The sequence below is a fragment of the Pseudomonas sp. FP597 genome, from assembly GCF_030687435.1.
In the GTDB taxonomy this organism is placed as follows: Bacteria; Pseudomonadota; Gammaproteobacteria; order Pseudomonadales; family Pseudomonadaceae; genus Aquipseudomonas; species Aquipseudomonas lactucae.
The window spans coordinates 5,217,137-5,332,479 of the sequence record NZ_CP117432.1 but is presented as its reverse complement, the minus strand read 5'-3'; the positions used below and the strand labels follow the sequence as shown (position 1 = coordinate 5,332,479).

Annotated in this window: 101 protein-coding genes, 3 tRNA genes and 3 rRNA genes (2 of these 107 running past the window's edge); 69 read left to right on the top strand and 38 right to left on the bottom strand. The window is 57.4% G+C overall.

Annotation, left to right across the window (positions count from 1 at the left end; all coding sequences use genetic code 11):
- Positions 1-642, bottom strand: the 5' portion of a protein-coding gene (locus PSH66_RS24445; RefSeq protein WP_003176012.1) for a helix-turn-helix domain-containing protein. It extends 231 nt beyond the left edge of the window; 642 of the gene's 873 nt are visible here — the first part of the coding sequence; it begins with the start codon at positions 640-642; the stop codon falls past the left edge of the window.
- 139 nt (positions 643-781) lie between these two features.
- Here PSH66_RS24445 and PSH66_RS24440 point away from each other — a divergent pair, with 139 nt between their 5' ends.
- The gene (locus tag PSH66_RS24440) at positions 782-1,684 is read left to right on the top strand and encodes a DMT family transporter (protein WP_141064798.1); all 903 of its coding nucleotides are present in this window, start codon (positions 782-784) and stop codon (positions 1,682-1,684) included.
- 49 nt (positions 1,685-1,733) lie between these two features.
- Here the strand turns inward: PSH66_RS24440 and norR are convergent, their stop codons facing one another.
- On the bottom strand, positions 1,734-3,275 hold the full coding sequence (gene norR / locus PSH66_RS24435) for a nitric oxide reductase transcriptional regulator NorR (protein ID WP_003176009.1): 1,542 nt from the start codon (positions 3,273-3,275) through the stop codon (positions 1,734-1,736).
- Positions 3,276-3,422: 147 nt separating this feature from the next.
- On the opposite strand from norR, the gene hmpA reads away from it, so the two are divergent.
- From hmpA to queC, 8 genes are all read left to right on the top strand, one after another.
- Complete coding sequence (gene hmpA, locus PSH66_RS24430) at positions 3,423-4,604, top strand: NO-inducible flavohemoprotein (RefSeq protein WP_003176008.1); 1,182 nt, start codon at positions 3,423-3,425, stop codon at positions 4,602-4,604.
- Positions 4,605-4,768: 164 nt separating this feature from the next.
- Positions 4,769-5,275 carry a disulfide bond formation protein B gene (locus tag PSH66_RS24425; RefSeq protein ID WP_003176007.1) on the top strand — a complete coding sequence of 169 codons (507 nt, stop codon included), beginning with the start codon at positions 4,769-4,771 and terminating at the stop codon, positions 5,273-5,275.
- Positions 5,276-6,068: 793 nt separating this feature from the next.
- Positions 6,069-7,010, top strand: coding sequence for a ubiquinol oxidase subunit II (cyoA, locus tag PSH66_RS24420; protein ID WP_042945268.1), 942 nt, complete (start codon positions 6,069-6,071; stop codon positions 7,008-7,010).
- 3 nt (positions 7,011-7,013) lie between these two features.
- The gene (gene cyoB / locus PSH66_RS24415; RefSeq protein ID WP_003176005.1) at positions 7,014-9,032 is read left to right on the top strand and encodes a cytochrome o ubiquinol oxidase subunit I; all 2,019 of its coding nucleotides are present in this window, start codon (positions 7,014-7,016) and stop codon (positions 9,030-9,032) included.
- Between the two features lie 3 nt (positions 9,033-9,035).
- Positions 9,036-9,662: a cytochrome o ubiquinol oxidase subunit III gene (locus PSH66_RS24410; RefSeq protein WP_003176004.1), complete on the top strand. Its 627-nt coding sequence runs from the start codon at positions 9,036-9,038 to the stop codon at positions 9,660-9,662.
- Entirely contained in the window at positions 9,662-9,997 is a 336-nt protein-coding gene (cyoD, locus tag PSH66_RS24405; protein ID WP_003176003.1) for a cytochrome o ubiquinol oxidase subunit IV, read from the top strand. The genes PSH66_RS24410 and cyoD overlap by 1 nt, the downstream gene beginning before the upstream one ends.
- Before the next feature lie 11 nt (positions 9,998-10,008).
- Entirely contained in the window at positions 10,009-10,896 is an 888-nt protein-coding gene (gene cyoE, locus PSH66_RS24400; RefSeq protein WP_003176002.1) for a heme o synthase, read from the top strand.
- A 104-nt stretch (positions 10,897-11,000) separates the two neighbouring features.
- Entirely contained in the window at positions 11,001-11,699 is a 699-nt protein-coding gene (gene queC, locus PSH66_RS24395; protein WP_305427782.1) for a 7-cyano-7-deazaguanine synthase QueC, read from the top strand.
- A gap of 134 nt (positions 11,700-11,833) precedes the next feature.
- On the opposite strand, the gene PSH66_RS24390 is transcribed toward queC, so the two are convergent.
- Both PSH66_RS24390 and PSH66_RS24385 read right to left on the bottom strand, forming a co-directional pair.
- Positions 11,834-12,550 (bottom strand): hypothetical protein, encoded by a 717-nt coding sequence (locus tag PSH66_RS24390; protein ID WP_003176000.1) that lies wholly within the window; start codon positions 12,548-12,550, stop codon positions 11,834-11,836.
- A 132-nt stretch (positions 12,551-12,682) separates the two neighbouring features.
- Entirely contained in the window at positions 12,683-13,933 is a 1,251-nt protein-coding gene (locus PSH66_RS24385) for an aspartate aminotransferase family protein (RefSeq protein ID WP_141064801.1), read from the bottom strand.
- Positions 13,934-14,152: 219 nt separating this feature from the next.
- On the opposite strand from PSH66_RS24385, the gene PSH66_RS24380 reads away from it, so the two are divergent.
- Positions 14,153-15,181 (top strand): amino acid ABC transporter substrate-binding protein, encoded by a 1,029-nt coding sequence (locus tag PSH66_RS24380; protein ID WP_003175998.1) that lies wholly within the window; start codon positions 14,153-14,155, stop codon positions 15,179-15,181.
- Positions 15,182-15,189: 8 nt separating this feature from the next.
- On the opposite strand, the gene PSH66_RS24375 is transcribed toward PSH66_RS24380, so the two are convergent.
- From PSH66_RS24375 to PSH66_RS24350, 6 genes are all read right to left on the bottom strand, one after another.
- The gene (locus PSH66_RS24375; protein WP_003175997.1) at positions 15,190-16,203 is read right to left on the bottom strand and encodes a diguanylate cyclase domain-containing protein; all 1,014 of its coding nucleotides are present in this window, start codon (positions 16,201-16,203) and stop codon (positions 15,190-15,192) included.
- Positions 16,204-16,341: 138 nt separating this feature from the next.
- Positions 16,342-18,240 carry an alkaline phosphatase D family protein gene (locus PSH66_RS24370; protein ID WP_305427781.1) on the bottom strand — a complete coding sequence of 633 codons (1,899 nt, stop codon included), beginning with the start codon at positions 18,238-18,240 and terminating at the stop codon, positions 16,342-16,344.
- A gap of 119 nt (positions 18,241-18,359) precedes the next feature.
- On the bottom strand, positions 18,360-18,566 hold the full coding sequence (locus PSH66_RS24365; RefSeq protein WP_003175995.1) for a hypothetical protein: 207 nt from the start codon (positions 18,564-18,566) through the stop codon (positions 18,360-18,362).
- A gap of 277 nt (positions 18,567-18,843) precedes the next feature.
- Positions 18,844-21,087 carry an ATP-binding protein gene (locus tag PSH66_RS24360; protein WP_305427780.1) on the bottom strand — a complete coding sequence of 748 codons (2,244 nt, stop codon included), beginning with the start codon at positions 21,085-21,087 and terminating at the stop codon, positions 18,844-18,846.
- Positions 21,084-21,698, bottom strand: a complete 615-nt coding sequence (locus PSH66_RS24355) for a biliverdin-producing heme oxygenase (protein ID WP_003175993.1) — start codon at positions 21,696-21,698, stop codon at positions 21,084-21,086. Before PSH66_RS24355 ends, PSH66_RS24360 begins: the two co-directional genes overlap by 4 nt.
- A 193-nt stretch (positions 21,699-21,891) precedes the next feature.
- Positions 21,892-22,272, bottom strand: coding sequence for a response regulator (locus tag PSH66_RS24350; protein ID WP_003175992.1), 381 nt, complete (start codon positions 22,270-22,272; stop codon positions 21,892-21,894).
- Positions 22,273-22,455: 183 nt separating this feature from the next.
- On the opposite strand from PSH66_RS24350, the gene PSH66_RS24345 reads away from it, so the two are divergent.
- Positions 22,456-22,830, top strand: coding sequence for a cytochrome c family protein (locus tag PSH66_RS24345; protein ID WP_003175991.1), 375 nt, complete (start codon positions 22,456-22,458; stop codon positions 22,828-22,830).
- Positions 22,831-22,882: 52 nt separating this feature from the next.
- Here PSH66_RS24345 and PSH66_RS24340 read toward each other — a convergent pair whose 3' ends face one another.
- Positions 22,883-23,212 (bottom strand): hypothetical protein, encoded by a 330-nt coding sequence (locus tag PSH66_RS24340; RefSeq protein ID WP_003175990.1) that lies wholly within the window; start codon positions 23,210-23,212, stop codon positions 22,883-22,885.
- A gap of 538 nt (positions 23,213-23,750) precedes the next feature.
- Here PSH66_RS24340 and PSH66_RS24335 point away from each other — a divergent pair.
- The 5 genes from PSH66_RS24335 (at position 23,751) to rrf (ending at position 28,970) form a co-directional block, all read left to right on the top strand.
- Positions 23,751-25,286, top strand: a 16S ribosomal RNA gene (locus PSH66_RS24335).
- A gap of 122 nt (positions 25,287-25,408) precedes the next feature.
- Positions 25,409-25,485 (top strand) — tRNA-Ile (locus PSH66_RS24330).
- 10 nt (positions 25,486-25,495) lie between these two features.
- Positions 25,496-25,571: transfer RNA gene (locus tag PSH66_RS24325), tRNA-Ala, on the top strand.
- 236 nt (positions 25,572-25,807) lie between these two features.
- Positions 25,808-28,697, top strand: a 23S ribosomal RNA gene (locus tag PSH66_RS24320).
- Positions 28,698-28,854: 157 nt separating this feature from the next.
- Positions 28,855-28,970: ribosomal RNA gene (gene rrf / locus PSH66_RS24315) — 5S ribosomal RNA — on the top strand.
- Together the 16S, 23S and 5S rRNA genes with 2 tRNA genes alongside form the textbook arrangement of a ribosomal RNA operon.
- Before the next feature lie 553 nt (positions 28,971-29,523).
- On the opposite strand, the gene PSH66_RS24310 is transcribed toward rrf, so the two are convergent.
- From PSH66_RS24310 to PSH66_RS24295, 4 genes are all read right to left on the bottom strand, one after another.
- Complete coding sequence (locus PSH66_RS24310) at positions 29,524-30,489, bottom strand: type I restriction enzyme HsdR N-terminal domain-containing protein (RefSeq protein WP_305427779.1); 966 nt, start codon at positions 30,487-30,489, stop codon at positions 29,524-29,526.
- A 952-nt stretch (positions 30,490-31,441) separates the two neighbouring features.
- Complete coding sequence (locus PSH66_RS24305) at positions 31,442-32,023, bottom strand: NADPH-dependent FMN reductase (protein ID WP_065883890.1); 582 nt, start codon at positions 32,021-32,023, stop codon at positions 31,442-31,444.
- A 122-nt stretch (positions 32,024-32,145) separates the two neighbouring features.
- A complete protein-coding gene (locus PSH66_RS24300; RefSeq protein ID WP_305427778.1) occupies positions 32,146-32,883 on the bottom strand; it encodes an SDR family NAD(P)-dependent oxidoreductase in 738 nt (245 codons plus the stop codon).
- A gap of 8 nt (positions 32,884-32,891) precedes the next feature.
- Positions 32,892-33,749: an SDR family NAD(P)-dependent oxidoreductase gene (locus PSH66_RS24295; RefSeq protein ID WP_305427777.1), complete on the bottom strand. Its 858-nt coding sequence runs from the start codon at positions 33,747-33,749 to the stop codon at positions 32,892-32,894.
- 149 nt (positions 33,750-33,898) lie between these two features.
- Between PSH66_RS24295 and PSH66_RS24290 the strand changes: the two genes are divergently transcribed.
- The 4 genes from PSH66_RS24290 to PSH66_RS24275 all read left to right on the top strand — a co-directional run bounded on the left by PSH66_RS24290 (position 33,899) and on the right by PSH66_RS24275 (position 38,477).
- Complete coding sequence (locus PSH66_RS24290) at positions 33,899-34,858, top strand: LysR substrate-binding domain-containing protein (RefSeq protein WP_234010441.1); 960 nt, start codon at positions 33,899-33,901, stop codon at positions 34,856-34,858.
- A 256-nt stretch (positions 34,859-35,114) separates the two neighbouring features.
- The gene (locus PSH66_RS24285; protein WP_056861409.1) at positions 35,115-36,758 is read left to right on the top strand and encodes a GMC family oxidoreductase; all 1,644 of its coding nucleotides are present in this window, start codon (positions 35,115-35,117) and stop codon (positions 36,756-36,758) included.
- A gap of 324 nt (positions 36,759-37,082) precedes the next feature.
- Positions 37,083-37,829 carry an AAA family ATPase gene (locus tag PSH66_RS24280; protein WP_305427776.1) on the top strand — a complete coding sequence of 249 codons (747 nt, stop codon included), beginning with the start codon at positions 37,083-37,085 and terminating at the stop codon, positions 37,827-37,829.
- A gap of 279 nt (positions 37,830-38,108) precedes the next feature.
- Positions 38,109-38,477: a hypothetical protein gene (locus tag PSH66_RS24275; RefSeq protein WP_082463679.1), complete on the top strand. Its 369-nt coding sequence runs from the start codon at positions 38,109-38,111 to the stop codon at positions 38,475-38,477.
- A 200-nt stretch (positions 38,478-38,677) separates the two neighbouring features.
- Here the strand turns inward: PSH66_RS24275 and PSH66_RS24270 are convergent, their stop codons facing one another.
- The 10 genes from PSH66_RS24270 to PSH66_RS24225 all read right to left on the bottom strand — a co-directional run bounded on the left by PSH66_RS24270 (position 38,678) and on the right by PSH66_RS24225 (position 47,174).
- On the bottom strand, positions 38,678-38,887 hold the full coding sequence (locus PSH66_RS24270) for a hypothetical protein (protein ID WP_305427775.1): 210 nt from the start codon (positions 38,885-38,887) through the stop codon (positions 38,678-38,680).
- Between the two features lie 63 nt (positions 38,888-38,950).
- Positions 38,951-39,793, bottom strand: a complete 843-nt coding sequence (locus PSH66_RS24265) for a chromosome segregation protein SMC (RefSeq protein ID WP_305427774.1) — start codon at positions 39,791-39,793, stop codon at positions 38,951-38,953.
- A 98-nt stretch (positions 39,794-39,891) separates the two neighbouring features.
- Positions 39,892-42,780, bottom strand: a complete 2,889-nt coding sequence (locus PSH66_RS24260; protein WP_305427773.1) for a DUF927 domain-containing protein — start codon at positions 42,778-42,780, stop codon at positions 39,892-39,894.
- On the bottom strand, positions 42,777-43,049 hold the full coding sequence (locus PSH66_RS24255) for a DUF3077 domain-containing protein (protein ID WP_305427772.1): 273 nt from the start codon (positions 43,047-43,049) through the stop codon (positions 42,777-42,779). Before PSH66_RS24255 ends, PSH66_RS24260 begins: the two co-directional genes overlap by 4 nt.
- Positions 43,046-43,330, bottom strand: coding sequence for a hypothetical protein (locus PSH66_RS24250; protein WP_003175982.1), 285 nt, complete (start codon positions 43,328-43,330; stop codon positions 43,046-43,048). The genes PSH66_RS24255 and PSH66_RS24250 overlap by 4 nt, the downstream gene beginning before the upstream one ends.
- 530 nt (positions 43,331-43,860) lie before the next feature.
- Entirely contained in the window at positions 43,861-44,166 is a 306-nt protein-coding gene (locus PSH66_RS24245) for a hypothetical protein (protein ID WP_223495100.1), read from the bottom strand.
- Entirely contained in the window at positions 44,163-44,417 is a 255-nt protein-coding gene (locus PSH66_RS24240; RefSeq protein WP_026078127.1) for an AlpA family transcriptional regulator, read from the bottom strand. Before PSH66_RS24240 ends, PSH66_RS24245 begins: the two co-directional genes overlap by 4 nt.
- 80 nt (positions 44,418-44,497) lie before the next feature.
- The gene (locus tag PSH66_RS24235; protein WP_305427771.1) at positions 44,498-45,436 is read right to left on the bottom strand and encodes a hypothetical protein; all 939 of its coding nucleotides are present in this window, start codon (positions 45,434-45,436) and stop codon (positions 44,498-44,500) included.
- 246 nt (positions 45,437-45,682) lie between these two features.
- Positions 45,683-46,924 (bottom strand): tyrosine-type recombinase/integrase, encoded by a 1,242-nt coding sequence (locus tag PSH66_RS24230; protein ID WP_305427770.1) that lies wholly within the window; start codon positions 46,922-46,924, stop codon positions 45,683-45,685.
- Between the two features lie 165 nt (positions 46,925-47,089).
- A tRNA-Leu gene (locus PSH66_RS24225) sits at positions 47,090-47,174 on the bottom strand.
- A 108-nt stretch (positions 47,175-47,282) separates the two neighbouring features.
- On the opposite strand from PSH66_RS24225, the gene queA reads away from it, so the two are divergent.
- From queA to PSH66_RS24195, 6 genes are all read left to right on the top strand, one after another.
- Entirely contained in the window at positions 47,283-48,332 is a 1,050-nt protein-coding gene (gene queA, locus PSH66_RS24220) for a tRNA preQ1(34) S-adenosylmethionine ribosyltransferase-isomerase QueA (protein WP_305427769.1), read from the top strand.
- 5 nt (positions 48,333-48,337) lie between these two features.
- Positions 48,338-49,453, top strand: a complete 1,116-nt coding sequence (tgt, locus tag PSH66_RS24215) for a tRNA guanosine(34) transglycosylase Tgt (RefSeq protein WP_305429649.1) — start codon at positions 48,338-48,340, stop codon at positions 49,451-49,453.
- A gap of 43 nt (positions 49,454-49,496) precedes the next feature.
- Complete coding sequence (gene yajC / locus PSH66_RS24210) at positions 49,497-49,835, top strand: preprotein translocase subunit YajC (RefSeq protein WP_003175975.1); 339 nt, start codon at positions 49,497-49,499, stop codon at positions 49,833-49,835.
- Positions 49,836-49,897: 62 nt separating this feature from the next.
- Positions 49,898-51,766, top strand: a complete 1,869-nt coding sequence (gene secD / locus PSH66_RS24205; RefSeq protein ID WP_078825985.1) for a protein translocase subunit SecD — start codon at positions 49,898-49,900, stop codon at positions 51,764-51,766.
- Positions 51,767-51,775: 9 nt separating this feature from the next.
- Positions 51,776-52,690, top strand: a complete 915-nt coding sequence (secF, locus tag PSH66_RS24200) for a protein translocase subunit SecF (protein WP_003175973.1) — start codon at positions 51,776-51,778, stop codon at positions 52,688-52,690.
- A gap of 124 nt (positions 52,691-52,814) precedes the next feature.
- The gene (locus PSH66_RS24195) at positions 52,815-53,357 is read left to right on the top strand and encodes a glycine zipper 2TM domain-containing protein (protein WP_003175972.1); all 543 of its coding nucleotides are present in this window, start codon (positions 52,815-52,817) and stop codon (positions 53,355-53,357) included.
- A 205-nt stretch (positions 53,358-53,562) separates the two neighbouring features.
- Here the strand turns inward: PSH66_RS24195 and suhB are convergent, their stop codons facing one another.
- Positions 53,563-54,378: an inositol-phosphate phosphatase gene (gene suhB / locus PSH66_RS24190; RefSeq protein ID WP_003175971.1), complete on the bottom strand. Its 816-nt coding sequence runs from the start codon at positions 54,376-54,378 to the stop codon at positions 53,563-53,565.
- A gap of 145 nt (positions 54,379-54,523) precedes the next feature.
- Here suhB and trmJ point away from each other — a divergent pair, with 145 nt between their 5' ends.
- From trmJ to PSH66_RS24085, 21 genes are all read left to right on the top strand, one after another.
- Positions 54,524-55,294 (top strand): tRNA (cytosine(32)/uridine(32)-2'-O)-methyltransferase TrmJ, encoded by a 771-nt coding sequence (trmJ, locus tag PSH66_RS24185; protein WP_305427768.1) that lies wholly within the window; start codon positions 54,524-54,526, stop codon positions 55,292-55,294.
- A 2-nt stretch (positions 55,295-55,296) separates the two neighbouring features.
- Positions 55,297-56,079, top strand: a complete 783-nt coding sequence (gene cysE, locus PSH66_RS24180) for a serine O-acetyltransferase (protein ID WP_003175969.1) — start codon at positions 55,297-55,299, stop codon at positions 56,077-56,079.
- Positions 56,080-56,381: 302 nt separating this feature from the next.
- Entirely contained in the window at positions 56,382-56,873 is a 492-nt protein-coding gene (gene iscR / locus PSH66_RS24175) for a Fe-S cluster assembly transcriptional regulator IscR (RefSeq protein WP_042945252.1), read from the top strand.
- A 50-nt stretch (positions 56,874-56,923) separates the two neighbouring features.
- On the top strand, positions 56,924-58,138 hold the full coding sequence (locus PSH66_RS24170; protein WP_078734577.1) for an IscS subfamily cysteine desulfurase: 1,215 nt from the start codon (positions 56,924-56,926) through the stop codon (positions 58,136-58,138).
- 99 nt (positions 58,139-58,237) lie between these two features.
- The gene (gene iscU, locus PSH66_RS24165) at positions 58,238-58,624 is read left to right on the top strand and encodes a Fe-S cluster assembly scaffold IscU (protein ID WP_003175965.1); all 387 of its coding nucleotides are present in this window, start codon (positions 58,238-58,240) and stop codon (positions 58,622-58,624) included.
- A gap of 28 nt (positions 58,625-58,652) precedes the next feature.
- On the top strand, positions 58,653-58,976 hold the full coding sequence (gene iscA / locus PSH66_RS24160; RefSeq protein ID WP_003175963.1) for an iron-sulfur cluster assembly protein IscA: 324 nt from the start codon (positions 58,653-58,655) through the stop codon (positions 58,974-58,976).
- 8 nt (positions 58,977-58,984) lie between these two features.
- Complete coding sequence (gene hscB / locus PSH66_RS24155) at positions 58,985-59,506, top strand: co-chaperone HscB (protein ID WP_003175960.1); 522 nt, start codon at positions 58,985-58,987, stop codon at positions 59,504-59,506.
- A gap of 53 nt (positions 59,507-59,559) precedes the next feature.
- On the top strand, positions 59,560-61,422 hold the full coding sequence (gene hscA, locus PSH66_RS24150) for a Fe-S protein assembly chaperone HscA (protein ID WP_305427767.1): 1,863 nt from the start codon (positions 59,560-59,562) through the stop codon (positions 61,420-61,422).
- A 3-nt stretch (positions 61,423-61,425) separates the two neighbouring features.
- Entirely contained in the window at positions 61,426-61,767 is a 342-nt protein-coding gene (fdx, locus tag PSH66_RS24145; protein WP_003175958.1) for an ISC system 2Fe-2S type ferredoxin, read from the top strand.
- 13 nt (positions 61,768-61,780) lie between these two features.
- Positions 61,781-61,981: a Fe-S cluster assembly protein IscX gene (gene iscX, locus PSH66_RS24140; RefSeq protein WP_003175957.1), complete on the top strand. Its 201-nt coding sequence runs from the start codon at positions 61,781-61,783 to the stop codon at positions 61,979-61,981.
- A gap of 88 nt (positions 61,982-62,069) precedes the next feature.
- Complete coding sequence (gene ndk, locus PSH66_RS24135) at positions 62,070-62,495, top strand: nucleoside-diphosphate kinase (RefSeq protein WP_003175956.1); 426 nt, start codon at positions 62,070-62,072, stop codon at positions 62,493-62,495.
- A 29-nt stretch (positions 62,496-62,524) separates the two neighbouring features.
- Positions 62,525-63,673 (top strand): 23S rRNA (adenine(2503)-C(2))-methyltransferase RlmN, encoded by a 1,149-nt coding sequence (rlmN, locus tag PSH66_RS24130; RefSeq protein ID WP_305427766.1) that lies wholly within the window; start codon positions 62,525-62,527, stop codon positions 63,671-63,673.
- A gap of 12 nt (positions 63,674-63,685) precedes the next feature.
- Entirely contained in the window at positions 63,686-64,444 is a 759-nt protein-coding gene (pilW, locus tag PSH66_RS24125) for a type IV pilus biogenesis/stability protein PilW (RefSeq protein WP_003175954.1), read from the top strand.
- Positions 64,444-65,424: a RodZ family helix-turn-helix domain-containing protein gene (locus tag PSH66_RS24120; RefSeq protein WP_003175953.1), complete on the top strand. Its 981-nt coding sequence runs from the start codon at positions 64,444-64,446 to the stop codon at positions 65,422-65,424. Before pilW ends, PSH66_RS24120 begins: the two co-directional genes overlap by 1 nt.
- Positions 65,425-65,426: 2 nt before the next feature.
- A complete protein-coding gene (gene ispG, locus PSH66_RS24115) occupies positions 65,427-66,536 on the top strand; it encodes a flavodoxin-dependent (E)-4-hydroxy-3-methylbut-2-enyl-diphosphate synthase (protein ID WP_003175952.1) in 1,110 nt (369 codons plus the stop codon).
- Positions 66,537-66,557: 21 nt separating this feature from the next.
- The gene (gene hisS, locus PSH66_RS24110; protein ID WP_003175951.1) at positions 66,558-67,847 is read left to right on the top strand and encodes a histidine--tRNA ligase; all 1,290 of its coding nucleotides are present in this window, start codon (positions 66,558-66,560) and stop codon (positions 67,845-67,847) included.
- Positions 67,848-67,888: 41 nt separating this feature from the next.
- On the top strand, positions 67,889-68,530 hold the full coding sequence (locus tag PSH66_RS24105; RefSeq protein WP_003175950.1) for a YfgM family protein: 642 nt from the start codon (positions 67,889-67,891) through the stop codon (positions 68,528-68,530).
- On the top strand, positions 68,523-69,674 hold the full coding sequence (gene bamB, locus PSH66_RS24100) for an outer membrane protein assembly factor BamB (RefSeq protein WP_003175949.1): 1,152 nt from the start codon (positions 68,523-68,525) through the stop codon (positions 69,672-69,674). Before PSH66_RS24105 ends, bamB begins: the two co-directional genes overlap by 8 nt.
- Positions 69,675-69,808: 134 nt before the next feature.
- Complete coding sequence (der, locus tag PSH66_RS24095; protein WP_003175948.1) at positions 69,809-71,278, top strand: ribosome biogenesis GTPase Der; 1,470 nt, start codon at positions 69,809-69,811, stop codon at positions 71,276-71,278.
- A gap of 195 nt (positions 71,279-71,473) precedes the next feature.
- Positions 71,474-72,622 (top strand): pyridoxal phosphate-dependent aminotransferase, encoded by a 1,149-nt coding sequence (locus PSH66_RS24090; RefSeq protein ID WP_305427765.1) that lies wholly within the window; start codon positions 71,474-71,476, stop codon positions 72,620-72,622.
- Positions 72,610-73,401 carry an amidohydrolase gene (locus PSH66_RS24085; protein WP_305427764.1) on the top strand — a complete coding sequence of 264 codons (792 nt, stop codon included), beginning with the start codon at positions 72,610-72,612 and terminating at the stop codon, positions 73,399-73,401. The genes PSH66_RS24090 and PSH66_RS24085 overlap by 13 nt, the downstream gene beginning before the upstream one ends.
- 118 nt (positions 73,402-73,519) lie before the next feature.
- On the opposite strand, the gene leuA is transcribed toward PSH66_RS24085, so the two are convergent.
- The 4 genes from leuA to PSH66_RS24065 all read right to left on the bottom strand — a co-directional run bounded on the left by leuA (position 73,520) and on the right by PSH66_RS24065 (position 78,631).
- Positions 73,520-75,199 (bottom strand): 2-isopropylmalate synthase, encoded by a 1,680-nt coding sequence (leuA, locus tag PSH66_RS24080; protein ID WP_003175945.1) that lies wholly within the window; start codon positions 75,197-75,199, stop codon positions 73,520-73,522.
- A 322-nt stretch (positions 75,200-75,521) separates the two neighbouring features.
- The gene (locus PSH66_RS24075; protein ID WP_305427763.1) at positions 75,522-76,343 is read right to left on the bottom strand and encodes a peptidoglycan DD-metalloendopeptidase family protein; all 822 of its coding nucleotides are present in this window, start codon (positions 76,341-76,343) and stop codon (positions 75,522-75,524) included.
- Positions 76,344-76,350: 7 nt separating this feature from the next.
- Complete coding sequence (xseA, locus tag PSH66_RS24070; RefSeq protein WP_305427762.1) at positions 76,351-77,730, bottom strand: exodeoxyribonuclease VII large subunit; 1,380 nt, start codon at positions 77,728-77,730, stop codon at positions 76,351-76,353.
- A gap of 10 nt (positions 77,731-77,740) precedes the next feature.
- Complete coding sequence (locus tag PSH66_RS24065; protein ID WP_305427761.1) at positions 77,741-78,631, bottom strand: LysR family transcriptional regulator; 891 nt, start codon at positions 78,629-78,631, stop codon at positions 77,741-77,743.
- Positions 78,632-78,730: 99 nt separating this feature from the next.
- Between PSH66_RS24065 and PSH66_RS24060 the strand changes: the two genes are divergently transcribed.
- The 8 genes from PSH66_RS24060 to PSH66_RS24025 all read left to right on the top strand — a co-directional run bounded on the left by PSH66_RS24060 (position 78,731) and on the right by PSH66_RS24025 (position 87,025).
- Complete coding sequence (locus PSH66_RS24060; RefSeq protein ID WP_003175941.1) at positions 78,731-79,498, top strand: sulfite exporter TauE/SafE family protein; 768 nt, start codon at positions 78,731-78,733, stop codon at positions 79,496-79,498.
- A gap of 74 nt (positions 79,499-79,572) precedes the next feature.
- Complete coding sequence (locus PSH66_RS24055) at positions 79,573-80,121, top strand: sugar ABC transporter ATPase (RefSeq protein ID WP_141065032.1); 549 nt, start codon at positions 79,573-79,575, stop codon at positions 80,119-80,121.
- Positions 80,122-80,225: 104 nt separating this feature from the next.
- On the top strand, positions 80,226-81,695 hold the full coding sequence (gene guaB, locus PSH66_RS24050; protein ID WP_017530001.1) for an IMP dehydrogenase: 1,470 nt from the start codon (positions 80,226-80,228) through the stop codon (positions 81,693-81,695).
- Between the two features lie 80 nt (positions 81,696-81,775).
- Positions 81,776-83,353, top strand: coding sequence for a glutamine-hydrolyzing GMP synthase (gene guaA, locus PSH66_RS24045; RefSeq protein WP_073521822.1), 1,578 nt, complete (start codon positions 81,776-81,778; stop codon positions 83,351-83,353).
- Positions 83,354-83,661: 308 nt separating this feature from the next.
- Positions 83,662-84,870: a site-specific integrase gene (locus PSH66_RS24040; RefSeq protein ID WP_024777065.1), complete on the top strand. Its 1,209-nt coding sequence runs from the start codon at positions 83,662-83,664 to the stop codon at positions 84,868-84,870.
- 303 nt (positions 84,871-85,173) lie between these two features.
- Complete coding sequence (locus tag PSH66_RS24035; protein WP_024777066.1) at positions 85,174-85,404, top strand: AlpA family transcriptional regulator; 231 nt, start codon at positions 85,174-85,176, stop codon at positions 85,402-85,404.
- Positions 85,405-85,407: 3 nt separating this feature from the next.
- Entirely contained in the window at positions 85,408-86,286 is an 879-nt protein-coding gene (locus PSH66_RS24030; protein ID WP_305427760.1) for a helicase RepA family protein, read from the top strand.
- A gap of 232 nt (positions 86,287-86,518) precedes the next feature.
- The gene (locus tag PSH66_RS24025; protein WP_225924198.1) at positions 86,519-87,025 is read left to right on the top strand and encodes a hypothetical protein; all 507 of its coding nucleotides are present in this window, start codon (positions 86,519-86,521) and stop codon (positions 87,023-87,025) included.
- Positions 87,026-88,389: 1,364 nt separating this feature from the next.
- Here PSH66_RS24025 and PSH66_RS24020 read toward each other — a convergent pair.
- The 6 genes from PSH66_RS24020 to PSH66_RS23995 all read right to left on the bottom strand — a co-directional run bounded on the left by PSH66_RS24020 (position 88,390) and on the right by PSH66_RS23995 (position 92,488).
- Positions 88,390-88,710 (bottom strand): hypothetical protein, encoded by a 321-nt coding sequence (locus PSH66_RS24020; protein WP_305427759.1) that lies wholly within the window; start codon positions 88,708-88,710, stop codon positions 88,390-88,392.
- A 2-nt stretch (positions 88,711-88,712) separates the two neighbouring features.
- Positions 88,713-90,329, bottom strand: a complete 1,617-nt coding sequence (trbL, locus tag PSH66_RS24015; RefSeq protein WP_305427758.1) for a P-type conjugative transfer protein TrbL — start codon at positions 90,327-90,329, stop codon at positions 88,713-88,715.
- Between the two features lie 193 nt (positions 90,330-90,522).
- Complete coding sequence (gene trbJ, locus PSH66_RS24010; RefSeq protein WP_370694817.1) at positions 90,523-91,317, bottom strand: P-type conjugative transfer protein TrbJ; 795 nt, start codon at positions 91,315-91,317, stop codon at positions 90,523-90,525.
- 254 nt (positions 91,318-91,571) lie between these two features.
- A complete protein-coding gene (locus PSH66_RS24005; protein WP_096144545.1) occupies positions 91,572-91,796 on the bottom strand; it encodes a hypothetical protein in 225 nt (74 codons plus the stop codon).
- Between the two features lie 2 nt (positions 91,797-91,798).
- Positions 91,799-92,008 carry a TraC family protein gene (locus PSH66_RS24000; protein ID WP_003380647.1) on the bottom strand — a complete coding sequence of 70 codons (210 nt, stop codon included), beginning with the start codon at positions 92,006-92,008 and terminating at the stop codon, positions 91,799-91,801.
- A gap of 105 nt (positions 92,009-92,113) precedes the next feature.
- Positions 92,114-92,488 carry a TraK family protein gene (locus PSH66_RS23995; protein ID WP_305427757.1) on the bottom strand — a complete coding sequence of 125 codons (375 nt, stop codon included), beginning with the start codon at positions 92,486-92,488 and terminating at the stop codon, positions 92,114-92,116.
- An 817-nt stretch (positions 92,489-93,305) separates the two neighbouring features.
- Here PSH66_RS23995 and PSH66_RS23990 point away from each other — a divergent pair.
- The 8 genes from PSH66_RS23990 (at position 93,306) to PSH66_RS23955 (ending at position 101,664) form a co-directional block, all read left to right on the top strand.
- Positions 93,306-94,193, top strand: coding sequence for a serine protease (locus PSH66_RS23990; RefSeq protein WP_305427756.1), 888 nt, complete (start codon positions 93,306-93,308; stop codon positions 94,191-94,193).
- A 272-nt stretch (positions 94,194-94,465) separates the two neighbouring features.
- Positions 94,466-95,569, top strand: coding sequence for an ATP-binding protein (locus PSH66_RS23985; RefSeq protein ID WP_305427755.1), 1,104 nt, complete (start codon positions 94,466-94,468; stop codon positions 95,567-95,569).
- Complete coding sequence (locus PSH66_RS23980) at positions 95,478-98,024, top strand: S8 family peptidase (RefSeq protein WP_305427754.1); 2,547 nt, start codon at positions 95,478-95,480, stop codon at positions 98,022-98,024. The genes PSH66_RS23985 and PSH66_RS23980 overlap by 92 nt, the downstream gene beginning before the upstream one ends.
- 99 nt (positions 98,025-98,123) lie before the next feature.
- Complete coding sequence (locus PSH66_RS23975; RefSeq protein WP_305427753.1) at positions 98,124-98,318, top strand: transcriptional regulator; 195 nt, start codon at positions 98,124-98,126, stop codon at positions 98,316-98,318.
- Positions 98,319-98,951: 633 nt separating this feature from the next.
- Entirely contained in the window at positions 98,952-99,122 is a 171-nt protein-coding gene (locus PSH66_RS23970) for an acetyltransferase (RefSeq protein WP_094065496.1), read from the top strand.
- Positions 99,122-99,520 (top strand): type II toxin-antitoxin system death-on-curing family toxin, encoded by a 399-nt coding sequence (locus PSH66_RS23965; RefSeq protein WP_305427752.1) that lies wholly within the window; start codon positions 99,122-99,124, stop codon positions 99,518-99,520. Before PSH66_RS23970 ends, PSH66_RS23965 begins: the two co-directional genes overlap by 1 nt.
- 673 nt (positions 99,521-100,193) lie before the next feature.
- Positions 100,194-100,439 (top strand): helix-turn-helix transcriptional regulator, encoded by a 246-nt coding sequence (locus PSH66_RS23960; RefSeq protein ID WP_141065031.1) that lies wholly within the window; start codon positions 100,194-100,196, stop codon positions 100,437-100,439.
- Positions 100,432-101,664, top strand: a complete 1,233-nt coding sequence (locus PSH66_RS23955; protein ID WP_305427751.1) for a type II toxin-antitoxin system HipA family toxin — start codon at positions 100,432-100,434, stop codon at positions 101,662-101,664. Before PSH66_RS23960 ends, PSH66_RS23955 begins: the two co-directional genes overlap by 8 nt.
- A 19-nt stretch (positions 101,665-101,683) precedes the next feature.
- Here the strand turns inward: PSH66_RS23955 and treR are convergent, their stop codons facing one another.
- Positions 101,684-102,388, bottom strand: coding sequence for a trehalose operon repressor (gene treR / locus PSH66_RS23950; protein WP_003175934.1), 705 nt, complete (start codon positions 102,386-102,388; stop codon positions 101,684-101,686).
- A gap of 236 nt (positions 102,389-102,624) precedes the next feature.
- Here treR and treP point away from each other — a divergent pair, with 236 nt between their 5' ends.
- From treP to PSH66_RS23925, 5 genes are all read left to right on the top strand, one after another.
- Positions 102,625-104,067: a PTS system trehalose-specific EIIBC component gene (treP, locus tag PSH66_RS23945; RefSeq protein WP_078825966.1), complete on the top strand. Its 1,443-nt coding sequence runs from the start codon at positions 102,625-102,627 to the stop codon at positions 104,065-104,067.
- A gap of 55 nt (positions 104,068-104,122) precedes the next feature.
- A complete protein-coding gene (gene treC, locus PSH66_RS23940; protein WP_042945247.1) occupies positions 104,123-105,769 on the top strand; it encodes an alpha,alpha-phosphotrehalase in 1,647 nt (548 codons plus the stop codon).
- Positions 105,770-105,820: 51 nt separating this feature from the next.
- Positions 105,821-107,041 (top strand): carbohydrate porin, encoded by a 1,221-nt coding sequence (locus tag PSH66_RS23935; protein WP_305427750.1) that lies wholly within the window; start codon positions 105,821-105,823, stop codon positions 107,039-107,041.
- A 69-nt stretch (positions 107,042-107,110) separates the two neighbouring features.
- Positions 107,111-109,645, top strand: coding sequence for a phosphoenolpyruvate--protein phosphotransferase (gene ptsP / locus PSH66_RS23930; RefSeq protein ID WP_141065027.1), 2,535 nt, complete (start codon positions 107,111-107,113; stop codon positions 109,643-109,645).
- 2 nt (positions 109,646-109,647) lie between these two features.
- Entirely contained in the window at positions 109,648-109,938 is a 291-nt protein-coding gene (locus PSH66_RS23925) for a PTS transporter subunit EIIB (protein WP_003175929.1), read from the top strand.
- Positions 109,939-110,228: 290 nt separating this feature from the next.
- Here PSH66_RS23925 and mltF read toward each other — a convergent pair whose 3' ends face one another.
- Complete coding sequence (mltF, locus tag PSH66_RS23920) at positions 110,229-111,689, bottom strand: membrane-bound lytic murein transglycosylase MltF (RefSeq protein ID WP_003175928.1); 1,461 nt, start codon at positions 111,687-111,689, stop codon at positions 110,229-110,231.
- 286 nt (positions 111,690-111,975) lie between these two features.
- On the opposite strand from mltF, the gene purL reads away from it, so the two are divergent.
- Positions 111,976-115,343, top strand: the 5' portion of a protein-coding gene (gene purL / locus PSH66_RS23915) for a phosphoribosylformylglycinamidine synthase (protein ID WP_305427749.1). Its footprint extends 529 nt past the window's final position; only the first 3,368 of its 3,897 coding nucleotides appear in the window; its start codon is at positions 111,976-111,978; its stop codon lies beyond the right edge, outside the window.

Genomic DNA, 115,343 nt, shown 5'->3' with positions numbered 1-115,343 from the left:
CGCGCACGTCCCGGCCAATTGCCCGAGGCTGATCGGCTCTTCCAGGTGCTGGTCGATGTAGTCCACCAATAACCGTCGCTGGTACGCCGCCAGCCCGCCTTTGAGACGCAAGCCGTCGCGCGCGCCCACCTGGTTGAGCAAGGTGTGGCTGAGCAGTTCATGGGCCAGGCTGCTGGTCAGCAGGCGTTCGGCGGGTTCGTGCCAGTTGAGCGCGATCAATTGGTGGAAGCGCCGGGCCTGGCGGGCGTCTTCGAGGAACGTGCTTTCACGCAACGCCAGCGTGCGCGGTTCGCGGTCGAGCAGGGTGATGCAGCCCAGGGCAAATTGCTCCGCGCTGAAATACACATGGGCCAGGCGGATCTCGCCGTTGATCACCCACGCCGACTGGTGCTCGGCCGGCAGAATGCACAACCTGTCGGGCCCGCCCTTGGTGCCTGGTTGGTCACGCCGAAACGTGCCGGTGCCGCCGCCGATGTAACAGGACAAAGTGTGATGGCTGGGCGCCTGGTAATCCTGGGCGTCATGGTGGTTGCTCCATAGGGCCGCGGACAAACCGTCACCGAGCTCGGCGCAGGCCTCAAGGCGTGCGTTGGGCGAGCGGTTAAGGGCTTGAAAAACGTGCAGCGATTCCAGGTCTGGCATGGTGAGTTCTCTTTGACGCCTTGCATCCTACTCCGCGAGGCGGGCGCTGTGAGCCCAGCGCCCCGACAAAAGCGCAAGAATGTGCAAGAGCGTTGCACGGCGTGCGGGCGACACTGTGGCTCTATTGATGGAGCCCGCGATGAACCTTTCTCTGTATTTACTCACTGTGCTGATCTGGGGCACCACCTGGATCGCCCTCAAATGGCAACTCGGCGTGGTGGCCATTGCGGTGTCGATTGTCTATCGCTTTGGCCTGGCGGCACTGGTGTTGTTTGTGCTGTTGCTGATCAGCCGCAGGTTGCAGGTGATGAACCGGCGCGGGCACTTGATCTGCGTGGCTCAGGGCCTGTGCCTGTTCTGCGTCAACTTCATGTGCTTTTTGACCGCCAGCCAGTGGATCCCCAGCGGCCTGGTTGCGGTGGTGTTTTCCACGGCCACGCTGTGGAACGCGCTGAACGCCCGCGTATTTTTCGGCCAGCGCGTGGCGCGCAATGTGTTAATGGGCGGCGGCCTCGGGCTGGCCGGGTTGGGCTTGCTGTTCTGGCCGGAACTGGTGGGGCATACCGCCAGCCCGCAGACCTTGCTTGGCCTGGGTCTGGCGTTGCTGGGGACGATGTGTTTCTCGGCGGGCAATATGCTCTCGAGCCTGCAACAGAAGGCCGGGCTCAAGCCGTTGACCACCAATGCCTGGGGCATGGCCTATGGCGCTGCGATGCTGGCGACCTATTGCGCGGTGCGCGGGATTCCGTTTGAGATGGACTGGAGTGCGCGGTATATCGGCGCCTTGTGGTACCTGGTAATTCCCGGATCGGTGATCGGGTTTACCGCTTATCTGACCTTGGTAGGTCGCATGGGGCCGGAGCGGGCGGCGTATTGCACGGTGCTGTTTCCGGTGGTGGCGCTGAACGTGTCGGCGTTCGCCGAGGGCTACCAATGGACCGCGCCGGCGTTGGCGGGGTTGGTGCTGGTGATGCTGGGGAATGTGTTGGTGTTTCGTAAGCCCAGGCCTGCGAGTCCTGTCCTCAAGGCGAGCGCTATCTAAAAATGTGGGAGGGGGCAAACCCCTCCCACATTTGACCGAGTTGACCCTTCTATTTCATTCCAAGGCGCCTGGCCATGCGGCCCAGGTTGGCGCGGTCCAAGCCCAGTTCGCGGGCGGCGCTGGCCCAGTTGTGCTGGTGGCGTTCCAGGCTGGCGCTGATCACCTGGCGCTGGTAATGCTCAGTGGCCTGGCGCAGGTCGCCGGTTATCGCCGCTACTGGGGTGGGTTCTTCAATGACCGGTGCGCTGACATCGGGCAAATCCAGGTCCTGGGCGCTCAGGCTGAGAATCTTCGGACGCTCGCGACAGTTGCCCAGGGCTTTCAGCGCGCTGCGTCCGATCAAATGTTCCAGCTCGCGCACGTTGCCTGGCCAGTTATAGGCCAGCAGCGCCGCCTGGGCATCGCTGGTCAGGCGCAGGCTGCCCAGGCCCATGCGTGAGCGGTTCTGCTCGAGGAAAAAGCCCGCCAGCAGTAACACATCACGTCCGCGTTCACGCAGGGCCGGTACTTGCAGTGGGTACACGCTGAGACGGTGGTAGAAATCGGCACGATAGCGGCCGTTACGCACCTCAAAGGCCAGGTCGCGGTTGGTGGCGGCAATCAGGCGCACGTCGACCTGGTGTTCCTTGTCCGACCCCAACCGTTGCAATTGGCCGCTTTGCAGCACCCGCAGCAACTTGGCCTGCACGGTCAGCGACAGCTCGCCCACTTCGTCGAGGAATAATGTGCCGCCGTTGGCCAGTTCGAATTTGCCACGGCGCTCGTTCAACGCGCCGGTAAACGCGCCGCGCACATGGCCGAACAGCTCGCTTTCCACCAGGGTTTCCGGCAGGGCGGCGCAGTTGAGGCTGATCAGCGGCTTGTCTGCCCGAGACGAGGCTGCGTGAATGGCTTGGGCGACCAGTTCCTTGCCCACCCCGGTTTCACCGGTAATCAGCACGGTGAGGTCGCTGCCGCCCACCAGTTTGATTTCCTCGACCAAGCGTTTGTGCGTCTTGCTCTGCCCGATCATTTCTTTGTGCTGCTGGCCGCTGGCCTGGCGGTAGATCTCGGCGCGCTGGTGCTCGTCTTCGGCGCGCAAGGCCAGGCGCTCGATGCGTTCGGCCACGTTGACGGTGGCCGCCGCGAGGCTGGCGAAGGCTTGCAGGGCCTCCAGTTCAACCCGCTCGAAGCGTTCGGTGTCGAGCGCGTCCAGCGTCAGCAGGCCCCAGGGCTGGTCGTCGACGAACAGCGGGCAGCCCATGCAATCGTGCACTTGCAGGTGCCCGTGCAGGCCATCCACCAGGCCGTCATAGGGGTCGGGCAATGGGCTGTCGCTGTCGAAGCGGGTCGGGCCGGGGCTGCTCAACAGTACGGCGAAGCGCGGATGTTCGCTGACCTTGAAACGCCGTCCCAAGGTGTCGGCGCTTAAGCCGTCGACAGCCAGTGGCACCAGCCATTCGCCGTCCAGTCGTAACAGGGCGGCGGCATCGCAGGGCAGCAGGGCGCGCATGGCTTGCAGCAGGCGGCGGTAGCGCTCGCCTTCGGGCAAGTCGCGGGACAGATCGGCGACCAGGGGCAGTAGGGTGGTGAGCAGCGATTGCGCAGTCATAATGACTCCTTGTAGTCCTTACGACTATAAATCGCAGGAAGTCATAATGACTACATTTAATTTAACCTATTGAAAAACAAAGATTTATAAGTTGGCACGAATGCTGAGTAGGTAAAGGCAATCAGTAAAGAAGCCCAGGAGGCTCCCATGCTCAATGCCCAAGACCGTGCCATCGTCAAATCCACCGTGCCCTTGCTGGAAAGCGGCGGTGAAGCGCTGATCACCCATTTCTACCGCATGATGCTGTCCGAGTACCCTGAGGTGCGTCCACTGTTCAATCAGGCCCATCAGGCCAGCGGCGACCAGCCACGTGCCTTGGCCAATGGCGTGTTGATGTATGCGCGGCATATCGACCAGCTCGACCAGTTGGGCGACCTGGTCGCAAAGATCATCAACAAGCATGTGGCGCTGCAGATCCTGCCGGAGCATTACCCGATCGTGGGGGCTTGCCTGCTGCGGGCGATTTCCGAAGTGCTGGGCAGCGAGATCGCCACCCCTGAGGTGATGACCGCCTGGGGCAATGCCTACGGCCAGCTGGCGGATATCCTGATCGGCGCCGAGGCCGCGATCTATCAAGAAAAGGCCCAGGCTCCCGGCGGCTGGCGCGGTGCGCGGGCATTCAGCGTGGTCAAGCGCGTGGAGGAAAGCGCCGAGATCACCTCGTTCTATTTTGCGCCGGTGGATAACGGCCCGATCCTCAGCGCGGCCCCCGGCCAGTACATCGGTATGAAGCTGGTGCTCGATGGCGAAGAAGTGCGCCGCAACTATTCCCTGTCGGCCTTGACCGATGCCGGCCAGTACCGCATCAGCGTCAAGCGCGAAGCGGGTGGGCGGGTGTCCAACTACTTGCATGACCAGTTACAGGTCGGCGCGACGATTGACCTGTTCCCGCCAGCGGGCGAGTTCACTCTGGCAGACAGCGACAAACCGCTGGTGCTGATCAGCGGCGGAGTCGGCATCACGCCAACCCTGCCGATGCTCGAAGCGGCCCTGGCCACCGAGCGTCCGGTGCACTTCATCCACTGTGCGCGCAATGGCGGGGTGCATGCGTTTCGCGAATGGGTGGATGCACTGGCGGCCAAGCATCCGCAACTCAAGCGCTTCTACTGCTATGCCGAGGACGATGGTGTGAGCGCGGCGGCGGATAAGGTCGGGCTGCTGAGCCAGGAGCAATTGGCGGCGTGGTTGCCTGAGCAGCGTGACGTGGATGCATACTTCCTGGGCCCTAAAGGCTTCATGGCGGCGGTCAAGCGCCACCTCAAGGCCTTGGGCGTGCCGGAGAAGCAGAGCCGCTATGAATTCTTCGGCCCGGCAGCTGCCCTGGAATAGATTTTCCGAAACAACACTGTTCAAAGTGTGGGAGGGGGCAAGCCCCTCCCACATTTGCTTCTCTCATTCTTCCCGATTAATCCCCCGTTAACCCCCTTCTGTTTTAACCACACTCTGTGTGTAAACTTGCGGCCATAGCCACAACCAAACTAAGGAATACGGGGATGAGTGACGAACTGCGTTTAGGCAAGGAGCGGCGCTTTCTGGTGTTGCTGGGCATCATCTGCCTGGCGCTGATTGGCGGGGCGTTGTACATGCAGGTGGTGCTCGGCGAGGCGCCATGCCCGCTGTGCATCCTGCAGCGCTACGCACTGTTATTGATTGCGGTCTTCGCGTTCCTCGGCGCAGCCATGCGCAGCAAGGGTGCCCTGACCTTTTTTGAAGGCCTGGTGGTGCTCAGCGCCCTCGGCGGGGTGGCTGCGGCCGGCCACCATGTGTACACCCAGTTCTTTCCGCAGGTCAGTTGCGGCGTCGATGTGCTGCAACCCATTGTCGATGACCTGCCGCTGGCCAAGGTGTTTCCGCTGGGCTTCCAGGTCGATGGCTTCTGCAGCACGCCGTACCCGCCGATTCTTGGGCTGTCCCTGGCGCAATGGGCGCTGGTGGCGTTCGTGCTGACGGTGATCCTGGTGCCTCTGGGGATCTATCGTAATCGCCAGCGCAAGGCCTGAGCCATTCACTGAAACGCCCCGGCCCTTCTGGAAAGAAGGCCGGGGCGTTTTTGCATGTGCGGGTTTTGTGAACAGAGCGTGACGCCGGACAATTTTGGGTGCGCGCAGTGTGCGACATGTTGTCACACGGAAGTTGCCGCAGGACGTTTCTGACCCGCTGTGGCAGCGCTTAAATTTGCACTTTTGGGCCAAATAGTGCTGTCAGTTCGTGGTTCGGGTCCTGCCTTGGACCTCACGCCGGATGCGCCTTTGCCCGATGTCCGAACGCCTTGTGTTATGGGGACTTGGAAAGGTTTTGCAGGCCCTTACCGGGGGTAAGGGGCGTGGCATTTCGCCCTATAACACGGCAATTTTTGTGGTTTTTGTTGAGAATCGAACACGATAAGATCGCGAACCTTTGCAATATTGGTGAAGGATTATTGCTGCTTTCGATAAAAATTATTTCTTTATAAGACATGGTTTATACATCGCCAGCTAACTACAATCGCCCGCACTGAATGTCCGATGCTGTTCAATATTTGAGCATCGGAGCGGTCGAGGAGCAGATGGATGGCTCTGTGCGACCCCAAGGTTCCGGCAGCCTTTCAACTATCCGCACCAAACGGAATTGGTCTGTAACAAGGCCTTTAACCACGAAATCGAATAAGAACTCACCGCAGGTCCGTGAAGCGTACGTGTATGACGTGACGGGCAGGCTCTTATTCAATCGAAGAGAAATGCCAACCCTTGGCAGGGTGAAGTGTTGGCGATCAAAACCCAACTGCATTGCGCAAGCTGCTTTAGAGGTCGTGAGATGAGTAAAAACAGGTACCCCCGATTACTAGGCTTTTTGCCGCTGCTTGGCATGATGTTAATGCTGGGAGGCTGCAAGTGGACCTTGCTCGACCCAAAAGGACAGGTCGGTCTGGATGAACGCAACCTGATCATCACCGCCACCCTGCTGATGCTGCTGGTCGTGGTCCCTGTGATCATCATGACCTTCGCCTTCGCCTGGAAATACCGTGCGTCGAACACCAGCGCCACCTACGCGCCGAAGTGGTCGCACTCCACCAAGATCGAAGTCGCAGTGTGGCTGGTCCCGATCCTCATCATCATTGCCCTGGGTTATGTGACCTACAAGTCGACCCACGCTCTGGACCCGTACCGTCCGCTGGAATCCGATGCCAAGCCGATCAACATCGAAGTGGTCGCGCTGGACTGGAAGTGGCTGTTCATCTACCCGGACCTGGGTATCGCCACGGTTAACCAGATCCGCTTCCCGGAGCACACTCCGCTGAACTTCAAGATCACCTCCGACGCCGTGATGAACTCGTTCTTCATCCCTGCGCTGGGCGGCCAGATCTACGCGATGGCAGGCATGCAGACCAAGCTGCACCTGATCGCCAACCAGAAAGCTGAAATGGAAGGCATCTCCGCGAACTACAGCGGCGCTGGCTTCACCGGCATGAAATTCAAAGCGATCTCGACGAGCCAGGAAGACTTCAACGCCTGGGTAGCCGAAGTCAAGGCCGCACCTAAACAGCTTGATCAAGCTGAATACGACGCCCTGACCAAACCAAGCCAGAACAACCCAGTCGCCCTGTACTCCGCGTACGAGCCGAACCTGTTTCAGAAAATCGTCGACAAGTACGAAGGCATGAAACCAGGCAAGCCGGTCAAGCACGAGAAGAAAGAAGTGGCCGCGGTTGAAGGTTCTGACACGGGCGCGCATTCAACTGCTGGGGCAGAGGAGTAAACGATGTTTGGTAAATTAAGTTGGGATGCGGTCCCGTTCCACGAGCCGATTGTGATGATTACCATCGCCATGATCGCGCTGGGTGGTCTGGCACTGTTTGCAGGTATCACCTACTTCAAGAAGTGGACCTACCTGTGGACCGAGTGGCTGACTTCGGTCGACCACAAGAAAATCGGCGTGATGTACATCATCGTTGCCATGGTCATGCTGCTGCGCGGCTTTGCCGACGCCATCATGATGCGTACCCAGTTGGCCATGGCCACCGAAGGTTCGCCTGGCTACCTGCCGCCTGAACACTATGACCAGATCTTCACCGCTCACGGTGTGATCATGATCATTTTCATGGCGATGCCTTTCTTCACCGGCCTGATGAACCTTGCGGTGCCGCTGCAGATCGGTGCGCGTGACGTTGCCTACCCGTTCCTGAACTCCCTGAGCTTCTGGCTGCTGGTGTCCGGCGTGGTGCTGATCAACGTTTCCCTGGGTGTCGGCGAATTCGCCAAGACCGGTTGGGTTGCGTATCCGCCACTGTCGGGGATTCAGTACAGCCCTGGCGTGGGTGTGGACTACTACATCTGGGCGCTACAGTTATCAGGGCTCGGGACGACGCTGACGGGGGTCAACTTCCTGGCCACCGTGCTGAAGATGCGCGCCCCTGGCATGAAGCTGATGGACATGCCGATCTTCACCTGGACCTGCACCTGGGCAAACGTGCTGATCGTGGCTTCGTTCCCGATCCTGGCCGCTACCATGGCGCTGCTGTCGCTTGACCGTTACCTGGATTTCCACATTTTCACCAATGAACTTGGTGGCAATCCAATGATGTACGTGAACCTGTTCTGGGCATGGGGTCACCCTGAGGTGTACATCCTGATCCTGCCGGCGTTCGGTATCTTCTCCGAAGTGATCTCGACCTTTACCGGCAAGCGCCTGTTCGGTCACCACTCGATGGTCTACGCCTCGGGCGCGATCTCCGTGCTGGGCTTCATGGTATGGCTGCACCACTTCTTCACCATGGGGTCGGGGGCCAGCGTCAACGCCTTCTTCGGCCTGGCGACGATGCTGATTTCCATCCCGACGGGGGTGAAGCTATTCAACTGGCTGTTCACCATCTACCACGGTCGTCTGCGCATGACCAGCCAGGTCCTGTGGACCCTGGGCTTCATGGTGACCTTCGCCATCGGCGGCATGACCGGCGTACTGCTGGCCATCCCGGGTGCTGACTTCGTGCTGCACAACAGCCTGTTCGTGATCGCGCACTTCCACAACGTGATCATCGGTGGTGCGGTATTCGGCTACATCGCTGGCTTCAGCTTCTACTTCCCGAAAGCGTTCGGCTTCAAGCTGCACGAAGGTTGGGGCAAGGCTGCCTTCTGGTTCTGGATCTCGGGCTTCTTCGTCGCGTTCATGCCGCTCTATGCACTGGGCTTCATGGGCATGACCCGTCGTCTGAACGCCACCACCAACCCTGAGTGGGTGCCGTACCTGTACGTCGCCATGTTCGGTGCGGTGATGATCGCTGTGGGTATCGCCTGCCAGCTGATCCAGCTGTATGTCAGCGTGCGTGATCGCAAGCAGAACATGTGCGAATCCGGCGACCCATGGAATGGCCACACCCTGGAATGGTCGACCTCGTCGCCACCGCCGTTCTACAACTTCGCCGTGATCCCGACTGCGAACACCATCGATGCGTTCACCGAAGCCAAGGAAGACGGTACTGCGTACCAGCAACCCAAGCACTACGAACCGATCCACATGCCAAGCAACACCGCCACGGGCGTGGTGATGGGGGCGCTGTTGACCGTGTTCGGTTTCGCGATGATCTGGCACATCTGGTGGCTGGCAATCGTGAGCCTGGTGGGCACCATCGGCTACTTCATTGTCCACGCAGCACGTGATGATCAAGGCTACATGGTGCCGGTCGAAACGATCGAGCGCATCGAAGCCGAGCAGCACGCTCGCCTGGTCGCCGAGAAGAAAATTCCGGCCAACCGTGTAGAAACCTCGTTGGAACAGGCTTAAACCATGTCGAACTTAGTGACCAATGCTGGACACGCCCATGTCGATGACCATGGGCACGATGACCATCACCACGACTCGGGGCCAATGACCGTCTTCGGTTTCTGGCTCTACCTGATGACCGACTGCATCTTGTTTGCGTCGATCTTCGCGGTGTACGCGGTACTGGTAAACAACGTAGCGGGTGGCCCGTCGGGCCACGACATCTTCGAACTGCCCTACGTGCTCGGCGAAACCGCCTTGCTGTTGTTCAGTTCGATCACCTACGGCTTCGCCATGTTGGCCTTCTACAAGGGCAACAAGAAAGGCGTACTGAGCTGGCTGGGCCTGACTTTCCTGTTCGGCCTGGGCTTCATCGGCATGGAGATCAACGAGTTCCACCTGCTGATCTCCGAAGGCTACGGCCCGCACCGCAGCGGCTTCCTGTCGGCGTTCTTCACGCTGGTCGGCACCCACGGCCTGCACGTTTCGGCCGGCCTGCTGTGGATGGCGGTGATGATGTATCAGGTCAATAAACACGGCCTGACCAACACCAACAAGACGCGCCTGAGCTGCCTGAGCCTGTTCTGGCACTTCCTGGACGTGGTCTGGATCTGCGTATTCACCGTCGTCTACTTGATGGGGACTCTGTAATGGCTAATGCACACTCCCATGACAGCCACGATGCAAGCCACGGCAGCGTAAAGTCTTACGCTATCGGCTTCATCCTGTCGGTCATCCTGACCCTGATCCCGTTCGGCCTGGTGATGTACCCCACCTTGCCGAAGTCGATCACCTTGATGATCGTGTTGGCGTTCGCGGTGATCCAGGTGCTGGTTCACCTGGTGTACTTCCTGCACCTGGACCGCTCCGAGGCCCAGCGCGAGAACGTGATTGCGTTCGTGTTCGCCGGCCTGGTGATCGTTCTGCTGGTTGGTCTGTCGCTGTGGATCATGTTCAGCATCCACACCTACATGATGGCGAAGTGAGGTAAGACCCGATGTCGCTTAAGCACTTTATCCAAATCACCAAACCGGGGATCATTTTCGGTAACGTGCTTTCTGTGGCGGGCGGTTTCTTCCTGGCCTCCAAGGGACATGTCGATCTGGCCATCTTCCTGGCTGCAATGATCGGCACGTCCCTGGTGGTAGCTTCCGGATGCGTGTTCAACAACTGCATCGACCGTGACATCGACATCAAGATGGAGCGCACCAAGAATCGCGTGCTGGTCCAGGGCCTTATCTCCCTGAAGCTGGCACTGATCTTCGCGACCGTCCTGGGTGTTGCCGGTGTAGTGCTGTTGTACAAGGTGGCCAACCCGCTGGCGGCGCTGTTTGCCGTGATCGGCTTTGTCATCTATGTCGGCCTCTACAGCCTCTACCTCAAGCGCAAGTCGGTGCACGGCACGCTGGTGGGCAGTCTGTCGGGGGCGATGCCGCCGGTGATTGGTTATGTGGCTGTAACCAATAGCTTCGACATGGCCGCGCTGGTGCTGCTGGTGATGTTCAGCCTGTGGCAGATGCCGCATTCCTACGCCATCGCGATCTTCCGTTTCAACGACTACCTGGCTGCTTCGATCCCGGTCCTGCCGGTCAAGCGTGGCATCCAGGTTGCCAAGAAACACATCCTGCTCTACATCCTGGCCTTCCTCGTGGCGACCTTGATGTTGACCTTCAGTGGCTACGCCGGCATGAGCTACCTCGCCGTCGCCGCCGCCATGGGCATGTACTGGTTGTACATGGCCTGGACCGGCTACAAGGCGGTGGACGACACCGTCTGGGCGCGCAAGCTGTTCGTGTTCTCGATCTTCACCATCACCGCGCTCAGCGTGATGATGTCCCTGGATTTCCAAGTGCCGAAAGAGCTGTTGCTGACTTACGCACACTGAGTGGTCCGAGCAACAAAAAGCCCCGCCTTCGCAAGAAGCGCGGGGTTTTTTATGACATGGCCTTTAAACTGTTTCTATCTCCTCCTGATGCAGGAAGCAAACCCATGAGTAAAAAAGCCGTTATGGTGTTCAGTGGCGGCCAGGATTCGACGACCTGTCTGATCCAGGCGCTGGCGCTGTACGACGAAGTGCATTGCATTACCTTCGATTATGGTCAGCGCCATGTGGCGGAAGTCGAAGTCGCCCAGAAGCTTGCCAGGCAGTTGGGCGCCACTGTCCACAAAGTGATGGATGTGTCGTTGCTCAACGAACTGGCCATCAGCAGCCTGACCCGCGACAACATCCCGGTACCCACCGTGAACAGCTCGGGCGACAGCCTGCCCAGCACCTTTGTGCCAGGTCGCAATATTCTGTTTTTGACCCTGGCGGCGATTTACGCGTACCAGGTCAAGGCTGAGACGGTGATCACCGGCGTCTGCGAAACCGACTTCTCCGGCTACCCCGATTGCCGCGACGAGTTCGTCAAGGCGTTGAACCAGGCGCTCAAGCTGGGCATGGAATACGACGTGCGCCTCGACACCCCGCTGATGTGGCTGAACAAGGCTGAAACCTGGGCATTGGCCGATTATCACGATGCCCTGGAGCTGGTGCGTGACAGCACGCTGACCTGCTACAACGGGATCATCGGCAGTGGCTGCGGTCACTGCGACGCGTGCAACCTGCGCGCGCGCGGTTTGAGTGATTACCAGCAGAACAAAGCGCAGGTCATGCAGAGCCTGAAGCACAAGTTGCAACTGGCCTGACCCCAACCGTCGTCGTAGCGGCGGCAAGGCAGCTGTGTGTCAGGCAGACCGCAGACGCAGCCTCGCCGGGGCTCGACGGCTGCTACGCAAGGTATTGGCGAGCAAGCCGAACCGTCGCCACGTTTAGTCCTGGGTTACTGCTGCGCGATGCTGTATCCGTCAAAGGCACTTTGCTGCTGCAAGGCCGTGATCACGCTCTTGCGGCTCAGCGGCTGCTCGACGCCGGCGTTATCCACAAAGCTCTCCACTGCCAGCTCGGCTTCATCACCGTCACCCACAAAGCTGAAGCCCAGGAACTCGAACGCTTCACGGTCGACGTTCAGCTTGGAACGTGGCGTGCGCAGCGGCAGGGTGACGCTGATGCCATCCTTGCTGATCACAAACACTTCGGTTTCTTTCTTGGGGCGGGCGGCCTTGCCCTTGCCGGCGCTCGGATTGCTGATGGCCTGGTGAGACTGGTTCAGCACTTTGAGGGCCAGGCCGTAGACCAGCTCCTGGAACTCGGGGTCGTCCTTGAAGCTGGACAGGATGCGGCTGATCGAGAATTTGCTGCTCAGGTCTTCCAGCGCGATGTTGTCGGCGGCCTCGGCGTCTTTCAACTGCTTGAGCTGGCCCATCAGGTCGTAGGCCTTGTCGTCATCGAAGGCATCGTGGGCCTGGCGGATGGCGATGCGCAGCTCGCGGATCTGATCGCTTTCCTTGGAGGTGTGGAACGCGTCCAACACCATCTCGCTGATGATCTTGGCCGCAGGCACATGCTGTGAAAGATTGATGGCGTTTTCGTATTCGGCTTTGGCGTGCAAGGCGACTACGGATTCTTCGGTGGAGTGTGCGGTGTAAGAATCGGACATTGAAATTTCACTACTTCAGTAAACGGAGAAGACAAAAAAGCGTCGCGCATTTTCAGGGGGGAGGGGGATCAGGTCAAGGCAGCACAATGCCCTTATCGCGCGGTCAGGCTGCCGGTCGGCGGATGCCGGGGGTTAAACCAACTGCTTGAAGCACGCTTCAAGGATATCCAGCCCTTCTTCCAGTACTGCAGGTTCAATCGTCAGCGGCGCCAGCAAGCGGATGATGTGCCGAGACTTGCCACTGGGCATCAACAGCAAGCCGGCATCGCGCGCCAGGTTCAGCAACTGGGCCAATTGCTTGGGGGCGGGTGTACCGTCGGCACACGCCAGTTCTATGCCGCGCATGGCACCCACGCCGGTCAAACGGCCCAGATAAGGCGACAGGTGCTGCGCGCGCCAGGCCTCGTAGCGACTGACAATGGCTTCTTCTTGCTGGGTGCCCCATGTCTGTAGATGCTCATCCGTCATCACATCGAGGGTTGCCAATGCCGCCGCACAGGCGATGGGGTTACCGGAATAAGTCCCGCCTAGGCCACCCTTGGGCAGGTTGTCCATCAACACCTTGCGCCCGACCACCGCACCCAACGGCACTCCGCCGGCGATGCTTTTGCCGAGCAGGATCAAGTCCGGTTCGATGCCCAGGCGCGAGAAGGCAAAGCGTTGGCCGGTGCGGCCGAATCCGGACTGGATCTCGTCGGCAACCAGCAGGATATCGTGCTCATCGCAAAATCGCCGCATGGCCTGGGCGAACTCGATGTTCAACGCCAGGAAACCGCCTTCGCCCTGCACCGGTTCGATGATGAAACACGCCACATCGTTAACGTCGATTTCCACGCTGAACAGACGGTCCATGGCCTTCAGCGCTTCGGCACAGGTCACGCCATTATCGGCACTGGGGTAAGGCAGGTGATACACCGGGCCGGGCAGTACGCCGACCTTCTGTTTGTAGGGCGCGACCTTGCCGTTGAGGTTGAGCGTGGCCAGGGTGCGACCATGGAAGCCGCCATCAAAAGCGATCACCGCCGTACGGCCAGTTGCGCCGCGCACGATCTTCAGTGCGTTTTCCGCCGCTTCCGCGCCGCTGTTGGTGAGCATGCCGCTGACCGGGTAGCCCACCGGGATAAACGCCGTCAGACGATCCATCAACTCAATGTAGGGCGTGTGTGGTGCAGCGTTGAACGCGTAATGGGTCAGCCGGGTTGCCTGTTCACGAATCGCTTCCACCACGGCCGGGTGGCAATGGCCCAGGTTGAGTACGCCGATGCCGCCGACAAAGTCGATATAGCGCTTGCCCGAGGTGTCCCAGACCTCGGCGTTGTTGCCGTGGCTGAGGTGGATGGGGTGAACGAAGGAAATCGATTGGCTGATGGTTTCGCGGCTCATGACTCTGGGACTCGGCAGTGGCGGGCTCCTTTTTATCTAAGCCGTGGGCCTGGCCTTGTCGCAAACGAAATAAAGTCGCCGGGTCATTCCAAATCGGAAGGAGCTGTTGCCAAAAGGTCGTTTGTGGCAACGCTGCAATGCCATGGATACTGCCGGACAACAAAAAATGGCGTGGGTGGTACGGCGCCGACCTATAAAGTTCGACAAGGAGTGAGTCGCATGAAACACCTCAAGACCTCATTGGCCGCGGTCAGCGTCGCCGTCATCCTGGGCCTGGCCGGCAGTGCCCACGCGGGTACCACGCTGGACGCGATCCAGAAAAAAGGCTTTATCCAGTGCGGCGTGAGCGACGGGTTGCCAGGCTTTGGCGTCCCTGACAGCCAGGGTAAGATGACCGGCATCGACGTGGATGTGTGCCACGCCGTGGCGGCCGCTGTGTTCGGTGATGCCTCAAAAGTGAAATTCACCCAACTGACCGCCAAAGAGCGTTTCACCGCACTGCAATCCGGCGAAATCGATCTGATCTCGCGCAACACTACGTGGACCAGCTCCCGTGATTCGGGCATGGGGCTGGTGTTTACCGGCGTTACCTACTACGACGGCATCGGCTTCCTGGTGAACAACAAGCTCGGCGTGACCGCCGCCAAACAATTGAACGGCGCCACCGTGTGCATCCAGGCGGGCACCACCACCGAACTCAACGTGTCCGATTACTTTCGCACCCATGGCATGAAATACACGCCGATCACCTTCGACACCGCTGACGAAAGCGCCAAGGGCCTGGAGGCCGGGCGTTGTGATGTGCTGACCACGGACCAGTCGGGCCTGTATGCCCAGCGCATCAAGATGGCTCACCCGGAGGAGTTCGTGGTGCTGCCGGAGGTGATTTCCAAGGAGCCCCTGGGACCGCTGGTGCGCAAGGGCGATGACGAGTGGTTCAGCATCGTCAAGTGGACCCTGTTCGCCATGCTCAACGCCGAAGAGATGGGCATCACCTCGCAGAACGTCGAAGAGCAAGCCAGGACCAGCAAGAACCCGGACGTGGCGCGGTTGCTGGGGGCTGATGGCGAGTACGGCAAGGACCTGAAGCTGCGCCGGGATTGGGTGGTGCAGATCGTCAAGCAGGTGGGCAACTACGGTGAAGTGTTCGAGCGCAATATCGGCCAGGGCAGCGTGTTGAAGATCAAGCGCGGGCTCAATGCGCTGTGGAACAACGGTGGCATCCAATACGCGCCGCCGGTGCGCTGACAAGGGGCCTACGCTGACACGCTATTTTTCCCCGCTGCCTTGGCGCGATACAACGCTGAATCGGCACGCGCCATCAGTGCGGCGGGGGATTCATCCGTAAGGTGCTCGGCCACACCCAGGCTCAGGGTGACGTTAAAACTGTCGTGCACCGGCGTGTTTCTTATCTGTAGGCAGATGTTTTCGGCCAGCGCTCTGGCCGTGTCCAGCGAGCTTTCGGGCAGGACCACCATGAACTCATCATCGCCCCAGCGGGCCAGCAGATCACCGGGGCGAACGCAGCTTTCCAGGCACTCCACCACTCGCAGCAGGATCTGGTCGCCCACGGCATGGCCGTAGCGATCGGCGATCGGTTTGAAATTGTCGATATCTATTGCGATCAGCGCCAACGGGAGACAAAAGCGCTGGGCGCGGTTGCACTCATCCAGCAGCACTTTTTGCAGCCGATAGCGGTTGGCGATCAGGGTCAGCGCGTCACGCTCGGCCAAGAGGCGATTTTCGTTGATCTGCAGTTGCAACTGCTGGTGGACGCGCGACAGTTCTTGAGTGCGTTCCGCCACCAGGGCCTCAAGCGACAGATTGCGTTGCTCCAGTTGTTCGAGGGCGCTTTTGCGTACCTGCAGGTCCCGCAACGCCCCGACCATTCGCGCCACCGAGCCGTCGGGGTTGCGCGCAATCACGTAGGCCCGGTCTTCGATCAGCAGATAGCCGCCATCTTTTTTGCGGCACCGGTATTCGGTTTGGAAGCTGGGGGAACGACGGTGGAGGTAGTCGTCAAACAGCGCCATCACCTGGTTGTAGTCGTCGGGGTGGATCACGTTTTCCCAGGTGAATATGTTGTTATCCAGGGAGTGGCGGGGATAGCCCAGCATTTCGTACCAACCCGGGTTGCGGTAGACGAACCCCGTATTGGCGTTCCAGTCCCAGATCCCATCGCTGACCAATTCGAGGAGGGTATGCAATATATCGGCGTTGACGAGAGCGGCATCCTGCGTCAACGAGCGATTGCCGGAAATATCGTTCATCTTTGCGCTCCTTGCCTGGGCGGGCTACCGAGGCGGACCCATGTTGACGCCGATACTCCGTGGCTGGGGCTAACTGTACAACGTGGCTCGGGCGCTTTGAATAGGGTCACTGCATATTAGGCGTTAAGTGGCAATTGGCTATTGCTGCGGCGCTTTCATCCGCGTGCGTGGCTTGCCGTTGGCGTTGTGCTGGTAGATCGCTTCAGGCTGGCCTTGCTCATTGAAAAATACCTGGCCGATCCCGGCTGAATTCCACAGCCGCTCACCGGCCTCGGCATGTTCCGGGATATGCGGCACCACCTGCATGGTGCGTCGGCGCGTGAACCAGTTGAGCGGCGAGCGTGGCGAATAGAGCCAGCGGTTGAGGCGGTCGAACCATTCCAGCAAGCGCGGGGGGAATTCGTTCTTGATGCCGCTGCTGGTGATCTGCCAGATCCGTGGGCCGGCGTTGCGATGGCGGATCAGCACCTCATAGACGAACGAGTAATGCACGTCCCCCGAGAGAATCACGTAGTTACCGGGTGTGCGCGAGTGGCGGAAGATGTTGAGGATTACCTGGGCCGCGCCACGGTGGGCCATCCAGTTTTCCGCATCCACCAGCAGCGGATGACCGCACCAACTGAAGATCTTCTGCACGGTTTCGATCAGCTTGACGCCAAAAATGGGCGCGGGCGAGACGATGATGGCCGAGGGGTGGTCGAGCAGTTCCTGTTGCAGTTCGCTCAACGCTTCCCAATCCAGCAGGCCGGACGGCTGTTTGAGGGTGAACTCACTGCGCCAACGCCGGGTACGGGTGTCGAGCACCACCAGCGCGGGGGTCGTCGGCAGTACGTAATGCCACTGTTGGAACCTGAACAGGGTCGCCAACAGGTCGTCCTGCGTGGCGGCATCCAGGTGATTGTCGTGCGTTTGGGTGGTCAGTCTTCGGGTTTGCTCCACCGGGTCGCCGAAGGCATCCGGGTTGTTGCCCCAGCCCTGGCATAGCAAGTAGGCGAGCAAGGCATTGCCGATGATACGTTTTGAAAACGCATGGCCGTAGGCGGTTTCTTCCCACTGGGCGCTGAGGTTCCAGTCGTCTGTGATGTCGTGGTCGTCGAAGATCATCAAGGTGGACAGATGGGCGAATGCCCGTGCAACCCCTGGTAAACCTTCGCGGAAGGTGTCGATCCGTGCCTGCTCGCGGGTGTAACGCGACTGTTCTTCAGCGCCTAATTGCGGCGGTTGCGCGGTGATCAGGCGCCAGGGTATGGGTGACCACACCAGCAAGTACATGGCCATGACTTCGGCGAAGGTCACCAAGTGATTGTCCGCGGTGCTGCTGGTGAAAATCGGCTTTTTCGCGCCGCCGAAAAACCGCTCGCGCAGCGTCTCATTGCTGTCCAGCGCCGGCAACAGATCGGCGCGATGGTAGTAACTGGCGTGATGTTCGTAGAGGCTGGCGCTGTCATCCACCACGGCGCCCTCCAGATGCTCATCGAACAGGCCCAGGCGCGCGATCAGCGCATGGATCGCCCGTAACATCGGCCCCGCCACATCGTCGGCGTACACCTGGTCGCCGCTCATCATCAGCAAGGCCGGGCGATCGGCCGAGGTAGTGGTGTTCGCCAGCAGGCGATCGACACAGAGCAGGCCTTCGTTGGCGCTGTGATGAGGTTTGCGGCACGAGCCATGCACCAATTGATGGATACGGCTGTGCAACATGAAATTCGGGGTTTGCCGGTTGGCATACAGCAGATGCGGCGCCCACTGTGTAATGCCGATACCGTCGACCAACAGGTCGTAGTCGATGGCCACATCCAGCGGCAGCGCGTCGTCCAACGGCACGTCGATCAGATGGATAAACGCGTGGCGCCCCACCGGAATGACCTGGCAGTGAACCTGGCCTAGGGGTATATCCAGGCATTGCTCGGCCACGTGCAGTCTCAGGATCATGTCCAGAGGACGGCTACCGACCAGCCAAAGTACCAGGCGTCGGGGCTCAAGCCGCCGCAGCAGGGGACCGACGATAACGTCCGGCAGGGTGTCAGGGTGCGGCATGCAGGAAGAGGCTCGACCAGGGTTGAACCGGCAAGGTTAACGCAATGAATGTCAGTGTTTTGTTAAGGCTGGCCGTTATGAAAATACGAAGGGCCGTGCACAGCCCTTCGTATCAAGGGTTAGAGCAAGTTGCCCTTGCCCAGCGAGTCCAATCCGCCGCTGCGGCCCCTGCGCGCGTCAGTGTGCGTCGAGCCGTCAGATTCCTGAGCGTTCAGTTGAAAGGGGTATTGCTCAATGCTGCGCTTCTTGCGCTGGGAGATTGCATCGTCCTGCTGCAGGGGAGGGTATTGGAAGTTGCCCAGTGTAGAGTTGATAGCGCCAAGCATAAGAGTTTCCTTTTAATAAGTATGGAAAAAAGCTTCACCTGCCAAAGTGAAGCCGGACCAACTTAATAGCGGCGCGGGGCGGGCTATCTATAAACAGCTTGTGGCAAAACGTGACGGCTATGCCTCGATCCTTCTCGAGCATCATCGCTGCGGTCGTTGATGCCAACATCAGCGGTGGGAGGAGGTGGGAGCGTCCCTGGCCTCCAGTACAAACGCAGCGCGATTGTGTGCCAACCCATTTCGCAATGCGCTGTAATAGTCGCGCATTGCTACCGCGTCAGGAAGGTGAGCTTTCCAGCACCTTGGGCACCGTGAATCGGAACTCACTGCCGCGGCCCACTTCACTCTCAGCCACAATCTTGCCGCCATGGGCCTGGACAATACCTTGGGTAATGTACAACCCCAGCCCGCTTCCTGTGGGATTGTTCTCGGTCTGGGTCCAATAGCGGTCGAACACGTAAGGCAACTGCTCGGGCGCGATGCCTTCGCCGGAGTCGCGTACCGAAAACACAATCTCTTCGCCATTGCTCATGGCGCTGATGCCGATATTGCCCTGGCGCGGAGTGAACTTGATGGCGTTGCCGATCAGGTTCGACAGCACCTGGAACAAGCGCTCCGGGTCGCCGTTGATTTGCAGACCAGGCTCGGCGTTGAACGACAGGTCGATGCCCTTTTCCATCGCCAGCGGCGCGAGCAACGAATACGCTTCTTCGAACATCTGGCTCACGTCCAGTGCCACCGGCTTGACCACATAGCGCCCGGCCTCGATTTTCGAGGTGTCGAGCAAGTCTTCCAACAACACATTCATACGCCCGGCGGCCTGTTGCATGGTGTCGATGGCAGAGGAAATCCGCCGCGAGGTGTGAGGGCCTTCGGAGCTGAACGCTTTTTGCATCATGCCGCAGAGCATGGAGATGACGGTCATCGGGTTGCGCAGGTCGTGGGACACCACCGCCACCAGATCATCACGCGCCCGTACGGCTTGTTGCTCGCGCTTTACCTGGCGTGCCAGGTCGTTTTCCAGGGCCGAGCGGCGCAGGTCGTTGGCGGCGAACAGGTCGCCGTGACTCCACTTGGTGGAGATGCCGGCCATGACCACTTTCCAGATTTCAAATGAGGTGCGTGGGCGAAGACGCAGGCCGGCGTCCGAGCTTTCCAGGTTGAGCGGTTTTTCAGGGTCGCCGCTCCAGTTGATGTTCTCTTTCACTTCCGGGCGGAACCACAGCACGCCGTTGTCCACCGGCTTAGGCAGGCTCATGGCCAGGACACCGCTGGCCACCTGCTGGAACTCGAAGGCCGGCGCATACACCGAAACCAGGTTATGACTGGAGAACACCGGCTCGCCGCGTTCTTGCAGCCACTTGTGCAACGCACGGATCTGCGCCGGCTCCGGGCAGTTACCGTAGCGGTGCAATTGTTTGTCTTCAATGATTGCTACGCCGCCGGCCAGCGTCAGGTCCATCAGCAACTGGCCTTGTTGGGCCAGCCCATCGAACACGTTGTCGTCCGACGCTTTCATCGCCCGGTCAAGGCGCGCCAGGGCATCGACTTTTTCTTCGCGCTGACGGCTCAGGTCCAGCGCTTCCATGGCGCTGATCTGCAGCGACAGCACCTGGCCGATCGTCTGGCAGGCGATGCGCAAATCGTGAGGCACCATCAGTGGTTCACGGTTGCCGCAACTGATCAGGCCCCAGAGTGTGTCGCCCTTCATCAGCGAGATACTCATGGACGACAGCACACCCATGTTCTGCATGTATTGGCAGTGAATCGGCGACACACTGCGCAAGGTCGCAAAGCTCAGATCCAGCGGCTCGCCGGTGTCGGGACGCAACTTGGGCAGCAGTGGCACCGGCTCGTAGGCGGCGTTGGGAATAATGCGCAGCCAATTGGTGCGATACAGTTCGCGCGCTTGCTCGGGAATGTCGGACGCGGGGAAGAACAGCCCGTTGAACAGCTCCATGGACGGCCCCGACGCTTCGGCGATCACCTGGCCATGGCCTTCTTCTTCGAAACGGTAGATCAGGACGCGGTCATAGCCGGTCATGGCCTGAATTTCATTCACGCTGATTTCGTAGAGCGCCTGCAGGGTTTTCGCCGACTGCAAACGTTGCAACATTTTGCCCAGATTACTCGTGCGGCCTTGCAGCGCGCGCGGTTTGAAGCCCTCCAGGTGTGGTTCGAATTCCAGCACCAGCACGTTTTGATGGCGATGCAGCAAGCCTTCGAACGTCGCCCCATTGAGGGTGACATGCAGCGTCGGCGCGTCGAAGAACGTGTTGTGCTCCGCCATGGTCTGCACGGCCTGCGCGTGCTCCGCGCCGATCAACGTGTGCAGCGGCTGGCCCAGCAGCGCCTCGGGCGCACGGTTGAGCAATGTGCCGACGTTGGCGCTGACCTGGATGATATTCAGGCCAGGTTCCGACAACGTCAGCAGTACACCATGAGGCTGGATCGCTCCCGGAAAGCGAATGGGCTCGTCGGCGCAGTTGGCAAGCAGCTCTTCAAAATCATCGGGTTTCATAGCAGTACCTCCTGGCTGTCGAGCCATTGCTCAAAGCAGCTGAATGTCGATCGGGCCGCTTGCGCCGCCCTCTGTGTAGCTGAGGTGTCCAGTGACATGCGACCCAGGTAATCGAGAAATTCCTTCCAGCGTCGACCGGTTTCGGCACCGTATATATTGAGGAACGCAGTGCCGCTACTCTCGTCCAGCCCTAGACGCCGGAGCATTTCCCGGCGCAAAACCTGGCCACCCAGAGTCGCGCCTTCCAGCACATACAGCGCCCCGAGACAGGCGGCCGGGGTGTCGAGGCATGGCAAATGGGCGCAGCGGGGCAGGGCGCTGATGGCCTTGTCGCTCAGGCCGAGGGCGCGCAGGTCGCTCACCAGGGTCGGCGTTTTTACACGCAGTGCCTGGTCGAATCCTTCAGGGATCAATTCACAGTCACGCAACGCCGCTTCCATCGGCGCGTAAAATCCGTAATACGCCTGGAGCAAGCGTCGGTAAGCGCCGGCATCCAGGCAGTCGGAAAAAAACGGCAAGCGTTTTTCCAGGGCTACATGCAGCAGGGCCGTGCCCTTGCGCAATGCTTCCAGCAATGGGGGCGCACTGACGTCATGGGCCTGTGAATGCATTCAATAAGCTCGAACTGTGGGCCTGCCGGCCATGAATGACGCAAGAAAATGGGCGACGATTCTACACAACTCATGACCATTCTCTGTACGCGCAAAACGAAAAACCTGACCAGCTATCAGAATAATCGCTCGTTGCTCTCTAATGACCGCAGCGGCTACCTTGAAGTTCGGTTTGGATGATGTCGCGACGCTATCAGTGCATGCACGGCCCCTGCGAGGCCAGCGCCGTTTGCACACATTCAAGCAGATGTCGGGTGCTCCAGGGTTTGGGCAGGAACCGCACCGATCCGCCCAGTTGCGCCGCGAGCTTGGTGTTGCCGGATGTGAGCAACACTCGCACCTCCGGCCAGCGGTGGGCCACCACGCGGCTCAAGTCATAGCCATTGAGCAATCCCGGCATCTGGATGTCGCTGACAATCAGGTCCACCGGTTCATCGCCCCGTTCCAGGTAAATCATTCCGTCATCCGCCGAAGGAAACGACGTCACTACTGCGCCGAAATCTTCCAGCACATCCACCATCAACGCCCGAATGATCTCGTCGTCTTCCAGCACCAAAATCGATGGCTGAGCCATGATCCTTACTCCACCATCAGGGTTCAGTTAGGTGGAGTGGGCAGTGGAGGATTAGGTTCGATTGGATGTTTTTTAAACGATGGGTGGTCGATCGAGCTGTCTAGGTTGCGTGTTTGCCGGGATGTACGGCACGATCCTGGCAAGCAGGCATAATTCGCCGTACCCGCCAATGTGGAACCCGCCATGAAGTACGCCTTACTCACTTTCGTCCTGATCCTCAACACCGCCCCGGCTCTTGCGGACGGTGACGCCGAGGCGGGCGGCAAGCTCTTCACCAAGACCTGCGGTGGCTGCCATAGCGTCGGCGAAGGCGCACGGGGTGGGTTTGGACCGCAGCTCAATGGCATCATCGGAAGGCCGGCGGGAACCACGACCGATTATCAATATTCCGATGCAATGAAAAACTCCGGCGTGGTGTGGACTCGCGACAAACTCGCCGCTTATATCGAAGCGCCCAAGAACGTTGTGAGCGGCACGCGCATGATCTTCTGGGGTATCAGTGACCAGGAGAAGATCGAAAACATCCTGGCCTACCTTGAGACCTTTCAGCCCAGGTAGCATTGTCGCACCGGCATGGCGGCCTACCTGGCCTGGATGTTGATCGCAGACATTATTGGATGTCTTTCAGATAGTCCTTGAGGAGGGCTAGCGGCGGGCGAAGTTCGTTGAGCTGATGGATGTTCTGCACATCGTTGGCCAACCGCTGCAGTTCGCGGCCCAACACAGTGTTAACGCCTCCCAAGCAATTCAGCAGTTGCGTAACACATTCATCAATCTTAAGCAGGATCCCGCGAAGATCCCCCTGCCGCACCAACAACCCAAACACCTCCCGCTCATACCCGTCCATTACCAGGTCGTCTCTCAACACCGGGCTGCCGTCGTCTGTCTCGTGCACGAGCTTGAGTGCAAAGAGGGCAACAGCTTCCAGCATCAATTCCATGGTTTCGGTTCCTCGCGGTTGGGGGAGGCGATGATCACTGTTCCTCGTGTGAAAAAAAAGACCTGCTGCGGTTAAAGCATCGTCCAGGCGCTTGGCTGCATCTATAGAGGGTCCAAGGGGGAGGATGCGTGCGGCCCCCGCCTTATATAAGGAGGCGCCTTTGGCGCCGCGGTTAAGTCAGGGAAAAGATTTCTGAAAGGGGGTTGACCACGTAATTCAATGCTGTATTATTCGCCTCCCGCTGACGAGAGATCTGAAGCGCAAGTGGTTGAAGTTGTTGAAGAAATCTTCGAAAGCTTCTGAAAATAACCGCTTGACAGAAAATGAGGCTGCTGTAGAATGCGCGCCTCGGTTGAGACGAAAGCTCTTAACCAACCGCTCTTTAACAACTGAATCAAGCAATTCGTGTGGGTGCTTGTGGAGTCAGACTGATAGTCAACAAGATTATCAGCATCACAAGTTACTCCGCGAGAAATCAAAGATGTAACCAACGATTGCTGAGCCAAGTTTAGGGTTTCTTAAAAACCCAAAGATGTTTGAACTGAAGAGTTTGATCATGGCTCAGATTGAACGCTGGCGGCAGGCCTAACACATGCAAGTCGAGCGGTAGAGAGAAGCTTGCTTCTCTTGAGAGCGGCGGACGGGTGAGTAAAGCCTAGGAATCTGCCTGGTAGTGGGGGATAACGTTCGGAAACGGACGCTAATACCGCATACGTCCTACGGGAGAAAGCAGGGGACCTTCGGGCCTTGCGCTATCAGATGAGCCTAGGTCGGATTAGCTAGTTGGTGAGGTAATGGCTCACCAAGGCGACGATCCGTAACTGGTCTGAGAGGATGATCAGTCACACTGGAACTGAGACACGGTCCAGACTCCTACGGGAGGCAGCAGTGGGGAATATTGGACAATGGGCGAAAGCCTGATCCAGCCATGCCGCGTGTGTGAAGAAGGTCTTCGGATTGTAAAGCACTTTAAGTTGGGAGGAAGGGTTGTAGATTAATACTCTGCAATTTTGACGTTACCGACAGAATAAGCACCGGCTAACTCTGTGCCAGCAGCCGCGGTAATACAGAGGGTGCAAGCGTTAATCGGAATTACTGGGCGTAAAGCGCGCGTAGGTGGTTTGTTAAGTTGGATGTGAAATCCCCGGGCTCAACCTGGGAACTGCATTCAAAACTGACTGACTAGAGTGTGGTAGAGGGTGGTGGAATTCCTGTGTAGCGGTGAAATGCGTAGATATAGGAAGGAACACCAGTGGCGAAGGCGACCACCTGGACCAACACTGACACTGAGGTGCGAAAGCGTGGGGAGCAAACAGGATTAGATACCCTGGTAGTCCACGCCGTAAACGATGTCAACTAGCCGTTGGGAGCCTTGAGCTCTTAGTGGCGCAGCTAACGCATTAAGTTGACCGCCTGGGGAGTACGGCCGCAAGGTTAAAACTCAAATGAATTGACGGGGGCCCGCACAAGCGGTGGAGCATGTGGTTTAATTCGAAGCAACGCGAAGAACCTTACCAGGCCTTGACATCCAATGAACTTTCTAGAGATAGATTGGTGCCTTCGGGAACATTGAGACAGGTGCTGCATGGCTGTCGTCAGCTCGTGTCGTGAGATGTTGGGTTAAGTCCCGTAACGAGCGCAACCCTTGTCCTTAGTTACCAGCACGTTATGGTGGGCACTCTAAGGAGACTGCCGGTGACAAACCGGAGGAAGGTGGGGATGACGTCAAGTCATCATGGCCCTTACGGCCTGGGCTACACACGTGCTACAATGGTCGGTACAGAGGGTTGCCAAGCCGCGAGGTGGAGCTAATCCCACAAAACCGATCGTAGTCCGGATCGCAGTCTGCAACTCGACTGCGTGAAGTCGGAATCGCTAGTAATCGCGAATCAGAATGTCGCGGTGAATACGTTCCCGGGCCTTGTACACACCGCCCGTCACACCATGGGAGTGGGTTGCACCAGAAGTAGCTAGTCTAACCTTCGGGAGGACGGTTACCACGGTGTGATTCATGACTGGGGTGAAGTCGTAACAAGGTAGCCGTAGGGGAACCTGCGGCTGGATCACCTCCTTAATCGACGACATCAGCTGCTCCATAAGTTCCCACACGAATTGCTTGATTCATTGAAGAAGACGATAGAAACAGCTTTAAGCTCCAAGCTGATAGCTCTTAGCTAATCAGTTGCGCTCGAAATTGGGTCTGTAGCTCAGTTGGTTAGAGCGCACCCCTGATAAGGGTGAGGTCGGCAGTTCGAATCTGCCCAGACCCACCAATTTTGTTATGGGGCCATAGCTCAGCTGGGAGAGCGCCTGCCTTGCACGCAGGAGGTCAACGGTTCGATCCCGTTTGGCTCCACCATTAACTGTTTCTGCTGTTAGAGTTTAGAAATGAATATTCGTTGATGAATATTGATTTCTAGTCTTTGATTAGATCGTTCTTTAAAAATTTGGGTATGTGATAGAAAGATAGACTGACCGTTACTTTCACTGGTAATGGATCAGGCTAAGGTAAAATTTGTGAGTTCTCTTAACGAGAAATTCGAATTTTCGGCGAATGTTGTCTTCACAGTATAACCAGATTGCTTGGGGTTATATGGTCAAGTGAAGAAGCGCATACGGTGGATGCCTTGGCAGTCAGAGGCGATGAAAGACGTGGTAGCCTGCGAAAAGCTTCGGGGAGTCGGCAAACAGACTTTGATCCGGAGATGTCTGAATGGGGGAACCCAGCCATCATAAGATGGTTATCTTGTACTGAATACATAGGTGCAAGAGGCGAACCAGGGGAACTGAAACATCTAAGTACCCTGAGGAAAAGAAATCAACCGAGATTCCCTTAGTAGTGGCGAGCGAACGGGGACCAGCCCTTAAGTGGCTTTGAGATTAGCGGAACGCTCTGGAAAGTGCGGCCATAGTGGGTGATAGCCCTGTACGCGAAAATCTCTTAGTCATGAAATCGAGTAGGACGGAGCACGAGAAACTTTGTCTGAATATGGGGGGACCATCCTCCAAGGCTAAATACTACTGACTGACCGATAGTGAACTAGTACCGTGAGGGAAAGGCGAAAAGAACCCCGGAGAGGGGAGTGAAATAGATCCTGAAACCGTATGCGTACAAGCAGTGGGAGCCCACTTTGTTGGGTGACTGCGTACCTTTTGTATAATGGGTCAGCGACTTATTTTCAGTGGCGAGCTTAACCGAATAGGGGAGGCGTAGCGAAAGCGAGTCTTAATAGGGCGTCTAGTCGCTGGGAATAGACCCGAAACCGGGCGATCTATCCATGGGCAGGTTGAAGGTTGGGTAACACTAACTGGAGGACCGAACCGACTACCGTTGAAAAGTTAGCGGATGACCTGTGGATCGGAGTGAAAGGCTAATCAAGCTCGGAGATAGCTGGTTCTCCTCGAAAGCTATTTAGGTAGCGCCTCATGTATCACTGTAGGGGGTAGAGCACTGTTTCGGCTAGGGGGTCTCACGACTTACCAAACCGATGCAAACTCCGAATACCTACAAGTGCCGAGCATGGGAGACACACGGCGGGTGCTAACGTCCGTCGTGAAAAGGGAAACAACCCAGACCGTCAGCTAAGGTCCCAAAGTTATGGTTAAGTGGGAAACGATGTGGGAAGGCTTAGACAGCTAAGAGGTTGGCTTAGAAGCAGCCACCCTTTAAAGAAAGCGTAATAGCTCACTAGTCGAGTCGGCCTGCGCGGAAGATGTAACGGGGCTCAAACCATACACCGAAGCTACGGGTATCACGTAAGTGATGCGGTAGAGGAGCGTTCTGTAAGCCTGTGAAGGTGAGTTGAGAAGCTTGCTGGAGGTATCAGAAGTGCGAATGCTGACATGAGTAACGACAATGGGTGTGAAAAACACCCACGCCGAAAGACCAAGGTTTCCTGCGCAACGTTAATCGACGCAGGGTTAGTCGGTCCCTAAGGCGAGGCTGAAAAGCGTAGTCGATGGAAAACAGGTTAATATTCCTGTACTTCTGGTTATTGCGATGGAGGGACGGAGAAGGCTAGGCCAGCTTGGCGTTGGTTGTCCAAGTTTAAGGTGGTAGGCTGAGATCTTAGGTAAATCCGGGATCTTAAGGCCGAGAGCTGATGACGAGTCGTCTTTTAGACGACGAAGTGGTTGATGCCATGCTTCCAAGAAAAGCTTCTAAGCTTCAGGTAACCAGGAACCGTACCCCAAACCGACACAGGTGGTTGGGTAGAGAATACCAAGGCGCTTGAGAGAACTCGGGTGAAGGAACTAGGCAAAATGGCACCGTAACTTCGGGAGAAGGTGCGCCGGTGAGGGTGAAGGACTTGCTCCGTAAGCCATGCCGGTCGAAGATACCAGGCCGCTGCGACTGTTTATTAAAAACACAGCACTCTGCAAACACGAAAGTGGACGTATAGGGTGTGACGCCTGCCCGGTGCCGGAAGGTTAATTGATGGGGTTAGCTAACGCGAAGCTCTTGATCGAAGCCCCGGTAAACGGCGGCCGTAACTATAACGGTCCTAAGGTAGCGAAATTCCTTGTCGGGTAAGTTCCGACCTGCACGAATGGCGTAACGATGGCGGCGCTGTCTCCACCCGAGACTCAGTGAAATTGAAATCGCTGTGAAGATGCAGTGTATCCGCGGCTAGACGGAAAGACCCCGTGAACCTTTACTATAGCTTTGCACTGGACTTTGAATTTGCTTGTGTAGGATAGGTGGGAGGCTTTGAAGCGTGGACGCCAGTTCGCGTGGAGCCAACCTTGAAATACCACCCTGGCAACTTTGAGGTTCTAACTCAGGTCCGTTATCCGGATCGAGGACAGTGTATGGTGGGTAGTTTGACTGGGGCGGTCTCCTCCTAAAGAGTAACGGAGGAGTACGAAGGTGCGCTCAGACCGGTCGGAAATCGGTCGTAGAGTATAAAGGCAAAAGCGCGCTTGACTGCGAGACAGACACGTCGAGCAGGTACGAAAGTAGGTCTTAGTGATCCGGTGGTTCTGTATGGAAGGGCCATCGCTCAACGGATAAAAGGTACTCCGGGGATAACAGGCTGATACCGCCCAAGAGTTCATATCGACGGCGGTGTTTGGCACCTCGATGTCGGCTCATCACATCCTGGGGCTGAAGCCGGTCCCAAGGGTATGGCTGTTCGCCATTTAAAGTGGTACGCGAGCTGGGTTTAGAACGTCGTGAGACAGTTCGGTCCCTATCTGCCGTGGACGTTTGAGATTTGAGAGGGGCTGCTCCTAGTACGAGAGGACCGGAGTGGACGAACCTCTGGTGTTCCGGTTGTCACGCCAGTGGCATTGCCGGGTAGCTATGTTCGGAATAGATAACCGCTGAAAGCATCTAAGCGGGAAACTAGCCTCAAGATGAGATCTCACTGGGACCTTGAGTCCCCTGAAGGGCCGTCGAAGACTACGACGTTGATAGGTTGGGTGTGTAAGCGCTGTGAGGCGTTGAGCTAACCAATACTAATTGCCCGTGAGGCTTGACCATATAACACCCAAGCAATTTGCTGACCTGAGAAGGCGCCAGATTGCGGTGTGTGAAGACGAGATGAACCGAAAGTTCGACGCTCACAAAACACCAATTGCTATCACATACCCAATTTGCTGAAGCGAGGCCATCAGGTCACGACTCAGTACCCGAATTTCTTGACGACCATAGAGCATTGGAACCACCTGATCCCATCCCGAACTCAGAAGTGAAACGATGCATCGCCGATGGTAGTGTGGGGTTTCCCCATGTGAGAGTAGGTCATCGTCAAGATTAAATTCCGAAACCCCATTTGCGAAAGCAGGTGGGGTTTTGTTTTGGGCGCTCGGAAAGTGTCGATCTATTTCTGCGTGCTTAACCTAACTCCCTGGTATTCGCCTACTCCCTGATACACGCGAGCTACTCCAATTCGGACGGCGTCGAACTCTCTGTAAGCGTCCAGTCAACACACCTTCCGAACTTCAGCCCCCGGTCGTTCCGCTGTACAGCAGTTGCGCCAAGTGGCTGGTTCGCGAATAAGGCTCCAGCGGCCTGTAGAGCGCCTCACAGGGTTTTGATCGCCGTTACAGCTCCATGGGGTTGGAGGCTGCTACTTGCTTTCTGGGCGCCCTCCAGGCTCCCGGAGAGAGACTGGCACTTTTCTTCAGGCGAAAAAAAAGACCTTGAAATTCAAGGTCTTTCTTTAAGATGGTGCCCGAGGGAGACTAGAGGGTTCCATATAACACTTGGCTTGCAGGCGAATTATACAGCTGGGGATACACGCTGGGATACACGGTCATAGCTGTTAGCTACATCCAGATGCTTCAACCTCGCGCCTGACGTAATCTCATGCAGGGTCTTGATCGGTCGTGCCGATTTTGATGACTTTACTTAATCGAAAAATGTAGGGCGGGATATCCGTGGCTGCCGATTTCGGAGGAGTCGGATTGAAGCGAGCGCCAAGAACATCGTCGATTATGAGAGGAACGAACGTTTCATTTTCCACTTCAATCGGGTCACCCAGGTGTGTCCTAAGATCTACCTCAACGCAAAGGTCAGCTCCGGCTTTAAATGGGGCATGAGACAGAGCCGTCAAGAACTGGTCTCGGAGGCCGCCCGGAAGACCTGCAACCAAATGTGTTAATAGCTCGGGTTTAAAGTCGAAGCTAACGCAATGATTTATACCAGCAAACTCAGTGTTTACTGTCACAGTATAGAGGTCTGCAGATTGCTTAGCGAACATCCCGAGACGGACGCCGATCATGATGAGTTCCGAGTTTGCCGCCAGCCCCAGGCGAGAAACCGCAAAACCAAAGTCAGGCGCAAAATTTCGTAGTTCCGGCCGCAAAAGGTATTTGGGGGCAAGATGTTTTTCAATGTCTTCCCAGCGTGATTCAAATTCCTCGAAGGGAATATCAAGGATTGGCTTAGGACTTTCTACGGTGTAAACCGCAAGCCTTTTCCCGTTACAGAGTGCAAAGTGGTTGACTCGGACCTCTGGATGGATGGCGTAACTGTAGGCTTGCTGTATGTGAGCGGTCGACGTGACATTTTCAGTAGGGCTTTTGGCATCAAGTACTAAGATTGGTCGTTCTTGATGGTAGAGGGTGTAGTCCGGGATGATTGTCACCGAATGCTTTCGAGTTCCCACATAGATAAAAGGTTGAGTTAAGGTCTTGCTTCTTACGACCGTTTGGGTACCGATTGGGTGGTAGCCCAATCGAGAAAGCATCGGCGTGATGATCACCTCGCGAACAGAGTCTTCCTTGAAATTTGGATCTGAAAAGAGTTTTGGATCGAAGTGATTAAACATAGGCTTCCTATCCTTCGTACGCGCTACGACAGTTCGCAGACATTGATCCCACGCTAAGGCCTAGGAGTCTACCTGTCCAGTGACAGTACTGGATGCAGGCTACGATCGATCACTTCGATATCACTTCTCAGGCTGAAAGACCGGGGGCCCCTGGCAATAAGCATCCAACACGGGGCATGAAACCCGCGGGATCGTGGTAGCGGCAGCCGCACCAGCTTACTGAAATTTCAACGTTGAAATTGAAAGGATCTTGAAGAGAAAAGTGCATCCTTACCGGATCTGTAACGGTCATGGGTTTCGTTCAGGATAGTGAACGATTGGCCTGGTCAACTCGGTCAACCAGTCAACTAACTTTGGAGCCCAGCCACTAACGAGATCCGGCGGGTGCTATGCCCCGTGTCTATCCGAAATGCCCAGGGTCCCCAGTGGCTTTCCTATTCATTGGGCAAATGCACTGGTGAACAGCAGTTCACCCGGTTCACCTGTTCACTAAGCTGGGCACCTTTCTGCTGACACGATCACGCGGGTTTCCTACCCCGTACCTTCAAGAGTGCTCCAGGGTCCCCACAACCGAACCAAAGCTAAGAGCATGACCCACATCGCTTCGCTGGAGGAGCAATACTAATGGGGCTAGGGGGATACCCTAATAAAACCGTGTTACGGGTGTTACGCGTGTTACATTGTTTTATAAGTATATGACTTTAAAGGGTTTTTGTGGTGTTACACAGCTGTGGCTGATTTGCCGATATGCGTGTTACATGGCAAATAGGTGTTACATCAATGAACGCCTTGGGAGGAGCTGTTTGTGATGATTACGGCGTGTGTCATCGAACTAGGGGCTTTCACTTAGAAGGGCCGCTACCGGCCATTAGCGGACACTAAGGCCGTACGTGAAACCTGAGACGACTCATACAACGCCTTAGATCAGCCAAAGCAGAGAGTTTCTAGCACCCTAGATTAAACCCGTTGACTTGGCGGTATTGATTTCGACCCATGCAGCAAAGGCGTCAATGAATTTTTTCAAGAACTGAGTAGTTCCGTCGTCATTCAAATTTCCGCCTGGCCCCAGTAGCCTTGTCGCCCCACCGATATACGCTTCCGGCTGCTGCAAAAGTGGCATGTCCAGAAATACCATAGACTGACGTAAATGATGGTTAGCACCGAAGCCGCCGCTGGCACCGGGCGATACGCTTACGATAGCTGCGGGTTTGCCTGCCCACACAGACTCGCCGTAAGGGCGAGAACCAATATCAATGGCGTTCTTCAATACACCAGGAACTGACCTGTTGTATTCGGGAGTGAAAAACAGTACTCCATCTTTCGACGCCATATTTTGGCGAAAACGAGTCCAGGCTTCAGGGGCACTCTTACCGTTTTCTTCCAAGTCTTGGTTAAACAGATTCAGTTCATTGATCTCGACTATTTCTAATAAAAGGCTCGGTGGCGCAAGCGCGATTACTTCTTGAGCAAATAGGCGGTTCAACGACTCTTTGCGCAGGCTGCCGACAATGACGGCAATCTTTTTAGGCGACATGATGGGACCTTGATTTAAGTGGCTTTAAAGGGGGTAATCAATTTGAAAAGAACAAAAAAACGGACGTCGAACGGTGGCCGAACGATGAGGACTGCCCCACCGCCTGGTCATGTGGGTCTGCCCTATACTTTGGCGGCGCCGTTGACAACCAGGTGATGACCGGAAATCCAAGCTGCATCGTCACTTGCCAGGAAAAGCACGGCGCCTTCGACATCGGCGACAGAGCCCAAGCGCGCAAATGGCGACAACTGTGCCAATGCCTGATAGTCATTTTCCTGAAGGTTTGCGATGACACCGGCGTCACGTAGCGGCCCCGGTACCACACCGTTCACCGTGACGTTACGCTTGCCCATTTCCTGCGCGAGACATTCAACGTAAAGCCGGCCGGCGGCTTTGCTTCCGGCATACGCGGTGAAGCCTGCGTTCGGTACGATCGTCGTAGTGGACGAAATCACGATGATGCGTCCACCATCGGTAACATGGCGCGCACTTTCGCGAAGCGTATAGAAGGTGCCAAACACATTGGTTTTGGTGACAGCCTCGAACATCGCGTTATCGATTTCCGTGATCGGTGTGTCGATAAGCTCCCGCCCGGCATTGGCCACGACAATATCGATGCGCCCAAATCGAGCCAGCACTGCTGCGAATATGGCTTTGACAGCGTCCGGGTCGCTGATGTCTCCCCCGATGGCCATTGCTTGAGCGCCCTCAGCAACGAGCGCCTCGACATTTCGGTCGGCTGCAGCAGCGTCAGTGTTGTACGTCAACGCAACGGACGCCCCCTCTCTGGCAAAACGACGCGCCAGGGATAATCCGAGCCCGCGCGATGCGCCGGTAATCAGTACAACTTTGTTGGTCATTCGCATAATCAGATTCCGTTGATGCTGCGTTCTGTAGAGGTTGCGTTGCCCTGCCACTGGACAAGTTCCTGCTCGACTTTGGCCATTTTTGCACGCATTCCGCCCATCGCATCGGCACCCAAGGCCGCGTGTACGGGTGGATGATCCGCCTCCATCAGGTTGATAATCGCCAAAGCCCCTTTTCCTGGAACATTCGGCTGCTTACCTTGCAGACCACCTATAGCTACACGGAACTTACCGACGGGTGTGCCTTCATAGTCATCGATTTTTTGCTCGACGTAAGCCAGTGAGCGACCCGCAAATTGGGTCTCGAATACACCGATGGTCAACACAGTCGTGGCGATGTTAAAGGGTGCAAGTTCACCTGCCAGTGCTTCACCCAGGATGTCAGTAGCGCCCTTCGCGGCCGAGTACACGCCCATGCCCGGGTAGCCAATGAAGCCACCGATTGCGGAGAATTGAATGATGTGCCCGCTGCGCTGCTCGCGCATCGCAGGGGTTACAGCGCGAATGATGTTCAGGCCGCCAAAGAAATTCAGATCGAATACACGCCGCGCTTCTCGATCCGTCATTTCTTCAACTGCACCCACTGTGCCAGCACCCGCACAGTTGGCGACAATGTCGATACGGCCAAAGTGAGCCAGCACCTGGGCCACACCCGTTTTGACCGCCACATCGTCTGTCACGTCTACCAAAACGCCCATGCCCTGCGCAGCATGTTTACCGTTATAGAAATCCACTTCTTCTTGCTTGCGAAAGGTGGCTGCGACTAGCGCACCTTTTTCCAGCAGTTGATGCACTAACTCGCGCCCCAATCCCGATGAGGCACCAGTAACGAGGACGACTTTGCCGTTTATTGATTTCATTCTCTGCTCCGGGGTTTGGCTATTCACCGGATGTTAGGTATTGGGCCTCCCCCCAACAAGCCGGTTTGGCCAGATTCAACTTCCCGCTCATTGGACGCTCCTTCCCAGCGAAACATTGCCAAATAACCACATAGTTCTAGACGGTACCCTTGGAACTCTTCAAGATTAAAAATTGCCTTCCTATGATTGGGCCATACGTGAATCGGCTGGACCTGAACGATCTGTTTATTTTTGTCAATGTGGTCGATCGCGGTGGGTTTACTGCCGCAGTTGCAAGTACCGGTATGCCCAAGTCAACGCTTAGCCACCGCATGCAACAATTGGAGGGCGAATTAGGTGTGCGTTTGCTCAGCCGAACGTCGCGTCGCTTCGGTATGACCGAGGCAGGAGAAGAGTTTTACCAGCACGCGCTGGCCGCGCTGCGAGAAGCGGAGATGGCAGAAATGTCAGTGCGTCAGCGGTTGTTGGAGCCCGTCGGGACCATCCGGTGTACCGCTGGAGTCGCGACCATGAATTTCGCCATGGCGGGCATGATCGCTGACTTCCTTCGTGTCTATCCCAAGATCAATATGGTCGCTCATGCAGCCGATCGAACCATCGATATTGTTGGCGAAAATTACGACGTCGCCATCCGGGCGCATGAGGCTCCATTGCCGGACTCCGATCTTGTCCAGCGCATGCTCGGGGTCGCTCCCTGGTTTCTGTTCGCCGGATCAAGCTATCTGGCCGAACATGGCGCACCGGCCACGCCAGCGGAGCTAAGCAGCCACGCCTCGATTTTCTTTGCGCGAGCTAATGCCCCCATGAACTGGCGGTTGCGCCATGTCACTTTATCGATCGAAGAAATTGCTGTGCCCATCATGCCGCGGCTGCAAAGCGAGGACATGCTCAGCCTGCAACATGCAGCTATCAGCGGGCTTGGGATTGTGGCCCTGCCGAGTTACATCGCGCGGGCGGCCGTTGCGCGTGGTGAGCTTCATCGAGTTCTGCCCGAATGGATAGCTGGCGATGCCAGGATCACTGCACTGGTACCTTCCCGCAAAGGATTACTGCCGTCAGTACGTGTTTTCTTGGATCACTTGGCTTCGGAGTTTCCCAAGATCCTCTAGCTGTAAAGCCATCCTTAATACGCTGGGCAAATCGTTGCAGCGGCTTCTCCGTGAATACAGCACATTTTTTTACCGAATACAGCAACTACGGCGGCACTACCGAGCGGGTAGGCGCCGAAGATAGGGGGAGTTCTCGACGTCCATTCCACCGGACACAGATTCCAGAAACCCCGTCTTGCTGGGTCAGGTACGCGTTCCTACCATGGTTTCTTGCCTCTCATCCTCGACGGCACTAACGATACCTGATCTGGAATCTATGACTTTGACAATCACACGACGCGGCGCGATAGCTTTGGGAGCACAGGCAGTGCTGGTTGCAATGACGGCAGGCGCTGCTACGTTTGCCTCTAGTGCAACGCGCAGCTCCAGTAAAACTAAAGAGACCCCTCGGACTGGCAAGCAGTTTGACGTGGTGATCGTCGGTGGTGGATCTGCCGGTGCCGTCCTTGCAGCACGTCTCAGTGCCGACCCGCTGCGCAGTGTGCTGCTGCTCGACGCAGGTCCCGACTTTGCGCCCGACCGGTATCCAGCAGTGCTGACGAACGCCGACCTAGTTGCCGCCTCTCCCGAATACGACTGGCATTACCATAGTGACGACTCAGCTCGGATAGGTCACGACATAGCCATCCCACGCGGCCGAGTGATCGGTGGTAGCTCCGCGGTCAATGCTGCTGTGGCGATGCGTGCGCGTCCTGCCGACTTTGCGCGCTGGGCCGGACGCGGAATCGAAGGTTGGGCTTGGCCGGAAGTGCTGTCCGCCTACCGAGCGATGGAAAACACGCCAACTGGCGAAGATGCATGGCATGGCCGTACCGGCCCATTTCCAGTGCGTCAGCGCACTGCTGCGCAGAATACTATCTCAATGCGTGCTTTCGTGGCGGCTGCCGAGTCAGTTGGACTGCCGCTCGTGGATGACTTCAACGGCGCGCGCCAGCACGGCGTAGGTCCCTACCCGTTGAATGTCATCAACGGCACCCGAATCAATACCGGCATGGCTTACCTGAGTGCAGACGTGCGGGCTCGCGCCAACCTCACTATCCGCGGCCACGCTGAAGCCGACCGCGTCCTGATAGAACGAGAACGCGCCATAGGTGTATTGCTAGTAGACGGCGAGATAGTTCCAGCCGGCGAAGTAATCTTGTCGGCCGGTGCCATAGGCAGCCCCGCTATCCTGCTACGCTCCGGTATCGGCCCACAAGGCCATCTTCGCGAGATGGGAATCGCCACCGTCGCTGATCTACCGGTAGGTGAACGGTTGCAAGAACATCCGTTTTTCTTCAACGTCTACGCGCTGAAGACCTCCGCAATTGCTATGACCCCAGCCGGCGGCGCCATCGCCTGGACTCGTTCGCAACACGCCGCACCGGACGATCTGGACTTACATATCTCCGGTACACACCTGATCGACCCAAAGGCAAGCCCTACCGGCGGTGCGATAGTGCTGGCATGCGCCGTCACATTACCTAAATCCAACGGTAGCGTACGCTTGACCAGCCGTGACCCCCGAGTTGCGCCGAACATTCGGTACAACTTTTTTGAACAGGAAAATGACTTGGATCGCATGGTCGAAGCTGTAGAACTGTCTCGCAAGATTGGCCGCAGTGCACCGTTTGCTGACTTGGTTGACCATGAAATGACACCGGGTAGCAGCGTACTTGAAGGCAAGGCTTTGCGACAAAACATCGTAAACAATGTCGCCGGCTATCAGCACCCCACGTCGAGCGTGCCGATGGGCGCGGACGGTGACAAGGCCGCCGTAGTCAACAATTGGGGCGCGGTGCGAGGTATCGCGGCACTGCGTGTTGTGGATGCCTCTATCATCCCGGATATCCCATCGGTGGCGACAAATCTTACTACTATCATGCTAGCCGAACGCATTGGTGCCCACCTGACTCGATAATTTCCCCGAACGCAGTGTAAAACTGGAGCATCAATGATTGGATCGCTAAAGCCGAACTCTGCAATAAGAACCATAATCTGAAATTGAATAAAATATACGGAGACCGTTGAGCAAACGCCGTCAATAGACGATAAATTGCAAATTAGAAGTTTGGCCGAAACAGCGCCGCAACTGCGGCGCGAGCCAAGAATGGTTTATTTTTATGTCGGGCATATCTAGTGCTTATAAAAAAGAGCCAAACTACAGAAAGACTATTTATAATTACCCTAAGTATCACACATATAACTATAACCATTAAATAAGATAAATAAAGCCAGGAAGTTAATGCCTTACATTAAGAGAATTGAAATCTTAGAGAACTATAGAGAAGGGAATAATTTCCCCTTCTATTTGCCTTCAATTCAATCAATTAGCAAAATCGAGCTTCATCCCGTGATAAATTTTTTCGTTGGAGAAAACGGTAGCGGTAAGTCAACCCTCTTAGAGGCTATTGCAGTTTCATGTGGCTTTAATCATGAGGGAGGCAGTAAGAATTTCAAGTTTTCTTCCAGCGATGAAAAATCCTTACTGTCCAAGGCATTGCGCTTGTCACGCACAGCAAAGCGACCTCGAGATGGCTATTTTTATCGCGCAGAAAGTTTTTATAATGTAATTACAGAGATGAATAAGTTGGATTGCGGACCTGGCGGGCCAGCTATTAAGGACTCATACGGGGGAAACGATCTTCATACGAGGTCTCATGGGGAGGCTTTTATGGATCTGATTTTACATCGATTCGGAGGAAACGGATTGTATTTACTAGACGAGCCTGAATCTGCGCTATCTCCCCAACGCCAATTATCTCTGCTGGTACGTATAGCGGAACTCGCAAAACAAAATTCGCAGTTCATAATTGCAACTCACTCACCAATTTTAATTGCTTACCCGGGCGCCAGAATTTGGGAGTTTACCAATAGTGGATTGGTAGAGAAGGAATATTCAGAAACTGAAAACTACCTAATTATGAAAAGTTACTTTGCTAACCCTGAAAGCTTTATGAGCAAACTATTTGATGAAAAGCATGATTTTTAGTTAGTTCAGGCACTGAAGAACATCGATGGCTAGAGCGTTTATCAAGATCGCTGGCGCAAAAAAATGAATTGTTGCCGATCGCGGCTTAATAAGTACGACGGCATTATTGCCTTGTTTAGCGTAGATCGAGATGCCGCCGATTTTGAGGAGAATGGCCACTTCTTGCCGAAAGCGGTAGCCTGGTACGGCAGGTTTCGGCTAGAAGCGCACTCGACAGTTAGCCGCTGATGTCTCTACGCTGATCGATCTGGTGAAAGCACACCACTAAAAGGAGCAGTCATGTTGGTAGTTGCCGTTGATCGAGATAGCGTTCATGCGGGAGATGATCTGGAAAGTCATGCAATATCGATCACATTCGATCAATCAGCAACACTGCGCACCTTGATCGAAGTGATACAAGATATGGACTACCTACCTCGTATCAGTGGAGGCAAGGCCACTTGGGTTGTTTATTCATCTGGCAAACCATTAGGTGTTTTAGCCCAGCAATGGCCAGAACCTAAATTGGTCGTGCGCCCCGAGAGCATCGTGGATCAATATTTCGGAAATATCGAGCCTCGCCTACTTTTCAGATATTGGTGTCAGGCAGATCCAGATGAGGTCTTTTCGGATGCCCAGGCCGGAAATGAACTGCCATCACGATTTTAGGATGGGCAGGAGGCATTGCTTTAAATCAATGCGAGATTACTGCTGTGGGTCGAGAGCCGCCTCCCGTGAACGACTGCTTTTGGCCGAAAGCGGTCCTAAGCCCACAGCCGCCAAAAATCAGAAGCCAGAAAAATCTGGAGGCTTGTTTCGTAATGTGAGGATCTAGCGAAGCGAAAGTTGATTAAGCTTCCGCCACTTAATCAGTCACCTTTTCTTTTGAGTTGGAGGTCAATGAAGGCAAGCTCTGCCTTGATTGCATCAATCGTAAGCGTCTCGATTCGAGTGCTTTTATTTGCTTTTACATTGAGCTTCTTCATGCCAGCCATGCCGACAATTATCCCGTTCAAATGCAGCTTTCGGGCCTTTAGGTAATCAGGCATCTGAGCACTGTTCTGTGGTGGTTTATTCATGGTTAGACCGATGGTTGGCCCGAAGCAGCCGACCCTCGCCGGTTGCTTCGGGGAGGGTTCAGGTTAGGCCGCCAGTAGGTCAATGAGACTGTGTTGGCGCGATCGATCTATGAGTTCTCGCCAAGTCCAGCTTCCAAAGTGCTCCCCCTGTTCAGGGATATCCAGTTTCATCAGTGCAACAGGGTCACGGCTAATCAGGTTGCGTGCTGCCCACAGCTTGCCGCCGGTTTCTAGCAGCTCTTTCGCAGCCTCGTTCCACTTTTCTTCTAGTACTGTGTTCGCCAGATGTGCCGCTTGGTTCTCGATCTTGGCGCGTTCTTTTTGTGCCTCTGTAATATGCAGATCAATCGTCATCAGCTCCTGCTCTAGGGCGGTGATGAGCAGTTGTTGGCGGCGGTGATGCTCAGCCGCGGCGGTTAGGTTCTTTGCTGCCTTTTGAGCTTCTGCGTTAGCTGCTTTCTCGCCCTCCACATCGCCCCAGGCGACGGCCTGCGCATAAGCGGTGGCAGCGTCCGTTTCAGCTTGTCGGGCCTTTGCCATGTCTTCCTGAGCGTTTTGACGGACCTGCTGCAACCGGGTCTCGATGCTGCTGCGCTTTTCGTTGAGTTCCATCTCGTCAGCTTTCCAGTTCGCCATATCGCTGAGATAGCCCGCAGCCAAGCTCTCACGGTTCGCCAATGTCTCAAGGCGATCAATCTTCTGGTTCAGTTTGCTGATCTCGAGGTTTCGCGAGTCGATGCGTCTTTTGTGATCGTTGATTTCATCCTGCACGGCCCGTTGACGGCCCTGCTGGATGACCTCTGGGCTTTCCAGCGCCTCTTCGAAGGGAGCCAGGTCGCGCTGTATGCTCTCCATTTCGAGGGTCAGTGTGTCGCGGCGGTCTTTCAGTTCTTGGATAGTGTTCATCTGTATTGTCTCTGGGTATCGCGGTTGATAGGGATGGTTGTTGAACGGCTGGCGAGGCCGGGAATGAGCCGGCGCTACCTCGATCAGTAGGCAGGCCGTCAGGCGGCTTTGGCCTCGCTTTCATCCGTTCCGGGAACTGTCTTCACCACATAGCAGCGTTGAGGTCCTAACCCGGGCAGGCGAATCAAGCTATACGCCTTGCCGTCACTTCCCGGCTCAAGCACGCCCCGTTGCAGCAACTCCTTGTTCACCGCACTGATGTTCATGCCCTTGAAGATTTCGGCCCTCCAGGCTTCAGGCAGCACATAGTAGGTATTGGTGGTGTGCAGGGCATCGCCCATGCCGTGTTCCATGGTCTTGCGAAAACCCAACCGATCAATCGTGCGTGGGCCGTGCTCGTCGATCTTGGCGGCGGCAGATTCCCAGCGGGTGAAGCGGCTTTCTCCAAAGCGCTCGATGACCTGGCGCAATCGCGCCAGGATCGCATCGCCCTCGAAGTTACCGGCGCCGCCGCGTTCGGCCAGCCACGCATGCAGACAAACCCGTGCCGCGGTAGTGGCTGTGCCGTCCGGCCAGCCGGTGACGCCAAAAGCGGTAGCCAACTCTCCGGCCGCTGCTGCGAGGCCAAAACGAAGTGCGGCACGCTGCGCTTGACCACTGGCCGATGCAGGCAGGTTTTGGGTGATGAACTGCTCTACTGTGCGGCGAATGATCACCGTCCATCTGAGCATTTCTCCTGGCGCACACAGTGCGTGCAGGAAAGCGGTGAGGGGAGTGCCGTAGTATTTGGCTACACGGGCCTTTAGCGCATCGGAGAGGGCAGCAGCATCCTCAAAACCGTTCAGCACATCGAACATGCCGAGACCTTTGCTCGCATCGGCTGGCACCGCAAGCATGCGCACCTCCATACCCGCTTTCAGCTCCTTGTTGGCATCCGCCATGTGCTGCGCCAACGTCTTCTCGCCGGTCGAGAGAAACAGCAAGCGCCACTCCTGCACCTGTCGGCCCGCTTGTCCTCGATCATTCGCTCGGGCCTTACCGGTGCCGTTGCCGAGCATGTAGACCGTCTCGCCAATAATGCGCGGGTCGCACATGCCGATTTCATCCAGCAACAGGAGACCGTCTGAGTGTGCAGCGGCGATGGACTCCAGGGCGTTATCTGTCGAGCGCCACGAACGCACCAAACGCGGCCCGCCATAAACCGATGCAGCAACTTGCAGGTGGGTGGTCTTACCTCCGGAACTGTCGCCGTAGAGGTGGAAGCCGCCCGACTCATGCCCAAGCATGTTCAGCAGAGGCCCAGCAAAGGCCACAGAGACGACAAACGCCAAGCGGTGATTACCAACGCACAGCGCGCCGATTTGCTGCTGCCATTGCTCCAGAGAGCCGGCCTCGCTGATCGGTGGCAGTTGGGCACCGGCTTCATAAAAATGCAGGTGCTCGGAGTGTGAGCCGATCTGTTGTTCGGGTAGAAGGAAGGCGTTGTCGTGCCAACCCAGGCGCGTTACCAGACGTGCGCGCTGGGCGCTGTCGAAGCCACCGAGGTAACTCTGCAGATCATTGCGTGCGTTACGTCCAGACCGGCTTCCCGCGAGGCGCAGGCCCATGTCGACCAGCGGCCCGAGTACATCCTTGCCGAAGTCGCCGGTCATGGTTCGTGCCGGAATGTTCCAGCGTTTTTTGGCGCCGTCCGGGTCGTCGAACTCGACCAATAAGCCCCAGTTGTGGCCCTTGTCGTCGCGAGTACGGGCGATGATTTCCAGAGGCGAGCACACGGGGCGCGCCTCACCATCGTCGCCGGAATAAAACACCCCCTCAGGCGTCAGGCGAAAGCCGCCCGGCAACAGGTCATTTTTTGATTTCGCAGGACGTTTGGCGGGCGCCTTGGCCATCGGTTGTTGAGGTTCAGTTGGCTTAGCGGCACTGCCGAAAAACTCACCGCTGCGCACCAGCTCGGCGACGTGGGCAGCGGTCCAGCCTTTGGCTAACGCATCCGCTGCATCGTCGCCGTCTGCACATTTTCCACCCTTGATGAGCGTGGGCTTTCCGCCTTTGCTGCTGGGCTTGAGCTTGAACACGTCGAGCGAGACTCGTTGTACCGAAGCGACGCCCAGCTCAATCAGCTTGAGCTCGATGGCGTCCATGCAGGTCTTGCCGCTGGCATCGTTATCCGGCCATAGCACCACCGTGCGCCCTTTGAGTGGCGTCAGGTCGGCCTTGTGCCAAGAGTTGGAGCCGTTCGGCCAGCACGTGGCTACATGGTCGGGCATCAGTTCAGCGGCGGCATCAGCAGCCTTCTCGCCTTCACATAGCGCCACAGGCGCATCGGCCCGCTGTGCCAGCTCATCCAGGCGCAGCAGTGGCCGAGGCTCCAGCAATCCTTGCCAGCGCCATTGTGTGGTTTGCCCATCGGAACGTTTGCACCAGGTCAACGGCGCAAAGACCTTTCGCGGTTTGCCGTCCTCATCTGGGCCCAAGTCGAAGCGATACAGCGCCATGACCGGTTGGCTCTGTGCATCGCGATAGATCCACACCTTGGACGGAACTCCGTGTTGCCGGTGTTTGGCTGGGCACTTGTTCATGGCCTCGGCCGGGATCGGTTGAATCGCGATCCACTCCGGCGTTGCGCTCTTGGCCGGTGCGCTTTTGGTTGTCGCGGAGTCAGCGGAAACACTGAGCAGATCCGACAGCTTTTTGCAGGCCTCAACGTCCGTGCCGCCGTCGATGTAACGCACCAAATCGATCAGGTCTCCGCCCTTATCGCCAGTGGCAAAGTCCGCCCAGGTGCCTTTGCTCAAATTGACCTTGAGTGAGCCCGCACGTTTGTCAGAGCGGGTAGGGTTTGGTGCTGTGTATTCCTTGCCGCCGTCGACACGTTTGCCGTTTGGCAGCCAGTGAGCAAGTACACGATCGATGTTCGTAAGAGCGGCGCTTTTTACGTCGGCAAAGCTGGGGCGTTTTGAGGTGTTGCCGGTGCGCGGGGTCATGGCGCTTTACTCGCTGCACACAGCGCATCGTTCACGTCATCTATCAGCGCTTTAGCCATCTCGCCCAGGTAGAACGCCGGCCAACTGAAACGCTCGCCTTCGTCACTCATGGCGGCATCGAGAGTCAGTTGATTGGCGTAGTGCTGAAACAGTGAAATTGCTTCAAGCGCATCCTCAAGCGGCACGCCTGCATTCACCCGAAATAATTTCTGGTGGGTGTCGTTGGCACACGAGAACTCGGCACGCCCAAGAGTAGTGGCAGTGTTCACAGGGCACCGCCTTTCTGGCCCATTGGCACAGAGGAGGCGTCACCGTACAAGGCGAGTGTTTTGATCAGACCCAAGGTGCCGCGCACGTCCCAAATAACGGATGACAGCACGCGGTTGGAGAGTACGGGTTTATCGCCGTCTAAATGATCTTCCAGCAGCATCAGGACTGAATCGGCACGGTCGAGGGCGCAGGTGATGGCATCGATGGGAATACCGGCTTCAGCGTCCTGGCTGACGCAGAGCAGATCCTCGGGCAGTGAGAAGCCTGGGAGCATGCTCATTGGGCACCCCCAGCGGCTTCCAAGGCGCGAGCTTTTGACATATGGGCGTTGTAACGGGAGAGGCGTGTAGCGAGGCTGGAGTTGGCATGTAACGCGGCGAGAGCCATTGCTCGATGAGCAGCAGCACGAATTTTGGACGGATTGAGGGCGTGCATGTGTGGAGCTCCTTCTTAAGTGGGAACTGCCACAGTTCGTCGCCAAACGAATTAGGGTGGCAGCTGTGCGCAGGTTGGCGAACCGGGTAAGAAGGAACCCGGCAGACCCGAAGGTCTCCCGCGCACAGCCGCCATAAAGCAGGAATGCGGACACAAAAAAAGCGCCTGCAATCTTAATGGGGGCGCCTATGCGCCTTCTTAAACTCGGGTCGCCAAACCCGGTCGCTGAATTTGCAGCGACGTTCAGAGAGTAACGCCCGTTTTTTGAAAGTGCAACTGTGCGGATCACTTGCGGATTTTTTCGATGCGGCATAAATTGATCAGGCATGTAGATTTACCTCAACGCCTCCGGTTGCCGCCGGGGGCGTTTTCATTTCAGGCATGGACTTCCCAACGCAGGGAAACAAAGGGCAAGAAGTCGCTTTCGAGGCAGGCGCGTGCATCTTCGTAGGCGTCGATTTGTTGGCCTTCGTCGACGATGATTGCTTGGGGGGCTTGGCAGGGAACTGACAATGCGCACCAGATGCCATCTCTCCATCGCATCACCATGACGTCCCGGTTAAGGCGTTTTTGCTCCGTGCGGTAACGTTCAAAACGCTGCATACCGCGTGATGAGAAACCCACTTTTCTGAGTACAGAAAAGGGCTGCAGGACGGCCCCGTTGGCGACTCGATTTTTCATGCTGCCACCTGATCGCGGGCAGCGATGCGTGCCCGTGTCCATGCCTGAACTTCCCCCAATACCCACGCAACCGGAGCGCTTCGGGCATTGCTGTTACTCAGCTTTACCGGCAACGGGAATCCGCTTTCAGGTTGACGCATCAGCTTGTAGATAGTCGGGCGTGCGAGCCCTACGATTGAAATGACCTCGGGCATGCGGATGAGGGTCATTGAGGGGTCATGCGAGGGAATTGCTTTTAATACGGTAGTCATAGCGAGCTAACCCTTTGTTAATTGAGACAACGGGTCATACGCTACGCAGGGGAGGGAGAGTGGACTGTGTCCGCTCCCTTTTATTTCAGAGGCCTAAGGCCCAGGGCGGTCAAATGCTCTCGAATGGTTTTTTTTGTGCCGAGGCCTTCCCGTTTGGACAGGATATTGGTCAGTTCAGCATCGGTCAGATTTCGCATTTCAATTTTCCGACCGTTAATGATTTGCTCAGCAGCCGCCTTAATTCTTGCTCGTCTATCCATTGTGTCGGTCTGTATTTTTGAGCTGGGGTCTCGGTTCCCCTTGCCGGCTTCCTGGCCCCTTCTTGTTGCCTTTGTCGAAAGAGCGTCGTCGAGAATTCGATGCATCAGGCTTGATGTGTTGAATCCTTTTTTAAACACATCCATCAGCTCCACTTGGCGATAAAGACTCGCCATCAACAGTGCCTGATTCGCCTCTCCTAATAACGTAGCGAAGTCTTCTCGTGCTCGGATTTCGTTTCCGCTACTGCGGTCCCGCTCTTTTTCAATCAGGGCAAGGTACTGGCGTGGTGAGTCATGTTTCAGCTGCACTATCAGGTCTGCATCAATGCCGTAAGTGGTGAGCTCAAGGTCGAACAGCCAATTTGCGAGTGTCTCAACCGCCTGCGTTGCAAGTACCAGGGCATAGGTCGCCACAATCTGTGAATCTGCTGCGGAATGACTGACCCCAAGAAACCGTCGAATGACACTAGGCAATGATCCTGCCTCTGCATAACTGGCATGCTCGCTAATTGCATCGCGAAGTCGATAAAGGGTTCTTGTTACCGACTCTGCGCACGGAGCATAGGAGCCGTCCTCAAGCCAAAACGATGTAGCGGTGCTGATCAGATCGAAGGCATCTTTGAAGTGTTCTTTGAACTGCGGAAACAGCACAAGATTGCGAACGGCAATCTCGACTTCGTCCTGATCCCACACCAGACACGTTACGTCGACGCCTGCAATTTCTAGCTCCTCTGCCTCGATGCCTCGCTCAATGTCCATTTAGGTCTTCCCGACGCCCCGAGGTCAGTGGGCTAACGCAGCGATTTGCGGATAAAAACGCCGATGCCAGCAGGGTCACGGGTGTGGCCGTTCTGTAACACGACTCCTCCATGTAACACGTGCTGCTCACAAGTTTTTCAGCGCGTGTAACGCTGAATATATTCAATAAATACAATGGTTTATTGGTTTTCGTAACACCCGTAACACCCGTAACACGATTTTTGAGGGGGTATAGGGTTGACGGCTTCACACGACCTTCCCAAATTGACCTTGCACTACATTTCCGGCCTCTAGGGAATCAAGGTGATCGGCGTACCATTGCATCATTTTTACGCGTTGCTCAAAGTATTGGGCCTTGTTGTATACCCCCGAGATGCCTTCCTCTTTGTGAGCCAACTGCGCTTCAACGTGTTCCTTCGGCCAGCCGTGCTCTCTAAGTAACGTGCTCGCGGTGTGTCGAGTGCCGTGGCCTACGAGACGACCTTTGTAGCCGATGGTTGCGAAGACTTTGTTGATTGTGTTTTCGCTGATGGTTGGGTTCTTCGCTCCCACACCGGGGAAAAGCCAACGACTCCGCCCCGTTAAGCTGTGCAGATCCCTCAAAGTTGTAACTGCTTGATGGGGGAGGGGGCATACAAAGTCTCGGCGCATCTTCATTTTGGCAGCAGGCGTCGTCCAAATTGCCTTCTCAAGGTCGAACTCTTTCCATTCAGCCAAGCGGACCATGCCTGGTCGGGAAGCCGTCCAGATACAAAGCCATGCGGCGGTGCGTGCCGTCAGTCTGCTCGGAGTGTTTTTGAGTGCTTGGAGGAACTCAGCCAATTCAGGCTCCAGCAAGTGTGGATGCTGCTGAGTCTTGGGTGCCTGCGCGGCAATATCGCGAAGTCGGCTACCTGGATCGTTTTCGGTGAGTCCTAAACCAATCGCTCGGCCGAAGATTTGGTTGATCCAGGTGCGGCACTTTTCCGCCACGTTATGAGCGTCTCTGGCTTCGAGGGATGCCTGGAGATCTGCACAGTCGGTACGGGTGATTTCGTCGAGGGGCTTGTCTCCCAATGCGGGGAGTATGTCCTTGTCGAGGTAAGTGCGGATTTTGTGAAGGGTGGAGGGGGCGAGGCCCTTTTCTTCCTTGGCCTTGAGCCAAGCTTCAGCAGCAGCTCTAAAAGTTCGGGCTTTGGCCGCATCGATTGCAGCTTTAGCGGATCGTTTCTGCTCAAGCGGATCGGCACCGCTACTCACTACTTTGCGTAGATCGGCAGCTTTGTCTCTTGCCAGCGCACCACTGACCTCTGGGTAACCCCCGAGCCCCATCCAAGCCCAATTGCCTGCCGGACGTTTGTAGCGTAGCTGCCAGGATTTACCACCATCAGGTTTGACCCTGAAGTAGAGGCCGTTTCCATCTAGCTCCCGGTATTCCTTTGACTCCGGCTCCAGCCCTGCAAGCGTTGTGTCTGCGAGAGGGCGGCGCTTGATATCTGCGCGCTTCATCCTTGTATCCCAAAGTTCGGTATTTTTCTCAGGATACAAGCAGGGATACAGGGATACAACGGATAAGGGGATACAGAGGTAGATAGCCAGACACAAAAAAACCGGCTCAAGTGGCCGGTTTCTTTGGTGCTGAGAGTCTGGTAGAGACTTTCAGATACTGCTATATGGTGCCCCGAGGGAGACTCGAACTCCCACTCCTTTCGAAAACGGATTTTGAATCCGCCGCGTCTACCAATTCCGCCATCAGGGCTCAATGGCGGCGAAGTATAGAGATGAGATTACCGTTGGTCAATCACGTTTCATGGTCTATTTTCACTATTTCCGCTAGACTTCCCGGCCCTGCTAGACGAACCCCATCATGCGCGTTGCTGACTTTACTTTTGAACTGCCTGATTCGCTGATTGCTCGCCACCCTTTGGCCGAGCGTCGCGCCAGTCGACTGCTGACCCTGGACGGGGTCAGCGGTGCCCTCGTACACCGTCAATTCACTGATTTGCTTGAGCATTTGCGGCCGGGCGACTTGATGGTATTCAACAATACCCGGGTGATTCCGGCGCGTCTGTTTGGCCAGAAAGCATCCGGTGGCAAACTGGAGATTCTGGTGGAGCGGGTGCTGGATACCCATCGCGTACTTGCGCATGTGCGCTCCAGCAAATCGCCTAAGCCGGGGTCGATCATCCTGATCGACGGCGGTGGTGAGGCCGAGATGGTGGCGCGCCATGACGCGTTGTTCGAGCTCAAGTTCGCCGAAGAAGTGCTGCCCTTGTTGGAGCGCGTGGGTCATATGCCGCTGCCTCCTTACATCGATCGCCCCGATGAAGACTCGGATCGTGAGCGCTATCAGACGGTCTACTCGCAGCGCCTCGGTGCGGTGGCCGCGCCGACTGCCGGCCTGCATTTCGATCAACCGCTGCTGGATGCGATTGCCGCCAAGGGCGTCGAGACCGCCTATGTGACTCTGCACGTGGGGGCCGGTACGTTTCAGCCGGTGCGTGTGGATAACATCGAAGACCATCATATGCACAGCGAATGGCTGGAGGTCAGCCAAGACGTCGTGGATGCCGTTCAAGCGTGCAAGGCGCGTGGAGGTCGAGTGGTGGCGGTGGGTACGACCAGTGTGCGCTCCCTGGAGAGTGCGGCACGTGATGGCGTGCTCAAGCCGTTCAGTGGCGACACCGATATTTTCATTTTTCCGGGCAGGCCGTTCCATGTGGTCGATTGCCTGGTGACCAACTTCCACTTGCCGGAATCCACGCTATTGATGCTGGTGTCGGCATTTGCCGGTTACCCGGAAACCATGGCCGCCTATCAAGCAGCCATCGATAACGGGTACCGTTTTTTCAGTTACGGTGATGCGATGTTTATCACCCGCAACCCGGCGCCACGCGGCCCAGAGGAACAACTATGAGTCGTATGTCGTTTGAATTGCTCGCCACCGACGGCAAAGCCCGTCGGGGACGCCTGACCTTCCCGCGCGGCACTGTGGAAACCCCGGCGTTCATGCCAGTCGGCACCTATGGCACCGTCAAGGGCATGCTGCCGCGCGACATCGTCGCCACCGGTGCCGAGATCATCCTGGGCAATACCTTTCACCTGTGGCTGCGTCCTGGTACGGAAGTGATCAAGAAGCATGGCGACCTGCATGACTTCATGAAATGGCAAGGTCCTATCCTCACTGATTCTGGTGGTTTCCAGGTGTTCAGCCTGGGTGCCATGCGCAAGATCAAGGAGGAGGGCGTGACCTTCGCCTCGCCGGTGGACGGCTCGAAGGTGTTCATGGGGCCGGAAGAGTCAATGCAGGTACAGCGTGACCTGGGCTCCGACATCGTGATGATCTTTGACGAATGTACGCCGTACCCAGCCGATGAAGACGTGGCGCGGATCTCCATGGAGCTGTCGTTGCGTTGGGCCCAGCGTTCGAAGAACGCCCACGGTGACAACACCGCCGCGTTATTCGGTATCGTGCAGGGCGGCATGCATGAAAGCCTGCGCAAGCGCTCGCTCGAAGGCCTCGACAAGATCGGTTTCGACGGCCTGGCCATCGGCGGTTTGTCGGTAGGCGAGCCAAAGCACGAGATGATCAAGGTGCTGGATTACCTGCCGGGCCTGATGCCCGCTGACAAACCTCGTTACCTTATGGGCGTTGGCAAACCGGAAGATCTCGTAGAGGGTGTGCGCCGCGGTGTGGACATGTTCGATTGCGTGATGCCAACCCGTAATGCCCGCAATGGGCATCTGTTCATTGATACAGGCGTGCTCAAGATCCGTAACGCGTTCCATCGCCATGATGATTCGCCGCTGGATCCCACCTGTGATTGCTACACCTGCCAGAACTTCTCCCGTGCCTATCTGCACCATCTGGACAAGTGCGGGGAAATGCTGGGTAGCATGTTGAATACCATCCACAATTTGCGTCATTACCAAGTCCTGATGGCTGGTTTGCGCGAGGCTATTCAACAGGGTACATTGGCCGCCTTCGTCGATGCCTTCTATGCCAAGCGCGGGCTGCCTGTGCCGCCCTTGGGCTGAGTTTTCCGACCCTAAGATTCACTATTTGCAACTGGAGTGCTAAATGAGCTTTTTTATCTCTAACGCCATGGCCGACGCCGCCGCACCTGCTGCTGCCGGCCCTATGGGCGGTGGTTTCGAGTGGATTTTCCTGGTCGGCTTCCTGGTCATCTTCTATCTGATGATCTGGCGCCCCCAGGCCAAGCGTGCCAAAGAGCAGAAAAACCTGCTGGGCAGCCTGCAGAAAGGTGACGAAGTGGTGACCACTGGCGGTATCGCCGGCAAAATCACCAAGGTTTCCGATGCTTTCGTGGTATTGGAAGTCTCCGACACCGTAGAAATGAAGTTCCAGAAGGGCGCCATCGCCGCCACGCTGCCAAAAGGCACGCTCAAAGCGATCTAAGTAACAACCTTTACCAATCGACGGGGCGCGCAAGGCGCCCCGCGTTATAAGCGGGCGGCGTGATGCTGAACAAATACCCTCTGTGGAAATACGTACTGATCCTGGCGGTGCTGGCGATCGGTTTTATTTATTCCGCTCCCAATCTCTATCCTGATGACCCTGCGATCCAGATCTCTGGCGCCAGCACTTCGCTGCAGGTCAATCAGGCTGACCTGGAGCGTGCGAGCAAAGCGCTCAACGACGCAGGTATCCAGGTTAAAGCGGCAACCTTGGCAGCTGGTTCGAAGGGCGGTTTGTTGCGCCTGACCAAGCAAGAAGACCAATTGCCGGCCAAAGATGTCGTGCGCAAGGCCATGGGTGACGACTACGTTGTCGCGTTAAACCTGGCACAAACCACGCCACAATGGCTGCGCAGCATTGGCGCGCACCCGATGAAACTGGGTCTGGACTTGTCCGGTGGTGTGCACTTCCTGCTGGAAGTGGACATGGACAAGGCCCTAGACGCCCGCCTGAAAGTCTATGAAGGCGACGTGAAGAGCCTGCTGCGCAAAGAGAAGTTGCGTTATCGCAGCCTGCCGCAGCTTAACGGCGCCATCCAGCTGGGCTTTACTGACGAAGCCTCCCGCGAACAGGCCCGTGCGCTGATCCGCAAAAACTTCAATGATTTCGACATCGTACCCGCCGACCTGAATGGTCAGGCGGTACTGCGTTTGGCGATGAGCCCGGCCAAGATCGCGGAGATCCGCGAATACTCCATCAAGCAGAACTTGACCACGGTACGCAACCGGGTCAACGAGCTGGGTGTGGCCGAGCCGATCGTGCAGCGCCAAGGCGCAAACCGTATTGTGGTCGAGCTGCCGGGCGTGCAGGACACGGCTGAAGCCAAGCGTATCCTCGGCAAGACTGCCAACCTGGAGTTCCGCCTGGCGGCCGAGCCGGGGGCTTCCCGCGCGACGTCCGAGGAATTCGAGTTCCGCGAAGGCAACCGTCCTCCAGCGCTTATCGAGCGTGGCCTGATCATCACCGGTGACCAGGTGACCGATGCCAAGGCGGGTTTCGGCGAGCACGGTACCCCTGAGGTGAACATCCGTCTGGATGGTCACGGCGGCGAACTGATGAGCCGCGCCACGCGCAGCAACGTCGGTCGCAGCATGGCGGTGATCTTCATCGAGCAGCGTCCTGTTACTACTTACACCAAGCAAATGGTCAACGGCGTCGAGAAAGACGTGCCGGTACAAACCTTCAAGGAAGAGAAAAAGATCATCAGCCTCGCGACCATCCAGTCGCCGCTGGGTGCTCAATTCCGCATCACTGGCCTGAACGGTCAGGGTGAATCCTCGGAGCTGGCCCTGCTGCTGCGTGCCGGTGGCCTGGCTGCGCCGATGTACTTCGCGGAAGAGCGCACCATCGGCCCGAGCCTGGGCGCCGACAACATCACCAAGGGTGTGGATGCCGCGCTGTGGGGCATGCTGTTCGTCTCGCTGTTCATCATCGCTATCTACCGCTTCTTCGGCGTCATCGCCACCGTGGCCCTGGCGGGCAACATGGTGATGCTGCTGGCCCTGATGTCGCTGCTGGGCGCTACGCTGACCCTTCCGGGTATCGCCGGTATCGTGCTCACCATGGGTATGGCGGTGGACGCCAACGTGCTGATCTTCTCGCGGATTCGTGAGGAAATCGCGGCGGGCATGACCGTGCAGCGTGCTATCAACGAAGGCTTCGGCCGGGCATTTACCGCGATCCTCGACTCCAACCTGACCACCCTGTTGGTCGGCGGGATTCTCTTTGCCATGGGCACAGGCCCGGTCAAAGGTTTTGCGGTGACCATGTCCCTCGGTATCTTTACCTCGATGTTCACGGCCATCATGGTGACCCGCGCAATGGTCAACCTGATCTTTGGCGGACGTGACTTCAAGAAGTTGTGGATTTAAGGGGCTGCCATGTTACGTACAATCAACTTCATGGGCGTTCGCAACATTGCGTTCGGCGCCACTGTGCTCCTTACCGTTCTGGCGTTGTTCAGCTGGTTCCATAAGGGTCTGAACTACGGTCTGGACTTCACCGGCGGTACGCTTATCGAGCTGACCTATGAGAAGCCGGCCGACGTTACCCTGGTGCGCAACGAACTGGTCAAGGCCGGTTATCACGAGGCCATCGTGCAAAGCTTTGGTGCGACCACCGACCTCCTGGTGCGCATGCCTGGCGAAGACCCGCAACTGGGTCACCAGGTAGCCGAAGCCTTGCAAAAAGTGGGCGGCGACAACCCGGCGTCGGTCAAGCGTGTCGAGTTCGTGGGGCCGCAGGTCGGTGAAGAGCTGCGCGACCAGGGCGGCCTCGGCATGCTGATGGCGCTGGTCGGTATCATGATCTACCTGGCTTTCCGCTTTCAGTGGAAGTTCGGTGTCGGCGCCATTGTGTCGCTGATCCACGACGTGATCGTGACCGTGGGCATCCTGGCCTACTTCCAGATCACCTTCGACCTGACGGTGCTGGCGGCTGTGCTGGCGATCATTGGTTACTCCCTCAACGACACCATCGTGGTCTTCGACCGGGTTCGCGAGAACTTCCGCGTACTGCGCAAGGCGACGTTGATCGAGAACATCAACATCTCCACCACCCAGACCCTGCTGCGGACCATGGCGACCTCGATCTCCACCTTGCTGGCGATTGCTGCGCTGATGATCTTTGGTGGCGACAATCTGTGGGGCTTCTCCCTGGCGCTGTTTATCGGTGTTCTGGCGGGGACCTACTCGTCGATCTATATCGCGAACGTGGTGCTGATCTGGCTGAACCTCAACAGCGAAGACTTGATCCCTCCGGCCAGCACTGGCAAGGAGGTCGACGACCGCCCTTGATGGGTGGTTGTTGATCGGCTGTAACAAGAAAGGCGCGAGTATTGAACTCGCGCCTTTTTTTTTGCTCCAAGGCTGGGTATAGCGCGGATCTTTCGATCCGTTTGTGATGGTCAGGAGGTTCAACGTGAACAAGTCGTTACTGGTTGGTGCGGTATTGGGTGCTGTCGGTGTGACTGCCGGGGGTGCTGTTGCCACCTACAGCCTGGTAAAAAGCGGCCCTGAGTATGCGCAAGTGCTGGCAGTGCAGCCGGTGAAAACCCAGATCAAGACCCCTCGCGAAGTCTGTAAGGATGTCGCAGTGACCCGGCAGCGTCCGGTGCAGGATCAACATCAAATCGCCGGTACCGTCGTGGGCGCCCTTGCAGGTGGCTTGCTGGGCAACCAGATCGGTGGCGGTAACGGTAAGAAGCTGGCGACTGTAGCGGGTGCAGTCGGTGGGGGCTACGCCGGTAACAAGGTTCAGGAAGGCATGCAGAACCGTGATACCTACACCACCACGCAGACTCGTTGTAATACCGTGAACGACATCAGCGACAAGGTTGTCGGGTATGACGTGCGTTACAACCTCGATGGCAAGGAAGGTTCGGTGCGCATGGACCGTGATCCCGGCGGCCAGATTCCAGTCGACAAAGAAGGTCGTTTGATTCTGGGTCAGAACCAGCAGTAATTCCAAGCCTGGTGCAGTTCAACATGTGGGAGGGGGGCTTGCTCCCGATAGCGGTGTATCAGTCAATGAGTCTGTAACTGAGTAACCGCAATCGGGAGCAAGCCCCCTCTCACATTTGATTGGTGTTGTTGCTGAGGCTTAGGCCTGGCTCAAAATCCAGGCATAAAAAAAGCACCCCTCGGGGTGCTTTTTTGTGCCCGCTCGCTTAACGCTTCAGCGAAGCCGGCAAGTGCGGCTGGATTGCCGTCAGTACCGCCTTGAAGCATTTGGTGTTGCCGGCAACCACATGGCCTTTTTCCAGGAAATCGTGACCGCCGGTGAAGTCGCTCACCAGGCCGCCGGCTTCTTGGATCAGCAGGGCGCCTGCAGCCATGTCCCATTCGGACAGGCCCGACTCCCAGAACGCATCAAAACGTCCGGCAGCAACATAAGCCAGGTCCAGGCTGGCTGCGCCCGCGCGGCGGATGCCGGCGGTCTGGCCAACCAGGGCGCGGAACATGCCCAGGTAATTTTCCAGGTTGTCCATCTGGTCGTCCCGAAACGGGAAGCCGGTACCCAGCAGGGCGCCGTCCAGGCTGGTGCGGCCGCTGACGCGCAGGCGACGACCGTTCAGTTGGGCGCCACGGCCACGGCTGGCAGTGAATTCTTCCTGGCGAACCGGGTCGAGTACGACGGCGTGTTCCAGGCGACCGCGGTATTTGCAGGCGATGCTCACCGCAAAGTGTGGGATGCCGCGCAGGAAGTTGGTGGTGCCATCCAGTGGGTCGATGATCCACAGGTAGTCTTCGCCTTCGCCACTACCTTTGTGCAGGCCGGTTTCTTCGCCGAGGATGCCGTGGGTAGGGTAGGCCTTGCGCAGCGCGTCGATGATTTTCTGTTCGGCGGCGCGATCCACCTCGGATACATAATCCTTGGCGTCTTTTTCGTCGACCTTGATGGTATCCAGGCGCTCGATGGAGCGGAAGATCAATTCACTGGCGCTGCGGGCGGCGCGCAGCGCGATATTCAGCATGGGCTGCATGGATAGGTCACCTAAGGTTGTTAAAGAAAGCCGAGCATTCTAGCAGAAACTTTCTTCAGGTGAAGGACGACGTTAGCTTTCGTGGCATAACCTTGGGCTGTTCTGTAAGATTTGCTCCCCTTTACCGTGTCCGAGAGCGCCTCCCTTGCTGCAAAACATCCGTGTCGTCTTGGTCAATACCAGTCACCCCGGCAACATCGGTGGGGTGGCGCGAGCCATGAAAAACATGGGGCTGACGCGTCTGGTGCTGGTCGAACCGCGCGTATTCCCGCACCACGAGGCTGATGCCCGCGCATCCGGTGCCAACGATCTGCTTGAAAAAGCGCAGGTCGTCGCCACCTTGGAAGATGCGCTGGTCGGTTGCAACCTGGTGCTCGGCACCAGTGCCCGTGACCGGCGTATCCCCTGGCCACTGCTGGATCCGCGTGAATGCGGATCCAAGGTGGTGGAGGAGGCTGTCGGTGGCGCTGAAATTGCTCTGGTGTTCGGCCGTGAAGATTCCGGCCTGACCAATGAAGAGCTGCAGCGATGTCACTACCACGTGCACATCCCATCAGACCCCGAGTTCAGTTCGCTGAACCTCGGGGCAGCGGTGCAGGTGTTGACTTACGAAGTACGCATGGCGTGGTTGGCGGCTGCCGGCCAGCCCAGCAAGATGGAAAAGGAAGAGGTTGCATCGACCAAAAGTGGCGAGTTGGCCACCATGGACGAACTGGAGCGGTTCTATGAGCACCTGGAGCAAACCCTGGTGGCCATCGAATTCCTTGATCCGGAAAAGCCGCGGCACTTGATGGCGCGCCTGCGTCGGTTATACGGACGCAGCTCGGTCAGTCGAGCGGAAATGAATATATTGCGTGGCATCCTCACGGAAACCCAGAAAGCGGCTCGTGGCGAGCTTCTTAAGCGGAAGGATTAAAAATGTTCGAGCGTTTGCGAGAAGATATCCAGAGTGTTTTCCACCGTGATCCCGCGGCGCGCAACGCCTTCGAAGTGCTGACCTGCTATCCGGGCATGCACGCGATCTGGATTCACCGGTTGTCCGGCGCCTTGTGGGGTATGGGCTGGAAATGGCTGGCGCGGCTGGTGTCGAACTTTGGTCGCTGGTTGACCGGGATCGAGATCCATCCGGGCGCCAAGGTGGGCCGTCGATTTTTTATCGACCATGGCATGGGTATCGTCATTGGTGAGACGGCAGAAATCGGTGATGACGTGACGCTGTATCAGGGCGTGACACTGGGGGGCACCAGTTGGAATAAGGGCAAGCGCCATCCGACGCTGGAAAACGGCGTCGTCGTCGGGGCGGGTGCCAAAGTGTTGGGCCCGTTTACCGTGGGCGCGGGGGCCAAGGTAGGCTCCAATGCGGTCGTCACTAAGGCCGTGCCGCCTGGCGCAACCGTGGTGGGTATTCCGGGGCGCATCATTGTCAAGCCTGAAGTCGGCGACGAGCAGGAGGCCAAGCGCAAGGCCATGGCCGAGAAGATCGGCTTCGATGCCTATGGTGTCAGTGAGGACATGCCTGACCCGGTGGCCCGCGCCATCGGTCAATTGCTCGACCATCTGCAGGCAGTGGACGGCAAGCTGGACGGTATGTGCGGTGCGCTGAAGGAGTTGGGCAGCAGCTACTGTGCGAAAGATCTGCCTGAACTGCGCGAAGAAGACTTCGCCGAGATCAAGGACGAAGCCGCCACCAAGGCAAGCTGAGGTTTCATCATCACGGAGAATCCCCTGTGGGAGGGGCTTGCCCCCGATAGCGGTATGCCAGACACCCCATATGTCGACTGATCCACCGCCTTCGGGGGCAAGCCCTCTCCCACATTTTGACCTCCATTGGTCCCGCATTCGTGGTTTGGCCCCGTTCCTGCTGGTCGATCCAACCCCGTCCTGCTATGATTCGCGCGCCCTTTTTGCGGGTAATCCTGACTAAAGTACTAGGTCTTATAGTTGACTTAAATACTCGGGAATCGCATACTTGCTCCCATTCTGAAACACCTTGGTACTTGTCCATGAGACTGACTACAAAAGGCCGATACGCGGTGACTGCCATGCTCGACCTGGCTTTGCACGCGCAAGCTGGGCCGGTGTCCCTGGCCGATATCTCCGAGCGCCAAGGCATTTCCCTGTCCTACCTCGAGCAGCTGTTCGCCAAATTGCGCCGCAGTAATCTGGTTTCCAGCGTACGAGGGCCGGGTGGTGGCTATCAACTGTCCCGCGACATGCAGGGCATTCAGGTAGCCCAGGTGATCGACGCGGTCAACGAATCCGTCGATGCGACCAAATGCCAGGGCCTGGGTGATTGCCACGCCGGCGACACCTGCCTGACGCACCACTTGTGGTGTGACTTGAGCCTGCAGATCCATGAGTTTTTGAGTGGTATCAGCTTGGCTGATCTTGTGACTCGCCGTGAGGTGCAAGAAGTAGCCCAGCGTCAGGACCAGCGCCGTTGCAACACCAAGGCGCCGCGTCTGGACAAGATCGAAGCGTCCGCCGTCGAGTGACAGCCGAAGAGCTAACGGCACGCCAGCCAGCCTGATTTAGGAGAAAGTCCATGAAATTGCCGATTTACCTTGATTACTCAGCGACCACCCCGGTTGATCCGCGTGTCGCGCAAAAGATGAGCGAATGCTTGCTGGTCGACGGAAACTTCGGCAACCCGGCCTCCCGTTCCCACGTATTCGGCTGGAAAGCCGAGGAAGCGGTCGAGAACGCTCGTCGCCAGGTCGCCGACCTGGTTGGCGCAGACCCGCGCGAAATCGTCTGGACCTCCGGTGCCACCGAGTCCGACAACCTGGCTATCAAGGGCGCGGCGCATTTCTACGCGACCAAAGGCAAGCACCTGATCACTACCAAGATTGAGCACAAGGCTGTCCTCGACACCATGCGCCAACTGGAGCGTGAAGGTTTTGAGGTGACCTACCTCGAGCCTACCACCGACGGTATCGTCACCCCGGCCATGATCGAAGCCGCGCTGCGCGACGACACCATTTTGGTTTCGGTGATTCACGTAAACAACGAAATCGGCACCATCAACGACATCGAAGCGATCGGCGAACTGACCCGCTCCAAGGGCATTCTGCTGCACGTCGACGCTGCTCAGTCCACCGGCAAGGTCGACATCGACCTGTCCAAGCTGAAAGTCGACCTGATGTCATTCTCCGCCCACAAGACCTATGGCCCTAAAGGCATCGGCGCCCTCTACGTAAGCCGCAAGCCGCGCGTACGTATCGAGGCCACCATGCACGGCGGCGGTCACGAGCGCGGCATGCGTTCGGGCACCCTGGCGACCCACCAGATCGTGGGCATGGGCGAAGCCTTCCGTGTAGCCAAGGAAGACATGGCTGCCGAAAACATCCGTATCAAGGCGTTGAGCGATCGTTTCTACAAGCAGGTCGAGAACCTTGAAGAGCTGTACATCAACGGCAGCATGACCGCCCGTGTACCGCACAACCTGAATTTGAGCTTCAACTACGTCGAAGGCGAGTCGCTGATCATGGCGCTCAAGGACCTGGCGGTTTCGTCCGGTTCGGCCTGCACCTCGGCGTCCCTTGAGCCTTCGTACGTACTGCGCGCCCTTGGCCGCAACGACGAACTGGCTCACAGCTCGATCCGCTTTACGTTCGGCCGCTTCACCACCGAAGAACAAGTCGATTATGCCGCGCAGAAAGTCTGCGAAGCCGTCAACAAGCTGCGCGTTCTGTCGCCGCTGTGGGACATGTACAAAGACGGTGTCGACATTTCCAAGATCGAGTGGGCGGCACACTAACTATAGAAGCCGCCACCCCAGCTCTGTAGGAACGTGGCGGAAAACGCAGGCGTTTCTACAGGGTTCCAGAGCGGCCCTGATGAGTGAGGATTCAGTACCATGGCTTACAGCGAAAAGGTCATCGACCACTACGAAAACCCGCGCAACGTCGGCAAGATGAACGCGGAAGATCCTGATGTCGGCACCGGCATGGTCGGCGCTCCGGCGTGCGGCGACGTGATGCGCCTGCAGATCAAGGTCAACGACGCTGGCGTTATCGAAGACGCCAAGTTCAAGACCTACGGCTGCGGTTCGGCCATCGCCTCCAGCTCCCTGGCGACCGAGTGGATGAAAGGCAAGACCCTGGATGAGGCTGTCACTATCAGCAACACCCAGCTGGCCGAAGAATTGGCCCTTCCGCCGGTGAAAATTCACTGCTCCGTGCTCGCAGAGGACGCCATCAAGGCGGCCGTTCGCGACTACAAGCAGAAGAAAGGCTTGATCTAAGTGTTTGGCGACGAGTAAGGAGTCAACGATGGCTATCAGCATGACAGAAGCGGCTGCGCAGCACATTCGCCGCTCCCTGAATGGGCGCGGTAAAGGTGAGGGGATTCGTCTGGGTGTACGCACCACAGGCTGTTCCGGCCTTGCCTACGTGCTGGAGTTTGTCGACGAGGTGGTTGCGGAGGACCAGGTGTTCGAAAGTCACGGCGAGAAAGTGATCATCGACCCGAAAAGTCTGACCTACCTGGACGGCACCGAGCTCGATTTCGTCAAGGAAGGGTTGAACGAAGGCTTCAAGTTCAACAACCCCAACGTACGCGGTGAATGTGGCTGCGGCGAAAGCTTCAACATCTGAGGCTATTCGTGGGTACTCCTTGTCATTTCGCTTTATTCGATCTGCAACCGAGTTTTCGGCTGGACCTCGATCAGCTTGCCACGCGCTACCGTGAATTGGCGCGTAGCGTGCATCCGGACCGCTTCGCTGACGCTTCCGAGCGTGAGCAACGCCTGGCGCTGGAGCAATCGGCCAGCCTCAACGAAGCCTATCAGACGCTCAAAAGCCCCCCCAAGCGCGCGCGTTACTTGCTCGCGCTGAACGGTGGTGAGCTGCCACTTGAAGTCACGGTGCACGACCCGGACTTCCTGATGCAGCAGATGCAATGGCGCGAAGAACTTGAAGACTTGCAGGACGACGCCGATCTGGCGGGTGTCGCGGTCTTCAAGCGCCGTCTGAAAGCCGCCCAGGATGAGCTCAACGAAAGCTTCGCAGCCTGTTGGGATGATGCAGCGCAACGCGAACAGGCCGAACGCCTGATGCGACGCATGCAGTTCCTCGACAAGCTCACCTACGAAGTGCGCCAGCTAGAAGAGCGCCTCGACGATTAACCCAGTGTGCTGCCCGTGATGCACGCCTGATAGACAGATAAGACCTGATTACCATGGCTCTACTGCAAATCGCCGAACCCGGCCAAAGCCCTCAACCGCATCAGCGTCGTCTGGCGGTGGGGATTGACCTGGGCACCACCAATTCCCTGGTTGCTGCCGTGCGCAGCGGCCTGTCCGAGCCGCTGCCTGACGCCGACGGCAAGGTTATCCTGCCGTCTGCCGTGCGTTATCACGCCGATCGCACCGAAGTCGGTGAATCGGCCAAGCTGGCGGCGTCCGCCGATCCCTTTAACACCGTGCTCTCGGTCAAGCGCTTGATGGGGCGTGGTCTGTCCGACGTCAAGCAGTTGGGTGACCAGTTGCCGTACCGCTTTGTCGGCGGTGAATCCCATATGCCGTTCATCGATACCGTCCAAGGGCCCAAGAGCCCGGTGGAAGTGTCGGCCGATATCCTCAAGGTGCTGCGCCAGCGTGCGGAAACCACCTTGGGCGGCGAGTTGGTCGGTGCGGTGATCACGGTTCCGGCCTATTTCGATGACGCTCAGCGCCAAGCCACCAAAGATGCGGCAAAGCTGGCCGGACTGAACGTGCTGCGTTTGCTTAATGAGCCGACCGCTGCCGCCGTGGCTTACGGCCTGGACCAGCACGCTGAAGGCCTGGTCGCCATTTACGACCTGGGCGGCGGCACCTTTGATATTTCGATCTTGCGCCTGACCGGCGGCGTCTTCGAAGTGCTGGCCACCGGTGGCGACAGCGCTCTGGGGGGCGATGACTTCGATCACGCTATTGCAGGCTGGATCATCACCAACGCAGGCCTGTCGGCCGACCTCGACCCTGGCGCGCAGCGCAACCTGCTGCAAGCCGCCTGCGCTGCCAAGGAAGCGCTGACGGATGCCGCATCCGTTGAAGTTTCCTACGGTACCTGGTCGGCCCAGCTGACCCGCGAAGCCTTCGATGCGCTGATCGAGCCCATGGTCGCTCGCAGCCTGAAAGCCTGTCGCCGTGCGGTGCGCGACTCGGGTATCGAGTTGGAAGACGTCGGCGCTGTCGTCATGGTCGGCGGTTCCACTCGCGTTCCGCGTGTGCGGGAAGCCGTCGCCGAAGCGTTTGGCCGGGAGCCGTTGACCGAAATCGACCCGGATCAAGTAGTCGCCATTGGCGCCGCGATCCAGGCCGATACCCTCGCGGGCAACAAGCGCGAGGGTGGCGAACTGCTTCTGCTCGACGTGATTCCATTGTCCCTGGGCCTGGAAACCATGGGCGGCTTGATGGAGAAGGTGATCCCGCGCAACACCACCATCCCCGTCGCCCGTGCCCAAGACTTCACCACCTACAAAGACGGCCAGACGGCCATGATGATTCATGTGCTGCAAGGTGAGCGTGAGCTGATCAGCGACTGCCGCTCCCTGGCACGCTTTGAGTTGCGCGGTATCCCAGCGATGGTCGCGGGTGCCGCGAAGATTCGGGTGACCTTCCAGGTTGATGCTGACGGCCTGTTGAACGTGGCTGCGCGTGAGTTGGGTTCGGGCGTCGAGGCCAGCATCCAGGTCAAGCCGTCCTACGGCCTCACCGATGGTGAAATCGCCAAGATGCTCAAGGACTCCTTCCAGCATGCCGGCGACGACAAGGTCGCCCGTGTATTGCGTGAGCAGCAAGTGGATGCCCAGCGCCTGCTCGAAGCGGTGCAGGGGGCCCTTGATGCTGATGGCGAGCGCCTGCTTGACGCCGAAGAGCGCATGGTCATCGACCTGCAGATGCAGGAGTTAGCCGAATTGATGAAGGGCAACGATGGTTACGCCATCGAGCAGCAGACCAAACGCTTGTCGCAGGTCACTGACGCCTTTGCCGCCCGGCGCATGGACCAGACGGTGAAAGCCGCACTGGCCGGGCGCAACCTGAATGAAATCGAGGAATAATTAATGCCGCAGGTCATTTTTCTGCCACACGCCGAGCATTGCCCGGACGGTATGGTTGTTGAGGCTGAGACCGGCAAGTCCATCCTCGAAGTTGCCCATGACAACCACATTGAGATCGAGAGTGCCTGTGGTGGTGTCTGTGCTTGCACCACTTGTCACTGCATCATTCGCGAGGGGTTCAACTCGCTTGAAGAGGCTGACGAGCTGGAAGAAGACTTTCTCGATCGCGCCTGGGGCCTGGAGGCGACTTCGCGTCTAAGCTGTCAGGCAAAGGTCGGGACCGAGGACATCACTGTCGAAATTCCGAAATATTCGCTTAACCATGCGGCCGAAGCGCCGCACTGATGGTGACACTGTCATGAGCTATGGTTGGAATGATGTACAACGCATCGCAGAAGAGTTGGCCGAAGCCAAGCCGGATGTGAATCCGTTGACCGTTAATTTTGTCGATCTGCAGCATTGGATCATGAAGCTTCCCGATTTCGACAGTACCTCTGGCCGTTGTGGCGAGAAGGTTCTGGAGGCTGTCCAACAGCTCTGGATCGAAGAAATCGACTGATCGACCTTGCAGGTTAGGCAATACCCCTGAACCCGCGTATAATTCGCGGGTTTAATTTTTCGTAAATTACCGTTTCTGGAGTTACACCATGGCTGTTCAACGTACTTTCTCCATCATCAAGCCTGACGCTGTTGCAAAAAACGTCATCGGCGAGATCACCACTCGTTTCGAAAAAGCCGGCCTGAAGGTTGTAGCTTCGAAACTCAAGCAACTGTCCAAGGCTGAAGCTGAAGGCTTCTACGCTGAGCACAGCGCACGTGGCTTCTTCGGCGACCTGGTTGCATTCATGATCTCCGGTCCGGTTGTTGTTCAGGTTCTGGAAGGCGAAAACGCTATCGCTCTGAACCGTGAGCTGATGGGTGCTACCAACCCTAAAGAAGCCGCTGCCGGCACTATCCGTGCTGACTTCGCTGAATCCATCGACGCCAACGCTGTACACGGCTCGGACTCCGAAGCTGCCGCTGCTCGCGAAATCTCGTACTTTTTCGCTGCTACTGAAGTAACCGCTCGCTAAGCATCGGCTTAAAGAGTGAGGGTGAATCCATGACTATATCGACTGTTAAAACCAACCTGCTGGGGCTGACCCAGCCGGAAATGGAGAAATTCTTCGACTCAATCGGGGAGAAGCGTTTCCGTGCCGGTCAGGTAATGAAATGGATTCACCACTTTGGCGTCGACGATTTCGACGCCATGACGAACGTCAGCAAGGCCCTGCGCGACAAGCTCAAGACCATTGCCGAGGTCCGTGGTCCCGAAGTGGTCAGCGAGGACATCTCCAGCGACGGCACCCGTAAGTGGGTGGTGCGCGTGGCGTCCGGCAGCTGCGTCGAGACCGTGTACATTCCCCAGGGCAAGCGCGGCACTCTGTGCGTTTCGTCCCAGGCGGGCTGTGCCCTGGACTGCAGTTTCTGCTCCACCGGCAAGCAAGGCTTCAACAGCAACCTCACCGCCGCCGAAGTGATCGGCCAGGTGTGGATTGCCAACAAATCCTTTGGCAGCGTCCCGGCGACCGTCGACCGTGCCATCACCAACGTGGTGATGATGGGCATGGGTGAGCCGCTGCTGAACTTCGACAACGTCATTTCAGCCATGCACCTGATGATGGACGACCTGGGCTACGGCATCTCCAAGCGCCGCGTGACCCTGTCGACCTCCGGCGTGGTACCGATGATCGATGAGCTGGCCAAGCACATCGACGTCTCCCTGGCGTTGTCGCTGCACGCACCCAATGACGCATTGCGTAACCAATTGGTGCCGATCAACAAGAAATATCCGCTTAAGATGCTGCTCGAATCTTGCCAGCGTTACATGGCTACCTTGGGTGAAAAACGCGTGCTGACCATTGAGTACACTCTGCTCAAGGACATCAACGACAAGGTCGAGCACGCGATCGAGATGATCGAGTTGCTCAAGAACACCCCGTGCAAGATCAACCTGATTCCGTTCAACCCGTTTCCCCATTCTGGCTACGAGCGGCCGAGCAACAACGCCATCCGCCGTTTCCAGGATCAACTGCACCAGGCCGGCTACAACGTCACCGTACGCACCACGCGTGGTGAGGACATCGACGCCGCCTGTGGACAATTGGTTGGGCAGGTAATGGACCGTACCCGTCGTAGCGAACGTTATATCGCCGTGCGTGAACTGAACGCCGCCGACGATATGCCGCAAATCGCTGTGAATCGAATCTGAGAGAGGATCTCTATGCCCTTGCGCCTTGCGCTGCTTCTGCTTGTTACCGGCCTGGCGGCTGGTTGTGTTTCATCGGGCCATGACAGCCCTTTGCAAACCGGCAAGGGCCGTGACGAAGCGCGAGTTGCCTATGTGCAGTTGGGCTTGGGCTATTTGCGACAAGGCATGAGCGAGCAGGCCAAGGTGCCGTTGAAAAAGGCGCTTGAACTGGACGCAGACGATGCTGACGCCAATGCCGCGCTCGCCCTGGTATTTCAGGCCCAGGCGGAGCCGGCACTGGCCGAGCAATACTTCAACAAGGCGCTGTCTACCCGGCCTGCCGACCCGCGTCTGCTGAACAATTACGGCAGTTTTCTGTTCGAGCAGAAACGGTACGACCAGGCGGCCCTTTATTTCCAGCGAGCCAGCGCCGATACCCTCTATCCTGAGCGTTCGCGGGTGTTTGAGAATCTGGGTGTGACCTCGATGCGTCTCGGCCAGCGCGACAGTGCCCGCCAACAGCTGGCAAAAGCCCTGCACTTGAACGGTCGTCAGCCTCGCGCATTGCTTGAAATGGCTGAGATGTCTTACGAAGACAGGCATTATGTGCCGGCACGTGACTATTACGCGCGTTTTAGCCTGCTCAGCGGGCAAAATGCACGTAGTCTATTGCTCGGCGCGCGCCTGGCGACGGTTCATGAAGAACGCGACACGGCCGCACGTTTTGGCCAGCAACTCGAACGACTCTATCCCGGTACGCCGGAATATCAGCAATACCTGTCGGAGCAATGATGAAAGCGGCGCACCCGGAAGTTGTAGCAGCTAATCGCGTAAACCCAGGCGATACCTTGCGCCAGGCACGCGAAAGCAATGGTTGGACGCTGGCGGAAGTGGCCCTCAAGCTCAATTTGACCACCACGTCGCTGGCCAACCTGGAAGCCGGCGCGTTCGATAAGCTGCCTGGGCATACCTTCGCCCGTGGCTATATCCGCGCCTATGCCAAATTGCTGGGCGTCGATCAGGCCGTCTTGGTCCAGGAATTCGACCAGTTCACCGGTACCGACTCCCAGGGCAGCAATGTCCACGGCCTGGGCCGTATCGAAGAGCCTGTGCGGGTGTCCCACACCATTTTGCGCATTGTCAGCCTGTTGCTGCTGATCGCCGTGATCGGCGGCGGTTTTGTCTGGTGGCAGGACCAGGCCTCCCAGCGCACCAAGGACCTGACCAGTAACGCCATGGAGCACGTCGAAGTCGAAAGCGCCGACGGCACCACCCAGATCCATCCGTTGGATGAGCCGGAGGACCAGGCGGTTGCCGAAGGGCAAGCCACGCCTGAAGCGCCGCTCGCCACTGAGCAGCCAGCATTGGAAACGGCGCCTGCCACAACCGCCGCTGTGCCTGCTCCGGCCGCGCCGGCAGTTTCGGCCGCCCCGGTTCATACGCCTGCCGCATCCGCTTCAGCGGCAGCTGCGCCCGTCGCTCCGGCGGCGCCTGCCATTTCGCCGCCTACCACGCCGGCATTGATCGCCGGTGATGGCCGTGTACAAATTACCTTCGTCGCTGACTGCTGGACGCAACTCACCGATGGCAATGGCAAAGTGCTGTTTAGCGGTCTGAAGCGTAAGGGAGATACACTCGACCAGGGCGGCAAGCCTCCTCTGACGCTGCGTCTGGGCTTTGCCCGTGGCGCGCAAGTGGCCTACAACGGCCAGCCTGTGGACGTGGCGCCGTTCACCAGTGGCGAAACCGCTCGCCTCAAGTTGGGACAATAGTCATGCACGGCGAATCTCCAATCAAACGTCGCGTATCGCGCAAGATCTGGGTCGGCTCGGTGCCGGTGGGTGGCGACGCCCCCATCGCGGTGCAGAGCATGACCAACAGCGACACCAACGATGTCGCCGCCACCGTCGCCCAGATCAACCGCCTGGAAGCGGCCGGCGTGGACATCGTGCGGGTGTCCGTACCGGACATGGACGCGGCCGAAGCCTTTGGCCGCATCAAGCAGTTGGTCAAGGTGCCGCTGGTGGCCGACATTCACTTCGACTACAAGATCGCTCTGCGCGTGGCCGAACTGGGCGTCGATTGCCTGCGAATCAACCCGGGCAACATCGGTCGCGAAGACCGCGTGCGCGCCGTGGTGGATGCCGCTCGTGATCGCGGTATTCCAATCCGTATCGGCGTCAACGCCGGTTCCCTGGAAAAAGACCTGCAGAAGAAGTACGGCGAGCCGACACCGGCGGCGCTGGTCGAGTCGGCGCTGCGCCACGTTGAGCACCTCGAACGCTTGAATTTCCAGGATTTCAAGGTCAGCGTAAAGGCCTCCGACGTATTCATGGCGGTAGAAGCCTACCGCCTGCTGGCCAAGGAAATCGTGCAGCCATTGCACCTGGGGATCACCGAAGCCGGCGGTTTGCGCTCAGGCACAGTGAAATCTGCGGTGGGCCTCGGTATGCTGCTCGCCGAAGGGATTGGCGATACTATCCGTATCTCGTTGGCGGCAGACCCGGTAGAGGAGGTGAAAGTCGGCTACGACATTCTCAAATCCCTGCGTTTGCGCTCCCGCGGTATCAACTTCATTGCCTGCCCGAGCTGCTCGCGGCAGAACTTCGACGTGGTGAAAACCATGAACGATCTGGAGTTGCGTCTCGAAGACCTGCTGGTGCCGCTGGATGTCGCGGTGATCGGCTGCGTGGTCAATGGGCCGGGCGAAGCCAAGGAGGCTCACGTGGGTTTGACCGGCGGTACACCGAACTTGATCTACATCGACGGCAAGCCGTCGCAGAAGCTGACGAATGACAATCTGGTGGATGAGCTGGAAAAGCTGATCCGCGAGAAAGCGGCCGAAAAGGTCGCGGCTGACGCAGCGCTGATCGCGCGCGGCTGAAAACGAATTTAAGGATTTGATGTGAGCAAGTCTCTGCAAGCCATTCGTGGCATGAACGACATCCTGCCTGAACAGACGCCGCTGTGGCGCTACGTTGAGGGCACTGTTGCGCGCCTGCTGGATAACTACGGTTACAAGCAGATCCGCATGCCGATCGTTGAGTTCACCGAACTGTTCAAGCGCTCCATCGGTGAAGTGACCGACATCGTCGAAAAAGAGATGTACACCTTTGAAGACCGCAACGGCGACTCCCTGACCCTGCGTCCGGAAGGGACCGCTGCGTGCGTGCGCGCCGTGCTTGAGCATGGCCTCACCGGTGGCGGTCAACCACAAAAGCTGTGGTACATCGGCCCGATGTTCCGCCATGAGCGCCCGCAGAAAGGTCGTTATCGCCAGTTCCACCAGATCGGCCTGGAAGTGTTCAACCTCGATGGTCCAGACATCGATGCCGAGCTGATCGTACTGACCTGGCGTCTGTGGGGCATGCTGGGTATCCGCGATGCGGTCAAGCTTGAGCTCAACAGTCTGGGTACCAGCGAGTCCCGTGCGCGCTACCGCGAAGCCCTGGTGGAATTCCTGTCCGCACGCCTGGACATGTTGGACGAAGACAGCCAGCGCCGTCTGAAGACCAACCCATTGCGCGTATTGGACACCAAGAACGCCGATACCCAGGCCGCACTGGTCGACGCGCCGAAAATGGCCGACTACCTGGACGACGAGTCCCGTACGCACTTCGAAGGCCTCAAGGCTCGCCTGGATGCCGCCGGTATTCCGTACGTGATCAACCCGAAACTGGTGCGCGGCCTCGACTACTACAGCAAGACAGTATTCGAGTGGGTCACCGACAAACTCGGCGCCCAGGGCACCGTGTGTGCCGGCGGCCGTTACGACGGCCTGGTCGAACAAATGGGCGGCAAGCCGACCACGGGCGTAGGTTTCGCCATGGGCATCGAGCGGCTTATCCTGCTGCTCGAAACCCTGGAGCAGGTCCCGGAAGAAATCGCCCGTCAGGTGGACGTGTATCTCTGCGCATTTGGCGAGGCGGCTGAACTGGCTGCCTTGGCCCTGAGCGAGAAGGTGCGTGACCAGCTGCCCAACCTGCGCCTGCAGATCAACGCCGGCGCCGGCAGCTTCAAGAGCCAGTTCAAGAAAGCCGACAAGAGCGGTGCGTTGTACGCACTGATCCTCGGCGATGACGAGTTGGCCCGGCAAGTGATAGGTTTCAAACCCCTGCGTGGCCAGGGCGAGCAACAGAACATTGCCTTCGATGCGCTTGCTGCGCACTTGGCCACCTGCGTCGTGCAGGGTTGAAGCTGTCGAACAGCCGAATTTAGCGATTAAGGAGTATTGGGGTGTCGAGTACTGATGATGAGCAGTTGGCCGATTTCAAAGACTGGTGGCAGCGTAACGGCAAGCCCCTGGTTACTGGCGGCCTGCTGGCTTTAGTGGTGGTGTTCGGCTGGCAAGCCTGGCACAAGTATCAGGCCAACCAGTCCCAGGGCGCCTCGGTCCTCTATCAGCAATTGCTGGAAAGCACCCTGACGCCTGACGGCAAGCCCGACGCGGCCAAGGTTGCGTATTTGGCAGGCGAACTGAAAAAAGATTTTGGCGGTAGCACCTACGCCCAGTACGGCAGCCTGTTTGTCGCGAAAGTCGCGGTCGACTCCGGCAAGCTGGATGACGCGTCCGTCGAACTTAAAGCCATCGTCGACAAACCGACCAACCCGACCCTGGGTGAAATCGCACGTCAGCGCCTGGCCCAGGTATTGGCGGCACAGAGCAAGGCTGACGAAGCACTCAAACTGCTCGACGGCGATGCGGACAAAGCATTTGTAGCCACTCGTGAAGAGCTCAAGGGGGACCTGTTGGTCCAATTGGGTCGTACCGACGAAGCCAATGCTGCGTATAAGAAAGCCAAGGCGGCGCTGTCTGATGAAGCGGCAGTCGGTGGCTTACAAATCAAGCTGGACGACTTGGCCAAAGGGGATGCGTGACGTGATCCGTTGGAAACATGCAGCATTGCTGGCTCTGGCCGTTCTGGCCGCGGGTTGCAGCAGCAACAGTAAAAAAGAACTGCCTCCGGCCGAGCTGACCAGCTTCAAGGAAGAAGTGGTCCTGCAAAAGCAGTGGAGCCGCTCCATCGGTGACGGTCAGGGCGAAACCTACAACATGTTGGTACCGGCAATCGACGGTGACAACATTGTGGCTGCTGACGTGACCGGCGTGGTGGTCTCCATGGATCGCATGAACGGCGACGTCAAGTGGAAGAAAGACCTCGAATTGCCCGTCTCCGGCGCTGTCGGCGTGGGTTACGGCATGGTCCTGCTCGGCACGCTCAAAGGCGAAGTCGTGGCGCTGGATTCCAGCACCGGTGAAGAGAAATGGCGCGCTCGCGTGACCAGTGAAGTCCTCGCGCCGCCTGCCACCAACGGCGATATCGTCGTGGTGCAAACCCAGGACGACCGCGTCATCGGTCTGGACGCCAGCACTGGCGAACAGCGCTGGTTGTACGACAGCACCCCGGCAGTGTTGACCTTGCGCGGTACCAGTGGTCCGGTTGTGACCAACAATCTGGCCGTTGCAGGCCTCTCGACCGGTAAAGTGGTCGCCCTGGACACCCGCAATGGCGTGCCGGCCTGGGAAACCCGTGTGGCCATCCCGCAAGGCCGCTCCGAGCTGGACCGCGTGGTGGACATCGACGGCGGCTTGCTGCTGTCGGGTGAAACCCTCTACGTGGCTACCTATCAGGGCCGCGTTGCGGCGCTGGACCTGCAAAGTGGCCGCGTCAACTGGCAGCGTGATGCTTCCAGCTACGCGGGTGTCGCCCAAGGGTTTGGCAGCGTCTACGTAAGCCTGGCGTCCGGCACTGTTGAAAGTGTTGACGAGCGTTCCACCACTGCGTTGTGGAGCAACGACTCCCTGGCCCGCCGTCAGCTGTCGGCACCGGAAGTTTTCTCCAGCTACGTAGCGGTCGGCGACTTCGAAGGCTACCTGCACCTGCTGAGCCAGGTGGACGGTCGCTTTGTCGGTCGTGAGCGTATCGACAGCGACGGCCTGCGTGCGCGTCCGCTGGTGGTGGGTAACATGCTTTATGTGTATGGCAACAGCGGCAAGCTGGAAGCCCTGACCATCAAGTAAGAACCATGCTTGGGGTAACACCCAGGCGGCCCTGCTTCGGCGGGGCATGCGGCATCTGACGATGCTGCCCCGAGCACCAGCCGCTGCCTTGCAGCGGCTTTTGTATTTTCTGAAATAACGAAGTGGAGAGCCGCATGGTTCCCGTAATCGCCCTGGTGGGCCGACCTAACGTCGGCAAGTCCACCTTGTTCAACCGCCTGACCAGGACTCGTGACGCCATTGTCGGCGACTTGTCCGGTCTGACCCGTGATCGCCAATACGGTGAGGCAAAGTGGCAGGGGCGCTCCTACATTATTGTCGACACCGGTGGTATCTCCGGTGACGAGCATGGCATGGACGAAAAAATGGCCGAGCAGTCGCTGCTGGCCATTGAAGAAGCCGACGTCGTGTTGTTCCTGGTGGATGCCCGCGCGGGCTACACCGCTGCCGACCAGATGATTGGCGAGCACCTGCGCAAGCGCAACAAACGTTCCTATTTGATCGCCAACAAGATCGACAACATCGATCCTGAACAGGCCCGCGCCGAATTCAGCCCGATGGGCCTGGGCGACGCGATCCCGATCGCCGGTGCCCACGGTCGCGGCATCACCCAGATGCTGGAAGTCGCCCTGCGCGACTTCCCGAAGGATGACGCCGAGGAAGAAGAGGGCGAGGAAGAGATCGTTGCCGAAGGTGAGGAAGCCAAGCGCATTCCTGGCCCGAGCGAAAAAGACGGTATCAAGATCGCCATCATCGGTCGCCCGAACGTCGGCAAGTCGACCCTGGTCAACCGCATGCTCGGTGAAGACCGCGTCATCGTCTACGACCAGCCCGGCACCACCCGCGACAGTATCTACATCCCGTTCGAGCGTAACGACGAGAAGTACACGCTGATCGACACCGCCGGTGTGCGCAAGCGCGGCAAGATCCACGAGGAAGTTGAAAAGTTCTCCGTGGTCAAAACCCTGCAGGCGATCAAAGACGCCAACGTGGTGATCTTCGTGATGGACGCCCGCGAAGGCGTGGTGGACCACGACCTCAACCTGCTGGGCTTTGCCCTGGAAGCCGGTCGGGCGTTGGTGATCGCGATCAACAAGTGGGACGGCATGACGCCGAGCGAGCGCGATTTCGTCAAGATCGAGCTGCAGCGTCGCCTGTTCTTCGTCGAGTTCGCCGATATCCACTTTATCTCGGCCTTGCACGGCACGGGCGTGGGCAATCTCTACGCCTCCGTACAGAACTCGTTCAAGTCCGCGGTAACCCGTTGGCCGACCAACCGTCTCACCCAGATCCTGGAAGACGCGGTCGGCGAGCACGCGCCGCCGATGGTCAACAACCGCCGGATCAAGCTGCGTTACGCCCACTTGGGCGGTGCCAACCCGCCGATTATCGTGATCCACGGTAACCAGATCGAGAAGGTGCCCAAGTCCTACGTGCGTTACCTGGAAAACACCTACCGCCGAGTCTTGAAACTGGTCGGTACGCCGATCCGTATCGAGTTCAAGGGTGGTGAGAACCCATACGAAGGCAACAAGAACACACTGACGGACCGTCAGGTGAACAAGAAGCGTCGCTTGATGACTCACCACAAGAAGGCCGACAAGAAGCGCCGCGATAAAAAGTGAAGCAGCGGCTAGTGAAAAGTTGCAAGCGGCAAGTAAAAGCTGGATCACTTGTGGCTTGAGGCTTGTAACGTGCAGCTCAAACCGCCAGGTACAAAAAGGGCTCTGAATGAGCCCTTTTTCGTGCCTGGCGGTTTGCCCCTTGACCCGCTTGTTGCTTGCAGCTTACAACTTGCAGCTCACCCGAAGGGGGCTTCCATGATCACCAGCAAGCTGCCGAATATCGGTACGACCATTTTCACCACGATGTCGCAATTGGCCGCCGAAACCGGCGCGCTCAACCTGTCACAGGGTTTTCCCGACTTCAACGGCCCCCAGGGTTTGCTCGATGCCGTGGGCAGGCACGTTGCCAGCGGGCATAACCAATATTCGCCGATGACCGGTCTACCGGCGCTGCGTCAGCAAGTGGCGGCAAAGATCGCGCGCAGCTACGGCGTCACGGTCAATGTCGACAGTGAAGTGACCATCACCCCCGGCGCCACCGCTGCGATCTTCTGTGCAATCCAGGCGGTGATTCGCAGTGGCGATGAAGTCATCGTGTTCGACCCCTGCTACGACAGTTACGAGCCTTCGGCGGAACTGGCCGGTGGTCGTTGCGTGCATGTGCAACTGAGCCTGCAGGGCTTTGCGCTGGACTTCGACAAGATCAAGGCCGCGCTGTCGCCGCGCACGCGCATGATCATTCTCAACACCCCGCACAATCCCACGGGCGCGCTGATCAGTCGTGCCGAGCTGGACCAACTGGCCGAGCTGATACGCGACCGTGATATCTACCTGGTCAGCGACGAGGTCTACGAGCACCTGGTCTTCGATGGCATGTCCCATGTCAGCGTGCTGGCTCACGAAGAGCTGTATCAACGCGCATTCGTCGTCAGCTCCTTTGGCAAGACCTATCACGTGACCGGCTGGAAAACCGGCTATGTCGTTGCACCGCCAGCGCTCACTGTTGAGCTGCGCAAGGTGCACCAGTACGTCAATTTCTGTGGTGTGACGCCGTTGCAGTTCGCGCTGGCCGACTTCATGGCCGAACACCCGGAACACGTCGGCGAACTGCCAGCGTTCTACCAGGCCAAGCGCGACCTGTTCTGTGACCTGCTGGCGCCGTCGCGTTTGAGTTTCACTCGGGTCGCCGGTACCTACTTCCAACTGGTGGATTACGCACAAATCCGCCCCGATCTGGACGACGTCGCCATGTCACTGTGGATGACCCGCGAGCACGGCGTGGCGACCATTCCGGTGTCGGTCTTCTACCAGCACCCACCCCAAGGCCAGCGCCTGGTGCGCCTGTGCTTTGCCAAACGCGAGGAGACGCTGCGACAAGCGGCTGAAAAACTATGCGTGATCTGAATGCATTGCCCAACCTGACAATCGCCCTGGTCCAGACCACGCTGGCATGGCATGACCGCCAGGCTAACCTTGAACACTTCGACGCATTGCTTGAGCAGGCCAGGGGCGCCGACCTGATCGTGCTGCCGGAGATGTTCACCAGCGGGTTTTCCATGGAGTCGGCCAGCCTGGCCGAGCCCGAGAAAGGCCCGACCCATCATTGGCTGCAAGCTCAGGCGGCGAAGTACAACGCGGTGGTTACCGGCAGTGTGATTATCCAGGCCGCCGATGGTAGCCATCGCAATCGACTGCTGTGGGCGCGGCCGGATGGCGAGGTGCTGCATTACGACAAGCGTCATCTGTTTCGTATGGCCGGTGAACATAATCACTACACCCCCGGCGAGCGCCAGGTGCAGTTTGAGTTGAAGGGCTGGCGTGTTCGGCCGCTGATTTGCTACGACCTGCGTTTTCCGGTGTGGAGCCGCGATGCCCAAGATACGGACCTGCTGTTGTATACCGCCAACTGGCCGGGTGCGCGGCGTCAGCATTGGAACCGCTTGTTGCCCGCGCGGGCGATTGAAAACCTGTGTTATGTGGCGGCGGTGAATCGAGTGGGCACGGATGGCAAAGGCTTTGCCTATACAGGCGACAGCCAGGTGCTGGATTTCCAGGGCGAAACCTTGCTGAGCGCGGGGGAGGCGGACGGGGTGTTCCAGGTGATTCTCGATGCGGCCGAGTTGTCTGCCTATCGCAGCAGATTCCCGGCGAATCTGGATGCCGATAGCTTTCAGTTTGTCTGACGGACCGCTATCGGGGGCAAGTCCCCAATGAGGCCCTGTCAGGCAACCCAAATCTGAAACTCAATAAAAAGGCCCCTGGATTCGCATCCAGGGGCCTTTTGCATTGCGGCGATAAAGCTTACGCCGCTTTGGCTTCCTGCTGGCTCAACGAACGGTTCAGCGCGCTGAACAGCGCCTTGAAGCTGGCGGTGGTGATGTTTTCATCAATGCCCACGCCGTGTACCGGACGTTCGCCGTTCACCCGCAGCTCGATATAAGCTGCTGCCTTGGCGTTAGTGCCGGCGCCAATGGCGTGTTCGTTGTAGTCCATGATTTCCACGCCAATCGGCAAACCAGCCACCAGCGCTTCCAGCGCGCCGTTGCCTTTGCCTTTCCAGTGCAGGTTGGTTTCGCCCTGGCCCTTGCCTGAGACTTCCACCTCGACAAAGCTGTTGCCGTTCTCTTCCTGCAGGCGATGGCTGACCAGTGCATACGGCGTATTGGCCTGCAGGTACTCACGTTGCAGCAACGCGTAGATCTGCGGCGCGGTCATCTCCAGGCCCACGCGGTCGGTCTCGGCCTGTACCACCTGGCTGAACTCGATCTGCATGCGCCGCGGCAAGCTGATGTCGTATTCCTGCTCCAGCAGGTAGGCGATGCCGCCCTTGCCCGACTGGCTGTTTACACGGATCACCGCCTCGTAGCTGCGACCGATGTCGGCCGGGTCGATCGGCAAGTACGGCACTTCCCACAGCGCATCGTCTTTCTGCTGGGCGAAACCCTTGCGGATTGCGTCCTGGTGGGAGCCGGAGAACGCGGTGTGGACCAGGTCGCCCACGTACGGGTGACGCGGGTGCACCTGGATCTGGTTGCACTCTTCAACGACTTTGCGCACGCCATCGATGTCGGAGAAGTCCAACTGCGGGTCAAGGCCCTGGGTGTACATGTTCAACGCCACGGTGACGAGGTCGACGTTACCGGTGCGCTCGCCGTTGCCGAACAGGCAGCCTTCGACACGGTCGGCACCGGCCATCAGGCCCAACTCGGTGGCGGCGACGCCGGTGCCACGGTCGTTGTGGGTGTGCAGGCTGATGATCACGCTGTCACGACGGTTGATATGGCGACCAAACCACTCGATCTGGTCGGCATAGATATTCGGCGTGGCGCATTCGACGGTGGCCGGCAGGTTGAGGATCACCTTGTGCTCGGGCGTCGGGTTCCACACCTCGATCACCGCGTCACAGACTTCCTTGGCGAACTCCAGCTCAGTGGCGCTGAAGGTCTCCGGGGAGTATTCGAAGGTCCACTGGGTTTGCGGCTGCTGGGCGGCGTATTTGACGAACAGCTTGGCTGCGTTGACCGCGATGGCCTTGATACCGTCCTTGTCCTGGTTGAACACGATGCGGCGGAATGACGGCGAGGTGGCGTTGTACAGGTGCACGATGGCTTTCTTGGCGCCGCGCAGGGATTCGAACGTGCGCGCGATCAAGTCTTCACGGCCCTGGGTCAGCACCTGGATGGTGGTGTCCTCGGGGATGTGATTGTCTTCGATCAGGGTACGCACGAAGTCGAAGTCGGTTTGCGACGCGGCGGGGAATGAGGCTTCGATTTCCTTGACGCCGACGGCAACCAGGGTTTTCCAGAAACGCAGTTTTTTCGCCGCGTCCATCGGTTCGATCAGCGACTGGTTGCCATCGCGCAAGTCGGAGCTGCACCAGATCGGCGCTTGGGTGATGGTCTTCGAGGGCCAGGTGCGGTCCGGGATATCGATGGTCGGGAACGCGCGGTACTTCGAAGACGGGTCTTTGAGCATGCTCATCGGGAAATCCTTTGTTGTAGGGCCGAGAAAAGGCGGCCTGCCGTGGAACTGTTTTGGGGATAAAGCTTGAAGACGAGGCAGATCGATTCAGCCTGGCAGTCGTGCGCTGACGAGGCACAGGCTGCGGTGCTGGCGGAGCTGAATGAGGGTGTGAGAGGTTTTCATAAGTCCAACCCTAACCTCAGGGGTGAAAGATGGCAAGCAGTCGCTAAAAATTGAGAGAAGTTCTTTTATCTGCGTATGAAACGGGATTTTATGGTTGGGAATAGTGCTCAGGCTAGATTAAATTGCGCGCCCGTTATCAGGCGCGCAATCGCGTCATTCAAGGCTGGAAGGCGCCGATGAAAATCGCCGGGTCGACCCGTGCATCGTTCAGGCTGACATTCCAGTGCAGATGGGGCCCGGTGGCCCGGCCCGTCGAGCCGACCTTGCCGACCACTTCGCCACGCGCCAGTGATTGTCCAGCTTTCACATCGATCTTGGACAAGTGGCAAAACATGCTGATAAAGCCTTGGCCGTGATCAACGAATACGGTGTTGCCGTTGAAAAAATAGTCGCCGGTGCGTATGACTTTACCAGCGGCCGGGGACTTGATCGGTGTGCCGGCGGGCACCGCAAAGTCCAGCCCTGCGTGGGGGTTACGTTCCTCTCCATTGAAGAAGCGGCGCACGCCGAACTTGCTGGAGAGCGGGCCATTGACCGGTTTGTCCAGAAGCAGGTTGCTCGGTGTATTGGGGCTGAACGTGCGATACGCGCCAAGCTGTAGCGGGATTTCACTTTCGATGCGTTTGACGTCGACGGGGTTCGGGTTGACCTGGCGTTTGTTTTTCAGGGTGATGCGCTGTTCGGGGTACTTCTTGTAGCCCACGATAAACGGCAAGGTCTGGTTACCGCTGATGATGCGTTCGTTGCCAGGCTTCACGGTCAGCGCAATGCCGACAATCGCCAGCCAGGTGTCCTGCTCCCTCACCACCAGTACCGGTTTGCCCTGGTAGGTGGCTTTCGGAGCAGTAGCCGAGGGGCCCAGGTCCACTACCGCTACCCCGCCGGGCACCGGTTTGTTCAGCATCCGAGTAATGTAGCTGTCGGCCTGGGCGTTAAGGGTCAGGCAGAGCAGCACGAGCGAGGCGAGAAGGCGCGGCATAAAGAAATCAGTCCAATAGAGAAAGGGTAACGGGTGTCAGATGGTTGTCTTCCACCCGCACTTGCAGCTGGCCTTCACCGAGGCGCGCGGTGAGGCGCTGGCCGGTATGGGTTTGCGCGGCGCTGCGAATGGCCTGGCCACGTTCATCCAGCAGGATGCTGTAGCCACGGCCCAGGGTTGCCAGCGGGCTCACCACCTGCAACGTCTGCACCTGGCTCTGCAGTTGCAGGCGGCGCGCTTTGAGGCCTTCGCGCATGGCGCGGGGCAAGCGTGCGGCAAGGCTGTCCAGACGCTGGCGCAGCAGGGCCAACTGGCGGCCGGGGTGTTGGCCGGCAAGGCGCGTTTCCAGGCGGATCAGGCGTTCGCGCCGGGTATTGAGGCTACGCTCGAAGGCGCGGCGCAAGCGCATGTCCAGGTCATCCAGGCGTTGGGCCTGCTGGCGCAGACGCTCGCCGGGGTGGCGCAGGCGTCGAGCCATGCCTTCCAGGCGCAAGCGGTCGTGGGCCAGGCGATTGCGCATCAGCATCACCAGGCGGCGATGCAGGTTCTCCACTTGGCGCACCAGATGACTGGCGTCCGGTGCCAGCAGTTCAGCAGCGGCGGAAGGCGTAGGGGCGCGAACGTCCGCGACAAAGTCGCTGATGGACACATCGGTTTCATGGCCGACGGCACTGACGATGGGCGTCACGCAGGCATCCACCGCCCGCGCCACGGCTTCTTCGTTGAAACACCAGAGGTCTTCCAGCGAGCCACCGCCACGGGCCAGGATCAGCGCGTCAAAACCTCGGGCATCGGCGAGTTTCAACGCTCGCACGATCTGTGGGATCGCTTCGCGGCCTTGTACGGCGGTCGGGATCAGGGTCAGTTCAATGTTCGGCGCGCGGCGGCGGAACACGCTGATGATGTCGCGGATCACTGCGCCGGTGGGCGAGCTGATAATGCCAATGCGCCGAGGGTGCGCCGGCAACGGCACCTTGCGCTCGGCACTGAACAGGCCTTCGGCGCTGAGCTTTTCCTTCAGCGCATCGAACGCCAGGCGCAGCGCACCATCGCCGGCTGGCTCCACGGTGTCGAGGATCAGTTGGTAATCACCCCGGCCCTCGAACAACGAGACCTTGCCGCGCACCTTTACCGCCAGGCCGTCCTTCAAGGCCTGGCGTACCCGCGCGGCGTTATTGCGAAACAGCGCGCAACGCACCTGCGCACCGCTGTCCTTGAGGGTGAAATACACATGGCCGGAGGCCGGGCGGGCGAGGTTGGAGATCTCGCCTTCGACCCAGATATTGGTGAACACGTCTTCCAGCAACACCCGCGCACGGCCGTTGAGTTGGCTGACAGTCAGGACTTCGCGGTCCAGGCCCAGGCGGGCAAAAGGGTCTTTAATCATGGGCGGCAGTTTATAGGCATTCGTGCAAGGTTTGGCAGAATTGCTCCACCAACGGTCCCGGTGCCTGCTGGCAGGCCAACGCCACGGTGCTCAGGCAGTCCGGGTCGGCCAGGGGTAAAAAACGCACGTTGGCGGGGGCGATGTCCTGCATGGATTTTGGTAACAAGGCTATACCGAAGCCGGCCTGGATCAACTGCAACTGGGTGGTCTTGCGCGACATGACGCGTGCGGCCTTGGGGAAAAATCCGGCGCGCATGCACAATTCGGCTGACAGATAACTCAGACCGCCACGCTGTGGATGAGGGATCGAGATAAACGCCTCATCCTTAAGCTGCTCCAGTTCGACGGGCGTATCACGGCGTGACAACGGATGATTCGACGGCACCGCCAGCAACACAGGTTCGCTATATAAAGGCAACACGCTCACACCTTCGCGCTGGCGCAACACCGGCAAGCGCAATAGCCCGACGTCCAGGCGGCCCTCGGCGATTTCTTCCAACTGGGCTTCGGAAGACAGTGTGGCGATATCCATCGCCACCCCTGGGCAGCGCTCCAGCCACGTGCTGATGCCTTGCAGCAAACGGCCGCTCATCGGCACGGTGCTCGAATGGCTCAAGCGCAGCGTGCCGAGTTGACCATTGCCGACTTGGGTGGCCATTTCACTGACCTTGAGCAATTCACTCAGCAGGTTGCGCGCGCGTGGATAGAAGGCTTCACCGGCGGCCGTCAGCCTCGGTTGGCGCGCCGTGCGCTCGAACAGCGGGGTTTGCAGCTGGGCTTCCAGTTCCTTGATCTGCCGGCTCAAGGCCGATTGCGCCACGAACAAACGTTCCGCGGCGGCGCTGAAGCTGCCACTGTCGGCGATTTCAACGAAGTAGCGCAGTTGGCGAGTGGAAATCACGCGTCATGCCTTTTTGAGATAGGTGTGGGGCTTTGAAGATATTAGTCGCATCTCTCGTCGATGGCTAAAGTGAACGCTGTCTTTTACAAGGAATCGTTCATGAGCCCGATTGAACTGATGAGCCAGTGGTCATTTGGCGCTGTGGATTGGCTGGTGATCGGCGTGGGTGTGGTGGTGGCGTACATCGTGTTCGGTATCGCCGGCTTCGGTACGGCGCTGGTGGCCGGGCCTGTGCTGATTCTGTTCATGCCATTGTCGAAGATTATTCCGTTGCTGGTGTTGCTGGATTTTGTCGCAGCCTTTGGCGGCCTGCTGCAAACACGACGGGATGTGAACAAACCGGAGCTGCTTCGACTGCTGCCGTGCATGGCCATCGGCTGTACGCTGGGTGTGGTGTTTTTGCTCAACCTGCATTCGGACCTGTTGCTGTTATTGATGGGCCTGTTTATCAGCGCCTACGCGGTTTACAGCCTGGCAGTAACAGCCCGGCCCACGCAGCTCGCCAAAGGCTGGTCGATCCCCATGGGCACCGTCGGCGGGCTGTTTGGTGCGCTGTTCGGCAGTGGTGGCTTTTTATATGCGATCTACCTGAACAGTCGTCTGCCCAAGGACGCGGCACGTGCTACGCAAAGCGCGCTGATCAGTTGCAGCACGGTGGTGCGCCTGAGCCTGTTCCTGATCGCCGGGGTCTATGCTGATTTGCCACTGTTGATGCTGGCGCTGTGCCTGCTGCCGGCGATGGCCCTGGGGTTGTGGTGCGGGCGCAGGTTGACGATGCGCATGTCCCGTGAGGCGTTTGTGCGGTTGGTGACCTGGTTGGTGTTGGCCAGTGGCATTGCGCTGATCGGGCGTTACTTGAGTACTTGACCTGCGTGGGGCAGGGATTAAGCTGCCAGCCTTCAGGGCCTCATCGGGGGCAGCAGCCACACCGCAGGACTTACATGAACTCCCAAAGCATCCTTGTCCCCAAAATCTCCACCTTACCCGTCCACGAACCCCGTGCCCGGGCGATCGTGCGCTGGCTGGTGCGCAAGAACATCATCAAGGAAGAACTGACCACCTGCGGTCGTACCGGCAACCGCATGGCCTACGCCCTGGCCGACGGTGCCCGCGCCGTGGTGCTGCACCCCGAGGCGCTGCCGTTCAACGAGTCGGTCAATGGCCTGGAGATTATCTACAAACGCTGCATCTACACGCCGGCCAAGGGCTTTCTCGAAGAAGCCGGCTGCCCGGAGTGCCGCAAGGAAGTCGGCGAGGCGCTGTTCGAAAGCCTGGAAGACTGGATGCCGGGCCACACCGACAACTTCACCTGCCCGCTGTGTGGGCATGAAGATGACATCAACGGCTTCCTGTTTCTGCAGGAGTGCGGGTTTTCCAACCTGGGATTCATCTTCAACAACTGGGCAGAGGCGGGTTTCAAGCAGAGCTTTATCGACGAATTTGCCGATTGGCTGGACCAGAAGATCAGTTGGGTCAAAGTCGAGCTTTAATCCATCTATCAGTATTACCAAGTTTGTCAGAGTTTTACATTGAGCCCGACAGGGTGCATGTATATAATGGCGCGCTTCCATTTTCCCGCTCGGGAGCCCCCGCGATGCTGCGTATCAGCCAAGAAGCTCTGACATTCGACGACATTCTCCTAGTGCCCGGTTATTCCGAGGTGCTTCCTAACGAAGTCAGTCTCAAGACCCGCCTAACCCGTGGCATCGAGCTGAATATTCCCCTGGTTTCCGCTGCGATGGACACCGTTACCGAAGCCCGCCTGGCCATTGCCATGGCGCAGGAAGGCGGTATCGGTATCATCCACAAGAACATGACCATCGAGCAGCAAGCTGCCGAAGTGCGCAAGGTCAAGCGTTACGAAGCCGGTGTGGTGAAAGATCCGATCACCATCGAAGCCGACGCCACCGTGCGTGACCTGTTCGACCTGACCCGCCTGCACAACATCTCCGGTGTTCCCGTGCTGCATGATGGCGACCTGGTCGGCATCGTCACTTCCCGTGACGTGCGCTTTGAAAACCGTCTTGAAGTGACCGTCCGCGAAGTGATGACGCCCAAAGAGCGCCTCGTCACGGTCAAGGAAGGCGCCGACAAGAACGATGTGCGTGAACTGCTGCACAAGCACCGCATTGAGCGCGTACTGATCGTCGACGACAAATTCGCCCTCAAAGGCATGATGACCGTCAACGACATCGAAAAAGCCAAGGCTTACCCGCTGGCCAGCAAGGATGACCAGGGTCGTCTGCGCGTTGGCGCTGCCGTCGGTACCGGTAAAGACACCGGCGACCGCGTTGCCGCGCTGGTTGCCGCCGGTGTGGACGTGGTGGTGGTTGACACTGCCCACGGCCATTCCAAAGGCGTGATCGACCGCGTGCGTTGGGTCAAGCAGAACTTCCCTGAAGTACAGGTGATCGGCGGCAACATCGCCACCGGCGCTGCCGCCAAGGCCCTGGCCGAAGCGGGCGCGGATGCCGTCAAGGTCGGTATCGGCCCAGGCTCGATCTGCACCACGCGTATCGTCGCCGGTGTAGGCGTGCCGCAAATCAGCGCCATCGCCAACGTCGCCGCCGCCCTTGAAGGCACCGGTGTGCCGTTGATCGCCGACGGCGGCATCCGTTTCTCCGGTGACCTGTCCAAGGCCATCGTCGCCGGTGCTTCGTGCGTGATGATGGGCTCGATGTTCGCCGGTACCGAAGAGGCCCCTGGCGAGATCGAACTGTTCCAGGGCCGTTCGTACAAGGCTTACCGCGGCATGGGTTCGCTGGGCGCCATGTCCCAGGCCCAGGGTTCGTCCGACCGTTACTTCCAGGACTCTTCGGCAGGCGCCGAGAAGCTCGTGCCGGAAGGTATCGAAGGCCGTGTGCCTTACAAGGGCACCCTGAGCGCCATCATCCATCAACTGATGGGCGGTCTGCGTTCCTCGATGGGTTACACCGGCAGCGCCAACATCGAAGAAATGCGCACCAAGCCAGAGTTCGTACGGATCACCGGCGCCGGCATGGCTGAATCCCATGTCCACGACGTGCAGATCACCAAGGAAGCGCCAAACTACCGCGTAGGTTGAGGCTTCCAGCAAAATGTTAAGTAACCGGGGCTGTTCTTCAGCCCCGAGTTGTTTCTGATTCATTAGACGAGACTGACTTCATGGCCCTCGACATTCACGCCCACCGCATCCTGATCCTCGACTTCGGTTCCCAGTACACCCAGCTGATCGCCCGCCGCGTGCGTGAAATCGGCGTGTACTGCGAACTGCACCCGTTCGACATGGATGACGAAGCGATCCGCGAATTCGCACCGAAAGGCGTCATCCTCGCCGGTGGCCCCGAGTCCGTGCACGAAGCCAACAGCCCGCGTTGCCCGCAAGCCGTATTCGACCTGGGCGTACCGGTCTTTGGCATCTGCTACGGCATGCAGACCATGGCCGAGCAGCTGGGCGGCAAGGTTGAAGGCTCCGAACTGCGTGAATTCGGTTATGCCCGTGTGGACGTAGTCGGCAAGAGCCGCCTGCTGGACGGCATCGAAGACCACATCGACGCCGACGGCCTGTTCGGCCTCGACGTGTGGATGAGCCACGGTGACAAGGTCACCAAAATGCCGGAAGACTTCCACATCCTGGCCAGCACCCCGAGCTGCCCGATCGCCGGCATGTTCAGCGACGAGCGCCGTTACTACGGCGTGCAGTTCCACCCGGAAGTGACCCACACCAAGCAAGGCGGCCGTATCCTGTCGCGCTTCATCCTCGACATCTGCGAGTGTGAAGCCCTGTGGACCCCGTCTAAAATCGCTGAAGACGCCATCGCCCAGGTGCGCGCCCAGGTTGGTACCGACAACGTGCTGCTCGGCCTGTCCGGCGGCGTTGACTCCTCCGTGGTCGCCGCGCTGCTGCACAAGGCCATCGGCGACCAGTTGACCTGTGTGTTCGTCGACAACGGCCTGCTGCGCCTGCACGAAGGTGAGCAAGTGATGGCCATGTTCGCCGAGAACATGGGCGTCAAGGTGATCCGCGCCAATGCCGAGGAGCAGTTCCTCAACAACCTGGCCGGCGAGTCCGACCCGGAGAAAAAGCGCAAGATCATCGGCCGCACCTTCATTGACGTCTTCGATGCCCAGTCCAACAAACTGGACAACATCAAGTACCTCGCCCAGGGCACCATCTACCCCGACGTGATCGAGTCGGCCGGCGCCAAGAGCGGCAAGGCCCACGTGATCAAGTCCCACCACAACGTAGGTGGCCTGCCTGAGGAAATGAACCTCAAGCTGGTAGAACCGCTGCGCGAACTGTTCAAGGACGAGGTCCGCCGCCTTGGCCTGGAACTGGGCCTGCCCTACGACATGGTCTACCGCCACCCCTTCCCAGGCCCAGGCCTGGGTGTGCGCATCCTCGGTGAAGTGAAGAAGGAATACGCCGACCTGCTGCGTCGCGCCGACCACATCTTCATCGAAGAACTGCGCAAGGCCGACTGGTACCACAAGGTCAGCCAGGCGTTCGTGGTGTTCCAGCCGGTCAAATCCGTTGGCGTGGTAGGCGACGGCCGTCGTTACGCGTGGGTTGTGGCCTTGCGTGCGGTGGAAACCATCGACTTCATGACGGCGCGTTGGGCGCATCTGCCTTACGAGCTTTTGGAGACGGTCAGTGGCCGGATCATCAATGAGATTGAAGGTATCTCGCGTGTTACTTATGACGTGTCGAGCAAGCCGCCGGCGACGATTGAGTGGGAATGATTGGACGTCCGGCATTGTCCGGCACAATCTAGCAAGAAATGCCCTGGAGCCCGCGTAATTGCGGGCTTTTGGCTTTTTGGGTCTGGCAAATTCTGGCAGCTTTGTGCATCGCCAAGCACCGTGTTTGTATGGCATTGTACGGGGCATTGACTGAGCCAAATGCCATGTTCGGTGCTCGATGCCATGTCGCCCTAGTAGGGCAGGGCATGGTATCAAATCTCATCATCAGCCCGGTTTCATTGGGTTTTATCGTGGTGCATGAGTGCTTTTCTGAGCATGGTATTTTTTCAATGGAATCCGTAACTGCTATGCTGACCGATACCAAGCTGCGTAACCTCAAACCGCAAGAAAAACTCTACAAGGTGAACGACCGTGACGGGCTGTACGTGGCCGTCACTGCTGCCGGTTCCATCTCCTTTCGTTACAACTACTCAATCAATGGCCGTCAGGAGACCATCACGTTCGGTCGTTATGGCGTGGGTGGCATCACACTTGCGGAAGCCAGAGAGCGCTTGGGCGAGGCTAAAAAGATGGTTTCGGCGGGTAAGTCACCTGCCAAAGAGAAAGCCCGTGCCAAGGCACGCACCAAAGGGGCAGAGACGTTTGATGCGTGGGCGGAGAAATGGCTGCGTGGGTATCAGATGGCTGACTCGACGCGTGACATGCGCCGATCGGTTTACGAGCGCGAGCTAAAGCCGCACTTCGGTAATCAGAAACTGGTGGAAATCAATCATGAGGATCTGCGTACCCTGACAGATGCAATTGTGGAGCGTGGAGCTCCAGCCACGGCCGTGCACTCCCGCGAGATTGTGATGCAGGTGTTCCGGTGGGCGATAGAGCGTGGCCAGAAGGTTGAGAATCCGGCTGATCTGGTGCGTCCTGCAAGCATCGCTAAATTCGAGCCACGCGATCGCGCTCTAGGGCCTGACGAAATCGCGTTGATGTATCAGTACCTGGACCGCATCGGCACTGCCTCATCCGTGAGAGTCGCCGCTAAGCTGCTGTTGCTGACCATGGTTCGCAAAAGTGAATTGACCAACGCTACTTGGAACGAAATCAATTTCAGCGAAGCCCTTTGGACCATTCCGAAAGAGCGGATGAAGCGGCGCAATCCCCATTTGGTGTTCTTATCTCAGCAGGCGCTGGATTTCTTCATTGCTCTGAAGACGTTTGCCGGTGGTTCGGATTACGTCTTTCCCTCTCGGTACGATTCTGATTTGCCGATGAGTACCGCGACGATCAATCAGGTGCTGACGCTGACCTACCGGCTTGCGCAGAAAGAAGGGCAGCCGTTGAGCAAGTTCGGACCGCATGATTTGAGGCGCACAGCGAGCACGCTGCTGCATGAGGCGGGTTACAACTCAGATTGGATTGAGAAGTGCCTTGCGCACGAGCAGAAGGGCGTACGGGCCGTCTACAACAAGGCTGAATACCGTGATCAGCGCCGGGCGATGTTGCAGGATTGGGCGGATATGATTGACGAATGGACGCGTAAGAGAACACGTTCAGAGAGTTGATGGCGTTTTGCGTGATGAGGTAGTCGGGAGCTGATCTAGTTTTCTCTATCAAAAAACCACATTCGTGGTTTTTTTTCTGTCCGGAAACTACCCGTTTGTGGGACACATTTTTCCTGACGTCTTTGACGAAAAAAACTCCTGAAAGAACAACGACATCGCGTTGTTTTTCTGTCCCGAAACTATACGTTTGCAGGACAGTAAGATATTGATTTTAAAGGGAATAAATCCATAAATATCTGTGGAATGCTCTGGAAATATGGGGCAATAATCGAACCTCAAATGCGACAAAACGAGGAGTTCGGTGTGGAAAAAGAATCGAGGAAGTCGAGCAAAGTGCTCATCAGCAAAAAGCAATTGCTGGCAATGATCCCCTTGTGTGAGCGGACGATTTATAACTTCGAAAAGCAGGGGAAATTCCCTCGTCGTATTGCCGTTAGCAGTCGGAAGGTCGTTTGGGATTTGGAAGAGGTCGAGACATGGATTGATACGTGCAGGCAATCCGGCCCGGCCACGCGTCCCGGAATGGGAGCTTGAGTTGTGGCGATTGACTTACGGGCAGCATTCGAGAACGAACCGCCCACACTGGACTTCATATGGCCTGGCTTCCTCGCTGGCACAGTGGGAGCATTGGTAGCTCCCGGAGCTACAGGGAAGAGCTTCTGGGCGTTGGAGGCGGCGATGGCTATCGCATGCAGCGTTGCCGGCGGTGATCTTGTAGGGCTTGCCCCCTCATGCGCTGGTCGAGTGGTCTATTTCGCCGGAGAAGACCCCGAAGTCGCGTTGGTGCGCCGCATTCATGCCATAGGCCAGCACTTAAATCAGCAGGCACGCGAGGCCATCGCGAAGAACCTCGTCCTTGAGTCGATCATGGGCAAACGACTAAACGTCATGGATGATCGGCATCTTGCCCGTATCACCGAGTTTTGCATCGGTGCCCGGTTGATCGTACTGGATACACTTAGCCGGATTCACGACCGTGACGAGAACAGCAACGGCGACATGTCTCGGCTTGTCGCCACGCTTGAGCACGTTGCGGCCAGCACCGGAGCATCGGTGCTTTACCTTCATCATGTCAGTAAAGGCAGCGCTCGCGAGGGTCAAGTCGATCAGCAGCAGGCAGCGCGGGGCGCATCAGCTCTAATCGATAACGCCCGTTGGTGCGGCTTCGTGGCCAAGATGACAGAGGACGAGGCAAAGCGACTGAGTGATCGCACCTATGAGCGACAGGCCATTGGCAACGATAGGCGCAAGTTTTTTGTTCGTTTCGGTGTTAGCAAGCAGAACTACGACGCCACCCCCCTCGACCAATGGTACCAGCGCCAGGAAGGAGGCGTTCTTGTGCCGGTTGAGTTGGCGGAAATGAAGAAAGGTAGCCCGCTGCAAGTCGTAAACGGAAGTGACGATGAGCGGTGGTAACGCCGTGGTCCCCACCAGCTCTATCGCACAGGCCAGAGTGATGCTCTATCAGCCTAGCCAGCGCCCGCGACTGCGGGAGGGTAATTGGGCAGAAACATCATTTGGGCGCTGCCGCGTGACAGGCAGACTAGGGCAGAGGCACGCGGACATACTGGAAGCTGTTCTGTACTGCGCAGAACGTCGACGGTCTGTCTCAGATGGTGGCGTAGAACTTCTGGTAGATCCCGCGCGTGTGAGAAAGACACTTTCCGATAGTCGCTACAGCTTCACACAGATCGAAAAGCTGCTCGCCGAACTGCGAGCCGCAACGATCACAATTGAAACGCCGCAATTTGATTTTCCAATCATCGGCGGATTGATTGACCACGTCATCCCTTCACCCATGACACGTCCCGATCCTCTGACAGGAGGAGCCCGGAACCTATGGCGGGTGCGGCTCGGAATTGCGCTTGTAATGCTCCTTGAGCATGATCTGAGTCTCTACTACGACCCAGCTCCCATTGCGCGCCTCCAGCACGGCATAAGCCAAGCGGTAGCTCGGCACGTTTTGAGCCACAAGGTAGTGCCTACAGGCGGTTGGTATCTAGACACCGTTATCGTGGCGGTAGCCGGACAAGCCTCAAGTCAGGACATGCGCAATGCGCGGCGAAGGCTCAAGGAGGAAGCTGAAGATCTAAGGGGAATTGGGCTTGTACTTGATGGTGACCGCATCAAGAAAAGCAGTGCTTGCAGCAGCTGAAGCGTGCCATACCCGCCCGATGGCGTGTCACACCCGCCCGGTAACGCGTCACACCCGCCCGGAACGTGCCACACCCGCCCGGGGTTAGCAGGATCTTCAGGATATTCAGTTCCTGCGCGGCGCAGCCCGCGCTTGAGGCGCGGTCTGGCCTTGCCAGTGGCCTTCGGCCGTTGGGCACCAAAAAGGGGCAAATAGAGAAACTGAAAAAATCGTACGCTAACTTGAATTCTGTCAGGTTGAGGTCCTAGCAGTTGACGGCGATCCATCAGGAAATACATAAACCGCCCTAGGCTGATGCGGTGCCGGTGAGCGGCCTGACACCGGGTTGAGGTGTACTTCAAACGGACACATCTAAAAATCGTAAGTCTTTGAAAGGTATTGTTAGCTTTCTAAAAACCTGACCGCAAACGATGGCCTCACGTACTATTTTTCCGAATTCTGCGGGCTCCCCGTATCAGGGCCTCTGAGTGAGCTGGTGAATCGGTGCGCTACGCTTCCATTTGTTCTAAAGCAAGCGCTGCAGACACCAGGTCGTCATATGTTCAGCTAGACGGAAAAAATAATATTATGAAAACATTATGATTTCTTTATATTTTGAGCTATGCTCTCTTCTCACTCACAAGGTAGGAAGCAGCACTATGTTTGGTTTCGGAGGCGGTATTCATGCCGCAGTCACAAAAGCAATGTTCGACAACATGAATCGGAAGGATCAGACGGATGTCCTTCAAAAGCTATACGACCAAGGTTACTCAGGGAAAGACATCGCTAGTTTTTTTGAACTGAATGTTCAGACAGTTTATAGCAGAATCAACGCACACAGGGGTCGGGGGGCAGGCTTTCCAGCATAATTTTTTATGTCAGGCCTTATCATCGTTGCGGAATTGCCTGAAACACATAGTTTCAGGCAACTCCGTTTTTTAGCGTACGATTTTTTCCATTTTCTCTATCAACCCCAAAAATAAAGGGTTGTTCGCTTCCTCGAGCTCATGCATCTTCAAGAAACCGGCAAGTCGTGCCGCCTGCGGTCTTTGAATGGGCATCGAAGAAGGAAAGGGCCCTTAGCCGGATCATCTCTTGTGCTTGTCAGAACCCACAGAAACGCCTCAGAAGCTCACGTATTGATCAGGGTTGCCGGTGCCCTAAACATTGATCAGAACGCAGCGTACAACCAATCAGCGATGTGGATAAATGGTACTGAGATAAGTACGTGCGTATTACTGAGGGCGGAGTTTCGCGGAATTTGACCGCATCTGTGATGCTGGTGAAAGTATCTCCTGATTCTTCCCAAATTGGGCATACGTGGCCGCTGCGCCTGGAAAGCAAAACCCCGCGCTGAGGCGGGGTAGTGTGGGGCTGGTCAGCGATCAGCGCTTGCCGCGCTTTTCTTCCCTCTCCGCTTCCTGCGCGGCTCGGATGGCCATCAACACCTGCCGGTTCAGAACGTCGCTACTCTTGCTGCCCAGCAGAGGCAAACGATTCAGGGTATGCGCCCCGGCAAACATGCGATAGGAAGTCGACAAGGCCAGCGGGCTTACTCGAAGCTGCAATGCCGTGTACTGCCGATCCAGCTTATCTAGCTGTGGCCCGTAACCTTTGCTTCGTAGCCACCGGCCGAGTGCCCACATGCCGATGGCGAACGTAAAGGCGAATACTACGAATCCAGCGAACATCAGAAAGCCCATCATGGTTATTTCTCCGGTTGATCGTTCGAGGTCATTCCCGGCACCTTGAGCGAGGCGAGGCGGCCGGGAGCAGAGTTAGTGTCCGAGGCCGGACGGATGACGTTAGGCTCAGCTTGTGAAGCTTCCGTGGCCGATTCTGCTCCATTGGCTGGAGTGGTCGAGTTGGTATCGTCGGGAGCTGGTGGGGGAGATCCTGCACCAAGAGACAAGGCGTGCGCATTCTCCATACCTGGCACTGCCATTGAGGCCATCACGCCGAGCATCTTTGCGCCACCGTCGGCCGCTTGGGAAAGTGCGCTGCCTGAGCTGACAACTCCCCCTTTGGGTGTTGTCTGCTGGTCTTTGTCGTCGTTGCCCTGCGCGGTCTTTCCGGCCTGCTTGGCGGCCTGCTGTACGCCGCTGATTGGAGAGGACGGCGCGGCCGACGCCTGCCCGGGAGAATTGGTGGAGCTGCCGCCGACCTTCGCGCCTGCGGAACTGGCACCCTTGGCCGCTGCGCCGCCGGTGCTGGCACCCACGCCGGAGGACGCCGCTGAACCCATAGACGACGCGGCACCACCTGCGGAGCTGGCACCGGCAAAGCTGGAGTTAATCGCCCCCGCCAGGCCGCCGCCGAGTCCACCGACACCCGCCGCCCCGGCCCCGGCTGCGCTACCAGTACCGGCAGCACCGAGGGCTGCAGCAGGAGCCGCCGCCCCGGCTGTGGCGATGGTGGCCGCCGCAGCCGCCGCCCCGGCAGCACCGGCCACAGCCATCCCACCAATGGCCGAGCCGCCGCCCATTGACGTCCCGCTAATCATGCCACCGATCAAGTCAGGAATTGTCTTCGTGAGGTAACAGCACACTAAGGCCAAACCGACCATCGTCATCAATGACGCTTCGTCATTGGTGTAGGCGGCCAACCACTGTTTTGCCGACTGTACGATCAGGCCGACAATCAGGGTTAGTACAAATAGCTTGGCGCCAATCGCAACGGTGAAGCGCATTGGCGCAATTGCAAAATCCCGCGTCCATTGCGAACCGCCAAAGCCGAAGAACAGCACGGAAGCATTGATGATGACGTAAGACTCTACGAGCGTGACAAACATGAATGCAGCGATGAAGGCGAAGCATGCCAACACAAGGATTGCGCATACAGCGATCAGAAGTCCCTTGGCTGGGGAAAATACTGAAATGCCCTCCACCATGGTGCGGCCAAAATCCAGCGCAACTGCCAGCATATCGCCGGGTTCTAATGCACGCCCGAGGCCGCTCGCCGATGCCGCCGCATCGCGGAAGCTATCCACAATGGCCGTCGACCATTCCACCGAGTACTTCATGACTGCAAGGAAGAAACCGATCACCAGAATGAAGCGCAGCAGCTCGCCGACAATCTCGCCGAAATCGGCTTGCTTCATGACCAGAGGCATGAACGTCCAGATGAACTGGATCGAGGCCAGCAGCCAGAACAGTCTGATCGCATAGTCATACAGCTTCCCTGACCACTGGTGCGACTGTTGCAAAACGAGGTCGAGTAGACCCTGAATCGATGTATCGGCATGGGAAAGGTCGGTTGCGGCCACAGCATCTCCGCCCACGAACACACCAGCCAAGGCGAGGAGCAACAACAGACGACGATCCATCGCTAGTACCCCTTCACGCCGCCGCGAGTGTTCGGGCGCGCCTCAAATGAGACATCAGCGTCACGCTGCTGCCGTTGTTGCTCAGCCACGGCATTACATTTGCTGGTGCTTTGAACTACCACGGTGACCAGGGAACCGGCCAAAGCGGACCCGGCGCACATCAACACGATGAGCCATCTCGAAATAGTCATTCTCAGTACTCCTTCACGCCGCCGCGCATGTTTTTGCGCGCTTCAAACTGCTGTTCAGCTGCTTCGCTAGCGGCCTTCCGGTCGCCTTGCTGGGCAATGTAGTTGCCCTGCATGTGGATTTGGGTGGCCGTCAGATCGCGCAGTTTCTGAAGTTGCTGCACGTTCTGCGAGGCGATTTCGTTGCCTGCCTGTATAGCTTGCATGCGGCCTACGGCTGACTGCGAACGGGCCACCATGCGATCAAGCTGGACGTCTTCAGACTCGAGCGTGCTGGTATTGAGGTTTGCCGCCTCAAGTGCCGTCTTTATGTTGTCGCTGCCTTGTTCCGACCACTTCTGATATCGATCCCGCGCAGGAACTCCTGCTGAGTTCGCTGCTTGATTCAGGTAGGACTCGAAGCCTGGGAAAGCGGTGTTGAACTGAGAGTCCATATTCTGGATCTGGCGGCCTAGGGACTGCGAACGGGTGTAAATGTTGGTCACGTTTTTAAGGTCGGCCGCGATGCTGCCAAACATGGTGCTTGGCAAGCCCGTGCCCTGGGTGACCATGTTCTGATACTGCTGAATCTGCGTCTGTAGTTGCTCGGCAGTGTTTAACGCTGTGTTGACTGCCTCGGCGTACTCAAACATCTGTTGATAGAACGTCGAGCAGTTTGAGCAGTAGATGGCATACGCAGGTGAGGGGGCCAAGTAAAGGCCCACACTAAGACTTGTGCTTTTCATTGCTAAAACAAGGGCAGTTCGTATTCTCGATTTCCGAGCCGATGAAATCGGCGATTTCAGCAATTCCGTATTCATGCCGAACACCTCGTTTTGTCATGGTTCGAGGTTTGATTATTGACAAATTTGGTGTGGTTTGGAATATGCGGATAAGTATCTATCCGCATATAAATCAATGGGTTGCGGGCGCTGGTTGGGTGGGATTGACACGCAGCAACCTAATTTTTCTGGCATTTTCTTTATGCTTGGACCTGTCTGTCTTTCCAGCGTGATGTGTTTTTACGGCCAAAAAAAGCCCACCGAAGTGGGCTTTTGATGAATGGCGTAGCGCATTAGTGGGCTGAGTAATAGGGGTTCTGGGTCCGATAGTGACCACGCTCCGTTTCAGGGATGTGTAGTGTTTCTAGGTGCCAGTTTTCGAGCGAGGAAGCCAACTCTGCCGCAATGCGTTGGGCTTCTCTAACGGCTTTACTAGGTCGCCCGCTGGCTTGACCGAGGTAGGCTTGCAGTTCGTTGAGTTGGTTGGCCAATGCGCTGATGCGGTGAGCAGTTTTCATGATCAATCTCCCTTTCTAATCCTTTCTACAATATTGTCGAATTCTTCCCGAATCTGATCGTCTGTAATTTCAAGATTAACCAATCCTGATTTGATTGCAATTCTTCCAATTCTTTCAGCCGCCTCATTATCCAATTTCGCCAATCTTGCTTTAGCTGTTTCCAGCTCTGAAAGGGCGTCAGAACGGCGTTCTGCGAGAGTTTTTCGAGCCATGGGTTCACCGTTTTTAATGAGGTAAATTTATACAGACTGAAAAGTTCTACCTCATTTTCGCTCCCAGATTAAAGGGGCTACACGGCCTCGCTGTTTCGTGGAGCGTCAGATCAGGTCGTCCCGAGTGTTTCCACTATTTGGGTTGTGGTCGAATACCGCACGTTTTGAGCCGGGTTTGGAAGGCGGTGTGGCGCTGTGCTCCGGCTGTCCTCTTACGACTCCTGTCGGGGCTGGTGAGAGGCTTTGCGATGTGAATTGCCCAGAGCCTTTCCTTTGGTGCCCATCGTCTTTTTCTTTTTGTACATACCTGCCGACGTATTTGGTGAATTGCGGGTAGCCAATGCCAAGCTGTTCTTCGTAATCGTCATAGATCGCACGTAGCGGATGCCCTGCGTCTATCAGCTTACGAAAGTCATCAAGCCTGGCCAGAAAGGCAACTCGCCCTGCGCCGCGATACACCTTTTTCGGCCCATCTGTCATTTGGCGTCTCCTGTCTATGTGGTCACACTAGTGGTCAGCATTTGCTTTAGGCAACTCAAGGAAATTCTAGGAAATTAAAGGAGATTTTTCATATCTGTAACGCAATTTAACGCAACTCAAAGAAATTTAGGGCAATTATAGGTCAGAAATGACCGAAAGTGCGGTAAGGCGAACCTAAGGCGGGCAAGTTGCCTAGAATTGCAGAAGATCAGACGGCAAGATGTGTGTTGTAGGCCTACGCTGCTCCGCAGCTAGGGCCTCCACCACCTACCCTTATTCGCCTTCGGCTCAACGGATCTTGCTCTGCGAGGCCAACAGTCGCTGCCGCGCCTAAGGATGGAAAATTGATACCGATCACAGGAACCATAAGGGGTAGATGACGCCATCCGAATACATCGATTCTCATAGGCAGCAATCCAATCGACGCTGGCCTGTCGCGGTGGGTCTGCGGTCGCGCGCTCTTCAACCGACCCTGCGGGTATCGGTTTTACTGGAGTAAATGAAAAGTGGGCTGGCCCGACAGCAATGTCTACGCAGCCGCCATGAGGAGCCATAGGCATGGCTGGCCTAAACTGTCACTACTGAGCGGTTCCCAGCTCTGCCTGTGCCAAAGGCACCGAAATTTCTCGACATTTGCTTTTCATAGCGGTGAGATTGCGTCCGAGAATGCTACGATGTCGCGCGTGCGTGCGAAGGCGTGGGTGCCGGTCGTACGTGCCTAGGAGCTCTCCAAGAGTTCTACGGCCACGACGCTGCGCCGAGGTGGATTCGGCAGATATTTAACGATTCTGGTCCATAAGCTAGCAATTGGAAAATCATGGGTGATGAAATGAGTTCGCGTTACGATAGGGATATTTGCAGTGACTCTCCAAAACTCGAAGTTGCGGCTATCCAGAGGATGAAGGTATCTGAAGGTGAGGTCGGCGAACTCTTAATCTCAGAACAGGTTTGCTCGTCGGATAAATTGATTGTCCGTGGTAGACAGGATGCCGCTCTGGTGTCAAAAACCGCCTTTGGACAAAGTCTGCTAGTTCCAGGTCATGACCGACGTTCACGTGTGCTAGACACCAGTTTTGACCCATGGCGTAAAATATGTGCGTTAGAAATAACATCGAAGGACGGTGACTCATGTATCGGCACAGGCTGGATCGCTGGGCCACGGCTAATTATTACTGCCGGTCACTGTGTGTTTAATGACGTATATAATGGGTGGATGAAAAGTATTGATATCATTCCCGGGCGTGATGGCGAATCAGAGCCGTTCGGGCGATATCGTTCCGAGAGTTTCTGCTCGATGGAAAGATGGACTGCTGCTGGCGATGAAAATTACGATATTGGTGCGATAATTCTTTCTGAGGATTTGGATAGCAGGCTTGGATGGTTCTCTTTTGGATCTTACCCAGAGTCGCATCTAACAGCACAAATGGTGAACATATCGGGTTACCCGATTTGCGTGGTGGGTGAAGAGCAGATGCATCACTCCAATAGGATTTGCGCTGTTACTGATCATAAACTTTACTATGATGTAGATACAGAGGGTGGGCAAAGCGGGTCCCCAATTTGGCTTTACCCCAATGGCTCTAATACTCCGGTAGTTGTTGGTGTTCATAGTAATGGTGCTGGTAGGTCACTTAACGCAAATTCGGGGGTCAGAATCACTTCGCTTTTGGCCGATAAAATCGCCGAGTGGCGCTCGCGTCAATAAAGGTGCGACGATGAAATCGAAGATAGTTTGCGGGTGTGTGATAGATGATATGGGGCACCCTGTAAAGGGTGCATTTGTCGTAGTGGAGAGTTCTGAAGTACCTGCTAAAGATATAGCGATTGTTACCAACGAGTACGGCGCTTTTAGACTGGAGCTGCCAGGGGGGGATTGCTGTATATCCGCAGTCACGAAGTCAGGAATGAAAGGTGTGAAGAAAATATCGAAATACGCACCTTCAAACGTAACACCAACAATTTGCGTGCATAACTGATATGGCAAGAAGTGACCTTGTTGTAAAACTCGCCCAAGCAGGCTTAAGTGGCGATAAAGCCTCCGTTCGGCGTGTGGTCGAAGCTATAGTATCCGAGGAGAGTGCTAGGCAACACCACATATACGCCCAGAAATTAACGGATACCCTCCGGTCCGCGAGATGGAGTAATTCCGAAGAGTCTGTACCTAAGGCTGAGGCGTTTTCATATGGTCATGCTTATCAAAAAGAATCAGCTCAAGATTTGTACTCTGAGGTCGTGAGCACGCGAGGTGTTTCAGATCTTTATTTAGCACCTGAAGTAAAGCTTGCGTGCGCGGAATTAGTTGAGGAGCATCAGCGAGCTGATTTGTTGCGATCATTTGCTTTGGAGCCGCGCAGTAAAATTTTACTGACCGGCCCCCCAGGCAATGGTAAAACTAGCTTGGCTGGCGCTATCGCTTATGAGCTTGGTCTTCCTTTTTTCGTAATGCGATACGAGAGGATTATTGGCAGTTATCTAGGTGAGACTGCAGCAAGGCTTCAAGCTGCTTTTGATTTCTTTAGAACGCGGCCATGTGTTGTCTTTTTTGATGAGTTTGATGCAATCGGTAAAGAGCGAGCTGATGCGAATGATGCGGGAGAGATAAAAAGGATCGTTAGTACCTTGCTTCTACAGGTAGATGATCTCCCATCATATAATGTGTTTATCGCTGCAACCAACCATCCAGAAATAATCGATAGGGCAGCCTGGCGCCGATTTCAAATTCACGCCAATCTTGATTCGCCAAATTCAGAGCAGATCGGAGAATGGTTGGGTAAATTTGAGGTTTTAGTTGGTGAACGCTTTGATGATTTCAAAAGTGATTTTGTTAATGCGCTAGATGGAAGTAGTTTTTCGGATATCGAGCAGACGTTGCTCGATATCCGTAGAAAGTTGATTCTCTCTGAAGGTCGGCTGAGTTTAAAGGTCGCTGTCAAACAGCGTCTATCGCAGTGCCGCCCTAGTAACTCGACTAAGGATGATCGTAGATATCATGGAAAAGCTTCCACTGCTGATTCTAAATCCACCAAGCCAAGACGCTCGCCTGAAGGGCAGTCAGAAATTTTTCAGCATCTCGACACCTAGTTCCGATCGTCAATTAGTTAGGCTGGGCCCGAAATTTGAAACTCTGAGGCGTTATTCCCAAAACCCTGTTTCTAGCGGGACTATTTCAGATGATACAGATGGTTTGCATCCTGAAAAAGCAATTGTATTTGAGCTGGCTCAATCGAAACAAGAATTCAAGAAAGCCGCCGAAAAGCTAGGATTGACTTGGGTCGATGAAGCAGATTTCTCATATTCGAGCGATGATGACTTCTTTGATAAAAAGAAGCCAGATAAGACAATGGAGGGACGGCTTTACCTAACAGTTCCCAATCAGCGAGCAATTGGTGAGTTACTAAAGCTTTGGACAATCTATAGCTCTGGCAAAGAGCTTCCTAGAGGTTATGGGGATTGGAAAAAACTGTTTTCTCATTTGTTGGATATTCGAGCCTGGGGGGCACAGGATAGGCTTACGCCCGAAGCAGCAAGGTACATTGCGGGTTTAGGGGAGTCGAATGGCGATAATGTTAATTTCGAGTTGGAACTCGTATTCCATGGTAATAAAAACCGTGATGAGGCCGCGGAAAAATCTCTGTTGGAAAAAATTGATATTGAATCTACAGAGGTTTTAGATACGTCGTATATTCCCGAAATTAGGTATCATGCTCTCCTTGTTTCCATTTCTAAAACGGAAGCTAGAAAATTACTGGATCTAGAGTCGGATTTGTTAAGTCTCGATGAAATTGCCTATCTGCGCCCGCAGGCAATGAGTGTTTCGTCCTCAGATCCTGACGATATAGAGCAGGTTGTAGAGTCGTCTGATAAAGTTGTGTTGCATCCCCCCGTTGCTGCATTGTTTGATGGAGTGTTGGTGCAAAACCATGAGCTTTTAAAAGGGCGTCTTGTAATTGATGATGGTGAAGATCTGGAAAGGACATCTCCAGTCCACACACGACATCATGGCACCGCTATGGCATCACTAATTTTACATGGCGACCTTGCAAAGGAAGAAGCCGCTCTACAGCGTAAACTTTACGTGCAGTATCTGCTCGCTGCAAGTCAGGAGTCTTCAGTCGAAACAACGCCTCAGTCACGACTTTTATTGGATGTGATATATTCGGCCGTTTTACGTCTAAAACAAGCACCAAAAGAGTTGGGTGGCGATGTTTTTGTCATCAATTTATCATTGGGTGATATCAATAGACCATTTTCAGGGCAGATGAGCGCTTGGGGCAGGTTGATAGACTACCTCGCGTGGAAATATAATTTGCTGTTTATAATTAGTGCTGGGAATATAGTCGAAGGCTTATCTCTAGCTACTATCAAACAGCCAATACAATTGACTAAGCTGACGGATGATGAGCGCCATCTGCTTTTTGTTACAGCAGTCCAAGCTAAAATGGCTCATAGGAGCATATTTTCACCTGCAGAAGCTATTAACGCTCTTACTGTAGGTGCGAGTCACTCTGATGGCTGTTCTGCCGCTCCAAGTCCATATCTTATCGAGCCGTACTCTAGTGAAAAATTTCCTAGTTTGATATCTGGTTTAGGGTTGGGCTATAAACAGGCTGTTAAGCCTGAGGTGCTGAATTGCGGAGGGAGGGCTCTCTACTCTTATATCGCGACTGCAGACGGGCTTATGTTGGTTCCTGGAAAGGCTGGGCGCTACTTTGGGCAACAAGTCGCCGGTGTTTCCAGTACCACTGATCTTGTTCGTACTATTGGTACAAGCAACTCTGCCGCACTAGCGACTAGGGCTGCCGTAATTATTCATGATGAGCTCAAGTCTCAGTTTTCGGCGCCGGAGTTTGAGCGTATTCGATCCTTTTTACCTTCAATTGTTAAGGGCTTAATTGTGCACTCCGCTAGTTGGGGGAGCGCCGGTTCTTTTCTAGAGGGTGCTCTGGAGCCAAAAAGTGGGAGACTATGGAAAAATAGACGCTCCAACATCACTCGTTTTCTAGGCTACGGAAAAATCGAGCTTTCTCGAGTTCTCGAATGCACTGAGCATCGAGTTACCATGCTTGGCGTTGGTGCGTTGCGGAGTGAAGGCGCAGGCCTTTTCAGTTTTCCATTGCCTAAATCTCTTTCAGGTAAGAAAGATGTTAGGAGGCTAGTTGTTACTTTGTCTTGGCTTAGTCCTACAAAACCCGCAGAGCAGTTTTATAAGGATGCTCTTTTAGATTTTATAACTGAAGATACTAATGGATCCCCGATTGGAGTTTCTCGAGTACCTGCGAATCAGCCACCTTCAGATACATCTCGCCGTGGCACGGTGATACATGAGATTTACGAAGGGGAAGATGCGGTGCCAATTGGCGACGATGATATTTTACGTATCAGAGTAGAATGTCGTACGCAGGGAACTGGGGCTTTACCCCCCATTCCATATGCGTTGATAGTGACTTTCGAGGTCTCAGATACGCTGAAGGCTAATGTTTACTCCGAGATTAGGGATAAAATCAGGCTGCCTTTGCGCAGCAAAGTTCAGAGTTGAGGATGCCCTCGAGAGCCGCCCTAGAGTTTTTATAAGAAAACTCTTGGCGCCTACCGAGCTAATCTTGAGTCGCCCGCTTAACTGATAGGATGGTGCCAGATGAAAGATCGATCCCACGACGAAGCGATGGCCGAGCAGTTCTTGCTCTATCCCGAATATGCAGTCGAGTTACTGACTGAGGTACGCCGTAATGGGGACCCTGCAGAGTTGGCCATCCTACTAAGGCAAGTGGCCAAGGCGTTTGTCCCGGAGGAGGGGACGGCCGAGCTGACAAGCAACTCTCCATACGCCTGATGGGATGGTATATTTCATGGCATAAGCGCTGCTGTATATTTTAAAGCTCTGAAATGTAAGTATTTTTTTGAAGTATTGATAATAGAGTGGGAATGAGCCTGCGCCCCCTAAGGCACCTGTGTTGACTAACAAAAATGCCCGCTGAGTTGCGGGCCTTTTGCATTTGTCACCCTCCGAAACTGGCGGACCTGTTTAAAGGCAACTCAACACGATCAGAATCTCAAGACCGGGATGCGAGACATTTTGGATGTCTACGGTGAGGCCGCCAGGCTGGGCTCGCTGCTGCCGAGATGAGCCGCAAGGCCAGCCTGACGGATTACGAGTTCGCGGCCTTTGAGAGTGCGCACGACAAGACGCCCGTCCGGACAGTGACCTTTGAATGATCGTTCTTGATACGAATGTAATTCGGAGCCGTTACGACATTTGCCTGGGCCAGCGTGATTGAACGTATTGACGCACTACCGCTGCAGATGCTTTTCTGTCAGTAATGACTGATGCTAAGCCATGCGCTGGCGTGGCACTGATGCCAACCAGCAAGCGGCGTACAACGCAGTCGATGGCTCGGTGTATCTTGCCTCTCAGTGTGCTACCGTGTGAGTAGAAATTGATCAAACCGTTTGGGGTACTCATGTCATGAACCACAAGCTGAACACTTATGGCGTATCCATAGTAGAGCGGCCTAAAGTTAAAGCCATCAAGAAGCTGGATTTGGGTGGCGATTCGGGTAAGCAGATCGTTTATTCAGAAACCAAGCTCGTTCTCAGGACTCACAAGAAGACCTTTCAGAAGTTGGCTGACATGTAATGGAATTGATCTTCTTTCCATTTGAACGTGTTATTGAGATAAACACTCAGATCTTGACTACCGAGCCCGGTATGAAGGGGCCAATAAATATTCCGCTTTTACAAGGCGCGCTGGCTCGAATCGACAACGCGATTGCCTATAATGGCCTCGACGATGTATTTGAAATTGCCGCCAAGTACACTGCCAGTATTGCGCAAGGCCACGCACTGCCTGATGCTAACAAGCGCACCGGGCTTGCAGTCGGCTTGGAGTACCTTTCGCTCAATGATTATGAAATTACTCTAGACAATGATCTGATAGCGGATGCCGTTAGGGATTTGGTTATCGGTGATATCAACGAGCATGATTTCGCTGATATTCTTTACTCCTGTTTCATCGCCTCTCAGGATCAGGTTTAACTCTAGGAAGGTCTGTCAAATTCACTGGCTCGATTAGCCGTAGTCATGTGGGCAATAACAGAGTTTTCCAGGCTGGTCCGAAGAAGTCACAAGCGGTGCTCACACAGGTCTTTACAACGCGCGTGGCGTTCATTTTCGTGGGGAGGGTGGCGGGCAGGAAAGGGAGCTTGCAGACAAATATCGCAATTGGGCAGAAACTATTCAGTTCACGCATCCTTTCGTCGCGTCTTCACTCCTGATGTCTCTGGTGAGGACGTATGAATGGGAAGCCGAGCGACATGACACGGAGGCGGGGATACGGCGTCGCTTAAGGCACTAACAGTGCTAAAAGCATTTTCTCGCGCTCCATGGCTTGGGTTTTTGAATCAGTGTGCCTACCTGTACCAGGCTAGGGGTATGGTGTTTTTTATGGTATCCATGTGGTTTTTAGTTTTAAGTCATTGTAATTTAAAGAGTTAATTTCAATTTAATAATAGAGTGGGAATAATCCTGCGGTAACAAATGGGTGCTGAATAACAAAACCCCGGTCTTTTGGCCGGGGTTTTGTGTTTTCGGAGCGTCAGCCTTATCAAGAAACGGATCCATATAAAACACTATTCAGGACTTTTTGCATCTTATATAGTGCATTAATTCAATTTTTGCAATTTTTGCATTGTATAGGATGCGTTTTGGTATGGGCGATTTAGGTATATTGATCAAAAATCTGCGCAAGGCCGCCGGCCTCTCACAAGCCCAGCTCGCGCAGCGCCACGGCATGAGTCGCGCCACTATCTCGGGGATCGAGAACAACACCATCCCGGAAGTGGGGATTCGCAAGGTCGGGGCGATCCTCGAGGGGTTGGGGTATGAGTTGACTGCCATACCCAGGCATCGTCGCAAAACTCTCGATGAGCTGAAATCAGGAGGCATCCATGACTAGTCGACGTGATCGGTTGTATATCGGTGCTGGGGGTGTGCCTGCTGGAACGCTCGGGCGCGGTGAAGACGACCGGCGTGATTCGGTGTTCTCGTATAACGAAAAGGTTGCTGAAGAGAACGCAGTTTCCCTGACCATGCCCGTGCGCTTGGAGAGCTACAACTGGAAGTATGGCGTCCATCCGTTGTTCGAGATGCATATCCCTGAGGGGCATCTCAAGGACGAACTTGTGCGACGTTTCAGCAAGTCGGTACACGGCTTTGACGACTTCACCCTGCTGGGCATTGTGGGCCCACACCAACTGGGTCGTATCAGCGTTTCTCGTGCCGCGGGTGGTGAGTCACTGCCTGAGATCAAGCTCGCAGAGTTATTGGTCTATGACGGGGCAAAAGACCTGTTCGATGATCTTCTGAAAACCTACGCGGCCTATTCCGGGGTCTCGGGTGTTCAACCAAAGGTGCTGGTGCGCGACCTGAACGATACGGTCCCCGGCATTGAACGTCTCACGCATAGGGGCGCCACGCATCTGGTGAAAACGTTCAATGAATCTGAGTTTTCACAATTGGCCGCCAATGAGTTTTTCTGCATGCGGGCCGCAGTCCATTGCGGCTTGGAGGTGCCTGAGTTTCAGCTCAGTCAGCACGGGAAATTCCTGGTGGTGAAACGGTTCGATATCGGTGCAAGCGCCTACCTCGGATTTGAGGACATGTGCGTTCTATCGGGATGGGGAACCGCCAGGAAATACGACGGCAGCTATCAGGGATGCACGAAGCTGATCAGGTCATTTGTCACACCCAGCCGCGTCGTCAGGACACTGGAAGACTTCTTTTTGATGGTGGCGCTTTCTGCCGGGATCCAGAACGGTGACGCGCACCTGAAAAATTTCGGCCTGCTGTATGAGAATTGCGCAAAGGACGCGGACGTTTGGCTCGCCCCGGCTTACGATCTGGTGACCACCACGGTGTACAGCGGCAACGACATCATGGGTTTGCTGCTCGGCGGGTCGAAGGCTTGGCCAAAGCGCAAGATGCTGGTCCAGTTTGGACGCAGTTCGTGCGGTTTGACAGAGACCCGTTGCAATGAACTGCTTGCCAGGGTGCAAGACGGCATGGCTCGCGCGATGGCGGAGCTTTCAGAATACCGAAGCACTCACCCGGAGTTCGAGGCAGTAGGGGAGAAGATGACCGCTGCTTGGGCAGCAGGACTGGCGAAGAGTATCGCAGTGTAGTGATCTTCCCGGCTTACGATTACCGCCGTGCAATATCCGAAAAGTAAAACTTATCCAACGTATGCCGCGACTCGGTGTACTCGAACTGCCGCCCATCCTGCAAAAACGTCTGGTTACTCACCACGATCACATGGCTTTGCCCATCCAGGTCCAGGTGCGCCTGGTCGTCCTTGCTGCGGGGCAGGGCTTCGATGGTGCGTTGGGCGTAGCTGATCTGCAACTGCAAGGTCTGCTCGATGAACGCGTAGATCGACTGCCCGGCAATCGCCTGGTCCAGCCCCGGGATCACGTCGGCGACGAAGTGGTTGATGTCGAGGATCACCCGTTTGCCGCCAATGCGTCGTACCCGCTTGATCTGCGTGATCAGGCTGCCGGGTTCGGCTTCGATGTGTTCGAGCAGCGCGCCCTCCAGGGCGAACTGGCTGAACTGCACCACTTCGGTCTGTACGTCATCGCCCAGGTCGGCATGGGTTTCGCGAAAGCTGACGATGCCGCCCAACTGGAACTCGATGGGGTTGGGCGACAACACAAACGTGCCCTTGCCATGAATCTTTTGCGCGAAGCCCCGCTCCTGTAACTGCTCGATGGCCCGGCGCACGGTGCCACGGCTGGCCTGGTAGGCGCTCATCAATTCGGTTTCGGAAGGCAGGCGGGTACCACGCTGCAGCCGTTCGGTCGTGATGCTGGCAAGCAGATCGGTATAGATCTGGTTGTATTTGCTCATGTTGGAGGGCTCTGTACCGCGTTGGCGTTCAAGGCAGGAACCTTAGTGGCAGTGCCGGGGCGTTGTCCATTCAATCGATTTGAAATTTCAGAAGTATCCGACACAGAAAACAGAAAATTAATCCATTTTTAAACTCGTCTGTACGAGTTGTTGATTTAACTCGTACAGACGAGTACTTTTGACGTCGTTGGACTGCCAAGGTCACTCCCGATAACAAGAAAAGTGGAAGAAAACCCATGAGCCACGACTACCCCAACATTGCCCGCGAGTTGCTCCAGCACCTCGGCGGCGCCGATAACCTGGAGCAGGCCGCGCACTGTGTGACGCGCCTGCGCCTGGCCCTCAAGGACCAGAACCTGGTCAACAGCCCGGCACTGAACCAGGTCGACCTGGTCAAGGGCTCCTTCTTTACCGGCGGCTTGTTCCAGGTCGTCATCGGCCCCGGCGAAGTGGAAAAGGTCTACGCCGCCCTGCGCGAGCAGACCGGCCTTGCCGCCTCGACCATTGCCGACGTCAAGAAAGCCGCCGGCGACAAGATCAACCCCCTGCAACAACTGGTGCGGGTGTTCTCCGATGTGTTCATGCCGATCCTGCCGGCGCTGATCATTGCCGGCCTGTTGATGGGCATCAACAACCTGATGGGCGCCAAGGGCATGTTCATCGAGGGGCAAACGCTGCTGGAGGCCTATCCGAACCTGGATGGCCTGTGGAGCCTGATCAACCTGATGGCCAACACCTCGTTCGTGTTCCTGCCGGCGCTGGTGGGCTGGTCGGCGGCCAAGCGGTTTGGCGGCAGTGAAATCCTCGGCATCGTGCTTGGCCTGATGCTGGTCCACCCCGACCTGCTCAACGCCTGGAACTACGGCAAGGCCGTCGCCGGCCTCGACGGCCAGAGCCTGCCGTACTTCGATATCTTCGGTTGGTTCCAGATCGAAAAAGTCGGTTACCAGGGGCAGATCCTGCCGATCCTGCTGGCCGCCTACGTCATGAGCGTGATCGAAAAATGGTTGCGCGCGCGCGTGCCGAATGCCATCCAATTGCTGGTGATCCCCATCACCACCATCGTTGTTACCGGCGTGCTGGCGCTGGCGATCATCGGCCCGGTGACCCGTCACCTCGGCATCCTCATCACCGAAGGCATGGTCACCCTGTTCGACCTGGCGCCCATGGTCGGCGGCGCACTGTTCGGCCTGTTGTATGCGCCGCTGGTCATCACCGGCATGCACCACATGTTCCTCGCCGTGGACCTGCAACTTATTTCCAGCCAGGGCGGCACCTTTATCTGGCCAATGATCGTCATGTCCAACCTGGCCCAGGGCAGCGCGGCACTGGCGGTGTTCTACATGACCCGCAACGCCCGTGACAAAAGCATGGCCTCGACCTCGGCGATTTCCGCGTACTTCGGCATCACTGAGCCGGCGATGTTCGGCGTCAACCTGCGCTTCAAATTCCCGTTCTACGCGGCGCTCGCCGGTTCCGCGTTGGGCAGCATTTTCCTGTCGCTGAACAAGGTCCAGGCCTCGGCTATCGGTGTGGGTGGCCTGCCCGGTTTCATCTCGATCATGCCTGAGTTCATCCCGTTGTTTGTCGTCGGCATGACGGTCGCGATCGTGGTGCCGTTTGCGCTGACCTGTGTGTTGAGCATGAAGATTGTCCGGCCGGGTTATCGGGTTGCCTGAACTATCGCTGATGAGGCCTTCAAGGCCAGTACAAAATTCTACTCGAGGACCCACCATGCAAGCCTGGCAACACTCGGTGATCTACCAGATCTATCCCAAGAGCTTCCACAGCCATGCAGGGAACGCGACCGGCGACCTGCTGGGCATCGTCGACAAGCTCGACTACCTGCAATGGCTGGGCATCGATTGCCTGTGGGTCACCCCGTTCCTGCGCTCGCCCCAGCGCGACAACGGTTACGACATCAGCGACTACTACGCCATCGACCCCAGCTACGGGACCATGGCCGATTGCGAGCTGTTGATCCACGAGGCGGCCAGGCGCGGCATCAAGCTGATGCTGGATATCGTGGTCAATCACACGTCGGTCGAGCATGAGTGGTTCCAGCAGGCGCGCAGCAGCCTCGACAACCCGTACCGTGACTTCTACATCTGGCGCGACCAGCCGAATAACTGGGAGTCCAAGTTCGGCGGCTCTGCCTGGGAGTACGAGGCGCAAACCGGCCAGTATTACCTGCACCTGTTCGACCATACCCAGGCCGACCTCAACTGGGACAACCCCCAGGTGCGCGCCGAAGTGTTCAAGATGATGCGCTTCTGGCGCGACAAGGGCGTCGGTGGCTTCCGGCTGGATGTGATCAACCTGATCTCCAAACCGGCGGACTTTGCGCAGGACGCCAGCGACGGTCGGCGTTTCTACACCGACGGCCCGAACGTGCACCGGTACCTGCAGGAAATGCACCGCGAAGTGTTCGAGGGGTACGACCTGATCAACGTCGGCGAAATGTCGTCCACCAGCCTTGAGCACTGCATTCGCTATTCGCGGCCCGAGTCGAAAGAGCTGTCGATGACGTTCAACTTTCATCACCTGAAAGTGGATTACCCGAACCTGCAAAAATGGATACGGGCAGACTTCGATTTTCTGCAGCTCAAACGCATCCTGTCCGATTGGCAACTGGGTATGCAGGCCGGTGGCGGCTGGAACGCACTGTTCTGGTGTAACCATGATCAGCCGCGAGTGGTCTCGCGCTTCGGTGATGACGGCGAGTTCCGCGTGGTGTCGGCCAAGATGCTCGCCACGGCGCTGCACTTCCTGCAGGGCACGCCGTTCATTTACCAGGGCGAAGAGCTGGGCATGACCAACCCGGGTTTCGAGCGCATTGAGCAGTACCGGGATGTCGAGACCCTGAACATCTATCGCCTCAAGCGCGATGCCGGCGAGTCCGAGGCGGCGAGCATGGCGGCGATCATGCAGAAGTCCCGCGACAACGGGCGCACACCGATGCAATGGAACGCCGGGGAAAACGCCGGCTTCAGCCGTGGTGAGCCGTGGATCGGTCTTGCGGCCAACGCCGCGCTCATCAATGTCGACAACCAGCGCGACGACCCGCATTCGGTGCTGCATCACTACCGTGCCCTGATTGCCCTGCGTCGGCACCAGCCGCTGATCCAGGACGGGGTGTATCGCCCGTTGCTGGCCGAGCACCCTCAAGTGTGGGCGTACCTGCGCGAAGGGCAGGGCGAGCGCCTGTTGGTGCTGAACAATTTCTACGCCGCACCGTGCCAGATCCAACTGCCCCCCGATGTCATCACCGAGGCGACCGAGCAACGCCTGCTGATCAGTAACTACCCCGACTGCCCGCCACGCACAGGCACTGTCTCGCTGCGACCTTACGAGTCGTTCGTGCTGCTGCTGAGGGGCTGAAACACCCGCTGTATGACGCGACAAACACAATAAAAATAAAAGGAGTGCCTCATGAAAACCACCCTCAAACTGGGCTTTGCAGCCTCGTGCCTGACGTTGCCGTTGGCGGCGCATGCCCTGGAATTTGCCGGTTATTTGCGCAGCGGGGCGGGGACGTCGACCGGCAGTGGCCCACAACAGTGCTTCCAGTTGCCGGGCGCGCAAACCAAATACCGCCTGGGCAACGAATGCGAACAGTACGCGGAGCTTGAGCTGCGCCAGGACGTGTTTACCCTGGATGACGGCTCGGTGCTCAGCGTCGATGCCATGGCCTCGCTGTACAACAAGTACGACCGCGCCCTGAAATTCCAGGGCGAAAACAACGGCTCGGCGCGCATGCCGCAGATGTATGCGCAGTGGTCGAACATGCCCAGTCTCAACGGTGGCTCACTGTGGGCCGGGCGTCGGTACTACAAGCGTAATGACATCCATATCTCCGATTTCTACTACTGGAACCAGAGTGCCACCGGTGGCGGTATCGAAGACGTAAAAATCGGCGACCTGAAGTACAGCTACGCCCTGTCGCGCAAGGACAACCTCTACCAGAAAGCCTACGTGACCCGTCACGACTTCAACGTCGCCGGCTTCAAGACCAACCCCGGCGGCGAGCTGGAGCTGGGCCTGAGCTACCTCGAAAAGGCCGGTGGCCGCGACGCCAACAGCGGTTGGGCGCTGACCGCGCAGCATGTGCAGCAGGCGTTCCTCGGCGGCAAGAACAAATTCGCCTTGCAGTACGGCGAAGGGCCGGGCACGGGCCTGGGCTACACCGGCAACACCGCGCTGGACAACAGCAGCAAAAGCTACCGTGCGGTGGAATTTTTTGACTGGCAAATGACGCCGCGGTTTGGCGGCCAGATCGAAGCGGTGTACCAGAAGGACGTACGTCCCGGCAGCCAGGACCAGACCTGGATGTCCCTCGGCGTACGCCCGGTCTATGCCCTGACCGAGCAGTTCAAGCTGGTGGCCGAGCTTGGCCACGATCAGGTCGACGCCACCGGCGGCACGCGCAAGTTGAGCAAGTTCACCTTCGCTCCGACCTGGTCGCCCAAAGGCCCGGAATTCTGGGCACGGCCGGAAGTGCGCCTGTATTACACCTATGCCACCTGGAACGCCGCCGCCAAGCGTGCCGCCAATGAACTGGCAGCCGGCTCGGCCTTGTCCGACACCGGCAGCTACGGCACCGCGCGGCATGGCTCCAACGTCGGGGTGCAGGTCGAGTACTGGTGGAAATAATTTTTATCTGCCGGCGCGAGTGTGCTCGCGCCGCCAGGCTATTCACAGAACACAACAACAGGTGATGTCATGACCACAATCCAACCCTTGGTATTGCTGGCACCCTTGGCCGGGGTGCAGCTGCCCCTGGATCAAGTGCCCGATCCGGCATTCTCCAGCCGCCTGCTTGGCGATGGCCTGTGCATCGATCCGACTTCGCAGACCCTTTGCGCGCCCATGTCCGGTGTGATCAGTAACATTCAGGACAGTGGGCATGCCGTCAGTGTCACCAACGAGCACGGCGTGCAGGTGTTGATGCACATCGGCCTGGACACCGTGAACCTGGCGGGCGAGGGCTTTACGCCGCTGGTCGAAGATGGTCAGCAGGTGCAGGCCGGCCAGCCGCTGATCGAGTTCGATGCCGACTTCATCGCCCTCAATGCCCGCAGCCTGCTGACCTTGATGCTGGTAGTCAGCGGTGAGCCGTTCGAACTGTTGGTGTCCGCCACCAGTACGGTCGAGGCCGGCCAGCCGGTGTTGCAGCTCAAGCCTGCCACGGCCACCGTGGAGGTGGCGCAAGAGCAGGGCGATGCGCTGTTTTCCAAACCGTTGACCCTGCTCAACGCCCACGGCCTGCATGCGCGCCCGGCGGCGGTGTTCGCCCAGGCGGCGAAAGGGTTCAATGCGAGCATTTACCTGCATAAGCAGACCGAGAGCGCCAATGCCAAATCCCTGGTGCGCATCATGGCCCTGCAAACCGTGCGCGGCGATACCTTGCAGGTCAGCGCCGCCGGCGAAGATGCAGCGGCGGCGATCGAGGCCTTGGTGGCATTGCTCGCCGACGGCTGCGGCGAAAACGTGGTCGGTGTTGCACCGGCCAGCACCGCCGAAACGCCGGCGCCGGTCAGCTCCACTACCTTGTTGCGGGGTGTGTGCGCCTCGCCGGGATCGGCGTTCGGCCAGGTATTCCAGATCAAGGAAGCGGCGCTGGTCATTACCGAGGCAGGCCTCGGTGAAGCGCAGGAGCGCGCCACCCTGACGCTTGCCTTGAGCGATGCCGATCGGGCCCTGCAAGCCATGCAGGCCAACGTGAGCAGCGCCCAGGCCGAGATCTTCCGCGCGCATCAGGAATTGCTCGAAGACCCGACCCTGCTGGAGCAGGCACACACCCTGCTGACCGAAGGCAAAAGCGCTGCGTTTGCGTGGAACAGCGTCACGGTCGCCACGACCCGGCTGTTCCAGGGCCTGGGCAATACGCTGCTTGCCGAGCGCGCGGCCGACCTGGACGATGTGGGCCGGCGTGTGCTCAAGCTGATCCTGGGCATCCAGGACGACGCCCAGGAAGTGCCGGAACGTGCGATTCTGATTGCCGAGCAACTGACCCCGTCGCAAACCGCCAGCCTGGATACGCGCAAGGTGCTGGGGTTTGTCACGGTCGGCGGCGGTGCGACCAGCCACGTGGCGATTCTTGCCCGGGCGCTGGGCCTGCCGGCGATTTGCGGGGTGCCGACTTGCGTGCTGGCGCTGAGCAACGGGAAACAGGTATTGCTCGATGCCGACAAAGGCGAGTTGCACCTGGAGCCCGACCCGGTCGAGATCGAACAACTGGAGACCGCGCGCCATCAACAATCGCTGCGGCGCCAGCGTGAAGTGGCGCAGGCGTCATTGGCCGCCGTCACCCGCGACGGTCATGCCGTGGAGGTCACGGCCAATGTGGCCTCGTTGCAGGAGGTGGAGCAATCCCTGCTCCTGGGCGGGGAGGGTGTGGGCCTGCTGCGTTCGGAGTTTCTCTATCTGGACCGCAACCGAGCACCGAGTGCCCGCGAGCAGGCCGACACCTACAGCGCCATCGCCCGTGCACTTGGCCCTGAGCGTAACCTGGTGGTGCGTACTCTCGATGTGGGCGGCGACAAGCCCCTGGCTTATGTTCCGATGGACAGCGAGACCAACCCCTTCCTCGGCTTGCGCGGCATTCGCCTGTGCCTGGCGCGTCCTGAACTGCTGCGTGAACAGTTCCGGGCGATCCTCGCCAGTGCCGGTCAGGCCCGGCTGCATATCATGTTGCCGATGGTCAGCCTGTTGTCGGAGCTGCACCTGGCGCGCCGGATACTGGAAGAAGAGGTCCAGGCGCTGGGGCTGGCAGAGCGGCCCAAGCTGGGCATCATGATAGAAGTGCCCTCGGCGGCGCTGATGGCGGATCTGTTTGCACCGCATGTGGATTTCTTTTCCATCGGCACCAACGACCTCACCCAGTACACCCTGGCCATGGACCGTGATCATCCACGGCTGGCCAGCCAGGCCGACAGCTATCACCCGGCCGTGCTGCGCCTGATCGCCAGCACCGTCAAGGCGGCCCATGCCCACGGCAAACCGGTCAGTGTGTGCGGCGCCCTGGGATCAGAAGTACTGGCGGTGCCGATGTTGATCGGACTGGGGGTGGATGAGTTGTCGGTCAGTGTGCCGTTGATCCCCACCATCAAGGCCACCGTGCGTGAGTTGCACTTGAAAGACTGCCAGTGCATCGCTCGCCAGGTGCTGAATCTGGAAGAGGCCGTCGAGGTACGCGAAGCCCTTTACCAGTTCCACACCGCCACTGCCGGCACCTCACCTGTCCTGGAGAACTGAACATGTTCGAGAAATTGCAGCAGGCATTCTGGAAAGCCCTGACCCCGGACCTGGTCGCCGAGGCCGTACCCGCGCCTGAAGGCGAACACCTGTTATCGGCCGGCGTGCTCGGTGCGCTGGGCGGTGCGGATAACCTCACGTCCCAACGGCGCGTCGCCCTGACACGGGTGCGCGTGCAACTGCGCGATGCGGGGCGGTTGGATGAGCTGGCGTTGAAGGCAGCGGGTGTGCCGGCCGTGATGGTACTGGCGGGGGGCGTGGTGCATTTGCTCACGGGCCTGCAACCGGCCTGAAGATCAAAGCAGATCGATGTGGGATCAGGTTGCCAGTCAAGAGATAGCGCGGGCGAAAAGAAGCCTGTGGCGAGGGAGCTTGCTCCCGTGACGGCCCTGAAGCTGGCGACTATCTAACGGACACCCCGCGACCTGAATGTGGGAGGGGGCTTGCCCCCGATGGCGGCTTGTCAGACGACTATTTTTTTGGATCTGACCGAGTACATATCCGTTTCTGCGGTAACGGCTACTTAGGGATGCACCCTCAAGCCCGGCTCCCACAGGTTTTTGCAGCGTCGTTAAGCGACTGTTTACAACTGTGGGCTATCTTCCGGCGGCTTGGTCTTGTCCACACCCGGCACGTGCAGATTACCTTCCACCACCTGGTTGCCCTCCAGCTGCGGCTGGGTCACCCAGGTGAGGATGTCGTAGTAACGTCGGATGTTCGCCACAAAATGCACCGGCTCACCACCACGGGCGTAGCCGTAGCGGGTCTTGCTGTACCACTGCTTCTGCGACAGACGCGGCAGCATTTTCTTCACATCCAGCCATTTGTTCGGGTTCAGGCCTTCTTTCTTCGCCAAAAGCCGCGCGTCGTCCAGATGGCCGGTGCCGACGTTGTAGGCGGCGAGGGCAAACCAGGTGCGGTCCGGTTCGGCGATGCTGTCGTCCAGCTCATCCTTGATCTTGGCCAGGTACTTGGCGCCGCCCATGATGCTCTGTCTGGCGTCCAGGCGGTTGGATACGCCCATCGCCTGAGCGGTGTTCTGGGTCAGCATCATCAGGCCGCGCACGCCGGTCTTGGAGGTGACCGCCGGTTGCCACAGCGATTCCTGATAACCGATGGCCGCCAGTAAGCGCCAATCGACTTTTTCTTCCTTGGCGTAGGCGCGAAAGTGCTTCTCGTACTTGGGCAGACGTTGCTGCAAATGCTGGGCGAAGGTATAGGCGCCGACATAGCCGAGTACATCGACATGCCCGTAATAGCGATCCTTGAGACGCTGCAGGGTGCCGTTCTTTTCCACCTTGTCCAGGTAGCTGTTGATCTCGTTGAGCAGGCTGTTGTCTTCGCCTGCCGCCACGGCCCAGCTCTGATTGCTGGCGTTGCCCAGGTCGAACGCCACGCGCACGTTGGGGAAGTACACCTGGTTCATCGCCACTTCGTTGGAGTCCACCAGGGTCAGGTCGATTTGCCCCTCGTCCACCATGCGCAACAAATCGACGACTTCAACGGCGTCGGACTCTTCGTATTCGATTGCAGGATTCTGCTTTTTCAACTCGGCCAGTTGTTCGGCGTGGGTACTGCCCTTGAGCACCATGATCTTCTTGCCCACCAGATCCGCGGCGTTGGTCGGGCGCGATTGGCCGTTGCGGTAGATGATCTGCGGGGTGACTTCAAGGTAAGGGTGGGAGAAACGTACCTGCTGCTGGCGCTGCTCGCTGCCAACCAGCCCGGCGGCGGCGAGAACCGGGCCGTTGGGTTTGCCCAACTGGCCGAACAGGTCGTCGAGGTTGTCGGCGGTTTCTATCTCCAGCTTCACGCCCAGGTCATCGGCAAAACGCTTGACCAGTTCGTATTCGAAACCGGTTTCACCGTTGCGGTCCTGAAAATACGTGGCCGGGCTGTTCCGGGTTATCACCCGCAAGACGCCATCCTCCTTGATTCGCTCGAGCGTGCTGGGTTTATCAACACAGGCGCTGAGCAATAAAAAGAGTCCGGTGGCGACGAGCCATTTGGCGCATCGCGGGCGCAAAGCAGTTGGTGAGAACATCTGCGCAGTATACGCAAACGGCTCACGGCGCCATATCTCGACAGCGGCGGACTTGTCTGCTAGCGCCGTCAAAACTGTGCTGCAGCCCGCAGAAACGTGGGTTGACGAGCAATTGTGACGGTTAAAATAACTGTGCGGAATGTCTGCGATAGCGCCTCGATACCGTGCAATCGGTGCCAACTGACGTTCGGCAGCAGCCAGCCGTGCCGTTTCGGGTGCCGTTGGCGCAGGTTTACGCTAGAATGCACGGCCTCAAAGCACACCCCTTCCCGAGGCTGTCCCGAAGATGTTGATCCTGCGCGGCGCTCCTGCCCTTTCTGCCTTTCGCCACAGCAAACTCCTTGAGCAACTGAGCCAGAAGGTTCCAGCTGTCACTGGCTTGTATGCTGAATTTGCTCACTTCGCCGACGTTACCGGCGTCTTGACCGCCGACGAGCAGCAAGTGCTGGCACGCCTTCTGAAGTACGGCCCAAGCGTTCCCGTTCAAGAGCCGACCGGCCGCTTGTTCCTGGTTCTGCCACGGTTCGGCACCATCTCGCCCTGGTCGAGCAAAGCCAGCGATATCGCGCGTAACTGCGGCCTGGATAAAATCCCGCGCCTGGAGCGTGGTATTGCCTTCTACGTCGAAGGTGGGTTCAGCGATGCCGAGGCCGAGCTGATTGCCAGCAGCCTGCACGACCGCATGACCCAGATCATCGTCAGCCAGCTGGAACAGGCCGCCGGCCTGTTCAGCCACGCCGAACCCAAGCCGCTCACCGCGATCGACGTGCTCGGCGGTGGCCGCGCCGCCCTCGAGAAGGCCAACACCGAGCTGGGCCTGGCCCTGGCCGAAGACGAGATCGACTACCTGGTCAATGCCTTCAACGGTCTCAAGCGCAACCCGCACGACATCGAACTGATGATGTTCGCCCAGGCCAACTCCGAGCATTGCCGTCACAAGATCTTCAACGCCAGTTGGGACATTGACGGCCAGAGCCAGGAAAAAAGCCTGTTCGGCATGATCAAGAACACCTACGTGATGCACAGCGAAGGCGTTCTGTCGGCTTATAAGGACAACGCCTCGGTCATCGTCGGCTCCGTCGCCGGCCGCTTCTTCCCGGACCCCGAGACCCGCCAGTACGGCGCGGTGCAGGAGCCGGTGCATATCCTGATGAAGGTTGAAACCCACAACCACCCGACCGCGATTGCCCCGTTCCCGGGCGCCGCCACCGGTTCCGGCGGCGAGATCCGCGACGAAGGTGCCACCGGCCGTGGCGCCAAGCCAAAGGCGGGCCTCACCGGCTTCACCGTGTCCAACCTGCAGATCCCGGGCTTCGAACAGCCGTGGGAAGTGCCGTACGGCAAGCCTGAGCGCATCGTCACCGCGCTGGACATCATGATCGAAGGCCCGCTGGGCGGCGCCGCGTTCAACAACGAATTCGGGCGTCCGGCGCTCACCGGCTACTTCCGTACCTTCGAACAGTCCATCACCACCCCGCGTGGCGATGAAGTGCGCGGTTACCACAAGCCGATCATGTTGGCCGGCGGCATGGGCAACATCCGTGAAGGACACGTCAAGAAAGGCGAGATCCTGGTCGGCTCCAAGTTGATCGTACTCGGCGGCCCGGCCATGCTCATCGGCCTGGGCGGCGGCGCCGCTTCCTCCATGGCCACCGGCACCAGCTCGGCCGACCTGGACTTCGCTTCCGTACAGCGCGAAAACCCGGAGATGGAACGCCGCTGCCAGGAAGTCATCGACCGTTGCTGGCAGTTGGGCGACAAGAACCCGATCAGCTTCATCCACGACGTCGGTGCCGGCGGTTTGTCCAACGCCTTCCCGGAACTGGTCAACGATGGCGACCGCGGTGGCCGTTTCGAACTGCGCAACATTCCAAACGACGAGCCGGGCATGGCCCCGCACGAAATCTGGAGCAACGAATCCCAGGAACGCTACGTACTGGCCGTCGGTCCTGAAGACTTCGCACGCTTCCAGGCCATCTGCGAACGCGAGCGTTGCCCGTTTGCCGTGGTTGGCGAAGCCACTGCCGAGCCGCAGTTGACGGTCACCGACAGCCACTTCGGCAACAGCCCGGTGGACATGCCGCTCGAAGTGCTGCTGGGCAAGGCCCCGCGCATGCACCGTTCGGCCGTGCGTGAAACCGAGCTGGGCGATGATTTCGACCCAAGCAACCTCGACCTGACCGACAGCATCGAACGCGTGCTGCACCACCCGGCCGTGGCGAGCAAAAGCTTCCTGATCACCATCGGCGACCGCACCATCACCGGCCTGGTAGCCCGTGACCAAATGGTCGGCCCGTGGCAGGTGCCGGTGGCCGACGTTGCCGTCACCGCCACCAGCTTCGATGTCTACACCGGTGAAGCCATGGCCATGGGCGAGCGCACGCCGCTGGCCCTGCTGGACGCTCCGGCATCGGGCCGCATGGCCATTGGTGAAACCCTCACCAACATCGCCGCTTCGCGTATCGGCAAGCTGTCCGACATCAAGTTGTCGGCCAACTGGATGTCCGCCGCCGGCCACCCCGGTGAAGACGCGCGTCTGTACGACACGGTTAAAGCGGTCGGCATGGAGCTGTGCCCGGAGCTGGGTATTACCATTCCGGTGGGCAAGGACTCCATGTCCATGGCCACCCGTTGGAACGATGAAGGCACCGACAAGAGCGTCACCTCGCCGCTGTCGCTGATCGTCACCGGTTTTGCGCCGGTCACCGATATCCGCCAGACCCTGACCCCGCAACTGCGCATGGACAAGGGCACCACCGACCTGATCCTGATCGACCTGGGCCGTGGCCAGAACCGCATGGGCGCATCGATCCTGGCGCAGACCCACGGCAAGCTCGGCAAGCAGGCCCCGGACGTCGATGACGCCGAAGACCTCAAAGCCTTCTTCGCCGTGATCCAGGGCCTGAATGCCGACGGCCACCTGCTGGCCTACCACGACCGTTCCGACGGTGGTCTGCTGACCAGCGTCGTCGAGATGGCGTTTGCCGGTCACTGTGGCCTGAACATCGTGCTCGACAGCGTTGCCGAGGACGCCGCTGAAATCAACGGCATCCTGTTCAACGAAGAATTGGGTGCGGTGATCCAGGTGCGCCAGGACGCTACCCCGGACGTACTCGCACAATTCAGCGCCGCCGGCCTGGACGACTGCGTGGCGGTGATCGGCCAGCCGATCAACAACGGTGAAATCAATATTTCCTTCAACGGCGACACCGTGTTTGCCGGTCAGCGTCGTCTGCTGCAACGCCAGTGGGCCGAGACCAGCTACCAGATCCAGCGCCTGCGTGATAACGCCGACTGCGCCGAGCAGGAATTCGACACGATCCTGGAAGAAGACAACCCGGGCCTGAGCACCATGCTCAGCTTCGACGTCAACCAGGACATCGCCGCGCCTTACATCAAAAAGGGTATTCGCCCACAGGTTGCCGTGCTGCGTGAGCAAGGCGTCAACGGTCAGGTGGAAATGGCGGCGGCGTTCGACCGTGCCGGCTTCAACGCAATCGACGTGCACATGAGCGACATCCTCGCCGGTCGCGTTGACCTCAACGAGTTCAAAGGCCTCGTGGCCTGCGGCGGTTTCTCCTACGGCGACGTGCTGGGTGCCGGTGAAGGCTGGGCCAAGTCGGCCCTGTTCAACAGCCGTGCCCGCGATGCGTT

Bases quoted from the DNA above. Each gene is read 5' to 3' on its own strand.
- PSH66_RS24265 (WP_305427774.1), bottom strand. From the start codon at position 39,793: ATGAACACTATCCAAGAACTGAAAGACCGCCGCGACACACTGACCCTC.
- PSH66_RS23935 (WP_305427750.1), top strand. From the start codon at position 105,821: ATGAAAACCACCCTCAAACTGGGCTTTGCAGCCTCGTGCCTGACGTTG.
- bamB (WP_003175949.1), top strand. From the start codon at position 68,523: ATGCGTGACGTGATCCGTTGGAAACATGCAGCATTGCTGGCTCTGGCC.
- PSH66_RS24380 (WP_003175998.1), top strand. From the start codon at position 14,153: ATGAAACACCTCAAGACCTCATTGGCCGCGGTCAGCGTCGCCGTCATC.
- treC (WP_042945247.1), top strand. From the start codon at position 104,123: ATGCAAGCCTGGCAACACTCGGTGATCTACCAGATCTATCCCAAGAGC.
- guaB (WP_017530001.1), top strand. From the start codon at position 80,226: ATGCTGCGTATCAGCCAAGAAGCTCTGACATTCGACGACATTCTCCTA.
- PSH66_RS24300 (WP_305427778.1), bottom strand. From the start codon at position 32,883: ATGACCAACAAAGTTGTACTGATTACCGGCGCATCGCGCGGGCTCGGA.
- PSH66_RS23985 (WP_305427755.1), top strand. From the start codon at position 94,466: ATGGCAAGAAGTGACCTTGTTGTAAAACTCGCCCAAGCAGGCTTAAGT.
- treR (WP_003175934.1), bottom strand. From the start codon at position 102,388: ATGAGCAAATACAACCAGATCTATACCGATCTGCTTGCCAGCATCACG.
- xseA (WP_305427762.1), bottom strand. From the start codon at position 77,730: ATGATTAAAGACCCTTTTGCCCGCCTGGGCCTGGACCGCGAAGTCCTG.
- ispG (WP_003175952.1), top strand. From the start codon at position 65,427: ATGCACGGCGAATCTCCAATCAAACGTCGCGTATCGCGCAAGATCTGG.
- queC (WP_305427782.1), top strand. From the start codon at position 11,001: ATGAGTAAAAAAGCCGTTATGGTGTTCAGTGGCGGCCAGGATTCGACG.
- trbJ (WP_370694817.1), bottom strand. From the start codon at position 91,317: ATGAATACGGAATTGCTGAAATCGCCGATTTCATCGGCTCGGAAATCG.
- tgt (WP_305429649.1), top strand. From the start codon at position 48,338: ATGTCGTTTGAATTGCTCGCCACCGACGGCAAAGCCCGTCGGGGACGC.
- cyoE (WP_003176002.1), top strand. From the start codon at position 10,009: ATGTCGCTTAAGCACTTTATCCAAATCACCAAACCGGGGATCATTTTC.
- PSH66_RS24230 (WP_305427770.1), bottom strand. From the start codon at position 46,924: ATGAAGCGCGCAGATATCAAGCGCCGCCCTCTCGCAGACACAACGCTT.
- mltF (WP_003175928.1), bottom strand. From the start codon at position 111,689: ATGTTCTCACCAACTGCTTTGCGCCCGCGATGCGCCAAATGGCTCGTC.
- secF (WP_003175973.1), top strand. From the start codon at position 51,776: ATGTTACGTACAATCAACTTCATGGGCGTTCGCAACATTGCGTTCGGC.
- iscX (WP_003175957.1), top strand. From the start codon at position 61,781: ATGAGCTATGGTTGGAATGATGTACAACGCATCGCAGAAGAGTTGGCC.
- PSH66_RS24245 (WP_223495100.1), bottom strand. From the start codon at position 44,166: ATGAAAAATCGAGTCGCCAACGGGGCCGTCCTGCAGCCCTTTTCTGTA.
- yajC (WP_003175975.1), top strand. From the start codon at position 49,497: ATGAGCTTTTTTATCTCTAACGCCATGGCCGACGCCGCCGCACCTGCT.
- PSH66_RS24305 (WP_065883890.1), bottom strand. From the start codon at position 32,023: ATGTCGCCTAAAAAGATTGCCGTCATTGTCGGCAGCCTGCGCAAAGAG.
- PSH66_RS24350 (WP_003175992.1), bottom strand. From the start codon at position 22,272: ATGGCTCAGCCATCGATTTTGGTGCTGGAAGACGACGAGATCATTCGG.
- cyoB (WP_003176005.1), top strand. From the start codon at position 7,014: ATGTTTGGTAAATTAAGTTGGGATGCGGTCCCGTTCCACGAGCCGATT.
- PSH66_RS24365 (WP_003175995.1), bottom strand. From the start codon at position 18,566: ATGCTTGGCGCTATCAACTCTACACTGGGCAACTTCCAATACCCTCCC.
- PSH66_RS24260 (WP_305427773.1), bottom strand. From the start codon at position 42,780: ATGACCCCGCGCACCGGCAACACCTCAAAACGCCCCAGCTTTGCCGAC.
- PSH66_RS24385 (WP_141064801.1), bottom strand. From the start codon at position 13,933: ATGAGCCGCGAAACCATCAGCCAATCGATTTCCTTCGTTCACCCCATC.
- PSH66_RS23975 (WP_305427753.1), top strand. From the start codon at position 98,124: ATGAAAGATCGATCCCACGACGAAGCGATGGCCGAGCAGTTCTTGCTC.
- PSH66_RS24060 (WP_003175941.1), top strand. From the start codon at position 78,731: ATGAGCCCGATTGAACTGATGAGCCAGTGGTCATTTGGCGCTGTGGAT.
- rlmN (WP_305427766.1), top strand. From the start codon at position 62,525: ATGACTATATCGACTGTTAAAACCAACCTGCTGGGGCTGACCCAGCCG.
- PSH66_RS23970 (WP_094065496.1), top strand. From the start codon at position 98,952: ATGAACCACAAGCTGAACACTTATGGCGTATCCATAGTAGAGCGGCCT.
- PSH66_RS24055 (WP_141065032.1), top strand. From the start codon at position 79,573: ATGAACTCCCAAAGCATCCTTGTCCCCAAAATCTCCACCTTACCCGTC.
- PSH66_RS23965 (WP_305427752.1), top strand. From the start codon at position 99,122: ATGGAATTGATCTTCTTTCCATTTGAACGTGTTATTGAGATAAACACT.
- fdx (WP_003175958.1), top strand. From the start codon at position 61,426: ATGCCGCAGGTCATTTTTCTGCCACACGCCGAGCATTGCCCGGACGGT.
- norR (WP_003176009.1), bottom strand. From the start codon at position 3,275: ATGACTGCGCAATCGCTGCTCACCACCCTACTGCCCCTGGTCGCCGAT.
- suhB (WP_003175971.1), bottom strand. From the start codon at position 54,378: ATGCAGCCCATGCTGAATATCGCGCTGCGCGCCGCCCGCAGCGCCAGT.
- PSH66_RS24410 (WP_003176004.1), top strand. From the start codon at position 9,036: ATGTCGAACTTAGTGACCAATGCTGGACACGCCCATGTCGATGACCAT.
- iscR (WP_042945252.1), top strand. From the start codon at position 56,382: ATGAGACTGACTACAAAAGGCCGATACGCGGTGACTGCCATGCTCGAC.
- PSH66_RS24280 (WP_305427776.1), top strand. From the start codon at position 37,083: ATGCCTTACATTAAGAGAATTGAAATCTTAGAGAACTATAGAGAAGGG.
- cysE (WP_003175969.1), top strand. From the start codon at position 55,297: ATGTTCGAGCGTTTGCGAGAAGATATCCAGAGTGTTTTCCACCGTGAT.
- PSH66_RS23925 (WP_003175929.1), top strand. From the start codon at position 109,648: ATGTTCGAGAAATTGCAGCAGGCATTCTGGAAAGCCCTGACCCCGGAC.
- PSH66_RS24375 (WP_003175997.1), bottom strand. From the start codon at position 16,203: ATGAACGATATTTCCGGCAATCGCTCGTTGACGCAGGATGCCGCTCTC.
- ptsP (WP_141065027.1), top strand. From the start codon at position 107,111: ATGACCACAATCCAACCCTTGGTATTGCTGGCACCCTTGGCCGGGGTG.
- cyoA (WP_042945268.1), top strand. From the start codon at position 6,069: ATGAGTAAAAACAGGTACCCCCGATTACTAGGCTTTTTGCCGCTGCTT.
- cyoD (WP_003176003.1), top strand. From the start codon at position 9,662: ATGGCTAATGCACACTCCCATGACAGCCACGATGCAAGCCACGGCAGC.
- iscA (WP_003175963.1), top strand. From the start codon at position 58,653: ATGGCTATCAGCATGACAGAAGCGGCTGCGCAGCACATTCGCCGCTCC.
- queA (WP_305427769.1), top strand. From the start codon at position 47,283: ATGCGCGTTGCTGACTTTACTTTTGAACTGCCTGATTCGCTGATTGCT.
- PSH66_RS24440 (WP_141064798.1), top strand. From the start codon at position 782: ATGAACCTTTCTCTGTATTTACTCACTGTGCTGATCTGGGGCACCACC.
- PSH66_RS24075 (WP_305427763.1), bottom strand. From the start codon at position 76,343: ATGCCGCGCCTTCTCGCCTCGCTCGTGCTGCTCTGCCTGACCCTTAAC.
- PSH66_RS24390 (WP_003176000.1), bottom strand. From the start codon at position 12,550: ATGTCCGATTCTTACACCGCACACTCCACCGAAGAATCCGTAGTCGCC.
- PSH66_RS24425 (WP_003176007.1), top strand. From the start codon at position 4,769: ATGAGTGACGAACTGCGTTTAGGCAAGGAGCGGCGCTTTCTGGTGTTG.
- PSH66_RS24235 (WP_305427771.1), bottom strand. From the start codon at position 45,436: ATGGACATTGAGCGAGGCATCGAGGCAGAGGAGCTAGAAATTGCAGGC.
- PSH66_RS24310 (WP_305427779.1), bottom strand. From the start codon at position 30,489: ATGTTTAATCACTTCGATCCAAAACTCTTTTCAGATCCAAATTTCAAG.
- PSH66_RS24005 (WP_096144545.1), bottom strand. From the start codon at position 91,796: ATGAAAACTGCTCACCGCATCAGCGCATTGGCCAACCAACTCAACGAA.
- ndk (WP_003175956.1), top strand. From the start codon at position 62,070: ATGGCTGTTCAACGTACTTTCTCCATCATCAAGCCTGACGCTGTTGCA.
- PSH66_RS23955 (WP_305427751.1), top strand. From the start codon at position 100,432: ATGACTAGTCGACGTGATCGGTTGTATATCGGTGCTGGGGGTGTGCCT.
- PSH66_RS24120 (WP_003175953.1), top strand. From the start codon at position 64,444: ATGAAAGCGGCGCACCCGGAAGTTGTAGCAGCTAATCGCGTAAACCCA.
- der (WP_003175948.1), top strand. From the start codon at position 69,809: ATGGTTCCCGTAATCGCCCTGGTGGGCCGACCTAACGTCGGCAAGTCC.
- hscA (WP_305427767.1), top strand. From the start codon at position 59,560: ATGGCTCTACTGCAAATCGCCGAACCCGGCCAAAGCCCTCAACCGCAT.
- PSH66_RS24340 (WP_003175990.1), bottom strand. From the start codon at position 23,212: ATGGAATTGATGCTGGAAGCTGTTGCCCTCTTTGCACTCAAGCTCGTG.
- PSH66_RS23995 (WP_305427757.1), bottom strand. From the start codon at position 92,488: ATGACAGATGGGCCGAAAAAGGTGTATCGCGGCGCAGGGCGAGTTGCC.
- PSH66_RS24085 (WP_305427764.1), top strand. From the start codon at position 72,610: ATGCGTGATCTGAATGCATTGCCCAACCTGACAATCGCCCTGGTCCAG.
- PSH66_RS24240 (WP_026078127.1), bottom strand. From the start codon at position 44,417: ATGACTACCGTATTAAAAGCAATTCCCTCGCATGACCCCTCAATGACC.
- PSH66_RS24090 (WP_305427765.1), top strand. From the start codon at position 71,474: ATGATCACCAGCAAGCTGCCGAATATCGGTACGACCATTTTCACCACG.
- PSH66_RS24370 (WP_305427781.1), bottom strand. From the start codon at position 18,240: ATGCCGCACCCTGACACCCTGCCGGACGTTATCGTCGGTCCCCTGCTG.
- secD (WP_078825985.1), top strand. From the start codon at position 49,898: ATGCTGAACAAATACCCTCTGTGGAAATACGTACTGATCCTGGCGGTG.
- PSH66_RS23960 (WP_141065031.1), top strand. From the start codon at position 100,194: ATGGGCGATTTAGGTATATTGATCAAAAATCTGCGCAAGGCCGCCGGC.
- PSH66_RS23990 (WP_305427756.1), top strand. From the start codon at position 93,306: ATGGGTGATGAAATGAGTTCGCGTTACGATAGGGATATTTGCAGTGAC.
- guaA (WP_073521822.1), top strand. From the start codon at position 81,776: ATGGCCCTCGACATTCACGCCCACCGCATCCTGATCCTCGACTTCGGT.
- PSH66_RS24285 (WP_056861409.1), top strand. From the start codon at position 35,115: ATGACTTTGACAATCACACGACGCGGCGCGATAGCTTTGGGAGCACAG.
- iscU (WP_003175965.1), top strand. From the start codon at position 58,238: ATGGCTTACAGCGAAAAGGTCATCGACCACTACGAAAACCCGCGCAAC.
- PSH66_RS23980 (WP_305427754.1), top strand. From the start codon at position 95,478: ATGGAAAAGCTTCCACTGCTGATTCTAAATCCACCAAGCCAAGACGCT.
- trbL (WP_305427758.1), bottom strand. From the start codon at position 90,329: ATGGATCGTCGTCTGTTGTTGCTCCTCGCCTTGGCTGGTGTGTTCGTG.
- PSH66_RS24345 (WP_003175991.1), top strand. From the start codon at position 22,456: ATGAAGTACGCCTTACTCACTTTCGTCCTGATCCTCAACACCGCCCCG.
- PSH66_RS24275 (WP_082463679.1), top strand. From the start codon at position 38,109: ATGTTGGTAGTTGCCGTTGATCGAGATAGCGTTCATGCGGGAGATGAT.
- hmpA (WP_003176008.1), top strand. From the start codon at position 3,423: ATGCTCAATGCCCAAGACCGTGCCATCGTCAAATCCACCGTGCCCTTG.
- PSH66_RS24250 (WP_003175982.1), bottom strand. From the start codon at position 43,330: ATGAGCATGCTCCCAGGCTTCTCACTGCCCGAGGATCTGCTCTGCGTC.
- PSH66_RS24020 (WP_305427759.1), bottom strand. From the start codon at position 88,710: ATGATGGGCTTTCTGATGTTCGCTGGATTCGTAGTATTCGCCTTTACG.
- leuA (WP_003175945.1), bottom strand. From the start codon at position 75,199: ATGAGCATGCTCAAAGACCCGTCTTCGAAGTACCGCGCGTTCCCGACC.
- PSH66_RS24170 (WP_078734577.1), top strand. From the start codon at position 56,924: ATGAAATTGCCGATTTACCTTGATTACTCAGCGACCACCCCGGTTGAT.
- PSH66_RS24355 (WP_003175993.1), bottom strand. From the start codon at position 21,698: ATGCATTCACAGGCCCATGACGTCAGTGCGCCCCCATTGCTGGAAGCA.
- PSH66_RS24360 (WP_305427780.1), bottom strand. From the start codon at position 21,087: ATGAAACCCGATGATTTTGAAGAGCTGCTTGCCAACTGCGCCGACGAG.
- PSH66_RS24000 (WP_003380647.1), bottom strand. From the start codon at position 92,008: ATGGCTCGAAAAACTCTCGCAGAACGCCGTTCTGACGCCCTTTCAGAG.
- treP (WP_078825966.1), top strand. From the start codon at position 102,625: ATGAGCCACGACTACCCCAACATTGCCCGCGAGTTGCTCCAGCACCTC.
- PSH66_RS24040 (WP_024777065.1), top strand. From the start codon at position 83,662: ATGCTGACCGATACCAAGCTGCGTAACCTCAAACCGCAAGAAAAACTC.
- pilW (WP_003175954.1), top strand. From the start codon at position 63,686: ATGCCCTTGCGCCTTGCGCTGCTTCTGCTTGTTACCGGCCTGGCGGCT.
- PSH66_RS24295 (WP_305427777.1), bottom strand. From the start codon at position 33,749: ATGAAATCAATAAACGGCAAAGTCGTCCTCGTTACTGGTGCCTCATCG.
- PSH66_RS24270 (WP_305427775.1), bottom strand. From the start codon at position 38,887: ATGAATAAACCACCACAGAACAGTGCTCAGATGCCTGATTACCTAAAG.